Below are 115,343 nucleotides of genomic sequence, written 5' to 3' on the forward strand. Positions count from 1 at the left end.
GTAGGAGGGGAATCAAACAGTTGGGTCAAGAGATCCTTTGACCCATCTAACTCGGCGAATGCCGAGAGACTATTATAATAGAAGGAGGAATGTATATTTTAGGAGTGGGTTTATGCTGAAGGGAACGAGTGTACTAAGAGAACAAAATAAAAGAAAAATACTAGCGTTAGTACGTAGATATCAACAAACAACAAGAAAAGATTTATTAAATGAAATGGATGTGAGCAAAAACACCATTTCACTCGCTGTAGATGAATTAATTCAAGATGGCGTCCTAGAGGAAATAGGCATCAAAGACCCTAGCACTAAAGGGCGCCCTAAAATATTATTGCAAATTAAAGCAAATAGCTATAAAGCAATCGGAATCACAATTAGCAAACGAATCATTGCATACTCGATTATTAATTTCGATGGAACCTTAATTGATCGAGGTGAATTTGAAAATGATGGAACAAATGCGGAGACAACTCTTCAATTTACCGTCCAACTAATAGATCGACTACTGGAAAAATATGATCAAATCATTGGGATAGGCATTGGCATACCAGGGATTATCAATGAATTAGAACAAAAAGTTTCTATTTCCGTTCATTTAAATTGGAAAGATGTGACATTAGATCATTTCTCCCGTATCGATATCCCTATTTTCATCCAAAATAGTGTAAATATGGGAGCACACACTGCTATTGAAGATGAAAATCTATATGACCATCAAAGCCTCTTTTATGTAAGAATCAGTGAAGGTATCGGTGGTGCCTTTATACTAGATGACGTTCTCATCCCCGGACATGCAGGGACGGCTGGCGAAATCGGTCATATTTCAGTCGATGCAGAAGCTCCCAAATGCCGTTGTGGTCAACATGGCTGCCTTGAGTCACTTATAAATATTGAACAATTTAAACAAGAAATGGAAAGACTTGATATAAAGTGGAAAGAAAGAAACGGATTTTTTCAAGGTATAGAGAACGATGAGACTTTAGGCAATAACCTTGCCAAATACGGCTACTACCTAGGTAAATCACTCGTCGTCGTCATCCACCTGTTGAACCCAACCGTTATTGTGATCGACACACCTTATAACCATGTTGACTCATTTCAAAATGAATGCCTACACTACTTGGACACCCATAGCCTTCCAAGAGTGTACAAAGACACAGCTATCATCTTTAGCACAAAACGCTATGACATTAGCCGTGGCGCTGCATTATCTGCAATTATTAATTATGAGAAGTTTATGTATTAATCGTAATGCATTCCAAAAAGTAAGCGTCAAAGGATCGCGACCAATTTAGTGGATTAATTGACGCTTATGTTTTGTTTGTTTTCGTTAAACGTTCAAAAAGTTTAATGGCAGTTAGCAACAATCTCTGTACCAGAGTCTGTTTTTTAATACACTTTTCAGGATGATGGGTCAAAAGGGCCCGCTTCCTTCCGAAACGGGCTCTTTTTTCCTGCATGCTCTTTATACCCCCTGTATCTTCCGCGCTTGTGCACACGAGTTTCGTTCTGTAAGAACAGGCTTGAGCGGTCCGTCTTGTTCGGGTTTATACTGGCCGTGGATGCAGTCAATCAATGTGTGAACGAGTCTGTCCGCAATGGACTGTACCGGAACCCCGACGCTTGTCAATGGGACTTCGAGGTTGGCCATTTGAGGGATGTTGTCGTAGCCGATGACGGATATGTCCTTTGGAATGGTGAAATCGGCTTCTCGGAGGGCGCGCACGATACCTGAGCTGATGTCGTAGCTTGCGCCTATAATCGCCGTTGGCACAGGTGCGGCTGACTGCAGCATCCGGTTGACGGCACTGTATCCGTCGAGCCACTCGAGACCCGCTGTGTTGATTAAATGGTTTCTCGTGACAGGCAAGCCCAGTTCTTCCATTGCCTTCAAGAATCCTTTGTATTTTTCGAACTGGCGGTTGTCGATGGGGGAAAAATCCCCGACGAAGGCGATGTGCTTATGCCCGAGTTGGTGCAGGTAGTTGACCGCGGTTTTCATGGCCCCTTGGTAATTGACATCGATGATCGGATATTCATCTTCGTCTTGTCCCACTCCGTAGGAAACGACGGGCAGTCCCTTCGCCAATGCGGCAATGGGTTCGTCCTCTTGCTCGTCGAATACGATGACCCCGTCGACTTGGAATTTTTTAAACGTCTCCAGAGAGTTTTTGATTGTATCAATGGACAAAAGCATTTGGTAGTTGTTTTTCTTTACAATTTCATTTATTTTCGTTACAAGTGAGGAAGGCGCCATTCTTTCGACAGTCGGCCAGATAACGCCGATTGTCTTGGAATGTTTGGAGACGAGCCTTTGGGCGGCAAAGTTCGGCTCGTACCCCAGTTCTTCCGCAATCTTGATAATTTTTTCTTTCGTTTCGGATTTCACAAGCGGACTGTTGTTCAGTGCCTTTGAAACCGTGGAATAGCTCACACCCGCAAGGGTGGCAATGTCTTTAATTGTAATGGACATATATTTTTCCCCTTTTAGCATACCATTGATCGTTATACAGCATTATAACAGCGTTGTTAAAAAAAGTAACGCCACTTTGGGGAATAGAGCAACTTTACATATGATATTAAATAAGAGTGCTAGCTTTCGCTCGAAAGAAAAACTTGTAGGTATGCTGGAATACATGAAATTTTACAACAAGTATCTTGCCAACCGTTAAACGCAGGGCGCCCGCTGTAAATGTATGTGTTATTATCGATCCTTATCACCGTGTTACCGAAAGAGAATCCTGCTGGAAAAGAAAATAGGGCGAGCATTCGTCTCCCTATATAAATTTGGTCCGCACACGCTTTCGATATTCGGATGGGGTCACTCCTGTTTTTCGCTTAAATAAATTACTAAAATACGTAATATCCGAATATCCCAGCCTGTCGGCTATTTCATTGATTCTTAAGGATGTCGTCTCGAGCAGTTTCTTCGCTTCATCCATACGGATTTCAATAACGTAGTCTACAAAGTTTTGATTTGTCTTGTCTTTAAAAAGTTTGCTAAGATAACTTGGATTTAAATGTACATAGTTTGCAGTTTCTGCTAAAGTGACTTCTCCTGGCATTTTGCTTTTGACATACCGCATCACTTTTTCAACGGTGGATAACTCAGACGGATCTGGTTCTTTCACGAAAGTATTTTCTGGATGATTATTTTTTAGACGCAGCTTTTCCCACTTTTCCAGGCATTTCTTCATATCTTCCAGTTCTACCGGCTTTAGCAGGTAATCAATAACACCCGAACGCAAGGCATGCTGTACATAGTGAAATTCATCATAGCCGCTGATCATGACGCAGTCTGTTTGGCGGTTTTCATTTACCAATGATGTCACGAAGGCAAGTCCATCCATCACGGCCATTCTAACATCAGTCATGACAAGATCAACAGAATGTTCCTTTAAAAAATCCAAGGCCTCCAATCCATTGGTGCATTCTCCAACAACTTCAAAGGGCAATCCCGTTCTGGCTATCGTATGTTTAAGCGCCGTTCGAACCCACTTCTCATCATCGACCAGAAGGATTGTGTACATGCGATCACTTCCTGTATAAAGAAAAAATGATTATTAAAATTACACAGTTTCCATGCCTGTAAATCTGCTAATCAATATACCTGTTCAACGGCAGGCGAATACAAATGACTGCTCCGCATCCTTCACAGCTTGTAATACTGATTCCATACTCTTCTCCAAAAAGGTGAACAATTCTTCTGTGTACATTTACCATGCCAATTCCTTGTCCGCCTTCCATTACATCCTTTTGTTTTAGATTTCTGCGGATTTCTTCCAGCTTCTCCGGATTAATTCCCATTCCATTGTCCTGAATTTGGATGACATACGCATCCTCCGATTCCTGTAAAGCCGTTATGCTGATTTTTGAAATTCCTCCTGAAGGTTCAATTCCATGCTTAAATGAGTTTTCAACAATCGGTTGAATCGAGAATTTGGCAATATTTTGGCTTTTCGCCCAATCCGGGATCTTGAATTCGTACTCTAGCTTTTCACCAAAACGGTGTTTCTGAATTTGAAGGTAAACTTTTGTGTGTAGAATTTCTTCCGCCAACGCTACTGTTTGTGAATGATTATTTAAATTATAGCGCAATAATTTAGCCAACGCGGCAGAAATATCTGCTATATCATCCATACCATATTCTAAAGCCATTCCACGAATGGTCTCGAGTGAATTAAATAAGAAATGTGGATTGATTTGCGCCTGAAGCGCATTTAGTTCTATTACTTTTTGGCGGAACAACATTTCGGTTTCCCGAATTTTGGAAAGGTAAACTTCATTTACAAGTTCATTTAGACGGATTAACATTTTATTGAATCCATTTGTCAGATCACCAATTTCATCTTTTGATAAAACTTCGACCTGTCCGCTGAAGTCTCCTTTTTCCACACGCTTCATCGTTTTTTGCAGCTTTCTTATTGGCTTAATGATACTGCTCGCCAAGCCTGCTCCGAGAATAGCGGCAACGAGTAAGATGAAGAAAGTCGTAATAAAAATGGTGTTTCTGATAAAAACAGAACTTTTAATCAGTTCTTTATAGGGAATAGATGTAATGACGGTCCAATCCAAAAATCCAGAATGGCTATATGTCAGTAATTTTTTCTCATCTCCGTTTGTGACAAATGATCCGCTTTTCCCGCGAAGAATTTCATTTATATGTTGAAGAGAAGCTTTTTTCCCAAGTTCAGAGAAGTTTGGATGATAGACGTAATTGCCCTGTGAATCAACGATATACATAACCCCCGAATGCCTGATATTGACTTGGCTGGCAATTTCCTCAAATCGCTTAAAGTTCACATCCATCACAATAAAACCGATTGGTTTTAAGGTCTTCGGGCTAAACAGCCTTCTTGCAATGGAAATAACATACTCCTCGTTATCGTCATCCGAAAGTGTTCGTGGGACAATAACAGTTTCACCGGTGTCCGGAAGAATTTTTTGAAAGAGCTCCATATGAAAAGGCTCAATTGGATGATAAAGAGTAAAGCGGGCATCCAGTGCATCAACCGTTGCAACATGATTCAATGAAATGGTAATATTGGTTATATCTGATCTTGAGTAGGCCGCATTTTGCAACACTTGTTTGACATTGCTTTCCATTCCGCTTGACTCAAATTCCTCTTGGGTATCCATATGGAGAAAACGTTTAACCGTCTGGTTGTTCAATATTTTTAATACCTCAATCTCAAAATCTCCTACATAATATTCAATATGAGTATTTACCTGATTTATAATTTGCCAGCTATATGAACGTGCTTCATTCTCAAGGACTACGACTGATTTCTCATAGGTAAAAAAACCAATAAAACCAATCGGGACAACAACAAGCAGTGCAGAAAAAAGAAACAGCTTGCAAACCAATGACCGATCTTTCATAAGCAGCATATGTGCCAGCCGCTTAAATGCATTTCTACTATTATCTCGCATACACACACCTTGTTTCCCTGTGAGATGGAAAAAGAAAAACTATGCTTTAATAGTAGCATAGTTTTTCTATATCCAAGTTCAAGAAAAGAAAATGTTATTTTCTTGCCTTATCGATTGCATCGAGAACATCGGCATAATCTGAATAATACTTATCGATTACAGATTTAACTTTATCCTGCCAAGGTGTGAGATCATCCACTTCAACTATGTTAACCCCGGCCTCTTTTATTTTTGCTTCAGAATCTTTCTCCATTTTAGCCCATTCCTCACGTTGATAGGCTACAGATTCTTCAGCTGCTTCCTGGATAATCTTTTTATCAGCATCACTTAATTTATCCCATATGGCCTTGCTCACAACAACTACTTCAGGTAAACGCTGGTGGCCGTCAAGGATTATATTTTTCGCTACTTGGTAGTGGTTGGCAGAAACGTAACTTGGCAAATTGTTTTCCGCACCATCGATAACACCTGTCTGCAGAGAACTAAATACTTCTCCATAAGGCATGGGAGTGGCATTGCCGCCAAGTGCAGCAATCAGGTCCATATTAATCTGGCTTTGTTGCACCCGAATTTTATGGCCTTTCAGGTCTTCAACATTTTTGACAGGCTTAGTAGTATAGAAGTGGCGGGCACCCGAATCATAATAAGCCAGTCCTAACATTTTGGCCCCTTCCAGGCTTTTTAACAATTCCTTCCCTTTATCGCTGTTTAAGAAATTCCATTCGTGTTCGGAGCTGTCAAAGATATATGGAAGACTAAAAACGCCCAGCGGCTTACTGAACTCAGCCAATGGCCCTGTACTTACCCGTGCGAATTCAACCGCTCCTAATTGAACTTGTTCAATGATCGATTTCTCATCTCCAAGCTGACCATTGGGGAAAACGTTAATTTTAATGCGGCCATTCGATTTTTGTTCAACAAGCTCGGCGAATTTTTTATCTCCCAATACAGTTGGGTAATTATCCGGATGGTTATCAGCTAAACGGAAAGACCACGCTTTTTCGTCAGAATCTGATTTTGTTCCATCGGAAGTTTTTTCTTTATCCCCCGCTCCTCCACAAGCAGATAGAACGAGACTTGCCCCAAGGATTGCAGTTAGCATAAAGGATAAACGTTTTGGTGACTTCTTCATGATAATCCCCTTTCCAAATGATAAAAATGAGTTGTTATATAAATTTTAATAACTCCCTATTAATGGCCTAACACACGCGGCAGCCATAACGAGATGGCTGGTACATAAGTTAAAACCATCAAAATGGCAACGAGTACCAACCCAAACGGCGCCATTGCCCTGGCCGTTCTCATGATCGGGAGGCCGCCGATTGCCGAAGCAATGAATAAAACTGTGCCAACCGGAGGTGTCAAAAGTCCAATCCCCAAGTTCAACATCAGGATGATGCCAAAATGCACCGGATCCATTCCCATTGCGGTAACAACAGGAAGCAGGATGGGTGTCATAATCAGGATAAGCGGTGCCATATCCATTCCGCATCCAAGAATAAGGAGCAAAATGTTGATGATCAGCAGGACGATAATCGGATTATCAGAGATATTTAATAAACCATGTGTAACCATCGAAGGTATTTGCAGGTACGCAATTACATACCCTAAAGCATTTGAAGCAGCAATCAAAAATAATACCATTGAAACCGTCCGGAACGTCCGGATCATGATGACCCCCATCCGGCTGAACGGAATTTCCTTAAAGACAAAGAAAGTAACAATGACGGCATACAAAACTGCAATAGCGCCCGATTCAGAAGCAGTAAACCAGCCTGAGAAAATTCCGCCAAGGATGATAACAATCGGCATGACCGAAATAATTCCGTCTTTAATTACCTTTGGAACATCTTTTTTGTCAATGACTTGTGTTTGTGTGAAGCCTTGGCGAATCGCCAACATGCGGCTTACAATCATTAGAGTTAAACAAAGCAAGATTCCCGGTACGACACCGGCCATAAACAAGGTTGCAATCGATACGCCTCCTGAAGCCAAAGAGTACAAAATTAAGTTATGGCTTGGGGGAACGACAACCCCCTGAATGGCAGCGGCCGAAGTTAAACCAGTTGCAAATTCCTTGCTATATCCCTTTTTTTTCATCATTGGAATCATAACTGATCCGATTGACGATACATCCGCAGCAGCTGATCCCGAGATATTCCCGAACAATAGACAGGCAAGGGTGTTTACCATCGCCAAACCGCCGCGAACCCGGCCGACCACCAGCATGGCGAGGTTGATTAAACGGACAGCCAAGCCCCCTTCATTCATTAGCTGGCCTGCCAGAATGAAGAATGGGATTGTTAACAATGCGTAAGAATTAACCCCCTGAATCATCCGTTGCCCAATAACCTCTAGCGGGATATTTAAATATATCATCGTGATAATGGTGGAGCCAGCTAAAGTAAGGGCTACCGGAAAACGCATTAGGAGCATAAGAACAAAGCTGCCAAGGAGTATGATTATAGCAATTGTTGTCGGTTCCATTGTCAGTCGCTGCCACCTTCCAAATGATGTCTCCTCGTGTCAATGCCAATCAATTGCAAGAAAGCATAAATGATCATCATAAAACCGGTAATTGGCATGATTGCGTACTCCCATGCGTTGGATAATTTCGTTGCTGGAAGGGTTGAATCACTCATTAATACAGTAAAATCCCAGCCGTATTTGATTAAATACACCGCAAAAGCCATCGTGCCAAGCGCAACCACTTTATCTAGGACATTAATTGCCGCCGGAGGCAAATTTGCGGTAAAAGATTCAATGGCTAAATGCAATTTTTCGCGAACACCTATGGCAATTCCCATAAACGAAAACCAGCATAACAATAAAAGAGTAACTTCCTCTGACCAAAACAATACAAAATGAAACAACTTCCGGGTAAAAACTTGAAGCGTTACAATTATAATCATGGCAATAAGCGAGCCCAACGCCACTTTTTCAAAAAGACTGTCGATAAACAGGCATGCCTGTTTAAGCCCCTTCACAAATAGCTCCCCCTTTTTTATTCTTTGGATAAGTACCTTTTCAACAATGAAAGGCTTTCTTAATTAATTGTAAATGCTTTCATTACTCTCGGAAACCGTATTAAATTTAGATTTTTTTATACTTTTTTTAGGTATTGTCAAATTTGTTTAAGAATCTGTAATTATTAGAGAGGAAATTGCAGGTCCCGCATGTCCAAGCTTTTTTCTCTATTTTGCAGTCATTCCAATATATCAATTGTCACAGAATGATTATAGGCTGAAAGTTGGATTTGAAAAACAACACTTATTTGCTAGAATCTTTAAATAACAACGTTGTTATTTTATTTTGGAATAAAATGGAAGGGTTTACATTTTTTCTAGTGGCAGTTTTGCTTACTGTCACAACAATTAAAAAATTATTATGGGAGGCTTTTAGATGAAGAAGTATCTTGCTGCGATCATTTTTTCACTGGCGCTTATTTTTCAGTATGCTGCAGCGCCAATCACTTCGAATGCCCAGGAAGTTTCAGTGTGGGACAGCGAACTGCCCAAAATTCTGGAGAACATTAAAAAGCCGGTTTTTCCTGACAGGGATTTTTATATTGACGATTTTGGGGCCGTCAATGATGGATTAACGAAGTCGACTGAAGCGATTAATCAGGCAATCTCTAAAGCTCATGAGGCAGGGGGAGGGAGAGTTGTTGTTCCAAAAGGCACCTACCTGACAGGGGCTATTTACTTAAAAAGCAATGTGAACCTTTACCTGGAGGAAGGCGCGGTCTTAAAGTTCAGCCAAGATCCGAAAGATTATTTACCGCTAGTAAAAACAAGATGGGAAGGAGTCGAACTGTATAATTATTCTCCGCTGATTTATTCGTTCGGTGAAGAAAACATTGCGATATCCGGAAAAGGTACACTTGATGGACAGGCTGATAATGAACACTGGTGGCCTTGGAAAGGAAAGACGGAATATGGCTGGAAAAAGGGAGAGCCGCACCAGGCAGAAGCAAGAGACCAATTATTTCAAATGGCTGAAGACGGAGTCCCGGTAGAAGACAGAAAGTTTGGTGAAGGGTCTTACTTAAGGCCAAGCTTTATACAGCCCTATGAAAGCAAAAATATTTTGATCGAAGGCGTCACGCTGATTGATTCGCCAATGTGGTTTATTAACCCTGTACTTTCTGAAAACGTTACAATTGAAGATGTTACTGTCATTGGACACGGTCCCAACAATGATGGGGCCGATCCGGAGTCGAGCAAAAATGTGCTTATTAAAAATTCTCACTTTGATACAGGTGACGACTGTATTGCTATTAAATCCGGAAGAAACGCAGATGGGAGACGAATTAATGTTCCTTCCGAAAATATTGTGATACAAGGGAATGAAATGAGAGACGGACATGGCGGTGTAGTTATAGGGAGTGAGATGACCGGAGGCGTCAGGAACGTCTTTGCGGAAGATAATTCAATGGACAGCCCAAATTTGGATCGTGTTTTACGCATTAAAACAAACTCCGTAAGAGGCGGTTTCGCAGAAAATATTTATTTAAGAAATAATACGGTTAATGAAGTGGGGGGTGAAGTCATCCGGATAGATATGCTTTATGAAGAAGGAGATGCAGGGAACTATACTCCAACTGTGCGTAATATTGAAGTTGACAACCTTCACAGCCACGGCGGCAACTACGGCATTTTCATAAGAGCATATGACAGGGCGCCCGTCCAAAATCTTAAAATTACAAATTCAAGTTTTAACAATGTAAAAACACCTACACTCATCAATCATGTAGAAAACATGGTTTTATCCAATTTTACAATTAACGGCAAAAGCTATGATAATATGCCCCCAAAAACGACTGCAGAAATCAACGGCGAAAGACTTTCGGATGGCACATATTTAAACAAGGCTGAAGTGGAGCTTGCTGCTGAAGATGAAAACGGGATTGCAAAAATAGAGTACCGATTGGCAGATGGACCGTGGATTGAATACTCCGATCCCTTTATCATCAAACAAGCTGGCGAAACAAAGATTGAATATCGCGCCATAGATCAGACAGGCAACAGAGAGCCGGTGAAAACACTTACAATAAACATCATCAACACGGACATAAAGGGATTAAAAAAATATGTGGAAGGTTCTGATATTCAGCCATCCGGTATTAAAAATGCAATAGAAAAGAAAATTGAAAATGCAGCACGCGATTTTGAAAAAGGAAATATCGAACAAGGGAATAATAAGTTAAACAATCTGCTCCATTTTATCAGCAATCAGAATGAAGAACACATTTCTGAAGCGATAAAGAACGACTTGGTGAAGATGATTCAATCCGTGATGAAGTAGCTGTGGCAGCAGCAAAAAAATATCGCTGTTGTTTTGTAAGCGGTTATATTATATAATCAATTCAAAAATAACAACGTTGTTATTTCTTGTTTTTTGTAAAATTGAAAAGGGAGATTGTGCTGCTGTGGCAACAAGTATCTGCTTGGACCCCGTTCATTTCGGCGTCCTGTTGTTGATTTTGAACCTCCTTTTTGCCTAGTGTTCTCATGAAAATAATATTCTATGAAAAAGCAGGTGTCATGATGAAAAAGTTTATGGACGATTCTTTTCTCTTGTCGACAAAAACGGCCGAAGTGCTGTACAACGAATATGCGAAAGACATGCCAATCATCGATTACCACTGTCATTTAAGCCCGCAGGAAATCTATGAAAATAAAACATTTAAAAATATTACGGAGGCATGGCTGTACGGCGATCATTACAAATGGAGGGTCATGCGCGCCAACGGTATCGACGAGAAATATATTACCGGCGATGCGGACGATTATGAAAAATTTTTGTCCTGGGCAAAAACTGTTCCTTTGACGATCGGAAATCCGCTCTATAATTGGACGCACCTGGAGCTACAGCGGTTTTTCGGAATCCGCGATATTTTGAATGAAAAAAGCGCTCCCGAAATTTGGGAAAAGGTGAATGCCCAATTGGCCGGCGCAGGCTTCGGCGCAAGGGACATCATTCAAAAGTTCAATGTGGAAGTCATTTGCACGACGGATGATCCGGTCGATTCGCTGGAGTATCACCAAAAAATCAAAGCGGATGAAACGTTTGATGTGCAAGTTCTGCCAAGCTTCCGTCCGGATAAAGGGCTGAACATCAGAAATGAAGGCTTCCGTGAGTGGGTCGAAAAACTGGCATCCGTTTCGAAAATGGCTATCGCTGACTTTGACGGCTTTTTGCAGGCGATGGAATCCCGTATTGACTATTTTCATGAAAATGGTTGCCGCGTTTCGGACCATGCCCTGGATGAAGTCGTCTTCGAACAAACGACAAAGGAAGAGGCCGGACGGATTTTTACAAAAGCATTGGCTGGAGAGGCTTTGTCTGTTGAAGAAGAGAAACAATATAAATCTTTTGTTCTTGTATTCTTGGGAGAGGAATATGCAAAACGCGGCTGGGCGATGCAATACCATATGAAGGCGCTCAGAAATACAAATAAAAGAATGTTCGATAAGCTCGGCCCCGATACAGGGTTTGACAGCATCAACGACGGGCGGATTGCGGTTCCGTTATCGCAGCTTCTGAATGCCCTTGCTGAAAAAGACAGCCTGCCGAAAACGATTCTTTATTCCTTAAATCCGACTGATAATTATGTGATTGCGGCCATGGCAGGCAACTTCCAGGGCGGTATACCGGGAAAAATCCAGTTTGGGACTGCCTGGTGGTTTAACGATCAAAAAGACGGCATGCTTGACCAGATGAAGGCCTTGGCAAACCTTGGACTCTTCGGACGGTTTATCGGGATGTTGACGGATTCCAGAAGCTTCCTTTCCTATACAAGGCATGAATATTTCAGAAGGCTCATGTGCGACCTAATAGGAAGCTGGGTTGAAAACGGAGAAGTGCCGGATGATATGGACATGCTTGGTGAAATTGTTCAGGGAATCTGCTATTACAATGCGAAAAACTATTTTCAATTTGACAAATAAGCTGTTGCGAGGAGCCGATGTGTTTGCAAACGTTAAATAAACAGATGTGGAAAGGTTATCAAGAATATCCCGAAAAGGTGCTCCAGTTTGGCACGGGAAATTTCTTGCGTGCGTTTACGGATTGGATGGTTCATGAAATGAACCAAAAGACGGGCTTCAACGGGAGTGTCGTTGCGATTCAATCGACGAACAGTGGAACTGCGGACAAAATCAACAGCCAGGACGGGCTGTACACCCTGTATTTGCAGGGGATCGTTGATGGGGTTCCCCGGAGAAACCATGAAGTCATCCATTCCATCAGCCGTGCCTTGAACGTGAATCGGGATTATGACGAATATATGAAACTTGCTGAAAGCCCGGATATGAGATTTGTCGTATCCAATACGACAGAAGCCGGAATTGTCTTTGCTGAAAAAGATCGGTTGGGCGACCGGCCGCCGCAAAGTTTTCCTGCCAAGCTGGCAGCCTTTTTGCATCACCGGTTCCAATTTTTTCAAGGGGACCGGGAAAAAGGCCTGTATATCATACCCTGTGAACTGATTGACAGAAATGGGGAGCGGCTGAAAGAGATTATTTTGCAATATGCCAGGACGTGGGACTTGGGCGCGGATTTTTCGAACTGGATCGAAGAGGCCAATTATTTTTGCAACAGTCTTGTGGACCGCATCGTTCCGGGGTTTCCGAAAGATGAAATGAACAACATCCGCCGGGAGCTCGGATATAAGGACAGTCTGATAGTTGTTGGAGAACAGTACCATTTGTGGGCAATTGAAGGGCCGGAGTCGTTAAAAGAGGAATTCCCGGCGGAAGCTGCAGGATTAAATGTAAAAGTCGTCAAAGATCTTGCCCCGTTCCGCGAAAGCAAAGTGTATATTTTAAACGGCGCCCATACAGGAATGACACCCGTTGCGTATCTGTACGGGATTGATACGGTAGGGGAAGCAATGGAAAACATAGTGGTGAGACGCTTTATTGAAGGGCTCATTTTCGAAGAAGTCATCCCTGCGCTTGATTTGCCTGAAGCGGAGACAAAGACTTTTGCGGAAGATGTACTGGCGAGGTTTTCCAATCCCTATGTACAGCACTATTTAAAAAGCATCGCCTTGAATGCGATGTCCAAGTTTCGCACCCGGAACTTGCCGATGCTGCTTGCTTATGCCGAAAAGTACAGCCGTGTTCCAAAGCGAATTTCCTTTTCGCTTGCTGCATGGATATCTTTTTACAAAGGGAAAAGGGGAACGGAAGACATTCCGCTTGCGGATGATGCCGATATTTTACAATGGTTTGAAGCGTTATGGAAAGAATGTGACCGCACAGACGCCGGATTGGAAAAAGTGGTTCAACGCGTGCTCGGCAATGAACGTTTGTGGGGAAGGAATTTGAACGAAGTGCCGGGTCTTTTGGAAACAACAGCTAGCTTTCTCATTTCAATTGAAAAAGACGGAATGGGAAGCGCGCTGGAAAGGAGCGGCTTTGAATGAAAGAAGCCATTAAGATTCATCATCAGGATAATGTGATTGTTGCTTTAAGAGATTTTTCAAAAGGCGAAAAAATTGCGGAAGACGGCGGGAGCGTCGAGCTGAAAGAGGATGTCAGGCGCGGCCATAAGATCGCGGTCAAGGATATTGCCGAAGGGGAAGACGTCATGAAATACGGCAGCCCGATTGGCCATGCAACGGCCTTTATCCCGAAGGGGTCGCATGTTCACACGCACAATACGAAGACGAATCTGGACGATTTGCAGGAGTACCGGTTTGAACAGAAGCTGGCGGAACTGCCCCATGAAAACCGGAATCTGACTTTCAGGGGATACCGCCGGAAAAATGGGGAAGTCGGAATCCGCAACGAACTGTGGATCGTCCCGACAGTGGGATGCGTCAACGGCATCGCGGAAATCATCATCCGGCAGTTCAAGGCGGAGGTAGGCGATATTTCCCCGTTTGAACATATCCATGTGTTAAAACATCAATATGGCTGTTCCCAGCTCGGCGACGACCATGAGAACACCAAGACCATTTTGCAAAATGTCATTAGGCATCCAAACGCCGGAGGGGTGCTGGTTTTGGGACTTGGCTGTGAAAACAACGAGTTGCCGGCATTGCGCGCATCTCTTGGCGAGTATGACGAAAATCGTGTGAAGTTTTTGGTCAGCCAGGAAGTGGCCGATGAAATGGAAGCGGGTGTCCAGGCGCTGCTGGAAATTTTTGAGGCGGCTAAGGATGACAAAAGGGAAGAGGTTCCACTGTCTGCACTAAAAGTGGGCTTGAAGTGCGGAGGCTCGGACGGCCTATCGGGCATAACGGCCAATCCGCTGCTTGGCAGATTTTCGGACTTTCTCATTGCGCAGGGAGGCACGACCGTATTGACGGAGGTGCCTGAAATGTTCGGGGCCGAGACCATGCTGATGGAACGGGCGGATAATGAAGAAGTTTTTCAAAAAATCGTCCATTTGATTAACGATTTTAAACAGTATTTTATTGACCATAACCAGCCTGTGTATGAAAATCCTTCCCCGGGCAATAAGGAAGGCGGGATTACCACCCTAGAGGACAAGTCTCTCGGCTGTACGCAAAAGGCGGGCCAGGCAACGATTGTGGACGTTTTGCCATATGGGGGTATATTGAAGAAAAAAGGGCTCAATCTGTTAAGTGCGCCGGGCAATGACCTCGTAGCTTCTTCGGCTTTGGCTGCTGCAGGCTGCCAGCTCGTATTGTTTACGACCGGAAGGGGGACCCCGTTTGGCACGTTTGTTCCAACGATGAAGATTTCGACGAATACGCCTTTATATGAAAAGAAGCGCCACTGGATTGACTTTAACGCAGGCTCTCTGATTGAAGATGTTCCGGCTGAAGAAGTGCTGGAAAACTTTATTCAATATATTATTTCCGTTGCGAGCGGAGAGCCTGTAAAAAACGAAGTGAATGACTTCAGGGAACTGGCCATTTTTAAAACGGGCGTGACGTTGTAGTTTGTTTTAACAACGTTGTTATTTTTGGAAGGAGTGCTTTGCATGGAAATGAATTTTCGCTGGTACGGTGCCGATGACCCGGTCACGCTGGATAATATCCGGCAAATACCCGGGATGATTGGCATCGTGTCGGCCATTTATGATGTCCCGGCCGGAGAAGTCTGGCCGTACGAAAGAATCATGGAATTGAAAAAAGAGGTGGAAAGCAAAGGCTTGCGGCTGGATGTCATTGAAAGTGTACCTGTACATGAGGAAATCAAAATGGGGCTGCCCGGACGCGATAAGTGGATTGCCAATTATAAAGAAACGTTAAGAAACTTGGGCAAAGCCGGTGTGAAAGTAGTGTGCTACAACTTTATGCCGGTTTTTGACTGGACGCGCTCCGAGCTCAATGCTCCGCTGCCCGACGGCTCTAATTCCCTGCTATACGACCATGAAAAAGTGAAAAACATCGATCCGCTGAGCGGGGATTTGGTGTTGCCCGGCTGGGATCTGTCATATGAGAAAGAACGGCTTGCGATCATTATGGATTACTATAGGAAGCTTTCGGAAGAGCAGCTGATGGAAAATCTGATTTATTTCCTGAAAGAAGTCATTCCCGTTGCAGAAGAAGCAGGCATTCTTATGGCCATTCATCCGGATGATCCACCGTGGCCGATATTCGGCCTTCCGCGGGTGGTGACGAATAATGAAAACGTCCGCTATATCCTTGAAACGGTGAACAGCCGCCATAATGGCATTACGTTTTGTACAGGTTCTTACGGAGCGGACCCTGCCAATGATTTATTTGAGATTATCGATACGGCGAAGGGGCGCATTCACTTTGTCCATGCACGAAACATCAAGTGGATTGGCGAAAAATCATTCCAGGAGACATCCCACTTGGCCCGTGACGGTTCACTTGATATGCCGGGCATTTTAAAAAAGCTGAAGAATGCGGGTTTTGACGGGCCGGTCCGTCCGGATCATGGCAGGATGATTTGGGGAGAAGAAGGGCGTCCTGGTTACGGGCTGTTTGACCGCGCACTCGGTGCTGCTTACATTCATGGAATACTTGATGCTTTTAATAGACAGGAGTCAGGGAAATGAAATTGCCTTTTAACATAGATTTGCAGGACAAGGTGGCCGTTGTCACCGGAGGAAGCGGCGTTTTGGGCTCGGTCATGTCAAAAGCGCTGGCCGCAGCAGGAGCGAAAGTTGTTGTACTGGCAAGAAACAAAGAGAAGATCGAACAGCTTCTCAACGAGATTAGGAAAGACGGAGGAACAGCGTACGGATACAGCGTTGACGTCCTGAATAAAGAAGCGCTTGAAGAGCTGCATGAAAAAGTTGTTCAGGAAATAGGACCTTGTTCCATTTTAATCAACGGGGCCGGCGGAAATCACCCTAAGGCCACGACTACACACGAATATTTGGAACAGGAGCATTTAGCGGAAAAAACAGAGCAATCGTTCTTTGACCTCAATCCAGGAGCGGTCGAGGACCTCTTTCACCTCAATTTCCTCGGGACGCTGCTCCCCACCCAGGTTTTTGCCAGGGATATGGTCGGCCGGGAAGAATGTACGATTATTAATATTTCCTCGATGAATGCGTACAGGCCACTGACGAAAATCCCGGCCTACAGCGGGGCGAAAGCGGCGATCAGTAATTTTACGCAGTGGCTCGCCGTTTATTTTTCAAAAATGGGCATCCGCGTGAATGCTATTGCACCAGGGTTCTTTTTAACAGAACAAAACCGGGGGCTGTTAATAGAAGCAGACGGGAACTTGAGTGATCGGGCGAATAAAATTTTGTCCCAGACGCCAATGGGGCGCTTCGGGCAGCCGGAAGAGCTGGTGGGGACGCTTCTATGGCTTGCTGACCACCGGGCTTCAGGGTTTGTCAATGGCATTGTCGTACCGGTGGATGGCGGTTTTTCGGCCTATTCAGGCGTGTAGAAAGGGAGGGGAAAACGATGCAGGCGTACAACATTTTAAAAGAAATGATTTCTCATAAATTAGCAGTCGTCATTCGAGGTGAGAATCATTCCATGGCCTATGAAACAGCGCAGGCTTGTATAAAAGGCGGTCTTAAGTTGCTTGAGGTGACATTTACCGTACCTGGAGCGGAACGCTTAATCAGAACGTTGTCTGCTGAAGGCGGAGACGTCCTGGTCGGATCCGGAACGGTTCTTGACAGTGAAACGGCGAGGATTGCCATTTTGGCGGGGGCGAAGTTTATCGTCAGTCCGGGATTTGATGCCAATACAGCGAAGCTGTGCAACAGATACGGTATTCCGTATCTTCCCGGGTGCATGACTGTCAATGAAATGCTGCAGGCAGCCGAATACGGTGTATCGGTGATTAAATTGTTTCCGGGCGATGCCTTTCAACCATCCTTTATTCAAAATATTCACGGTCCGCTTCCTCACATCGAGATCATGCCGACAGGCGGAATAACTCTTGACAATGTGGGCGGCTGGCTGAAAGCGGGCGCGGCAATGGTTGGTGTAGGCGGCGAAATTACAAAGCCTGCCAAAACCGGAGATTATGAAAAGGTCGAAGCGCTGGCCCGGTCTTTTCGACAATCCGTAAGAATGGTTGGTGATTAACATGGCGAACGTGTTGACAATCGGGGAAATGCTGATGCGCTTTACCCCGGTTAATAAAAAAAGGCTGAAGCAAGCAGATCAGTTGAATGTGTATTTTGGAGGGGCTGAAGCAAATGTTGCCGTGTCTCTCAGTCAATTTGGCCATGCTGTTTCTTACCTGACGGCCATCCCGCCGAACGATATCGGAGAGGCAGCCGTCTCTCATCTTAAAATGGCGGGAATTGACACAAGATGGGTGTACCGAATGGGGGACAGGCTCGGAAGCTATTTTTTGGAAGAAGGTTTTTCATTAAAACCGGCAAAAGTGATTTATGACCGTAAATATTCTGCAGTCAATGAACTGCCGATGTTGGAGCTGGATTGGGATGCTGTATACCAAGAAATAGATGTAATGCATATTACCGGCATAACGCCTGCTCTAAGCAGCCAAATGAAGGAATTTACGATAAAAGCTGTTTGTGAAGCGAAAAAGCGCAATGTTCGGGTCAGCTTTGATTTTAATTACCGAAGCAAACTGTGGGGTCTTCCCGAGGCAAAAGAAACGTTCCAGGAAATGTTGCCGTATGTGGATATTTGTTTTATGGGGTATAAGGACTTCACACTTTTATGGGGGCTTGACGGGCCGAACCATTTTGATGAAGAACGCTTGGCAGCATTTTATGGGGAATTTGCCGGGCGCTTCGGGATTCAAGTGTTTGCCAGTACAAAGCGGACCGTTTATTCGGCAGGCCGAAACGATTTGACAGGATTTTTATACAAGAATGGCTCCTTATTCAAAAGCACAACACATAAGTTTGATATAATAGACCGTATTGGAGGAGGAGACGCTTTTGCAGCCGGAGTCCTCCATGGCATTTTGCAAAATGATGAACCAACACAAATTATTCAGTTTGGGACGGCAGCCAGTGTATTAAAGCATGCCGTGCCTGGCGATTACAACCGGTTTACACCAGAAGAGGTCAACGAATTTTTGAATCAGCAGGGCGGGGATGTAAGCAGGTAACCGGGGTAAAGGAGTAACTGATGCAGCGATTAGCCATTTTTCGTTATCTATACGTATTATACAGTTTGGTATTTTTACTTCATATATGGAATGTTGTTTTTGCTGACAATAAGTTCGATTATATCGTTGGCGTGTTAGCAATCTTGCTGTTGCTTATTTCTTTTTCAGGTGCCGCGAGATTATTTAAAGTGTTGGGCGGAGCTTTTGTTGTGATTGGCCTGTTTGCCTTTATCACTTCGGGAAATGATTTGATGCAAATCCCTTTATGGATGGTGTCCAATTTGTCTGTTTTGGCCCTCCTTTGCATGCTCCCATGGATGAACAGTGTCGTAAGAGTGGGTGGTTTTGACAAGACGCTCATATCGCTTTTGGAAACAAATGTATCTGATTTGGGGAAGTTATATCCGCGCAGCTCGATTACGACACTCGTTCTGGCTGCTTTTTTAAATTTGTCAGCCGCCTCCATTTCCCAGGACGTTTTAAAGGAAAATTTATCATCGTTCCCTAAAAAGATACGGGATTCATTTATATCGGCGGCAACCTTGAGAGGATTTACTTTGGCTCTTTTATGGAGCCCGTTGGAACTGCTGCTGGTCGTCAGTATTTTTACGACGGGGGTCGAATACCTTTCTTTGTTGCCGTGGCTCCTTTTAACGGCCGGAATCACGTTTTTCCTTGATGCGATCTGGGGAAGGCTTTTTTATCGGAAACATCCATATTCAGCCCAAAATAAAGTCTTGTTTGACGCCAAAACAATGGCAGTCAATCTGTTTCATTTGCTGGCGGCTTTGGTGCTGTTTCTCGTTTTCGTAATTGTGTCGGGCAATATATTTGATTTGGAATTTCTGTTAACGGTAACCATTCTGATTTTCCCTTTCGCATTCGCTTGGTCTTTGTTGATGAAAAAAGGGCGGCCGTTTCTGGCGGACGGCTGGGAAAATTGGAAAGAGAAAACAAACGGAATGCAGAATTTTGTTGTATTATTTATTTCGTTATCTTTGTTCGGAAACAGTTTAAATGAATCTTCCTTTATGGAAGTGATGGAAAAGCCTATTTTGGCTCTTTCGGAATACCCGCTCCTTATTTTTATCTTCATCCAGGTCTTTTTTATTTTTATGAGCATGTTTGGCGTTCATCCGGTTGCGACCATTGGAATACTTGGCGGGGTCATATCCATTTTGCTGGAGATCATGAATCCGGTCAGCGTTGCGATCGTCCTTGTCACAGGTGCTGTTGCCACACTGACGGTGGGAACGTACGGGCTTGTCGTCACGTTGACGTCCATGAACACAGAACAGAGCCCGTATCACATTACGTTAAGGAATATGCCGTTTGCCCTCTTGTTCGGAACGATCGGTACGATGATCGCTTATTTTTTACTGTAAAAGGGAACATTTCCATTTATAAAAAGACAATCCATTCGAGGTTTGTCTTTTTTCTTTTGACCCTGCAAGGTGGTTATGGCAAACTGAACAAAAGTTGAGATCATTTTGTGTAATGTTTCATCGGTTTAATCGTCAAATAAGAAAGGGGGAAATATCGATGGCGATAAAAAAATTCTTCTCATTGCTGCTTTGTATAATAACCGCCTTTGCCTTGGCGGCCTGCAGTTCGGATGACTCGCCGGACAGCAGCGGGGAAATGGCCAAATCAAGTGATTCATCCGCTTCCAATGAAATAGCGATGAGGAATGAGACGGAAAATTCCACGGTTGATGAACCAAAAGAAGCAGAAAAAGAGGCAATCATTGACACAGACGACAGAATGATTATTCACAGGGCTGATTTGGAAGTGAAAGTGAAAAGTTTAGAGAAAGCCCGGCAAGACATCGAGAAAAAGGTGAAGGAATACGGGGGATACATCGTAGAATCGAATATTTACAGAGAAGAAAATGAACTTATGAGCGGGCATTTAACAATCCGCATTCCCGAAAAACACTTTCAGCAGTTTCTGAACGATGCAGAGGAAGCGGCTGCCGAAATAATGGGAAGAACTGTCACGGGTCAGGACGTGACAGAGGAGTATGTCGATTTGGAATCCCGCTTAAAATCAAAGCGGGCGGTAGAGAGGCGGCTGCTTGATTTCATGAAAGATGCGCAAAAGACCGAAGATTTATTGAAAATATCACGTGATTTGGCGAAAGTCCAGGAGGACATTGAAGTTATCGTCGGCAAAATGAAATACCTGGAAAACCAAACCGCCTACTCCACAGTGGACATTTCCATGCAGGAAAATAGGGTTGTTGTCCCCGGGGTAGATGGAGATCAGTTGAATACGTGGGAAAAAACGAAAAAGCAGCTTGCTGTCAGCGTGAACTTTTTGCTTGCGGCGGCTTCAAGTCTTGTCGTATTTTTTGTCGGGAACCTGCCGGTTATTATTCTGGTGGCAGTGATTGGTTTAGGGGTTTATTATTTTGTGAAAAGAAGGAAGAGAAAAAAAGAATGATTATTATAGAGGAAAACCCAAAAGGAGAAACTTACGAAAAGCTTATCGATCTGGCTTTTGAACTATGCGACGAATTCCATCTGGTTGTCAGAAGAGATTTGGGTTCAACGAGGCAGCTGGAACCGATTTTAAAGGAGCTGGAAAGTTCTTTAAAAGAAATGGTTGTAACAAATGAATGGACGGGGACCTTATTGGGCGGAGGACAAAAGGCAAGGGTGTATTATTACAGCGCGGATGAACATGCCAGAAAAATAGTAAAAGAGAGGGCCGATTCCCTTTACGAGTGGATGCAGCCGAATTTGCCGGAAGACCTGTCCTTTCTAAAGAAAGGGAAACCGTGGCTGGTGAATATTGCCCATGAAGAAGAGAGTTATATCATGTCCGAAAGTGAATATTGGATCAAGCGGATACGTGATATCGAAGGGCTGAAAATCGCGTTTGAGGAAGATGAAATCTAAAGGGGCTTTTTGAACAGCCCCTTGACCATAAATTCAATAAACTTCTTAGTTGGCAAAGTGATTAGCGACACCAAGCAGCAAGGTCCCTTGTACTTCACCATTCCAACTCTGAATATGCTCAATGAGTTTCTCGCGTTCAATTAATAGTTTTTTAGAACTTTCTACAAGAAATTCTCCCTGCGAAGTGAATTGGACTCCTTTATTTCCCCTGATAAAAATGGCTATATCGTTTTCTTTTTCCAATTGCTGAATGCGGTAAGTAATGGCAAAATCTAATATGATGATAGAATAAGGAATTTATCAAAAGGCATACTGGAATGATTCATAGTGTGAGAGTGGAAAAGCATGCTGCTTTCAGAAGCATGGAAAGAGGGTTGCCATACGACAATGGAAAACTTGAATAAAATCTAGGAAATCCTTATTATATATGCATTTTGGGGGAAATAAGAGCAATTCGTTAATTCAAAGAAGTTGATATTAAACAAACCAATACATGAATGAAAATGCCCATCTGATTAAAATATATTGCTAATAAAAACTCTAAATCGCATGTGATCTATATGATAAAAGTAGATAACGTTCTATAAACTCAGCTAATCCATCATTTTCATGATGTCCTGTAACAAAGTCAGCTGCTGCTTTCACCTTTTCGCTCGCGTTCCCCATTGCCACACCAATGCCGGCATGAAGAAGCATTTCTATATCATTGGGTCCGTCGCCAATGGCCGCGACTTCATTTGGGCTAATGCGAAGTTCGGTAAGCAAGTTTTTTATAGCTGACCATTTGGAAATGTTAGGAGCAACCAGTTCAAACCCGTCGTTCCAATCGATGACTGCTGCTTCCTTTTTAAACAAAGCAGATAATTCAGGAGTTGGTGCACCTGTTCGAACACTATATTTAAGAACATCTTGATAATTTACCTGTCTTAAGTCCCCAATATAGCGTGGCGGAATTTGCCCAACATTTGTCCAATAATCAATTTCTTCATTTGTTTCCTTACAATAAAGCCCATTTGCCGTGTGGATAACAACATTATATGGACTTTCAGCGGTCAAATGGTGAAAGCGTTCTTCGTTCAATCGAACGGTTTTCATTTCCATAATCCTCCCTGTCTCTGCATCGTGAATAGCGGCACCATTCAAACAGATCATCGGGGTTTGTAATCCAATTTCTTTATGGTAGGGAGCGGTTACTTCATAGTGTCGGCCAGTGGCTAGAAAAACCTTTACTCCCTGATTCATGAGTCTATAAATGGCTTCCATATTTCGATGGGAAATATAATTTGAGGCCTTTAGTAGCGTCCCATCCATATCAATAAATACTGCGCGTACATTCATTTATACTCCCTCCTCATTCGTTGATAAAGCAATGATATCATCTGAATATGAAAGCCTGGTAAACTCAGTTTATAGATTAAGTAAAGTTTGTCGGGAAGCAGGAGACGTGTTTCTGGAAGGTAAAAATTTGCCGGAAGACCTGTCCTTCCTAAAGAAAGGGAAACCGTGGCTGGTAAATATTGCCCATGAAGAAGAAAGTGATATCATGTCCGAAAAAAGTGAGTATTGGATCAAACGGATAGGTGATATCAAAGGGTTGAAAATCGTGTTTGAGAAAGATGACATCTAAAAGAGTGGACCTGCCACTCTTTTTTTAAAGGTCACGTAATACAGAAACAAAGACATGCCACTTATCTGGATCCGAATTAACTGAGTATACCCTTTCTTTGGAGAAAACAAAAGACCATGGGTATGCGCAATCAGTATATATGTGGATGTTTGGTGAAAAGATCCCTTCCGCAATGACCGTGTTTCCCTCCAAGATTTTCACCTTTATGTTCTCAATGTGCAAGTCATGGGACAGCCCGGTTCTTAATAGAACAGTGGCAACGAGTCCTCCATTTTTCTTATATTTTCCCCTGAATAGAGCAGCGCTGCATTCGGCTGATGATGGCGGGAGATTTTGAACTGCCTGGAAAAATGCTTCTTTTTGTTTTTCGGTTAATGTACTCCCCCAAACTGGATGAAACTGTAAAAGAGCCACTGGGTACCATCCTTCCTTTCATTAACAATCCGTTTCTTTTCCATATGTTAAACGAATGGGCCGGCTATGTCACTTGCGCTGTCATATTTCCCGAGAAATAATCTTTATACTTGTTTTTTTGACATTGGATGACCATGAAATAAGTTTCTCTAAATGTTGATACATCAAATATGAAAAAATATAATGGTTAGGTGTTTTAATGATTAAAGTATTTGGTGATTAAAATATTTATTCGTTAAAAGAGGTGCGGCAGATGGCAAACAGCCAGGAATTTACCAGATTTGAGGAACTGTACTGGAGCATATCCAGGAGCATGAACTACATATGGAAAAGTATATTTGACCATCATTTTCCAGGGTCGCAGGCATATATTCTTTTTGTGCTTGAAAAAAAGGAAAGGCAAAAAATGACGGAACTGGCTGATGCTTTGAAGCTTACGCCCGGCGCTGTTACGAGTTCATCCAACAAGCTGATTGCCGATGAGTTTATCCGCCGTGTCCGGGATGAAGAAGATCGTAGGGTTGTTTATCTTGAAATAACCGGAAAAGGAAAAAAAGCGTTAAACGGTCTTCGGCAGGAAGGAAGAAAAGCCATTAAAGCGATCTTCAGTGGATTGGACGAATCTGACATAAAGACGCTTGTCCGTATTTTTGAACATGCTGAGGAAAATATGAACAACTTGAGGGAGGAATTGGCCGAATGGAACATTTGTCAAAAAAACGAAAAATAACCGTTATGATCGCGATTATGGTGGCCATGTTTTTTGCGGCCATCAATCAGACGATTATTGGGGTGGCGATGCCGAGAATCATTGCACACCTTGGCGGCATGGACTATTATACTTGGGCGATTACCATTTATTTGTTGACATCGACGGTTGCGACCATTCTTGTGGGAAAGCTGTCCGATATATACGGCCGTAAACCGTTTATATTGACGGGGATTGGCTTTTTCATGCTCGGTGCGTTTTTGTCGGGCCTAGCCAATGACATTTTGCAGTTGATTGTTTACAGGGCCATACAAGGCCTTGGAGCTGGGATTATCATGTCCACGGCCTTTACGGCCATCGGGGACTTGTATGCACCAAGGGAAAGGGCGCGTTGGACGGGGCTTATGAGCGGGATTTTCGGTTTATCGAGCGTGTTTGGGCCTGCACTTGGAGGATATGTAGTTGATCACCTTGATTGGCAATGGGTTTTTTGGATTTTCCTGCCGCTCGGGGTTGTTGCCTTTGGAATGATATGGGTGTTGTTTCCAAAAGTGGAACGCCGGCCAGGGGAGTCCATTGATTATCTCGGTTCATTATTTTTAACGCTTACGATTGTTCCGTTATTGCTTGCTTTCAGTTGGGCCGGTGAAGGAGCAGGGAAATATGCTTGGGATTCCTGGCAAATCCTTGGACTATTCGGCTGTGCAGCCGTATCGCTAATGATCTTTGTACTGGTCGAATCCAAGGTGACAAGTCCCGTTCTGCCGCTTTCGCTTTTTAAAAACAGCATTGTAACGGTTTCAAATTTGGTCGGATTTATTTTGGGGGCGGGCATGATGGGAGCGATGATTTACGTTCCGTTCTTCGTTCAGGGCGTTAAAGGAATTTCCCCTACATTTGCCGGCTATGTCATGATGCCGATTTCGCTTGTCATGGTCTTTTTTACGGCGATTGCAGGCCAATTGATTTCAAGAACCGGAAAGTATAAAAAGATGGCAATAATCGGGTTGACGATTACGACATTTGGAATGGCGCTATTACATTTCATGCATGTGGATACGCCTGTGTATTTGGTTATGATTTATATGGCCATCGTTGGTGTTGGGCTTGGCATGAGTATGCCGGTATTCTCCTTGACAGTACAAAATGCTGTTGAACCCAAACAATTGGGAGTCGTCACCGCATCATCCCAGTTGTTTCGCTCCCTCGGGAGTACAATCGGTATTGCCGTAATGGGTACGGTCATGAATTCACATATGGCAGGCAAGATGAAAGAAACGTTTGCCGGCGGCGCGGTCCCGGCGGATCAAATGGATCCTGCCCAAGCTGTGGAACTGCAAAAGCTGATGAATCCCGAACTGCTGCTTGACCAGCCAAAATTGGCGCAAATACAAAGCCAGTTGCCGCCGGATCTTCAAGCAATGGCCGCCCATATGCTGGATAATGTACGTGAAGTGTTCAGCTATGCCCTTACGAGCACCTTTATGGCAGGTGCCATTGTCATGGCTGTTTCAGTCTTCTTGACATTCTTCCTGAAGGAAATTCCGCTCCGTTCGGAAAAGGACACGAACACAAACAGGCGTAACAATGTAATGCTTGCTTCGGAGAAATCATAGGAAACTCCTTTTTGCGATTAAAATCTGATGTATACATAGAATGAAAATATCACGTTAATCACGCCATTGTTTCATATGAAGCCCCGGCGGGAGCAGCAAATAATCGTCAGAAATCCGTGATGCCAATTCACTGCTGCTTTCCCGCTGTTTTTTGATTTGATTCACTTTCTTGTGAATAGCTTCCATTTTCTCATCAAGCCGGCAGGCAGAAAGAGCCGCATCCGTTAATTCATCTTTCATTCTTTCGGAATGTATCCATCATATTTATAGTAAATCTTATGTTCAAGACTTGCCCAAACATCCATGGCGATTGTTCGAATCTGGATTTCAACAAACACACGATCTTCTCTGTGTGACATCAAAACGGGAACCTGAATGATTAAGTGGAGACTGCGATAGCCGTTTGGCTTTGGTGATTGAATATAGTCCTTGCAATCAACAACTGTCATGTCTTTTTGTTTCTGCAGCATCTCGCTGATCAGATATATATCTGACATAAAGGAACATGTAATACGGACGCCCGCAATATCCCGAATGTTTTCTTTGATTGAAATCAATGAAAGATCATATCCTTTTTTATCAGCTTTTCTTAAAATGCTGTTCGGGGATTTGAGCCTTGATTTTACATGTTCAAGCGGGTTGTAGTCATTCACATATTGCAACTCCTGTTTTAAACTATCAATTTTTGTATTGACCTCATCCAATGCAAGCTTGTACGGCATCATAAACCGGTCAAGCTCTTCCTTGGCATATTTGATGGCATTAAAATCGATTGCTGCTTTTGCCTTCATCTGATAAATAGACTCCTTTTGATTAATCATAAACTTTGTAATGTCATTTGTGAAAGATGAATGGTTAACGATTAGAAACAGGAAAAAAGAGAGCCCCCGACGCACTGTTGACTCTCTGGTGCTATGACGATCAATGGGCATGGATAGAAGGAACGTTCAATTTTTTTTCCCCAGTTGGACAAGGATTGTGAATGATGACGGCAACGTGATCTCCTGGTTCAAAACGAATCTCATTTCCGCTGTGAATGTTGATGTGGGAACCGTCCCTGATTTCTACCGAGTAATGAATTTCTTTTCCCTGGAACATCACATTTTTTACCTTCCCGGCGATTCCGTCCCCCGGCTTTTTTAATTGAAATTGTTCCGGCCGTACCGGAAAAAATCCTTGTTCTTTAATCTCAGGGGAGACCCAATTCCCCTCCCAAATAACGGATGGATCGGCATGGGGGCTAAAATGATCGCCAAACCACGTACCTCTCATTAAATTGGCTTTTCCAACAAAGGTTGCTGTAAACAGAGTTTTTGGATTCATGTAAATCTCTTCCGGTGTTCCGATCTGCTCGATTTTGCCATCTTTCATGACGACAATTTGATCTGCCATCGCCAGTGCCTCTCCCTGGTCGTGGGTCACATAGACAACAGAGGTATTCATCTTTCGGTGGATCGTTTGAATTTCCTTTCTCAGATCCATTCGCAATTCCGCATCCAAACTGCTTAATGGTTCATCCATCAGCAACAGGGCTGGCTGCGGAGCCAATGCGCGGGCAATGGCAACGCGTTGTTTTTGCCCGCCGGACAATTCATTGGGCATTCTGTTTCCAAATTTATCCAATCCAGTCATCTTCAGCATTTTCAGTACCCGTTCTTTTTCCTTCTTCTTTATCTCCATGGGGGTGAATGGGTGATGCTTCAGCGGAAACCGGATTTGTTCTTTTACTTTTAAATGCGGCCAGAGAGCGAAAGATTGAAAAACCATCCCGATATTACGTTTTTCAGGGGGAATGGCCTTCTTTTGGCTTGCAACCGTCTGTCCATTCATTGTAATCGCCCCCGTTGATGGTTTTTCAAACCCTGCCAACAGTCGGAGAAGAGTCGTTTTTCCGCACCCTGAAGGCCCCAAAATGGCTGTGAAGCTTCCAGTGTCAATGGCCAGGTCAATATTGGAAAGTGCTGTTGTTTGACCGAAATGTTTGGAAACACCTGTAATGATTGTACTCATTTTTGTCCTGCCTTTCGTTCGTAAATCTTTTGAAATCCCAGAAAAATAACGGCTAAAATCAACATGGTCATGATGATGATTCCCGAAAAGGCTGTGGAGTAGGTCGTATAACCGGCCTGCTCAAAGTTAAAAATCGTCAGCCCTATCGTTTCCGATCCGCTTGACCAGAGAAGCGCAGACACAGTAAGTTCGGTTAGCGTTGTCAGCACGACCAACAAGGCGCCGCTCAATAAACCCGGCAGCAGTAGAGGCAGCATGATCTTTCGCCATTTTACAATTGTTCCGGCTCCGGAACTATGAGCCGCTTCCTCCATGGACGGGGCGATTTGGGACATGGCCGTCATGCTTCCACGGACTTGTAAAATCAAAAACCTTGTCACATATGCCATAAATAGGATCCAAATGCTTCCATATATGCCGGGATTCCAGCCGGGAACGGGCTCCATCCACGTTAAAATCATCGCCAGCGCCAATACCATTCCCGGCAATGCGTACGGCAACCCTACAGCCAACTCCATAAATCTACCCGCCGCCGTATTTTTCCGAACCCGATAATAAGCAATGGCGGTACCTGCCACTAAACAGATCATCCCTGTTCCAATCGCCAGCTTTAAACTGTTAAAAATGGCTCCCTGTACTTTTTCATCTTCAAGCAGTACAAAGCGGTAGTGATCCCATGTCAGATTTTCCAGGGAAAATGGGAGGCCGTACGCGCGAATCAAGGAAGAAGCAAGCATCGAGATGATCGGAACAACGCCGATGAAAAACAGAAAACCCCAAAGTACGGCCTCAACCGCTGTACGATAACGTCCCAGCGAAAAACGGGGTTTCACATCTATGTCGCTGTTTTCATTTTCTTTGGATCTTTTGAGCAAAAACCACTGCAATAACGTTCCCATTAAGGCAACGGCTCCCAATAAGACCGAAAATGTGGCTGCTCTGGCAAAGGCGGTTGGCCCGTATCCGGCAATTTCCTGATAAATGGCGGTACTTAATACGGTAATATTGGCAGGAATGCCCAAAAATGCGGGGATCCCAAAATTATCGAGATTGGCCAGAAAGGCAAGCAGCCCTCCTCCGGCAATTCCCGGAAGCGCAAGCGGCAAAGTAACTTTTTGAAATGCAGTCCAGCGGCTCCCGCCGGATGAACGGACGGCCCATTCGAGTTCCCGGGGAATTCTCCTTAATATGCTTGTCGTCAACAAAAAAACAAGCGGATAATGAGACAGTCCCAAAATGAGGATGATCCCCGTGTGGCTATATAGATTGAGCGGTTCCAAATTTCCGGGAAGAAAGTCGAGCAAATGTGCAGCCATCCCGTTTTTGCTGAAAAACCGGGTCCAGGACAGGGTGACGATATAGGATGGAACGATAAAAGGCAACATAATCATGACATGCAGCCATTTTTTTGCCCGGACATCACTGTATGCGATCAGCCAGGCGAAGGATACGCCCAGCCATAAGGCAATGATGGTCGATCCTAGTACGATCATGGCAGTGTTCGTTAAGATTTTCCAAGTTTTTGGCTCCTGCAAAACAGCGGCATAGTTGGAAAGCGCGTAGCCGCCGTCAGTGGAAAAGCTCAAAGCAATCAGGCGAATGACAGGCCATAGGAAAAGGAAAAAAATCAGGATAAGGCCAATCGCCAACCATGTACGTTTCATGATTTGTTTCGATACAAAGGAGAAGGAAGATTTCTCTGTGGAGAACCTTCCTTTCAAGAGTTGTTCAGCCAATTTTTCAGCCTCCTACTCTCCCAAAATCTCGCTGAAAGTTTGTTTGTCTTCTTCGCGGGTTTTTAAGAGCTCTTTTACATCATGAGAGATCACCTTCAAGTCCGAAATGGACTTTAATCCTTCGGGCGCTTTGACACCTTCGCGAATGGGGGCATATCCCAGCTCCGCGGAGAGCGCTTGGCCTTTCTCCGACAAAACAAAGTCCACAAAAGCCTTTGCCGCATCTGGATTGTCCGTATTTTTCATAATGCCGATCGGTTCGGTAATAACCGGGACCCCTTCTTCGGGGTAAACAATGTCAACAGGGGAGCCTTCTTGTTTCGCGCGGGCGACAAGGTAGTCGACAACCATTCCATACGCTTTTTCTCCGCCGGCAACGGCTTGCAATACAGCACCATTTCCCTGCACAATCGTCATGTCATTATCATGCAGTTTTTCAAAGAATTTCCAGCCAAAATGCTCCTGGCGGGAAAAAACGCCTGTGTTATAAGCAGCGGCCCCGGAATAAAGCGGGCTGGGCATCAGCGCTTTTCCTTTTGCATCTTTTTCCGTTAACACGTTCCATGAAGCCGGCATCTGGTCCACTTCATTCGTATTGACCGCCAGCACGGTTGCCATCACTTTTGTGCCTGTATACATGTGGTCTTGATCAACAAATTCTTTTGGGATGTTGTTGCTTTCATGTGACTCGTATGAAAGCAAAAGGCCGTCTTCCTTTAACGTTTCGAATGTAACGGCATCCGCTGCCAATAAAACATCTGCCTGAATGTCTCCGGCTTTATGCTCTGCGGCAATTTTGCTCATGACCTCTTCCGTTCCCGAACGGAAAACATCTACTTCCACATCGGGATATACCTTGTTGAATTCCTTCACAAGCTCCGCCGCGTCACTGTCCGGCTGGGAGGTGTAAAATTGAATTTTTCCCGAAACCTCACTTTCCATTGCATCTGCACTGTTTGACGGGCTTTTGGAAGAGTGGTCCTGGGTCGTTGCGGATGATCCGCCTCCGCCGCAAGCGGCTAATGAAAGCACGGATGAAGCCAGAACAGCATAAACAAATCGGTTCATGAGTAGAATTCCTCCTGTTGAATTTTGCTCTTCGATTGTTTGAACCATTTTTCAAACTTTCGAATGTGTTTCATATGACAAGCTTTTCCTTCAAGGGGTGTAACAGTGATATAGCCTTCTTTTAACGCTGCAAAGTCCCCTTCTTTCGCAAAATCAGCCAGATGAAAAAGATTGTCTTTTAACCAGTAATAAACATGGCCGTACGGATCATTCAGGCCCACATAGCTATACCGATTTACAGACAGATCAAGCGGAACAACGCGGACTCCTCTGCACGCTTCCTTTCCGATATAAGGCACGTTGATATTGACAAATACGCCTTTTGGGATTTGGTTGGCCAATAATGTTTCCAATACTTCGTACAATAGCCTTTTCGGATATTGAAAGTTTATGTTTTGGCTGCTTAAGCGATCCAATGATACGGCAATGGATGGAATGCCGTACAACGCAGCTTCTGATGCAGCGGCCATCGTTCCTGAATAGTACACATCCCTCCCCAGATTCGGTCCGGGGTTGATTCCGGATACGACAAAATCGGGCGGCTCCTTGATTAAAATGTCTAAACCGAGTTTGACACAGTCGGCCGGCGTTCCATTGACGGCCCATGCAGGGACATTTGGTCCAAACAGCGACATTTTGGCCGCCTTTATCGGCTGCCTTAAAGTAATGGCATGGCTGACGGCACTGTTTTCTTGATCCGGGCAGATGACATGAACTTCCCCAAAGTGCAGAAGAACTTCAACGAGAGCCTCCAGGCCAGGCGCAAAGATGCCGTCATCATTCGTTACTAAAAACTTCAAACCTTCATCTCCTTCATTGTTTCGTAGCATGTCTCTAAATAAGAAAGGTGCTTCCGAAGCATCGAAACATTTTCACTCGTGTCATATCCCTCCAAAACCGTTATGAAATCTTTTTTCATGATTTGTTCCAGGAATCGTTTCAGTTTTATTTCCCCTTCCCCGAGTGGAACATGATATTGTGTTGCTGTTGAGTCACTCAAATGAATTTTATTTACACGGTGCAGCGTGGCGAAAACCTGAATGACATCTTTGTCAAGTGAAATATGGGCCGCATCAAACGTGGTTTGAATGGCCTCGGACCGGTGATCGACTAACCGGTTTAACGCATCGGCTGTCGTGATAAATTCTTTGTTGATTTCTTCCATTAATTCAATGGATAAAGTGATTCCATAGTCGTTGGCCACTTCCTCCAATTGATCAAGGCTCTGATTCAGCACTTCCTCATGCCACGGGGTCCATTCATTGGACAATGTTCTTCGCCCGGGATGGATCGTTACGTCTGTTGCTTGAATGGCAGCTGCAAAGTCTATGGAGCGATAAATTTCTTCAAGGGATTTCCTTCGGGTCCTTTCATTTAGTGAACATATGTTTAAATCCCAGCTTGCTGCATGGACCGTTACGCCCAACCCGTAATGTCTGGACACTTGGACAATCTCCCGCGTACTCATATGGCAAAACCAAGCCTGCTCTGCCCATAATTCGATGCCGTCCAGTTTGAATTTATTGGCCAGTTGTCCTATTTCTCGGATTCCCTTTCCCCACATTAATGTGGATGAGGCATATAACTTCAATGCACTCCCTCCTTGCTGCAAAGTTCTTTCAGCCAGCCCAGCACTTCTTTCCGGTTACAATGAACGGAGCCAATCGGGTACGGACTTCTCGATCCTGGGCCATGGAAGTCGCTTCCGACACTTTTTAACAGCTTGTATTTGTCGGCCATATGACTCCAATACAATGTAGTCATTTGTTTATGTCTCGAATAGTAAACTTCGATTCCATCCAGCCCTCCATCCACTAATGTTTTCAAGGACCACTCCCACGTATATTCTCCCGGGTGCGCTAAAAAAGCCTTTCCGCCGGCATGGTGAATAAGATCAATTGCTTCCGTTGCCGAAAGTCCTTCCCGTTCAACAAAGGCCGGCGCCTCTTTTTTAAGCAGAGCTTGAAAAGCGTGCTCTTGATCAACGAAGTAGCCCTGGGCCACAAGTTCATCTGCAATATGTGTCCGGACAATGACTTTTTCTCCTGCGCGTCTCCAACATGCTTCCCAGTCAACCATAAACCCGAGCTCCTGCAGCTTGGCCACGATTTTCTTGCTCCAAATAATCCTTTCCTGCTGCCGCCAATGAATATACTCTTTCAAACTCTTATTTTCATAATCGAACCCATAGCCTAATAGATGCAGCTCTCCTTGATTGCCGTCTGTATTTAACTCGATTCCCGGGATAACAGTCACTCCCTTGTCCGCGGCGGTTTCCCGGATTTCCTTTGAACCTGCAATTTCATCATGATCCGTAATCGCCATGACGGATACATCGCGGAAGCCGGCTTCTTTTACCAATGTTAGAGGCGTCCACTCACCATCCGAATGTGTACTGTGCATATGCAAATCGATTTTCATGATTCTCCCTCCGTTTCTTGAAATATTTTCATCTATAACAATAGCGGAGCAACATCAATCCCGTATGAGCATTCATTAAGTGAATGGTAAAGTTATTGTAAATGCGGACGTCGCTTTCATTTGCGCTTTTGTTTTGAAAAATAGGGGAAAAGCCCAGGCAGCCCAGGGAAATTTCAGGAGATCCTACATAGGGAGATATGAATCATTTGTAAATTTTTAACACGCAGTTTACATTTTGAAAGGAACAGGTTTTTACAAACCATTTTTTCATCAAGAGTCCCGCAAAAGAAATATAAAATGTTTCTTGGTAAAATGAGATGGGGAATTCATATACGGTCATTTTGATGGGAACGGTGAACCTGGCTAGGTCCGGCTGAAAAATATCAAAGGAAAGGAATGGGTGACATGAGTATACATAGAGCATTATCCATTGCAGGTTCAGCAGCAAGAGGAGGGGCGGGGATTCAAGCGGATTTAAAAACATTCCAGGAGCTTGATGTGTTCGGAATGAGCGCCATTACGGCCATTGTGGCCAATCATCCAAGGACGGATCAGGGGATTTTTCCTTTGCCGCTCGATGCAATAGAAGCCCAGATATATACAGCCCTTAGGGATATTGGGGCTGATGCGATCAAAGTGGGCATGCTGTTTACGAAAGAAAATATTGAAAAGGTGTCACAATGGATAAAGGAGTCCGGTGTGTCCAATATTGTGGTTGATCCAGTCATGATTGGGAAAATGGGTTCCCCTTTATTAAAAGACGAAGCGATCATGGCGCTGAAAGAGAAGCTCATCCCACTGGCTGCGATTATTACGCCCAATATGCCGGAAGCTGCCAGACTGCTCGAAAGGGACGAACTGAAAACAGTCGAGGATTTAAAAACATCAGCGAAATCCCTGGCTGAGCTGGGTCCGAAATACGTGCTTGTCAAGGGAGGGCGCTTGGAAGGTCCCGCCATCGATGTGTTATTTGACGGGGAAAAATATTATGTACTGGAGGCTCCGCGAATTGACACGATCCATACGAATGGTGCGGGCTGCAGTTATTCCGCGGCGATTGCAGCCGAACTGGCAAAAGGCAAAAAGGTTCCCGAAGCGGTAGAGGAAGCAAAAAAATTTATTACCGCCGCCATCCGCCATTCAATCAAATTCAAGCGGGGCGTTGGTCCAACGTATCACGCCGCCTATCATAAATACGGGGAAAAAGGGGTAAAAGTAACGGTGGAATAAATTTCACTCAAAGTATAGGTAAGTCAGGAGCACAAGCATCACGATGTCCAGCCTTGCGTTAAAAGCAAACTGTATAAAACCATCATCCAAGGCAGGCAGTTTTGTTAAAATAATCGCGCCGATCATAATGCCGATTAACGGAAATGCCGCTTTTTGGACCCATTTTTTCAGGATGATCAATAAGCCGCAAGTGATTTCAATAACGGCAACCGCGGTCATGAATTGCAGCGGAAAAGGCAGATTCAGGCCACTAAATGTTTCAGCCAATTCAGGATTGATGAATTTCATGATTCCGGAAGTGATAAACACATAACCGACTAAATATCGAACGATCGTCAAAGCCTATCCCCCCCAAAAAGAGCTCGTCTGTTTATATACATATGGAAATTTTGACTGCAAATGAGCATTTTTTTAAAAAACCATTTTTTTTTGCTTGCGGCCAGGATGTCTCATTGTTACCCTTGTCAGCGCATCTGCATAAACTAATACAATACAGCAGCGTCAAGGGGGTGGAAAAGTGGCTATATACTATAACGATGAGGAATATCCCTATATTTTTAAAAATAAAGAGGAGATTGACGAGCCGAACCAATCTATTGCCAAATACGATTATTGGTCCGATCTTGTTGAAGAACAAAAGCGGGTGCACTCCGAAATCAATGAATCACTACATGGGCTGCATGATAAGGTACATCGGCAAGAACATGACCAACAACAACGTTGGAAAAAGATTTATTATAGATTAAATGAACAGCGGAAATATAACGATAAGCAGAATGAATTCGAGAATTATGCAAAAAGCAGGCTGGAGAACATTGAAAGCAAAAACGAGCGTCTTCAGGCAATGCTGAATGAGGAAAGCCAATTTAAGCAGGTAATGATGGAAAAATTGCACAGCCTTCAAAAAACTCATCAAGAAATTGAAAACCGCTTGGAAAAGCAGGAAGCAATAAACGAACATTTTTTATCCAGTTTGCACGAACAGCATGAGCTCCAGAAGGAAATGGCGGACCAGATTTCCAAGCTGGAAGCAAATCATCAAGAGGTCATTGAAAGGCTCGACAGCCAAGAAGCATTAACGGAAAAAGTGTTGAGACAAGTGACAAATCTTCGATCGATCTTATTTGAAAGGGCCGGCCACTTGGCAGATAAAATCGAAAACAGCTATAAGCTGACCTCTTCATATATATATAAATTGATGACTGGCCAAGTTTTCTTGGTCGAGCAAAAAGAGAAGCAAAAAAAGGATACAGACTAGGCAATTCCCGAATGCAAGCCAAAATGGCTGGTGTTCGGGAATTTTTTTGCAGTTGTTCTGTTGAAAACCGGAAATGTGATCCGGAACCGTCGGGAATACGATCCAGGACTGTCAAAAAAGCTCATGATCCGCGAACAATGGGGCATGCTAAAGGAAGATTATTTTACCAATAGGGAGGAATTTTTCATGAAAAGGCTGTACGCGGCAGCAATGTTAATGTTTTCTTTAGTGTTGGGCTTTGTGGGAACAGCGATGGCGGTCCATGGAAAGGAATCTGGAAATCGTTCCTTTTCGGCGGAACATGTACATAAAAATACTCCGGAATTAACGAAAAAATACGCCGAGATGATGGGAATCGACACGGAAGGAAAAGATACCGAGACCCTGCATAAGGAAATAAAAGAGAAGTATCTCAAAAAGCAGGCAGAGGAATTCGGGATCAATACCGAGGGAAAAACGACCGAGCAGCTGGAAAAAGAAATACAAATGGTTTGGATGAAGAATATTGCGAAGCAATACGGTATTCAAACAGAAGGCAAAGATCTTAAAACGTTAAAAAAAGAGGTGAAAAGGGCCAGGGTCACCGAACAGGCAAAAGAACTCGGCATTTCCACGGAAGGAAAATCGTTGAAGATGCTCAAGCGTGAAGTTTGGGAAGCGCAAATCCTAAAGCATGCAAAAGAGCTGGGCATTTCCACAGAAGGAAAGGATCTTCGCGAACTGGCCAAAGAGGTGCGCCATACGATGATTTACCGGGCCGCTGAAAAGCTTGGGGTTGAAACAGACGGAAAGTCGGACGAAGAAATCTTCCATGAGATTATGATTAATCACGGTGAAAGAGCGAGGGAAATGAAGCTGTTTCCTTTCAGGGAAGAGAAAATACTTTTCATGGAAGATCATCCGGGGATGTAAAAGAAAGGCCGCCAATCCAAGTTGGAAGGGCGGTTTTTTACATGCAGGAAGTACATTTATTCTAGCGCTGCTGTCATTTAACAAAAAAAGTAATCCACCCTTGAGTTCGGATCTGGTGGATTACTTTCCTCTGGTGCCAGTCCCCCTTGAAGGGAACCGAGCTATTTATAGGCCAAGGTATGTCCCTCCGGCAATCTTGTATGTTTGATTTTCGACACCTGCTTTGGTCATGTGTGATCCCGGCGTTAATGGAATAAAGAAAAAAAGCACAAGAAAGCAAACGGTTTTTATCATCAATAAAAAAGAATGCTTGTCCAACATTTGCCACCTCTGCTTTTCATAAGAAAGAGCGCATATCCGCATGAATTTTCGTACAATCCATGTTCCCTGTTCACCATAAATGTTCAACCCGTCATTAAGCTTCTCTTCTGTATGAAGATCCATCATATTTAAATTGAAAACATGCCAACTTCCGTGGAAATCAGACGGCTCCGTCTGATTTATTTTAGTGGCTTTTTGGACATCCCCGAATGTCTGGTTTTCTCTACTTATAAAGCCCTCCAGTATACAATTTTACGAGATTTTCCGCCACTTTTTCAATATCCCCGCTTACTTCCCCCAAGACGAGATCCCACATGAGCTGCTCGTTCATGTAAAACCAGCCCTTGGCGATCAGGCGTGCATCCAGGTCCGGGCGCGCAAGTCCTGCGTTTTGAACGAAGCTGATATCTGCTTTGATGCCGTTTACAAAGCGTGTCCGGATTTTATTCCATTTTTCACTAACGATTTCTGAAGTCCCGATCGCTTCTTTCACAACTTGCATGATCGCTTTTTCTTCGAGTGCGGCTTTTAAAAAAAGCTCTGTTTGTTTTTGAATTTGGGAAAAGGCTTCTTCCTTCGTTTTAGGCTGGAAGGGGAGATCTGCCACTTCATACATTTTTTGCATGATTGTTTCCATTAACTCTGCAAACAGTTCGTCTTTGTTTCGGAAATACACATACGCGGTGCCGTAGCCTGTATGGGCCATTTTATTAATTTGTGTCATCGTGGCTTTTTGGAATCCATTTTCCAGAAAAACGGCGCGGCCTGCTTTGAGCAGGTTTTCCCTTGTTTGAAGTGCTTTCAATTGTCGTTTCGTTAATTGGTCTGTTCCGTTCATTTGGTTCGTCCTTTCAGGATGAAAAATGTTTATGTATATATTAGCCTGTATGCATTGTACTGGCAAACATTTCAATGACATTTAGTCAATGACACAATATCATTGACTAACTGTCATTGAATCGGTTATAGTATGCGTATAGCAATCATTTGGGTGTGAAGGAGTAATTAAAATGGATGAAAACGCTTTTTTGACAAAAGAATATGCACGCCGGCTTGATGAGCGCGATGAGCTGAAACAATATCGGGAAGAATTTTATATTCAACCCGGAATGATTTATATGGATGGAAATTCGCTCGGCCTGTTGTCAAAACGGGCAGAAGATTCTCTTTTGCGGCTGCTTGATTCCTGGAAGACATTTGGAATTGACGGATGGACGCAGGGAGAGCATCCGTGGTTTTATTTTTCCGAAAAATTGGGCGAGATGACCGCTCCGCTCATCGGCGCCGAGCCGGAGGAAGTCATTGTCACCGGTTCGACGACGGTGAACTTGCATCAAATCGTTTCGACTTTTTACAAGCCGGAAGGAAAAAGGACAAAGATTCTCGCCGATGAATTAAACTTTCCGACGGACATTTACGCGCTGAAGAGCCAATTGGGTGTTCATGGCCTTGATCCGGAGGAACATTTGCTTCAAGTAAAAAGCGCAGATGGCCAGACGCTTTGCGAAGAAGATATTATCGAAGCAATGACGGACGAGGTGGCGTTGATTGTACTTGCCGGTGTCCTTTATCGCAGCGGGCAAATATTGGACATGGAGCGCCTGACGAAAGAAGCCCATAAACGGGGGATTTTGATTGCGTTTGATTTGTGCCATTCCATCGGCTCCATTCCACACCAATTAAGTGAATGGGGAGTCGATTTTGCGTTTTGGTGCTCATATAAGCACTTGAATGGCGGGCCCGGCGCCACTGCTGGCATGTATGTCAATAAAAAACACTTCGGGACAGCTCCGGGGCTGGCAGGCTGGTTCGGATCGAAAAAAGAAAAGCAGTTTGACATGGAGCATACGTTAACGCCGGCGCCTGATGCAGGAGCCTTTCAAATGGGCACACCGCACCTCCTTAGTGCGGCGCCGCTATACGGTTCTTTGATGATGTTCAACGAAGTGGGCATAGACAAAGTTCGTAAAAAGTCATTGGAAATGACGGAATATATGATGAAATTGATTGACGCGGAATTAAAGGATTTTGGGTTTGTCATGGCCAATCCGCGTGAAGAGGACAAAAGAGGCGGTCATATTTACCTTGAACATGAAGAGGCTGCCAGAATTTGCAAGGCATTAAAAGAAAATGGCGTTATTCCCGATTTCCGGGCGCCAAAAGGAATCCGCCTGGCACCGGTTGCCCTCTACAATACGTTTGAAGAAGTGTGGAAAACGGTTCAAGTTTTGAAAAAAATAATGGTGGAAGAACAGTACAAGAAATTTGAAAATAAGCGGGACGTGGTTGCGTAGTGCCGTTTTGCCGGCAGCGGCCGTTCAATCCACAGGAGACGGTTTCACATTTTTGTGAATTTTAAGGGGGAGAAAACATGTCAAAATCCATTTCGGAACTTCATCAAAAACTGGAAGGTGAAAAAGGCATTCACACCGATTTTAAAAATGATATGACCTACGGGGAATATTTGGGGCTGGACCAAATTTTATCGAGCCAAAAAAGGCTGTCCGATCATCATGATGAAATGCTGTTCATCATTATTCATCAGGTGAGCGAGCTGTGGATGAAGCTGATTTTGCATGAAATGACAGCAGCCATCCAGGCAATTGATAAAGAGGAATTGCATGCCGCTTTTAAAATGCTGTCACGAGTAACCAAAACACAAACGCAAATTATCCAGGCTTGGGATGTTTTATCGACGCTTACACCTGCAGAATATCTGGAATTTCGCGATTACCTGGGGCGGGCTTCCGGTTTCCAATCGTACCAATACAGATTGATTGAGTTTGCCCTTGGCTATAAATCAACCCATATTTTAAAAATATACGAAAAAGATCCTAAAATACATGAAATGCTCAAGCTGGCCCATCAGGCTCCAAGCATTTATGACGTATCCATTAAGGCATTGGCCCGCGCCGGCTTTCCGATTAACCCGGATTTATTGAACCGCGATTTTTCCGAAACATACGGAGGAGATCCGACGGTTGCCGCCGCCTGGAAGGAAGTTTACCGCAATGTGGAACAATATTGGGATTTGTATGAGCTGGCGGAAAAGCTTGTTGATATTGAAGATTGGCTTCAGCAATGGCGATTCCGCCATATGAAAACAGTTGAGCGTATTATCGGCTTTAAAACGGGTACAGGCGGTTCTTCTGGCGTCAATTATTTGAAGCAAGTATTGGATCACCGCTTCTTCCCGGAATTGTGGGATTTAAGAACCGAGCTTTAAGGGCAGTTTTACACACCCCACCCCGACTTCTATGCCGGGGGCGGCGTTTTATACAAATTTTAAGATAATTGAGAATCACAGGGGGAAAAGGATATGGAAGAAAGAAAGGATCAATGGTCATCCAAGCTTGGCTTCATTTTGGCTTCGGCAGGGGCGGCAATTGGCCTCGGAGCCATTTGGAAGTTCCCGTACGTAACGGGGATGAGCGGAGGGGGCGCGTTTTTTCTTATTTTTGTCGTATTTACGTTATTAATCGGAATGCCGATGCTTATTTCGGAATTTATTATCGGGAGAGGGTCTGGCATGGAAGCGATCAGCGCCTACAAAAAGCTGGCTCCGGATAGTCTCTGGGTGTGGGTCGGAAGATTGGGCGTGCTTGGCTGCTTTCTGCTGCTTTCCTTTTATAGTGTAGTCGGCGGCTGGGTCCTTGTATACACCGGTTTGTCTATTCCTGGTAAAATTATTGGCGATGGGACCAATTATCCGGACCTGTTCGGCTCTGTTATCGGTTCTCCGTGGGTCACACTGCTTGGCCTGCTTTTGTTTACGCTTGCAAATGTCGCTGTAATCGCTGCCGGTGTTCAAAATGGCATTGAAAAAGCAAATAAATATATGATGCCGCTTTTATTTATCTTTTTTATCATTCTTGTGATTCGTTCGTTGACACTTGATGGCGCGATGGAAGGTGTGAAATTTTTCCTTGCACCGGATTTTTCGAATATTACAGGTGAATCTTTGTTGTACGCATTGGGCCAATCATTCTTTTCGCTTGCCGTCGGTTTTTCTTGCATGGTTACGTACAGTTCATATTTGAAGAAAGATGTCAGCCTGACTTCTTCTGCCGGATCGGTTGTGGGAATGAATATTTTCGTTTCGTTATTGGCGGGATTGGCGATTTTTCCTGTTGTATTCGCTTTCGGGTATGAGCCTGCGGAAGGACCGGGGCTATTGTTTATCGTGTTGCCGTCCGTTTTTTCCCAACTGCTATTTGGCGAAGTGTTTTTAAGCATGTTTTTGATCCTGTTTTTATTTGCCACATTAACGTCATCATTCAGTTTATACGAAATTATTGTTGCAGCTTTTACGGCAAATGGAAAGCGTTCGAGGAAAAAAGTGACTTGGCTTGCGGGAATCATCATTTTTCTCGCAGCGATTCCGGCGGCGCTGTCTTCCAGCAGCCTTGCGGATTTTACGATTTTTGGCAAAAGCGTCTTTGATGCGACTGATTATTTGGTGAGCAACCTCATGCTTCCTTTTGGCAGTTTGCTGATTGCGCTGTTCATTATTCATAAAATGGATAAGCTGCTTGTTAAGGAAGAGTTTTTGATGAGCAGTACCGTGTCGCCGGGCTTGTATTCCACATGGCGCCTGCTGATGACCTGGGTTGTCCCGGTTACGATTGTGGTGGTATTCTTAAATACGCTAGGATTCATTTAATTGGAGTGGTATGAATGGAGAAAAAGAAATGGATTGATATTTCGCAGCCGCTTACAAACAACATGGCTGTTTGGCCGGGGGATACGCCGTTTTCTTTCCAGCTCAGTTTTACAAAAGAGCAAACCGGTTCAGTCAATATTGGCCAAATAACGACAAGCGTTCATTCCGGAACGCATATTGACGCGCCTTTTCATTTTGACAATGAGGGAAAAAAAGTGCATGAGTTGGATATTGATATGTACATCGGCCCGGCATGTGTCATTGATGTTTCAAACTGTGAAAGCATCGGGCGTGCAGAACTTGAGGGATTTGAGCTTGAAGGTGTGTCCCGACTGCTTTTGCGGACCATGACGGGCAGGGATCCGGCGGTTTTTCCGGAAAAATATACGGTTTTGCGTGAAGATGCTGGACCTTTTTTAAAGGAAAAAGGGGTTCGGTTGCTTGGAATCGACACGCCGTCCGTTGATCCCGTTGACAGCAAAAAAATGCTGGCGCATCACTCTCTCTATGAAAACGGCGTATTTATTTTAGAAAATATTGTACTGGATAAGGTGGAACAAGGGAATTATGAATTGATCGCCCTCCCGCTCGCCATCGAAGGGGCGGACGGAAGCCCGGTTCGTGCAGTAATTCGTCCCATTTAGTAAAATGGACTCCGGAGAGGAGTCCATTTTTTTGATAATAGGCGTATGATTCAGAAAAGCTTTAGCAGGTGGTCGTTTAAGTTTTTTAGCTGTATCTTCAAGTGAATGCCTGATCTCGTAACTATCAATGGTGAAATCGGAAAAATTTGGCTCAATGACTATACCATTTATCCCAAGGTACGGCATTTAAGACGACGAGAGCAAACAAGGCTGAATGAAACCAATGAAAGCAAGAACGATCAAGATTGGGGCAACGACAAGGAAACCAATGCGAAATCTTCCAAAAACTCCGGATAGGTCTTGTAAATAGAAGGACATTCAGCTGACAGCTGGGTCACAAGAGACTATCTCCTGCGGGATGGCTTTTGGAGGACCAGGAAAACCTTATTTTCATAGGGTTTAATATGGTACTATATAAATGAATCATTCAACACTTTTGCCGATCGGAGTGGAAACAATGACCCTTGAAAATGCTGAAAAATTGATAGTAGATTTTCTCATTGAGCGTATAGCTCCATCCGTCATTTATTTATTTGGTTCCCAAGCAGTTGGTCGTGTCCATCGTAATAGTGACTATGATATTGCTTATTTGAGTGACAAGAATCTCAGCCATTATGAACGGTTTATGCTGGCACAGGAGCTGGCAGCCATCTTAAACCGGGATGTGGACCTGATCGATTTAAAACAAGCCTCAACGGTCTTTCAGTCACAGATCGTAGAAAAAGGAAAGGCCTTGTATGGCAACAACTCAACTGATAAGGCGCTCTTTGAGATGCGGACTTTAAAGAATTATGCCATTTTGAATGAAGAAAGGCGTGTCATTTTAGAAAATATTTCAGAAAGAGGCCAAATCCATGAAGAATGATATTATCTTGAATAAAATCAGTACCATTGAACGCTGCTTAAAGAGAATTGATGAAGAATACGATCATAATGCCGATAACCTTCAAAACTACACGAAGCAAGATTCCATTATTCTGAATATTCAACGTGCCTGTGAGGCCAGCATTGACATTGCCATGCATGTGGTGGCTGAGAAAAAACTGGGCATCCCGCAGACAAGCCGTGTGATGCCTTTGGTTTGTTGGCTCAAAATAAAGTGATTACAGAAGACATCTCATTTAAAATGCAAGCAATGGTCGGTTTTCGCAATATTGCCGTCCATGATTACCAAGACATTCATCTGGAGATTGTAAAAGCCATTATTGAAAAACACTTAAAGGATTTTAAAGATTTCACTAAACAAGTTCTTGATTTTAAAAATTAACACATATTATCTTATGCCCCTTTCATTTTTTTCTTGCCAAATACAGCCCTTTGCTATTATTCCTTTCGGTTTTCCCGCAAACTTATGATAAAATAACTTCACTGTGAAAATGACAAAAAACGAGTGATGAACAATGAACGAAGAAGATATTCTTGAAATGGAGATAAAAGCCATATTGGACGCCTCGTATGACAATATTGTCATTACGGATGGAGAGGGAAGAGTACTGAGGGCCAGTCCAAACTGTTTATCCATTTACGGTAAAGAAGCGGAAGAGCTTATTGGACAAACAGTAGATGTGCTGGAGCGGAAAGGAATTTTTTCTCCATCCGTGACGAAAAAAGTACTCGCAGAGAAAAAAGAAGTTCAGGTCATGCAGCACACGTTAACAGGACGATCCGTCATGGCAACGGCGCTCCCGGTGTTTGATCATGAAGGCAACATGATCCGGGTCATCAGTTTTTCACATGATTTAACGGAATTGCGGCAGCTCAAGGAAGATTATGAAGAGCTTCGTGCGAAAATGGAATATTATGAGAGCGAAATTCAGGAATTGCGGGATAAAGAACAGGTTCTGGAAGGGATTACGTTTAAGAGTAAGGAAATGAACAACATTTGGCAGCTCGTTCAGCGTGTCGCCATGTCGGATGCGACCGTTGTGTTTCTGGGAGAGTCCGGCGTCGGCAAAAATGTGTTTGCCAAAGCCATCCATGAAAAAAGTGAACGGAGAAAAGAAGCATTTATTGAGGTGAACTGCGGTGCCATTCCCGAAACATTGTTTGAATCCGAAATGTTTGGCTACGAACGGGGTGCTTTTACAGGGGCGAGCAGGGAAGGCAAGCCTGGATTGATCGAACTGGCCAATCACGGAACGCTTTTTCTGGATGAGGTGGGGGAACTGCCGCCAGGACTTCAGGCAAAATTGCTGAAGGTGATTCAGGAAAAGAAAGTTACACGAATTGGCGGGACAAAGCCGAAAAATATTGATTTCCGGATCATTGTCTCGACAAACAGGGATTTATGGGAAATGGTCCAAAAAGGACAATTCCGCGAAGACCTCTATTATCGCTTGAACGTGGTGCCGATTACGATTCCGCCGCTTAGGGAGCGCAAGGATGATTTATTGCAGTTATGTAATTTTTACCTGGAAAAATGTAATGAAAAATATAAAACGGATAAAATCTTTCATCAGGGGACGATCCACGCAATGCTCGATTATCGCTGGCCGGGAAATGTAAGGGAGCTGGAAAATCTGATCGAGCGGCTTGTTATTACGACAGAAGGCAAGGTGATCTACCCAAATGCTTTGCCGTTTCATACGAATGCTGACGCACCTTTATCCGAAATGGAACCGGAAAGATGGGAAGAAGAAGGCGGAAGTTTGCAGCAGGCGTTGGAACAGGTGGAAATCCGCTGGCTGAAACGGGCTTCCAGACAATACAAAACAACCTACGAAATGGCCGAATATTTGGGGATCAGCCAGTCCAGCGTGGTTCGGAAGCTGAAAAAATACAATATTAATTCGTAAATGACTCATAATCCGCCAATGCATCAAAAGAAGCTCTTTTGATGCATTGGCGGATTATTTTATTTGCTCGATCCGACATTCCTAACTTAAAAAAGTTGGCACGAATTTTGCAATTACATGATTTGAGACGACAAAACCTGACAGGAGGTAATTTTATGTATAAACCGAAAGATTCTTCCCAGTCTCCGCGCTTTGTTGGAACGAGGACTTTCATGAGATTGGAGCAAATACGGACAACAGAAGGAATTGATTTTGCCGTTCTGGGCGTCCCGTTTGATACAGCCGCTTCAAATCGGACCGGCCAGCGATTCGGGCCGCAGCATATCCGTAATTTTTCTGTGCTGCTTCGTCCTTATAATCCCGATATGGATATTGACATTTTTGAATATTGTTCCGGGGTGGATTACGGAGATATTAACGTCATTCCGGGAAATGCCCTTCGTACTTATGACAACATGGTAGAAGAGTTGATGCCGCTTTTGGACAAAAACGTTATACCGATTATCATGGGCGGCGATCATTCCATTTCTTTGGGAAACCTGAGAGCTTTCCATAAAAAATACGGTAAAATGGCTTTGGTTCATTTTGATTCCCATGGCGATACGTGGGAACATTATTATGGAGAAAAATATATGCACGGAACGCCGTTCCGCCGTGCCGTGGAAGAAGGGCTTCTGGATGTCGAACACTCCATTCAAGTTGGAATGAGAGGGCCGCTTTACAGCCCGGATGATATCGAGGATGCGCGTCAGCTCGGCTTTGAAGTCATCCCAATGAAAGAAGTCCGGGAAATCGGTTTTGAGCAAGTAATGAAAAGAATCCATGACCGTGTCAAAGACCGTCCGGTTTTTGTCACGTATGATATCGATTTTGTAGATCCGGCTTATGCTCCCGGTACAGGAACGCCGGAAGTCGGAGGGCCCACAAGCTACGAAGCGCTTGAATATGTACGCGGTCTTGACGGTTTGGATGTTGTCGGCTTTGACTTGGTGGAGGTATTGCCAAGCTATGATGCCAACGAAATCACGGCTGTGCTCGCTTCATCCGTCATTTACGAAATGATTACGTTAACGGCCTTGAAAAAGAGACGCCGGCTGAAACAAGATTTTAAGGAAACAACCAGTTAAAGGGGGGCGCGGCATGAACTTGAATACATTAGACGTTATGATTATAATTGCTTATTTGCTGCTCTTGGTCATTGTGGGCATCATTGGCTCCCGGCGGGCAAAAACGTCCGAGGATTATGTATTGGCCGGAAGAAACCTGGGATTTTTTATGTATTTCGGCTGTCTCGGAGCTGTTATTTTAGGTGGGGCGTCGACGATTGGCTCCACCCAACTCGGTTATGAATTCGGGATATCCGGCATGTGGCTTGTTGTCATGCTCGGTTTGGGGATCATGCTGCTGGGCATTTTTCTCGCCAAAAAAATCTCCAATCTTTCCGTCATGACAGTGAGTGAATATTTGAGCAAGCGTTTTGGGGTGGAATCAGGTCTTGTCAGTGCCGTCATCGCCGCAACATACGCCATGATGGTATCCGTTACCCAAGTTATCGGAATAGGTACCATTTTAAACGTTTTGCTTGGCTGGAACTTAACTGTTTCCATGCTTGCAGGCGGAGGAGTTGTTTTATTTTATACGATCCTTGGCGGCATGTGGTCCGTGACGATGACGGATATTGTACAGTTCGTCATCATGACGGTCGGGATTTTTTTCATCATGCTTCCGCTCGGCCTTTCCAAAGCAGGAGGCTGGTCCAATCTTGAACAGCAATTGCCTGACACATATTTTACGTTTGCAGGGATCGGCGGCCACCAAATTTTCCAGTATTTCTTGCTGTTTGCACTTGGAATGGTCGTGGCCCAGGACATTTGGCAACGAATTTTGACAGCGAAAACAATTAAAATTGCGCGAGCCGGTACTGTTGCAGCCGGTGTTTACAGCGTGTTATACGGAATTGCGGTTGCGATTATCGGCATGTGTGCATTCGTCATTTTGCCCAACCTGGAAGATACTCAAAATACGTTTGCCAGCATGGCAGTGGCGATTTTGCCCTCCGGGGTGTTGGGACTGGTCATTGCGGCTGTTGCCTCTGCATTGATGTCCACTGCTTCAGGAACTTTGCTTGCGTCTTCGACATTGGTTGCAAACGATATTATTAAGCGATTTTTCTATAAAGACATTACGGATAACCAATACTTGAAGCTTTCCCGTATTGTCACAACGATTATCGGTTTATTGACGATCGTCTGTGCTTTATGGATTCAGGATGTCCTTGTTGCGCTTGATGTGGCGTATGCAGTATTATCCGGCGGTATTTTCGCCCCTGTTGTTCTTGGGCTTTTTTGGAAAAAGGCGACGGCAAGAGCCGCTTTTTATGCCATTATCACAAGTACCGTTGTCATATTGGCAGGGTTGGCCATTGAAGGCCTAACCTCTACAACACCGATCGTATACGGCATTGCCGTCAGCTTTGTTGTGATGATCGCTGTTTCTATTTGGGCTCCGAATAAAGGCGAAAAGTTGGAAGTTCACATAAAGGAAATGTAAGCGTAAACGAGGGAAGGCAGATGTTTCTGCCTTCCTTTTTTTAAAGTAAAGTATAACTTGCTAAGAAAATTTTTCTTCAAATGAAGTAAAATGGTTAGTCTTTTTTTGCAAGTAAGCGGCGAATTCTCTGTCGTTTTTTACGGTTCCTTGTTACCGTGAATATTGTTACAATTTTAAGTAAATTGACTAAAAAGGTGGAGAGAGATTAAATGGATACAAGAGAATTTCGCAATTGTGTGGGACATTTTGCTACTGGTGTAACAGTCATTACGAGTGAGACGGAAACAGGCACTCATGGGTTTACTGCAAACTCCTTTACATCTGTTTCACTGGACCCAATGTTAATTTTAGTTTCTGTTGATCGAAACACAAAAGCTTTAAGCGTCCTAGAAAACAATCGGTTTATTGTCAATATTTTAAAAGAGAATCAGCAGGATACCGCCATGCACTTCGCCGGAAGGCCTCAAGATAATCCGCCGTTTGAGTGGGAGAATGGCGTGCTGGGAAAAAGAATTAAACATGCCCTGGCTTATATAGAGTGTAAACCGTGGAAAGCATATGATGGCGGTGATCATGTTCTTTTTCTTGGTGAAGTAAAAAACGTTGAATACAATCCCGGACAGCCGCTCCTCTTTTATCGTGGACAATTTTCCAAAATGAATCCGGCTTTTATTCTCTCTTAAAATAAAGGGGGCAGTAATGAGTGAAGGCGAGCCAATTATTGTTTGACAATCTGATCGAAACGGATCCACGAACGGGGATTATTACTTTCAATCAAAAGAGAAGCGTATTGGTTTCCGTTGAAGCCCTTGGTCTTTTGCGCCGTGATTTAATCAATACACTCGGAATGGACAGAGCAAAAGGTTTTTTAATGAGATACGGATGGGAATGGGGAAAAAAGGACGGAGAAACGGTTGCTTCCATGTATAATTGGAAAAATCCCAAGGAACTGATGTTGGCAGGGCCTGTACTCCACACCTTGGAAGGAGTCGTTACCGTCGAACCTGATACACTTGAAATAACCGAAAGTTCGATTCACTTTACCGGATTTTGGAGAAATTCCTTTGAGGCTGAAGAACATATTGAATATTATGGGGTAAACAATGATCACATTTGCTGGATCCTCGTCGGCTATGCAAGCGGTTATTTAACCAGCACCTTCGGAAAAGATGTCATCGCCTACGAAGAATGTTGTGTCGGAAAAGGGGACGCCCATTGCCGTTTTGCTGCGAAAACAGTTGAACAGCTTGAAGAAAAGCACAAGGCCTATTTGAATTATTACAAAGCGGAATCTTTGGTTTCCGAACTGGACCGTGCCTATCAAGAGCTGAACAACATCAATCAAACGATCATTGAATCTGACAAAATTCACGAGGAATTAACGAATTATCTTCTTGAAGATAGGGGGCTGGCCGAAACCGTTCAATATGTTGCCCAAGTTTTAAATAGAAGCCTGGTAATTGATTACTATAACAAAAAAATTGAAAGCGCTTTTTTGAATGAGCGGGATGAGGCGATTTATAATAATTGGGCTGATCGGTTTATTTATACAGAGGAACGGCATCATGACATTGCAACATTCCCCGTCAGGGCAAACAATGTCAATCTTGGCCGTCTCGTGGTCATAGGGCATGAAAAGATGACTCAAAAAGATCAGCTTGTCATAAACCGGGCACGCAGTATCTTTACAGTCCAAATGTATCATGATTGGAAAATCACCCGTTCATTATGGAAAAAGAAGGAAAATTTCTTTGAAGAAATACTTCATCATTCAAATGCAGGTTATGAGAAATTTTCCCATCTGTTTCACTTTCTTCCAAATAATCCGAACCGCATTATTTCAATAAAGGTGGAGCCTGCCGAAAAACGCCAGGATATCATGCAATTTTTAAAACTGCATCCAGTTTATTCAAAGAATGATTTTTTTTCAAATGATGAATTCATTATCATGATTTTGACTAATGAGGATATTCATAAAATCCTTGATATCTCATCAAACCTTCTTGGGTGCCTAAGAAGTCAGTTTGCAAATGTCAGATTTTATATTGGTGTTGGAAGAGAATCGAAGAATCTTGCTTCTTTGAGAAAGAGCTATGAGGATGCCCGCTCAATCAGCAATTTTATCCATCTTACGAGTCCGTCCGACAGTTTAATTTCACTTTATGAAGACTTGGAATCCATCATGATGTTTTTAAAGGGAACGAACCAAATCGAGCTAATAGAATTTTATAGGAAGACGATAGGCGAATTGGTAGAGTATGACAAGGCCAACGAGTCCAATTTTTTAATAACCCTTAAAACCTACCTTGATCATAATGGAAACCTTCAACAAACCGCTGATAAGCTGCATCTTTCAATAGCAGGGTTGCGATATCGCCTGGATCGGATTACAGCGTTGTGCGACGTGGACCTTAAGACGGGAGAAGGTCGTTTTAATTGTCAATTGGCTCTCCAAATATACTATGCCATGATGATTAATGGCAAGAAACCCCCAATCATATAATAAAGAAATCCTGCTGCTGAAAGCAGGTTTTTTTTGGAGGCAAATCGAACGCGGTGAACAGCTTTTCCGCGATACACCAAAATCGGTTCTTCTTGGCGGGAGTGTTTGTACTTTTCTTCAATACCACAAAAAACAATGGAAATAGGTGAAAGATTCATATTCTTTTGCACTTAAAATTGTCCCGAACGAGATTCATAATGAAGTTACCGGTTGAAAGCGCTTTAAACCAAACGCTTGTTAAGGAGGGCTCAAATGGTAACGCAAAAACAAAAAGTAAAACTGCCGCTGACTGGCAAAGAGTATTTGGAAAGTTTAAAGGACAACAGGGAAGTCTGGATCAACGGTGAAAGAGTAAAAGATGTCACCACTCATCCCGCCTTCAGAAATGCAGCAAGATCCATTGCACGGCAATATGATGCTTTGCATGATGAAAAAACAAAAGCTATTTTAACAACTGAAACAGATACGGGAAACAAAGGTTTTACGCAAAAGTTTTTCCAATATGACAGAACCGTGGACGATCTCATTGGTTCAAGAGATGCAATTGCAGAATGGGCTAAAATCACTTATGGGCAAATGGGAAGGTCCCCTGATTATAAAGCATCCTTTTTGGCAACATTGGGCGCGGATCCCGATTATTATGCCCCGTATGAAGAGAATGCGAGATATTGGTATAAAGAGGCCCAGGAAAGAAACTGGTTTTTTAACCACGCGATTATCAATCCTCCGGTTGACAGAAATAAACCGATGGAGGCTGTTAAGGATGTATTCGTCAAGGTTGAGAAGGAAACAGATAAGGGAATCATTGTAAGCGGTGCAAAAATGGTCGCTACTGGATCCGCCCTAACCAACTACAACTTTGTCGCCCACTATGGTGCTGTTCCTGTTGGATCAGAGGATATGGCCCTTGTGTTTATCGCACCAATGGATACGCCGGGGGTGAAATTAATATGCCGCCAGTCATATGAAATGCAGGCGGCCGTGATGGGCAGTCCTTTTGATTACCCGCTGAGCAGCCGCTTTGATGAAAATGATGCTGTACTGATTTTTGACCGGGTGCTGATACCGTGGGAAAATGTGCTCATTTATCGGGACGTCGAAAAGGCCAACAGCTTTTTCCCCGAGAGCGGTTTTCTTCATCGCTTTACGTTTCACGGAGTAACACGACTGGCGGTAAAACTCGATTTTATTGCCGGATTGCTTTTAAAAGCCGTCAAGACAAATGGAACGGATCAATTTCGCGGTGTTCAGGCAAATGTAGGCGAAGTGTTGGCTTGGAAAAATATGTTTTGGTCACTAAGCGATGCCATGGCGATGAATCCTGATCAAGGGCGTAATGGAACGGTATTGCCAAACTTAAAATACGGGCTTTCCTATCGTGTGTTTATGTCAGAAGGTTGGCCAAAAATCAAGGGGATCATTGAAAACGTAGTTGCCGGCAATCTGATCGTCCAGCCTTCCAGTGCAGCGGATTTTAAAAATCCGGAATTAAGGCCTTTGATAGATCGGCTCTACCGCGGATCCAATGGCATCACTTCCCTGGAAAAAATCAAGTTGATTAAGATGCTGTGGGAAGTTGTCGGAACGGAATACGGAGGACGCCATGAGCTGTACGAACGAAACTACTCCGGAAACCATGAAAATATCCGGTTGGAGAACTTGACGGTTGCCAACCAATCGGGCGAAGCGGATCGGTACATTGCATTTGCCGAACAATGTATGGCTGACTATGACCTTGACGGCTGGGTGAACGACACCTGGGTCAATCCGGATGATGTCAATTACTTTAAAAACTGATATTTTTCATAATGGCATGGGGAGGAAACAGCATGAAAGTTTTTCGTGAAAATGAGCTGATGTTAACATCCTCCGTGGTTTCCATCGGGGCTTTTGACGGCCTGCACCGCGGGCATCAAACCTTGATCAAACAGGCGGTGAAAAGGGCTTGCGAATTAGATGTGCCGTCAGTCGTTTACACCTTTGATCCTCCTCCTCGGGTTTATTTTCAAAACGAGCGGATGCTGACTAGCATAGAAGAAAAAATGGCTCTTATTAAGGAGCTGAATGTTGATTATACAGTAGTGGCTCATTTCAACAGCCATTATGCTTCCCGAAAGCCAATTGAATTTATAGAAGAACTATGTTTATTGGGAACCCGGGAAATATGGGTAGGGCCGGATTTTCGGTTTGGAAAGGCCAAAGAAGGCAGTGTGCAGCTTCTTTCCGAATTTTTTAAAGTGAATATTCACCCTGTAGTCACTTGTGATCAAGGAAAAAGAATATCATCGACCAGAATTAGAGAGCTTCTTAACAAAAGCGACTGGATCAAAGTGCAGGATTTGCTCGGAAGGCAAAGTCTGAAGACATTAAATAATATCTAGGGAGGAATTATCCATGCAAAAACAAGCGATCCAAAAAAATGAACGTGTCGAGGAAGTCTTTCATTTATTTATCAAGCATGTGCAAAATTTTTTAAAAGAAGCGAAGTTAAACCATGAAGAGTACACGAACTTTGTCAACTGGGCAGACCGCCTCGGGCGAGCCGGCGAGCTTCCCCTGTATGCCGATGTGTTCCTTGAATCCCATGTGCTCAGAGCCATGTATACAGATAAACCGGGAACCCAGCCGTCACTTTTGGGACCGTACTTTATTGAAGGGTCCCCCTTGGTCAAGAAAGAACCCGGAAAACCTTTCGTCTTGACGCAGCGGCCTGATGAAGCGGGTGAGGTGTTCCTATTTAAAGGCAATGTGAGCAGTACGGATGGCATGCCGCTCCCCAACACGCGCGTGGAAATGTGGCAAAATGACCATTCCGGAAAATATTCCGCTTTTGATTCGGATGCACCAAGATACAATCTGAGAGGGCATTTTTATACGGATGAGAATGGGGATTTTGAAGTAAAAACAATCGTTCCTGTTCCTTATTCGATACCGGCAGACGGCCCGACAGGGGAGTTCCTGAAATATATGGATCAGCATCCGATGCGCCCGGCCCATCTGCACCTGATGTTTGAAGCCGAGGGACATGAAACGCTGATTACCCAGGTGTTTTTTGAAGGAGACAAGTGGCTGGAAACAGACGTTGCTGACGGGGTGAGAACAGATCTTGTTACAAGGCTGGAAGATCATGGTGACCATAAAGAGGCTTCTTTGAATTTCGTCATGCGCCGGAATGAATAGCGGACATCAGGGGCAATGTACACATGCCCCTTTTTCCCGCTTTAACATAAGGGAGGAACTCGTCTTGTCCACTTTAAAAATCAAACGCATTACGACAGAACTATTGGACGTACCCATTAAACGCCCACATCAATTTTCAACCGTAAAAGTATCCGACAAAAGCTTTGTACTGGTGAAGATTGAATTAAGCAACGGGGTAACAGGTATCGGAGAAGGAACGACACCGGGGATTTGGTGGAATGGTGAAAGTGTAGAAACGATGAAGCTCGTGATCGACCGGTATGCTGCTCCCCTATTAGTAGAGGAAAAAGCTGCGTATGTGGAAAAGTTGCTGCAAAAATTGAACCGCCATATCCGGGGCAATGCCTTTGCCAAAGCTGCCGTGGAAATGGCCCTTTTCGATGCTCTTGGCAAAACATATCACGTACCGGTTCACCAATTGCTTGGCGGCCATCATCAGGACAAAATTCCGGTCAGATGGGCCCTTGCCTCCGGCACGCCTGAAGGAGACATCGATGAAGCCAAGCGCCATGCGGCTGCGGGTAACTATGCCAACTTTAAAACGAAATCCGGACATGATGCTCCAGAAAATGATGCCAGGCGCAACATCCGCATTGCCGCTGGACTTCGCGGCCACTCTTCGATTGGCATTGATCCAAACGGTTCCTGGGACCGGATGACCGTCATGAAATGGATGGATGCCTTTTTTGAGGCCGGGATCGACTTTCTGGAACAGCCGCTTCCCCCGCAGGATTTTGAAGGGCTGGCACGTCTGTCTTCCATGAAAAAAGTCCCCATTATGGCTGATGAAAGCCTGGCTTCCGTTCAAGATGCCCTTCGCCTCGTGCAGGAAAAAGCAGCGGATATCTTTTCGTTAAAAATACATAAATCCGGCGGGATGAAAAATACAGTTAAAATAGCAGGGATTGCGGAGGCGGCCGGAATTTCCTGTTTCGGGGGAACCTCTCTGGAAAGCTCGATCGGTACCGCAGCATGCGTACATGCCTATGCCTCCATCCCGAATTTGGATTATGGGAGCGAGTTATTTGGCCCGGCCTGGCTGGCTGATGATTTGGTAAAAAATCCGCTTGTCATAAAAGAAGGGTATATACATGTACCGCATCATCCGGGTCTCGGGGTGGAGCTGGACGAAGCAAAAGTGGAAAAATACAAAAGAAAAGAAGAGAAAGGAGCATTGGCAAAGTGAGACATTTACCACCCCCCTCCCTCTCTTTTTTATGTGATATGGCGTTAACGGTTGAAGGAGCGCACTTCCCGGGAAAAACCCCTGTCGGCAACCGGCGGATCATCCGTGTAACCGGAGGTTCCCTCCGTGGAGACAAACTGGCTGCAGAGGTAATTCCAGGAGGGGATGATTGGATTACCGTACGGGATGACGGCACGATTATCCAAGACGTACGGATCCTGCTCAGAACAGATGACGGAGAGCTGATTCTGATGACTTACAGAGGCATTCGCACCGGGGAGCCCGGAGTGCTTCAGCGCCTGGACAACAATGAAGAAGTTGACCCCGACGAGTACTACTTCCGCACCGCTCCCATTTTTGAAACGGCCTCTTCCAAATACGACTGGCTGAACCGGCGCCTGTTTGTGTCAAGAGGCATCAGGCTGCCTGGAAAAGTCAATTATTCCATCTATATGGTCGACTAAAGTGGAAAGCGGGGAGATAAAATGGGCACGTATATCACGACGAAAAAAGGACGGATTTTTTATATTCATGATACCCCCGGAAATAAAGGAACGATTATTGGGGTTCACGGGCTCACCGGCAATCATAAACAGCTCCATTATGTTCAGGAAGCCCTTTCCGGAGCATACCGGTTTATCAGTTATGACATAAGAGGCCGCGGAAACAGCGGACCGGCGAATACCAACAGTTCCATTGCGGCCCATGCCGAAGATCTGCTGGATCTGATAGATACCCTTCGGGTCGAACGTCCCATTCTGCTGGGCTATTCCATGGGGGGCTACATTTCTGCGCTCGTTGCCAGCAGGCTGCCCGGTGTGGAAGCCCTTGTTCTGCTTGACGGGGCCGGCTTGGCGGATCATGGCACAAGGGAACTGGTCCTTCCATCCTTGGAACGGTTGGAAAAAGCCTATTCTACGCCGGAGCAATATGTGGAAGAGGCAAGAAACTTGTATTCCAATCTTCAAATTGATTGGAACGAACATTTGGAGGAGATTGCAAGGTATGAAATCAAGGTAGAAGAGGGGATATGGAGGCATAAATCGGATCGGGCCTGTATCGAGCAAGATTTTGAAAGTTTTTATGATTTCCAGCCTGATCAAATATTTCCGCTGATTTCCTGCCCGGTTTTCCTTTTGATCGCAACAGGAAAGATAGGGGGAAAATGCCCGTTGTTTAAAGAAGAGGCGTATCACAAAGCAAAAGAGTTGATGAAAAACATACAAACAGAATACGCCCCGGTTAACCATTATGAACTTGTTTTTAATCAGCAACCGGAGGTTTTTGAACGGATTCAGCGATTTTTATCTTCCAAGGAGGTAACATCATGAGTGCCTCAAAATTAATAGATGCAAAGGAAGCCATACAAAAGGCCGTACAATCGGGTGATGTCATCATGGTTGGCGGGTTCGGACTGATCGGAAGCCCGTTGACATTGATTGACGAACTGACACGCCATGATGTCAAAGACCTGACCATCATCAGCAACAATGTGGGGGAAGCCGGAAAAGGCTTGGGTCTTTTGCTGCGCCAGGGAAAAATCAAAAAGGCGGTCGGTTCCTATTTTACAAGCAACCGTGAAGTGGCCAAGTGGTATAACGAAGGAAAACTGGGGATTGAACTGCTCCCGCAAGGGACTTTTTCCGAAGCGATCCGGGCCGGCGGTGCGGGGATCGGAGGATTTTACACAAAAACGGCTGTCGGAACGGAGTTGGCCAAAGAAAAAGAGACAAAAGTGATTGACGGAGAGACGTATCTTTTTGAAAAGGCATTGAAAGCCGATGTGGCCCTCATCCGTGCCAAAAAAGCAGACACAAAAGGCAATCTCGTCTATTATAAAACGGCCAGGAATTTCAATCCGATCATGGCTACAGCCGCGGACTATGTGATTGCTGAAGTGGATGAAATTGTGGAAGACGGAGAACTGTCGCCGGAAGAAATCGTTACTCCCCATCTGTATGTAGATGCAATGGTCATGAGCCGTCTTGTTTTAACGAAAAAAGGGGTGGTCGAAGCATGAACGTGAAAGAAAGGATTGCCAAGCGCGCAGCCAAAGAACTCACTCCCTATTCGATCATCAATCTCGGGATTGGCATCCCGACCCTCGTTCCGGATTATTTGGATGAAAGCAAATATTATTTACACATAGAAAACGGTCTTCTGGGGGTTACTTCCGTAGAAGAAGACGAGATTGATCCGCTGCTTGTGAATGCGGGCAAGCTGCCGGTTGGCGAAGCGGCGGGAGCTTCCTATTTTCATAGTGCCGATTCTTTTGCCATGATCAGAGGCGGCCATGTGGATGTCGCCATTCTTGGTGCACTGCAGGTCGATGAACGGGGCCTTGTGGCGAACTGGGCCATTCCCGGCAAAGACATTATCGGTGTAGGAGGGGCGATGGACCTTTTGTCCGGAGCTAAAAAAATCATCATTACGATGAGCCATGTCTCAAAAGACGGTTCGCCGAAGTTTGTGGAACGCTGCACCTATCCCATTACGGCAACGAGGGTTGCAGATGTCATTATTACCGATCTGGCGGTCTTTCAATGGAAGCATGACGGCTATGAATGTATTGAACTGATGGGTAACGCCACATTGAATGAAGTGAAAGAAAAAACAACGGCTTCTTTCCGTGTTAGTGAAGAGCTTTTGCAGATGGAGGGAAGCTGATGAACGAAGTGGTGATTGTAGATGCGGTGCGGACGCCGATCGGGAGATACAAAGGAGCTTTAAAAGATGTCCGTCCGGATGATCTGGGTGCCATCGTCATTCAAGCATTGGTGGAGAGAAACCCAAATTTGCCGCAGGAGGAGATTGATGATGTCATTTTTGGAAATGCCAACGGCGCCGGGGAGGACAACCGCAATGTAGCCCGGATGTCTCTGCTGCTGGCCGGATTGCCTGAAACGGTGCCTGGAACAACCATCAACCGGCTCTGCGGTTCGGGACTGGATGCCGTTAGCATGGCTGCTCGATCCATCCTGTCCGGAGAAGAAGAAATCATGATTGCCGGCGGAACGGAAAGCATGACAAGGGCGCCATTTGTCATGAAAAAGCCTGAACGGGAGTTTCCAAGGGGAAACATGGAATTATTTGATACGACAATCGGATGGCGGTTTATCAACCCGAAAATACACGAGATGTACGGAACAGATTCCATGCCCCAAACAGCCGAAAATGTAGCAAAAAGATATGGAATCTCGCGGGAAGAGCAAGATGAATTTGCTTATGCAAGCCAGCAACGGGCGAAAGCCGCTATGGAGAATGGGCTATTTCGCGAGGAAATCGTCCCTGTTGAAGTGAAAGATAAAAAGGGGCGGAACATTACCGTGGATACAGACGAACACCCTCGACCAAACACAACGCTGGAGAAATTAAGCAGCCTGCCTCCTTTGTTTCCCGGCGGCACCGTTACGGCAGGCAATGCTTCCGGCGTGAATGACGGGGCGTCGGCGCTGCTCCTCATGAGCGCCAGGCGGGCAGAGGAGCTGGGGATGAAGCCGCTTGTCAAATTTACAGCGTGCGCAACAGCAGGAGTAGAGCCTGCCGTTATGGGTCTTGGTCCGATCTATTCCACTAGAAAGCTAATGGAGAGAACCGGATTAACCCCGCAGGATTTTGATCTCGTTGAGTTAAATGAGGCTTTTGCGTCGCAATCGCTGGAATGTATCAAACAGCTCGGTCTTGATATTGATAAAGTCAATGTAAATGGCGGCGCGATTGCACTGGGGCACCCCCTCGGTGCAAGCGGCGCCAGAATATTGACGACGTTAATATATGAAATGAAAAGACGAGAGGAAAAAAGAGGACTGGCCACAATGTGCATAGGAGTTGGCCAGGGGATTTCAGTGGCTATAGAGAATACCGGATCTTCTTAAGCTTCCTTCCGATTTTTATCAACAAACAAAAATGTGCCAGCCCGTATAAAAACTGCCGTGGTGATCACCATTCATGATCATTGCGGCAGTTTCCCTTTTTGGACATTGCGTTCATCCCAAATCACGAAAGTTCCTTTTCAAAACATCATTTGCCAAATGTATATTCCCCAAAACCTCAAATAATAGTATAATAGTCCTGGACGCAACTTGAATTTAAAGGAGTGCAGGTTTATTTGAATAAAAATTTCAGACTGCATCTTACCTTCATTATGATTATATTTTCTGTTTTTATATCTTTTGTCGTTGCGTTCATCAATCAAAATAACCTTAAAAATACACTGTTTGAAGCTCATAAATTGAAACTGGAGATGGTGGAAGAGAATATATTAAGCTCGCTGAATACGATTGACAAAGCGTACATGCTGTTTGATAAAAACATTGCCAGGGATATGGAATCTAAGTCTAAAGACCTATTGAAGCTGTATAAACAAAATCCTGACTTCAGTACTTGGGATTTTACATCCTTAAAAAAACACATCGGCATGGATATTTACATCATAAACAATCGCAATGTCATTACTCACAGCAGTTACGAGCCGGATATCGGCCTTGATTTTCGCAAATGCTGCGCGGAGTTTGCCAATTTGCTGAATATCAGGAGGAATGAAGGAAAGTTTGTGGATGACGGAATGGATATCCAACAAAGCAACGGAGAAATCAAAAAATTCAGCTATATTCCCACTCCTGACCGTAAATACATATTGCAACTTGGTGTTTCCCTGGAAGACGAAGAGATTTTTAGGCAATTCAATTATTTTAAGGCAGAAGCGGAGCTTGAAAGAAAGTTCTCCATCATTGACTCCATTCGCATTTATAATAATGACGGTTATCTGATCGGAAGGAACACGATGGCAAGTGAAGATGTGAAATCTTCAACCCGCAAATGGGAAACATTTAAATCCGCGGCAAAAACACGAACACCACAAGAGATGAAAGGCCGGTATAACGGAAAAGACGTAACGTATCGGTATGTTCCTTATGAGGCGGAAACGGCACGAGGGTATTCTACCAGCAGGGTTGTAGAAATTATTTATAACGAAGCTGATTTGCAGGAAGCATTGCATAAAAGCCGTAGCAAGTTTTTTTCTCGGCTGCTCATTATTTTTGCCGGAGCCATCATGATCTCCATGATCATTGCACGCTGGGTGGCGCGGCCGATGTATCTGGCCTTTCATGACAGCTTAACCGGGCTTAAAAATCGGGCGGCTTTTGAGGAGATCGTCAAACAAAAATTAAGCAATAAGAAACAAAGTTTGGCTTTAATGATGATCGATCTTGATAACTTTAAGCTTGTCAACGACCGCCTGGGCCATGTGGAGGGGGACCAAATTTTAAAAATGGCCGCTTATCGCATTCAAAGATGTGCCGGCAAAGGGCATGAGTCCACAAGGCTTGGCGGTGATGAGTTTGCCGTCATTATCTCCGGCTTGGATGAAAACGGGATCCGATTCGTCGCTTCCTCTCTCATTAAGGACATTGACGAGCAATTTCGCGAATTGCGCCTCCGGTATCAGTTAAATATTTCTGTCAGCATCGGCATTGCTTTTGCGGAAGAGGAGGATGATTTGGAAAGCTTGTATGAAAATGCCGACCGTGCTTTATATGAATCCAAGAAAAATGGGAAAAACCAGTTTCAAATTTTCAAAAAAACGAGTTAGGAGGGCATCCAATAAGTCGATCTTTCGGCTATTGAGGGTCCTTTTTGAATGTGCTTCGGTTTTGGCGCATGATTCTCTTGCGGCATTGAACATCGGGTAAAATAATCGTGAAAAGAACTGGTACCATGGAAGGGAGCCATCCAGGCTTGAGACGTCAACGGAAAACCTAAAGGATTCCAAATTTTTCTAGCTTGTAAAATGAAAATGAATTAGTAGTAGAATGTTAGTATGCTTGTTGGGGAGGATGAAGAGAATGTGGAATGAGTTCAAGAAATTTGCCATTCAGGGGAATGTCCTGGATTTGGCGGTGGCGGTCGTAATCGGGGCAGCTTTTGGAAAAATCGTTTCATCGCTGGTGGATCATATTATTATGCCGATTGCCGGCATTCTGCTGGGTGGCTACAGTTTTGAAAAATTGGCGTTCCGAATGGGCGATGCTGTGATTCAATATGGCATGTTTATCCAAAGTGTTGTCGATTTCTTTATTATAGCGGCAGCCATTTTTGTCTTTATCAAGTTGTTCAGCAAGATGAAATTTGAGAAAAAGGAAGAAGAAGACGAAGAGGCCGATGTTCCTTCTGAAGTGGAATTGCTGTCGGAAATCCGTGATTTATTAAAAGCGGAAAAAAGAGAAGTGCAAGATTAAGTAAAAAGCAGCCGTGCACGGCTGCTCTTTTTTGATCACATCTTATTCATTTTTGCTGGCCTGGATTTCCAAAGCAATTTTCACTTCGTCGCTCACTACAACGCCGCCTGTTTCCAGCGGGGCGTTCCAGGTCAAACCGTAATCGCTCCGTTTGATCGTTCCTTTTACGCTGAAGCCGGCTTTTTCGGCTCCGCTCATCGGGTCTTTCACTACACCGCCTGGTGTAACAGAAAATGTTTCCGTTTTGGTCACGCCGTGCATGGAAACGTCGCCTGTTACCGCGTAGTGGCCGCTTTGCTTTTCGATATTGGTTGATTTGAATGTTAATGTCGGGTATTTTTCAACATCGAAAAAATCGGCAGAGCGCAGGTGGTTATCGCGGTCTTCGTTGCCTGTATCAATGCTTGCCACGTCGATTGAAAAAGAAATGTCGGCTGTTGTCAAATCTTCCGGGTCAGCTTTAATATCAGCAGAAAATTCATTGAAAGTTCCTTTCACCCTGGAAATCATCATATGCCGAATGGAAAATTCAACCTCACTGTGCGCTTTATCAAGTGTCCATGTGGAAATTGTCACTACTATTCCTCCTTATTGGTTACAAAAAGTAAGTTTATGATGTAATTATAGTTAATAATCTTTTATTTGTAAAGAAAATGTTTTTTATTTTGACAAGCGTGGAGGAACGATGAATAATCAAATTATGGAAACAGGGAAAGGAATGGTTGCCGTGCGTATGGTAGATATGATTGCCAAAAAACGTGATGGGCATGAATTGACGTCCGATGAAATCCGGTTTGTGATGGACGGTTATGTGAAGAACGAAATTCCAGATTATCAAATGTCCGCTTTTCTCATGGCGATTTATTTTCAGGGGATGTCCAATAAAGAGACAGCGGAATTGACGATGGCCATGGCTGATTCGGGAGAAAAAATTGATTTATCGAAGATTGATGGAATCAAAGTTGACAAGCACTCTACTGGAGGAGTGGGAGATACGACCACATCAAAGAACATAAAAGTAGACCTGCCTAATTTTCCCAGTATTACAACAAACCTCAAAGAATTTATCCTTATAATTTTTTATAAAGCGAAGAAAAATTTTAGAAGTTGGTTTAAGAAAATAATAGGTGATAGGTCATTACGCAAGGTGTCAAAAATTACGGGAATCGACTATACTACCATTAGGAGCTATGCAGGAAATCAAAGCACACTGCCTACTAGAAAAAACTTTGAAACGATATGTAAAGCTTTTAATGTAACTGTTGAAGACTTTTTAAGGTTTGCTGAATTGAATATTGATCAAGAATCTTTTTTTGAGATCCTAGCTTCCGGTTTTAGAATTAGAGACAGAGACTTACGAAATAAGGTGAAGGGAGAATATTTAGCATGAACCCTACCAAGATAATTCAAAAGAAAAAATACGGTATTGAGTTAACAACTAAGGAAATTGAATACATGGTTAAAGGATACACAGATAATACAATCCCAGACTATCAAATGGCTGCATTTTTAATGTCCATCTGGTTTAGGGGGCTTGTTCCAAACGAGTCGGTTGCATTAACCAATTCAATGGTAAGATCAGGAGAAACCTTAAATCTGTCATTAAGCAAACCAATAATTGACAAACATTCTACGGGAGGAGTTGGAGATAAAGTTAGTTTAATCGTTGCTCCAATTGTTGCCTCTTTAGGAATTCCATGTCTGAAGCTTAGTGGAAGAGGATTAGGACATACTGGTGGAACAATAGATAAACTTGAATCTATAAGAGGATTTAAAACAAATCTATCCAAAGAAGAGATAGTAAATAATATTCAAAACCATGATATTGTAATAGCTGGTCAAACAGAAAACATAGTTCCGGCAGATAAGAAAATTTATGCTTTAAGGGATGTAACTTCAACTGTTGATTCTATACCTCTAATTGCAAGTTCGATTATGAGTAAAAAAATAGCTCTTGGTGCAAATAAAATTGTCTTAGACATAAAAGTAGGAAATGGCTCATTCATGAAGACAATTGAGGATGCAACGGTGTTAGGAAAAACAATGGTTGAAATGGGTAAGAACATGGGAAGAGAAACAGTTGCAGTCCTAACAGGTATGAATCAACCACTAGGCTATGAGATTGGGAACTTAAACGAAGTGATTGAAGCAGTGGATTTATTAAAGAATAAAAAATTTAGCAAAGACCTTTGGGAAGTAGTAATTGAAATATCTGGACAAATGATTTATCTATCAGAGAAAAGCGATAATATTGAAGACGCAAAGAAAATGGCGCAGGAAACTATTGACAATAGAAGCGCATATTTAAAATTTATTGATTTTGTACAAGCTCAAGGTGGAGACATTGAGAGTATTCATAGTCCAAACACCAAAGAAACAATTGAAATAAAAAGTGAATCAGATGGCTATATTTCACACATAGAAACACAATATGTTGGTGAATCTGCAATGCTGCTTGGAGCTGGAAGAAAGGGAAAAGATGATAAGATAGATCATAGTGTGGGAATAACAATTAGGAAGAAACTAGGAGCGAAAGTGAAAAAGGGTGATACTTTATTTATAGTAAAATCAAACCAACACAACAACGAAGATGTTATAAATAAATTGAAAAACTCAGTTACTATTTCTAAAGACAAAATTGAAACTCCAAAAACAATTATTAAAGTGATTCACTAAGACTAAGGTGATAAATATTGAATAAACCAGTGTTTAGTAAATTGATTACATGTAAGCATTGCGGACGCAAATTTAAAGCTAAAATTGAAAATAAGAAAAGGATTTATGTTTGCTCCTCATATGACAATTACGGTAAAAATTCTTGTGAAAGAAATGCAATAGAAGAGAATTTTTTAAAGGGTCTAGTTCAGAGGAGATTTCAACGTGAAATGACTGATGAGGAAATAAGAGATGTAATTGAATATATAGAAGTAGAAAATTCCTTACTGCTTGAAATTCACTTAAAAGACCAGGAATCAATTATGCTTGGTCGTCAAACAATCAGATTCTAATTTAGGGTGAATAATTTTTTAAATGAACGCAAGTGGGGAGGAGGCTCAAGTAGCATTCTTACTGAATTTCACAGAAAGTGCTAGGGTGTAGAAAAAATGAGGCTTTCAATAAAACTTTGTGAAAAATAACATGCTTAAAACCCTTATAAATAAGGCTTTTATTTTTAATTTCACAATCTAATTCGCGATAAAATTCATGTTTTATTGTGAAATTGAGTAATAAACAAAAAAGAAGGGAGACAAATAAATGTCTCCCTATATTTATTCTTTGTCTCCTTCGTGTGTCCAGTGATTTAATTTATATGAGGAAGCTCTAATTGGATCATAATTAACTCCACCGACACTTAATATCTTCAATGACTTGCTCTGCGACTCTTCTCTCATCTAACTCTTTTTTAAATGAACGATTCATTTCAGCTACCATTGCTTCAATTAGACCTTCAAGCTCATCTTCAGACATTTTAATGTTGTTATTATTTAGCATTAATAAAAGGTGCTTCTTAGCAGTGTCAAATTTCTCCTCAGCTTTAAAATCTATGCCTACTTGTTCTGCAAAATCAACGGCTATCTTAGCATATGCTTTACTTCGCTCAAGTTTTTCTAATCCAAATTTTTCTTTTAGAAACTTAGCTGTGTATCCTGAAACAATTCCGATGCATGTTACAATAATTCCAATTGCTGCACTAATTAATTCTGCTTGAATAGCTTCCATACATATCACTCCTATATAAAGTTATATTATTAAGTTATTATTGTACGTCCGATTTTTTGACCCACGAGTATATCTCTTTGAGTAAAACACGATCAGATTTAACTTGCTGAATTGTATAAGTCTTACCTTTGATACTAGACGGTATGTTTTCTCCGGTAGCATACTTCTTAGCACTAGATTTAATCTTTACTTTACTCCCCACTTTAAAATTAGGTGTAACTGGCTTTGCAGATGCTTTAGGAGCACTTCCGCCTCTCATCTTAGCAAGGAGATTAATGTTTTGTTGTGCAGTTCCCGTATATTTATCTTTAAAACCATATTGATTATAAAGTTTTTGACGATTGGCAAATGAAGAATTAACTTTAATACTATTCAAGTACTCCACAATACTATTTGTCTTCATGTCGCCTTTATTCTGAGGTTTGGGTTGAGAAACTTGTGGCTTGGCCCCACTTTTTAATTTATTTAGTAATTGAATATTTTGATCAGCACTACCGTTATAACCTTTTATCCCATACTGAGCGGCTAATTTTGCTCTATTTGCAAAAGACGAATCCATCCCATTAGCATTCATCCAGTCAACTACACTGCCACCTGTAGCAGATTTTGGAGTGGAAGGCTTAGATGGCGTTGGTTTGGATGGTTTTGGAGAAGAGACACTTGGAGATTTTCCATCTAACATTGCCTTAAAGTCATTCCAGGTTATTCCTTTAGCTCCACTTCTTAGATTGTGAGGACAATCCTTCCAGCCACTAGTTTCTTTATGTGTAATAACATTAGATTTTGAAATATTATGTTTTTTCATAAGATACTTAGTTAACTCAGCAGCATTTTTTACAGCCTTTTTAAAATCACCGTCACTGTTCACACATATCTCAATTGCTATACTTTGCATATTTCCTTTGCCATTTCCATCTCCTCCATGCCAACAACGTACATTATCGGGAAATGACTGCCATATTTCTTTATCGTCAACCTGATAATGCCACGAAGCACTCCGTGAATTTCCGTTATACTGTAACTTAGCGTGCATATGTGCATTCGCACCTCTGCTAGTATTAGCTGTCTCATGAATTACGATGTAGTTACAAGGATTTCCATAGCCAGATGTCACTTTACTAATCACACTACTTGACACCAACATTTGATTAATTTTCATCATATTCACTCCTATATTTTGTTATTTAAGTCCCAGCTTAATCAGTAGCCATGCACTGATAATAGTTGGAACTATCATCACAATCCCGATCAAAACTTTTGCCATTAAACTTGGAACGCTTATCTTACTTTCATCTTGAGATTTTTCAATATGTGTAACTCTTTCGCCAATTTTGCTCATGTCGTTTTGTAGTTGCTCTTGTGAGCTATTAAGCTTCGATAAGTTGTCATTGACCTTAATCAAGGTTCCACTGAACTCTCTCATCTGCTCATTTTGCTCTCTATTTATCTCTATTTGGTTCTTAAGAATAGCTTTCATTTCGATCAACACTTCATTGTTTGACTCTTGTCTTTGAAGACGTTGCTCATGATTTTTTAATGTATTTTCAACTACTCCGACTCTTTCATTTAAATCAGTACTCACAATGCCCTCACTCCCTGATGTCGAATAAAATAAAAAAGAGAAAAAATAAAAGCCCTATAAATAAGGCTTTCAATGCTCTCCTTGCACATAAAAAATTAAATTGTATTAAGTTGTTTATGTAGCGTTTATTTAATGTTTATGCACCCTCTTCAACACCATCCATTAGCCTTGCAGAAACATTCTGACGTACCAACTTTTCCAAACTAGGAATAGACTCATTCCCCTGATACTCTTCAGCAGTAAGTGGAATATAACCATTTAAGTTAATAGTCCTTTCTTCGTCATGTCCTGTAAAGTGAACCTGCACACTTTCTACTAGTCCATTTTTATATCTCATGTTAACTGATGTAATTTGCACTTCAAAATCATACATTAATAATTCCTCCTTAATATTTTTAAATAAAAAAGAGCACCTGCTTAGGCGCTCTTAAGTGTTAATTTTATTTAGCAGACTTTAATGACTCTAATTCAGACTTTACTTTTTCGAGATTAGAAGACAGTTCCTGAATTGCCTTAATCATTGGAGCAATTAATTCCTCATACCCAATTGTGTATAAATCTTCCCCGCCATTAACTTGGTGGTCTTGAAATCCACCGAAGTCAATTCCTAAAGAGTCTATGTATTGTTTAACTTCTTGAGCAATAAGTCCGTGGTGGAATCTTTTACCTTTCTTACTTCCGTCTTTCGGCAACTTTGTAACGTTGCCTGTTGTCTCGTCAATTTCAATGTAGTCATCCCTGTAATCCCACTTAAAGTCTACAGGTCTAAGCCCCTTAATAAAGTCCAACCCTAAAATAGTATCTCTAACATCTGCTTTATCGCGCATGTCCGACCTGTTTTGGATTGCTCCATAAGCATATACAGTTACAGCACTATTACCGAGTTGACACTGATAGCTTCCACTAATTCTTGAGTTTGCACCAATACCGATACTACCCGAAAAATTTATTGCGGGGTTTCCCGCAATTGTGGTTGCTAAAGCTCTCCTTCCAATAGCTGTGTTACTGTGTCCTTTTTTTATATTAACGAGTGCTTGAGTTCCAACAGCAGTATTATCATGTCCATTAACGTCAGTATGATTTCTCATGGAATCTACCCCAATAGTAACGTTGTTACTAGCACCTTTATTTGTAGGATTAGATTGATAGCCTATCGCTATGTTCGCTTTACCAGTCTCATTAGCGTAAAGAGAGAATGAGCCTAAAGCAGTATTCATGTCTGCATTTGTCTTAAATCCAGCGTTATAACCAACCATTGTGTTATGTCCTGCTGTTTTTATGTCTTCAGGAAGACCTGCTGTTCTTTGGCCACTATATGCGTTATATCCAACAGCAGTATTCCAACTACCGGTTGTGCTTGCGTGTCCTGCATTTCTTCCTACATATACATTCTTGTGTCCAGTTGTATTATACCTCCCCGCATTACTTCCAATGGCTGTATTTCTACTTCCTACGTCACTGTCTGTATTTGTGTGGACTCCAATGTTATCAGCAAGAGCATAATCGCCGATTGCAACATTATAATATCCTTCAACATTGTCTTCCATTGCTCTATATCCAACAGCGATATTTCTGTACCCTTTAACGTTGTTTAATAGTGCTTCAAAACCAATTCCTACGTTGTTATACGATCCTACGGTAGCACTTTCGTAACTATGTAATAAAGACTTTTTCCCTGCGTCTTTCCCCATGTAAATGCTGGAACTATTTCCTGTACGATCAATTGTAGAATAGTCAGCGCCTATTAGCCTACCATCTGATAGTCTCTTAAATGTTCCGTTTGCATATCTATTATTTGCAGGCAATTTAGACACAACATAAGTTTTTCCTTTTAAATCTACAATTTTATCTTTAAAACTATTCTCTATTAAAGTAAATATGCTAGTATCGTCAGTTTCTCCATCTCCCTTGGCTCCAAACTGAAATGGTGTTATTTCATCTGTATAGATGAGTTTTGCTTTTAGACCATTTGCTAAAACAATGTCGGCGCTACCAGCAGTTTGATTATGAATGATATATTCTGCCCCGCCACCATCACCAGAAGATTTATAACCGAGAGTTTTTACAAATTCTCCAACCTTAAACTTGGTGTTTTTAAGTTCTTCTACAGTATTAACAATTCTTCTTTTAAGGGATGCTGTTTTTTCATCAGTGCTATCATGACGATCTTTTAATGATGCATATCTTTGTCCATCTGCACCAACATAAGCTTCCTCAATTTTACCCTGTTCAGCATCAATTCTCTTTTTTAAATTATTAAAATTTCTTCCATTTTTATCTACGTATGATTCTTCAATTTTATTCTGTTCAGCGTTTATTCTTTCATTCAAGGACGAGTAAACCTTCCCATTTACGTCACGATAAGCGTCCTCAATCTTCTTTTGTTCAGCGTCTACTCTTGCTTTGGCGGTAGCATAAGTTTCCCCATTTCTTCCTACACGAATCTCAACAATTTCACTGGGTTGAGGAGTGGATCTAATTAATTGATCAACTCTGTTTTTCTGAGAAAGGATATCTAAATCTACACGCTCGATCTTTTCTTTGACAGAATAAACATCTCTATCACTCAAGCTTTCGTAATAAACACGCTGTGAAGGGAAAAAATGAACTCCTGTACCCGAATATTTAAACGTCAACTTTTTGGAATTATGCTTGGGATCAAAAAAGACTACACCCTCAGTGTAGTCCACTCTGTACAAGTTATCCTTTAGTTCTCCATCTACAATTTCATACCAAGCTGTATTGTTAGAATCAGATACCTGCACTTTATTTAATCTGCTTGGAACTTCGGTTAAATTAGCTTTCCCATTAATTATCTGTAAAGATTCGGTGTAATTTAGAAGAGGGTCGTTAACGTCTCCCTTTCTACGTTTCCCGATTATTGGGTCATTGTATATCTCCCTATCCACTTTATCACTCCTTATTAATTTATTTATTTTCTAATTGCTGTATCTTCTGTTTTAAATACTGATTTTCAAGTTTAAGCCAGTTTATTTCATCTTCAATCTTATACACTTTTGTGTCCAACTCCTGTATGGCTTTAGTATTTAAACTATTATGTGAATAAGAGCTTATCCCTTCACCTCTGATAATTTCTTTTGGGGTTTCTCTTTCCGTGATAAAACCATACTCATATTCGGTACTACCATGTTTCAGGTAGCGATAAATGGTTGACTGTCTAAACAAATTTAAGGCACTACCTTCATACTTCTCAATATCCGTTTTCCACTTTTCAGATGACGAAGGAATAAAATCTGCGGCTTGAATATTTATGTAAGAGCCAGTTTGTCCTAATTTAGTAGCTCTAACATGCTGATTAGATTGTAGATAAGTGATACCATTTGTGCCACCTGCTCGCAATACAACGTACCCTGATGCGGATTCAAAAACCCCGTTATTTGGCGCAGTGAATTTTCCTTGGGCATATATATTCTGTGCTCGTAGATCTCGATAAATTCCACTAAGTCCTTTGTTTACTACTCTTAGTTCTTCGTCTGCCCCTATATAGGCATTCGTTGTAGAAGTAATAAAAGCTGTGCCAAAGATGTTACCTGCACGTAACGGACGATAAACAGGATTCGAGCTGCCTTCAACCGTCCCCTTTGCAACAACATGTAAATAGTTATCTGTTCCTATCCATGCACTTTGGGTAGTTGTAACAAAAGCAGACCCGTAAATTACTCCTGCACGTAATGGGTAATATACATCTGTGGTATTAGCGCCAGTTATTCGAAATTCTCCGCCATTTCTTGGTCGAGCATATAAGTTAACTCCAGCCGTCCCGCCATTTGTTTCAATAAAATTCCCATAAAAACCAGCTGCCCTCATATTTAAGTATGAGTAGCTACCAACCTCACCATCACTTGGTACGTCTTTCATATCTACCACACGAGCCTCTTTGCCTGTCTGTGCTGCTAAATAGACATTCGCTGTAGTAGTACCTAAAGCGCGGCTTGTCACCAGCAAACTGTCAGCTTGGAATCTTGTAGTTCCGTTGGCATTATACCCAAAAAGTCCATCTGGTCTTATATTTATATAGTTATTATTACTTTGAGTTAATTTAATATTTCCTCCAACAATTTCCAGGTTCGTTAATTTATCACTAGAAGCAAACTTACTTCCATAAATATTCACACCACTTATATCAATCGCCGTCAAAGTACCACTTTTAATATTACTTGCATTTAGGTTAGCAACATTAACTTTATTTGCATCTAAAGTTCCACTTAATATACTACTTGCACTTAAATTTTTAACAGAGACTTTTAAAGCATCTAATGTACCAGTAGTTATATATGTTGCATTTAAGTTACGTACATTTACTTTACTTGCATCTAACGTCCCGCCAGTGATATTGGTCGCGCTTATATTTACAACTGACACTTGTGCTGCGTTAAGAGTTCCAGTAGTAATTTTAGTAGCATCTAAAGTTGCAGTCTTAACGCTGTCTGATTGAATCTTAGCGATAACGGCTGAATTGCCAAAAATTTCAGTTATATTTAACTTTGCTGCTGTAATAGATTGGGCGCCAATCCGACCTGCATTAAGAGTTCCAGTTGCAATGTTTGATGCATTTAAATTAGTTACATTAACTTTACCTGCATCTAAAGTTCCACTTAATATACTACTTGCACTTAAATTAACAATAGATACATTAGCAGCATTTAATGTTCCTGTAGTGATCTTTGTTGCATCAAGATTAGTTGTTAAAACTGTATCGGAACGAATTTTTGCAATGACTGCTGAATTCCCGAATATTTCGTTAATATTTAATTTATTTGCAGTAATAGAACTTGTATAAATTTCTCCGCCATTTATAAGAGTTGTATTTCCATATTTCCACTTATCAACCGTTCCTTGAGTTACAGATTCTTCATTAAGATCTCTTTCAAACGATTTATATCCAGACGGTACGCTGGCAACCGTCCAGTTTACCCCTACCCAACCTGAATCTTGAATATTATCTGTTATCCAATATTCTAATTTTTGATCTCTGGCATTATTTAGGACGTATATATCTAAGTACACAGTATCGTAAGTCGTGTTATATAGAATTCTTGCTTTTGTGAAGCTTCTTGCACCATATAATCCGAATGATGTTAAGTTAATATAAGGATTTCTATTGAAGTTAATTCCTGCCTCAAATACTGCCGTATTGTGTTGGCCAGAAGTCGTATCTTTTAACATAAACTTTCCATGTGCTCTGTCTCCTGCATTGGAGGCTATTCGATACCATTTTCCAGCAGTACCATTAGCTATTGTAGTAGCTTTATGGAAGTTCTTGCTAAATGGCAAGAATTCTGCTACTCCACCAAAATTGATTTTAGTAGCATTAATACCTACTGTTGTTGCAGTTTGATTAATAAGAGATGATATCGTATTTCCGTTATAATCAGTTGTTTTAACACGTTGATTGATTTCACCAGTATGTGCATTAATGTTTTGTTCGGCAGTGGTGATACGTGTACCAAGTGCATTGACAGTTGAAACTTCTGCTTTGCTGGATATTTGACCAGCAAGTGTTGATATAGAAGTTTCTGCTGATGTTATACGAGCGTCGGCGTCTTCAGGGGCTGGGGTCCAATCGGTGGCGCGGTTGCCTTTTTCAACTTGCGCTCGCCAAACTGTGCAATCAAGGTAGTAACCATTTGCATTTGCTCTAAACTGTAGTTGCAATTCTAAAGATGTACGCTTACCAGTAGCAGTTACTCTTTTTGCTTCATTTGGTTTTATTGTTTCAATTGGAGTTCCTTCTATTCCGTTTATGCGAACGGACATACTTACATCTCTATTATTTTTAACGTAAATAGATACAGTGTATAATTCCCCTTCAACTGTTGAAGTTGTATTGGTTATTGTCTTATAAGCCTTTAATAAAGATGTTTGGCTTCCCGAAGTGGCATAAATCTTTGTTGCATCAGTTGCTCCCCATTCTGAAACTGATACATTTTCAGTAACTGTTAAAGTTGAACCATCGTAGGCGGCTAAAACACTCCTGCTAAAATTATTACTATCTCTATTTAAATTCCTTCCACCAATCTCCAAATTATCAAATTCAGCCCTGACCTCAGACACCCTTAAATCAATTTGATTAGCTTTTATATCGAGATTAGCAATCTGATTCAAAGCACTTGTCATGTTTCCGGTCAGCGCATCAATATTTGTTTCTGTGTTAGAAACTCTTGCAGTTATATTATTGATGGATGTAGTCAACTCTCCGACCTTATTGTTATAAACAGTGGTATCAACTTTCTTACCTAAAGCTGTATTTACCTCTGTTTTAGTGTAAACTTCACTCTTTTCAGCCTTTGCTTCAATTAATCCTGCATGAGCAGTGAGAGTTGTTTCTGTTGTTGAGACACGATCACGTACGGCGGTTATTTCATAATCAATATCCTCGGGGGCTTCCTGCCAGTTACTAACCTTAGTACCCTGCTCGATTTGCATTCTCCATGCTATAAAATCAAGGTTGTCATTAATATTCTTAGCGTTAAAATTAAATTGTTCATTCTGCCCTTCTTTTCCAACTCCGAAAATAATTACTCGCTTACTCTCGTTGGGTAAAACTTCTTCAGTCATACCTAAGTTGTTGGATATTCTAACGACTGTCGTCCCAATGTTTTTTATCCATACACTATGGACATAGTTAGAACCTATGATAGTTCGGTTTCCTGTTTGTTTTGTTAATTTTACAGCACTCGTACCACCTGTTACATGAATTTCTGTAGCGTCAGTGGCATTCCATTCTGGAACACTTATCCCTGTTTTATAGGTATATTGCGCTCCTTGATACTTTCCAAGAGTAGTAAAATTGTTACTGTCTTTTAAAAGGTTTCGCCCGCCAATCTCCAGCGCATTAAACTCATCCTTCGTAACCCTTAACTCTAATCCCTCTGCAACCAATCTTAAGTCAGTTTCATTTGATTCGACTCTATTCAAGACACCTTCCATATCTCTTTCATATTTAAGAGAATCGAGTTTTGCATTGAGTTCTTTAGCATGTGCAGTTAATGTCGCTGTGTGACCCTGAACAGTATTATCAATTTTTTGTATGTCTGTTAATGTTGCTGAAAATCTACCTTCTAATTCATTAAAGTTGGTTTCAATTGTGTTAATTTTTCCATTATGCCGCGACAATAATTCATCAGTGGAATCGGCACGATCTCTAAGGTTATTTGCAATTGAGTTTAAATTATCAATTTTAGCATTTACGTTACCTATACGACTATTTAAATCGTCAATGATAGCTTGTCGAATAGCTTCTATTTCTTCTTGTGTGTATTCTTGATAACCTTCTGTGATACTATTACGTATATCATCCATTAATTGATTGATTTCATCTTCTGTTGGTGCAACAGGAACCCATTCTTTTTTATTTTCGTCATATTGCATAAACCTTGGTGGCTCTTTTGAAGTATCCCACCATAGCTTATATTCTTCTGGATCAGGCGGAGTTTCTTGTTTAGGGATATAAGTTTCTTTAATGGCTCGTTCAACTTCAGGTATTACCTCGTTTTCGATACGATCCATTTCTGAGTTGACTCGTTCCTTTGCTTCATCAACTTCTTTTAAAGCATCTTCAACTTCTTTAACTATCTCATCTAATTCTTCTTGCGTTGGGCCTACTGGAACCCATTTACCTGTTAAGCTGTCATACTTCATTAATCTCTCTGGTTCTACTGATGTATCCCACCATAAACCTGATCCAATTTCTTCAGGTGGCGTATCTTGTCTTGGAATGTAAGTTTCACGTATGGCTCTTTCAACATTTGGAACAACTTCGTTTTCAATACGCTCCATCTCAGAATCGACAAATTCCATTCGATTGTCAATGTCTTTGAGCGTTTCGTTGATTCTAGGGACAACTTCATTCTCGATGCGGTCAACCTCCGAGTTAACACGCTCCATTGCTTCATCGACTTCTTTTAAAGCATCTTCAACTTCTCTTCTTATCTCCTCTTCAGTTATCCCAATAATTTTGTCTGTGTAGTCTTTTGAGTCTTTTAAAGAATTGTCAACCTTCCAATTGTCTCCGTCTCGAACATATACTTTTGCATCTTGAGTGTTTACCCAGATATCGCCATTTTCAGGCTTTTTAGGTGCTTCAGAAGCAACTGTATAACTTGATCCATTTACTTTTCCCTTGAAGTTTATCTTTGTTGTAGGGAGATAAGGTTTATCAAGTGAAACAATATCAGAAAATATAATTTGGTCTGAATTAATGTCTGGGTCAACTCTTCTATAAGCTCTGACACCTAATGTGTAATATCTATTTCCTGGAACACTAGGGAATGTATAGGATCTTGTGCTATAATGCAATTCAGGAATCATAGTTTCATTTGCCATTCTTGAACCAAAGATGTAAGGAGTGTCATCTACATCTGAATAAAGGTAAACAATAAATCCATCAATATTATGTACGTTTTTCTCTGTTTCAACATAATTTGGATAACTCCAATTCATAATAAGACTCGCTGAACCGTCATCATTTTCTTCATGTGATACTGTTAGACCAGAAGGATTGACAGGAGTTTCTTTAATCCTGTCGTTTCTTAAATTGTAATTTTGAGTCACTTTAATCCAATCAGTTTTTCTGGAATTGTAATCTGTGTTAACTTGGTCAATTGTATAAAATGCACGTTTTATCTTATTTTTTGTAGTCTCTAATTCCTTGATGTTAGAAATAGACAGGTCAATCGTTGCATTTTCAAAATCAAATTCAATCTCAATAATCTTAGCCGTTACCCAGATATTCAATTTTTTATGTTTTATTTTTACAATATCCCCAACGTTCAATCTATCCCAGTTATGGCTTTCAGTTACCATTTCAAGGAAATTTACAATTCCAACTTTCATATTTACAGGCGGTGAGTTAACGGTTTTAAGATGCTTCATTCCTTCTTCATATAGATCGTTAGGGTCTATTTGATTATCATCCGTCCATTCGAACACTTGAATAAAATTCGTTAATTCATTCATAAGTTTGTCGCTCAAATGAGTTTCAATGTTCAATTGATGTTTTAGTGCTTCTATTTTCTTATCAATATTTTCTAATTCTTTTTTTATTGATTCAATCACTTGTTTTTGATTTTTAATTTCATTCTGTTTACTATTGCGTTCAGAAATAATTTGAGAAGTATCATTTCCTAGTTTTTTAGCAATATCCAATCTATCTAGAATAATGGTTAGTTCATGGTTTAATTCGTTTAATTTGTTTTCTTCTTTAGTTTTCTTTTGTTGAATTTCTTTCTTTTCATTTAAGAGGTTTGCAAATTCGCCTTTTAAAGAAGAGGCCATTTTGTTATATTTAATTAAAGCAATACACAAATCATCGCTCATAAAATCACTATGAGAAACTACATTACCATTTTCGTCCATTTCAAAAGGGCTTAAAAAATAAGAAAAATCATCGACGTATGCCTGACCAGTTGGATTAACACTATTGATTGTTAATCCTTCGCTGCCTTTGACAAATAGCCTTGTTACAATTTCATCCGCATCAATAGAACTCTCAATGTTTTCTAAGTATCTCCCTTCTGAGATCCAGAAGCCTTTATGTTGTGATATTTCTTCTTCTTTATAGATATTTATTTTGTTACTAATGGTGTCAAATCTGACTACTCCCTCAAAGGTTTCAGCAATTTCATAAAGGAATTCTAACTTAGACTTACTGGAAACATCGAATTGACGATGCTTTAAATTGAATTCTGGATTTATATAACCAATTTTCCATGTAGTACCCTTGAGACAATCCGTGAGCACCTGTAAGCAATTAAGCGATTTCCCAACATAGTCAATCATTCTTTGATAAGATAACTGATATCCCAAAGAAAAACACTGAATGTCCATGTCATCAGTGTTATCAGCTTTCTTACTTAATTTAGTAATAATAAACCACTCTTCATTAGAACCTAGCTTCATCTTTATGAAGAATTTTTCCTTGATTTTATCTATATGGGGATTCCTTACCAGTTTACTTCTCATTACTACTTCGTAAGGAAGAGTGAAGGAAAGCTCATTAACTTCGCCATGTTTAAATTTCAGTCTTTCATTTTTAATATGAAGCAATTTACCAATAACTGTTCTATCGGGTTTAGCTAGTGATAATTCTAGTTTTTGTGGTTTTAAATTTTGCCTAATAAAACTCAATTAATTTCACTCCTCCTCTACGAAAATATGTATCTATATTTAAATTTAATTTTTGCTTCTCCATCTATTTTTAAGAGATTTTTACCATAAACAATCTCTAAATACTCATCATTAAAATCGTCATATCTCCAAATGTTAGGGAGACTAGATTCTATAATTTGCTCTTCACAATCCACATAAACTTCTTCATTGTCTTTTAAGTTATTAATTTTAAATATTCTTGAACCATTTGATAAGTTGTGAATGGTGATGTTTCCATTACCTACTTTTTTTATCCACATTTCAGGTTTAAAAGGGTGATGCCCTTTATTTTCAAGAAGCATTGTATCTTTATATGTCGGTTTACTCTTAATAAATTCATGCCAAGGTGTAGTAATCTCATGACTATACCCAAATGGAGAATCACATCTCATGGTAAGCGTTAAGTAACCTTGCCTTAATCCATTGTGTATGTAATTAATTCCTTCTACTGGCATGGCATAAAAGACACGATCAATATTTTCACTAAAAAACAATGGTTGATAGAAGTCTACGTCCAGCCACCCGAGAACTTCATTCTCCATTTCATCAGTCATTTTTGTTTCTAAAAAAGAAAAACTCAGAGAGAATTTTTTTGGTTCTTTTACAGTGTCAATAAAGTATGGTTTTGGATTATCTCTAACTGAAACTTCGTTTATTGTTCTTGATGAGACAACTTGTTCCTCCATGAGTCCACCACTAACATTTATGTTGTAAATTCCAAATTCGGTTGATCTTCTACCTGCGAAAGAAAAATATAGACTTTCTCTTATCACCGCCAATCACTCCTTCAAACAAAAAGAGCCAATCGGTATATGATTGACTCTTCACTATATTTTTCCGCCTTTTGCTTTGATTCCTTTTACCATTTCTTCTAGAAGAAAATTTGCGTCCTCTTTTTCCCCATTTAGATTATCAACCCTAAGGCTTATATCATAATTAATAGTTGTTCCTCTAACATCCCTTAATTGAGGCAGTTTAATTTGTGGAAGTTTAGGTAATTTGCTGTCTATCATATCCCTGGTAATTTTTAATGCCTCTAAGAAATTAGAAGTATCTTTTTTATTTAAAATAAGTTCTTTTTCATGGACTTCTAAAAATTTACCTCCTGAAAAATTACCTGTATATCCACCTTCAGAAGCAGAAGCAACTTTCACAGGTTTAAACTTTTTATTTCCTAGATAAGCATTAGCTTGATTTATTAAGTCAATTAAGTTATTTGAGACTGATTTTCCCAATATTTTAGTATTGGTCTTAATGTTTGCATAAAATTTATCCAAATCCTTTTGAATTGACTTTGCATTTGCATTTATAATATCAGAACGCATCTTTGCAAATTTTCGTTCATCGTTTAATAAATCATCAAATTTATTTTCGATTTTCTCCTTCTCTTCATTCAAATTAGCAATGCGCTCTTCTCTTGCTCTATCCTCTTGCATGTCAAGTATGGCACTGTCTTCTTCCTGCAATTGCTTTTGTAACTCAGATATTCTTTTCTTTGCTGAGTCAGAGTCATCGAGTGATAGACTCGCTATCTCATCCAATAACTCCTGCCTTTTCTTCTGAGCATCTTCCAATTTTTTCTTATATGCCTCATCATCAGCGGCTTTATTGATTCCATTAATAATTTCATCAATTGCATCTAAGGCTGCTGTTTTTTGGGCTTCTAAACCTTTTTTGTACGTATCTATAATTGACTCTGCCATTGAAATGCGTTCATCGAGAAGGTTTCTCTCTAAGGAGAGAAGTGTTTTATAGCGATCTTCCAATTTATCTTCTAATAAAGCCTTTTGTGCTGCATTTAAGTTTTTATTTGTTTTTATTTGTTGTTCAATGTATTTAATTGCTTTTTTATCTATTTCAACTTGTTTATTTAATATCTCTTCTTTTTTGGCTTGTTGATTTATCCATTCTTTCGAAGCTGTGTTCTCACGTCTTTGAATAACTTCAATTTTCGTTAAATCTCTCTCAAATTTATTTTTTTGTCTATCATATTCAGCCAATTGGCTCTCAATTATATCCATGTACAGTTGCTGAATTTGCTTTTGTATAGCTATTGAATCTTGTTGTAATTGAAGAACAGTTGATCTTGCCTCATCAATGCTTTGAGCCTGTTGTGCAATTTCTTTAGATGCGTTTGAAGAAAGCTCCCTCATGTATGGTAGAGGGTCAATGGCTTTACCATTTTGTTCAATTTGGATATGTACATGCGCACCATTAGATTGTCCTGTATTTCCAACTCTACCTAGTTGCTGTCCAGCTTTAATTGTTTGTCCTGCTTTTACATTAAGCCCTTTTTGCATGTGCATGTATTTTGCAACAGTACCATCGTCTTGTTGTACTACAACCCAATAACCTGCTGATTTACTGTACGTAGCCGTAAGGACTTTACCACCACGTAAAGCTTTAACAGGGTCTCCCTGTCTACCATTAGCAAAATCTAAGCCCTTGTGTGGGACTGATCGTCCTCTTGTGTCTCCGAAATGAGATGTTTGTCTAAAATTATTTAAGTAGTAGTCAGCAGCAGATTTAGAAGCTGATGATATAGACTTGTTAAGCTGGTTATAAAATTGTGTTACCTTTTTAACATAATTTTGAGTTTCTTTAAATGGGGGTATCCCGCCATATTTACGAACATTGCCAGGGCCTGCATTATACGCTGCTAATGCTTTTTCTAAATTCCCACCAAACGCTTTTAATTGGTCAGCAATATATTTAGTTCCACCCATAATGTTTTGGAGTGGATCATAAGCGTTCTTAACACCGAGACTACGTGCTGTGCCAGGCATTAGTTGCATTAACCCCATTGCTCCGGCATGTGATCTGGCACGAGGATTAAAATTAGACTCTTGTTTTATAATGGCGGCAATTAAATTAGGGTCTACTCCATATTTATTAGCAGCTTTATTTATTTCACTAGCATATTTACCTGTATATCCAGTTGAATATCCACTCGCTGTTGATGAGCTAGTTGTGACTACACCTGTTTGCTGAATTTTTCCTTCTTTGATCTGCTTTTGAAGAGATTTTGTTTGATCAATAATCAGTTGATTTTTTTGTTTTAATAACTTAATTTCTTTCTGTAATGCATCACGATACTTCTTTGAATGATCAGGCAGCGATTCCTGTATTGCTTTTTGTTTTTCGAGTTGCAGGTTTATTTCTTCTAGTGCTTTTTTAAATTTATCGGATACATATGTAGCGTATTCGTATTCTTTGCTTAGACTTTTTGTGGAATCCTTGGCTTTCGACCCGGCTTTTTCGAAATCACTCCCGGCGCTTGAAATAGAATTAAAAGAGTCACCCAAACCGATAAAGTCAAAAGTTAGATTATCAAAGGCGCTTGAGATCTTACCTGCTTCGTATTTAGCTTTTTGCACTTGTTGCAGAAGTACTAAACCCATTTCTCCGCCTTGTTTTAATAATTCTTCCCCTTGTCTAGTAAAAGTTTGAGATTGTGCATTATAGTACTTACTCCAACCTGATGCTAACTGATCTAATAATGCTTTTTCAATTTGAGCTTTAGCTTGAGCCAAAGTTTTAGCATTTTTTAAATCAACTTTATAGTTTTCAGATAAACCATCAAAATACTTTTTGTTTGCATTGTAAAGTGAGGTGTACAAATATTGACTGTCTTTTATTTTTTCTATGACAGATTTTTTAGCCAGATTGGTCTCTTTCTCTATTTCTTTTTCAACCATCTGTCTGAGCATTGTTTCGTCGTTAATATATGTAAGCAAATGAGGATATTTTTGCAATAAAAAACCAATTTTATCAGCAGATACACTATGGCCGTCATTTAACTCGTTGAGGACTTCATTAAGAGACTTTATGTTGGATACAGCATCATTATAGCTCTTTTTAAGTTTTTCATTTTCTTCCATTTGTGCTTCGGCATTTTCTATACCTTCTTCGTCAATTTTGTTAGCTTCTTCTTTAGCCACTTTGTAATTTTCAACTGCTGTCTCTAATTCTCCATAGGACAAATTTAAGCCTTTTAACGCAGAATCTGTAACACCTTGAGTACTTAAAAATTTTTTTAGGTCTTCAGCAATTTGATCAAACTTTGTACTATCTCCGGCTTTAAACGCATCATTTAATTCTTTTGCAAATGATGCAATCTGTTTTTCAACATTACTTATTTTCTCGGCAGATTTTTGGCTAGAAAAATCAATTGATGAAAAAATTGAGCTAATTGCACTTTCTATTTCAGGAGTAAAATCAGTCATTGAATTTACAGTGGCACTAAATACATTTTCAACCTCTGAAGAAATTCCTTTAACAGCATTTGAATATAATGTTTGATAATATAATAATTCACTTTCTAATTCATTTCTTCTTCTTTCATGGTTTTTTGTAATTTGATCATCTTGCCAAAGCGTTTTATTTCTCTTCTCAGATTCTGAAAGAGACTCCAGCTTTTTTTCTATATCTTCTATTTCTTTTTTATAATCCTCTAGAGAATCCATTCTCTCTTTATATTTATCTTCTGCATCGAGAATTGTCTTTTCACGTTCTAATGTTAATAAACGCTCCGTTGCTTCAATTTCTTCGTTTATACCGTCAACCGACTTTAAATGCGCTTGACCTTTGCTGTCAATCTCTTTAACCAGCCCAGGGAACAATTCTGCTAATTCTTGTTGAACAGATAGATACTCTTGTTCATTTGCTGTATTCCAGTTTCCTTCTTTTTTCTTATTGGAGAGTTCGGTATACGACTTAATTAATTCGTCTACTTGATCTTTATTTTTTGTAATTGCGTCTATGTTCTTTTTATTATTTTCATCAATTGTATCATTAAGTTCTTTTTGTTTTTGTTTGTATTCAGTTAGTCTGTTTACGATATACGATATACCATATCCAACTGCCATAAACGCAGCAGCCGGAAGAAATGTGCTTAGTGCTAGTTTGAGTCCATTCACTGCGGTTGTCGCAGCAGTTGATGATCCTGCCATTGCAGTCATAGAAGCACTTGCACTAGCTAAACTTGCACTGGCTCTACCTGAGACCCCAGGAATTTTATCTATTGCCGCAATGATACCTGAGTTCAATGAAGTAGTGATATTCCTGAAATTATCATTAAGAAGAGTAAAGGCTAAAGTTGAACCTCCAATTACAGTGGGAAATACGCCTATTTTATCAATAACTGCCGTTAATAACTTTAAAACATCAACACCAGCACCTAAAATGTTGGTCGTTGCATCTCCTAAACCTGAATCCTCCATAGCAATAATTGCTTCTGTCCAAGCATTTTTAACCATGTTGATTCTAGCTTCATAGGATTTAAGATATTCAGCGTTCTCACGATAACCTGAACCTGCTGAATGTTCTGCTGTAGCAGTAGCATCTAGGGCTGTTTCGTATTGGTTCATCATAATCAAAAAGCGGCTGAGTTGATACCTTCCAGCTATTTGTAACCCTAGATTCTGTTGCTGTTCAGCAGTTAAACTTGACCATTTTCCACCTAATTCATCAAGAATATCTTCAACATTTCTCATTTCTCCTGATGACTCTTTAACACTAATTCCAATAGCGTCTAATGCATCTATTGCACCATCAATTGAAGTGATACGAGAGTAAATTGACTTCAGTGAGTTCGTTTCTGTTACTTTCATCTTTAAAAAAGACTACTGACCATATTCTTATATGGCGGTGGGCTTTAACCACTCTCTATGTCTCCATAGATGTTCAGTTCACTCTTTGGTTATTGTTAAATTGACAATTTATACATTAGATCTTTATGCATATATGGTTCTATAATATTTTTAAACCGTTCTCTATCAGCCTTTCTAGAAATTCTTATAATTGGATATTTTCTTTTTTCAAGGTAGACAGAATTATGCAAACCAAAGTTTTTCTTTAAGTGTTCAGATAATAAAATGACATCTTCGTAAGTGAAGTTGCCTAGTGATATTTTATATGACTTTAGTTTTTTTACTTGATACTTTTTATCAAAACACGCTTCTTTAGAACCGTCATCCATAAAAAGAGTGGCTAAAGAAACAGTATTAAAATTCTTTAAAACATATTCGCTTATAACTTTTTTATTATCTTTGTAGATAAAGTTGTAATAGTGTGTTATTTTATGATGGGTGTTAGTATGAGCTCTAAAAAATCGTTGTTTATTAATTGAGTTTTGTTTTTTCTCTGTAATAGAATAATGTACTGGAATGAATTCTGAAATTGTTTCCAATTTCCAGAGCATATAGTTGTATTGACTCTCTGCATGCCCAGTAAAAAGATACTTATTTTTTCTTCCACATAAACTAGAGTCTCCTAAAATAGTTCCAATCATAAAACCTTTAAAATCCTTTTTATTGTCAATTTTATATTCGTTCATTGTCTTCACTCCTAATCAGGTTGTTTTTATTGTAACCAAAGAGACTATCGCTTCACCTATATTGTTTTATATTATTAATAAAGGTGTCTTTTCGTTTAGTCGTTCAAGCTGGCATTACCCTTGCTCCTTGTTGTCCTTCTGCTATGCAGTTAGGAGTTCCAAGTCAATTAGAAAAGATTTTACATCGGCAACTCTTTTACCGATAACTGAACCACTTTCTCTCGTAACTTCACCAATTGCGGTTGTGTAGCCAATTGATTTTTCCAGGGATACACCGTATGTGTGGGCAGCTCCAGCCGATCTCATGATAGCTTGTGCAAGCTGTCCCGTGGTTATAGCATAGTTATTGTCAACTTCGTTGAGGGCATCTACAACATGTATCCCTTCCTGAGCTTCCATATTAAAACCTTTTAATGCTGCTGTTAACGTGGAAGCTGCGTCATCAACAGACATATCTGAAATATTACCAAGTAAAGTGGCATATTCAGTCATCATATTTAACTCGTCACCACGAGAACCTTGACGAGCAAATGCAATAAATCCTTCATTAATGTCTTGAATTTGATTTCCTAATTGTTGAGCCAATTTAATAGATTCTTCAAGAACCTCGTTTACTTCAATTCCGTCGCCAGCAACACGCTTCAATACAGTTAACTGTGAATCAATGTCAACTATTTGTTGTACAGCCGAACGAATAGCACGAACAGTACCATAGAAGGCAGTTGATGCAGCCATCCAAATCGGGAAGCGTTCCATTGCGATTTTAAATGCTTCAACAACTCCCATAGAGTTTTTGGTTGCTTCAGTTGCATCAGCATTTAAACCTTGGATCTGCGTTCGAAGCTGTGAGATACGACCTTGAGCTTCCTTGATTTCCCTCATGTTAGAAAACTCAATTGGGATATCCTCAAGACCTTTTCGTACCTCATTACCTCTTTCAGTATTAAAGGTTTTTCTGAATAAATTTTCCGATCTTGTAAGTTGATTTAATGCTTTATCTCTTTGTTTTATAACCTCTGTTGTTGCATCATGAAGCTCTCTTTGTCTTCGTGTTAAATCAAGAGATTCTTGTACTTCTCGGTTATACTTTGCAAGTCCTTCTGAATCCTGAACCTTAGGGAGTGCTTCTCTTAGTCTTCTTAATTGATCTTCAGTGAGCTTTCCCCTATGAGCAATTTCATCCAATTCTCTCTTGGCTCTTTTGAGTCCTTCTTCAAGTTTGTGTGTAGAGGTATTAGATGTCTCAATTTTAGTTGAGGCAACACCTTGACCAAGCTTATTGGTGTCTTTGGCATATATATCAAAAGGTTTATAAGTTACTTTTAAAGCTTCATTGGCTGATTTTTGTAGGGTGGCAATTGCCTTTTCTGCCTTTCCAGTATCAGGATTAATTTCTAATTTAATCTTAAAACCTTTTGCCTGGAGCTTTTTTTCTAATTCGTTAAAGTTGTTAAAGTACTCTCTATTTTGCTCTTCAAGCATCTTTTTAGCCGCTTTACGAGCTTCTTTCATATTTCCTTTGAATGTAAAGGAATCTTGAATTTTTTTACCTGTGTCAACTGCTTGTTTTTGTGTTTCTTTTAGTCCTTCTTGAACAGATTTTAATTCCTGTTTAAGTTGTCCTTTTACATCAAACTCTAAATTTACTTCTTTTAAAGTTTTAGATAATTTCTCGATATAACTGTTAATATTGTCTTTTGAGGGGGCATCGTTAACGCCTAAAGTTACAAGCAATTCTATCGGACTTCCGGTGTTTGCCAATTGTAATCCTCTCCTTTCTGTAGTTTCTCTTAATATGAACATAAATAAAACGACTCAAATTCTGAGTCGTTATAAATTTCACGGTAATGGATTGTTTTACTTTCTTTGTCTAACACAATCCTTTAAGATGGTCAGATGATATGCAGATTCTTTAGATTGTATCCTTTACTATTAGATCGACTCCTAAAAAATCAAGTGGTATTATTAATGTGTCATAGTGATACAGAACCTTTGGTGTCAATAACTGAATTTTTATGTATTTCTAGTTGTGTTCATGGTATCTTTAATGTAAGGTTTCCAAAAGAATTGCATTCCGACTTAAAATAATTGGCTATGACAGATAACAGAAGTCTACAGAACTACATTATAACTGTCTTTAAAAGACATGTAGAAAAAATATGTCTTCTATAGTAATGAAGAGGCAGATTTCATTACTTGACGAATTAGACAAAAAATCCATAATAATAAGAGTCATTAGGTTCTTTGCATATATCCTCGTTCTCCAACATAAGACTCATTGATTCAATTAGTTTTTTCTATATAATAACAATAAACATTAAATACAGGAGAAGTTAATATGAATAACTACATTGATAATGAACCATTCAAAAATTTAAGAATTGTACAGGATTTATTAAAAATTACGGTACAACCATCTTGGGTTCAAATCTTAGAGAATCAAAAGAAAAGACTCGAAGTAAGATCATTTCAAATCAAACCATTTCAAACCTTACAAGAGCAAATCAAACCATTTCAAACCTTACAAGAGCAATTGAAAATTTTAAATAAAAGAAATTCCATGTATCTCAAATCATCTACGCTTACATTACAGGATAGTATACAAAAGAATCTTATATCTTCACTAGATATACAGTTTCAAAAGCTAAATAATCATTCTAAAATAATGAATTGGTATTCTGACAGTTTTTCGAAGGTCATCAAGTCCTCAATTGATATGAACTTATTATTTAAAGATATTACCATTGACAACTTGAGTGTTTTTAATGAAATAGAAATATTTACCGACAAGACAGGTTACTTAATTCATGAGACACAGGAGACCTGTTACAATAAACCCTCCAAACCTAAATATGTCTATGAATTGACTGTAGATGAGTTTCAAGAATTATTGAAAAATGGACAATCCATTGCTGCCAAAGAACATAAACCTGAGAAACGCATAAAAACTTTTATCGCGGAAATAGTTAAAAATTTACTTGTAACTGGAGCCGGGCAACTCATCATTTTTTTCATTGTTTATTTATATTTCCAACTCTCACAAATTGCAATTGGTAATCATGATTTCAAAGTACTGCAAGCTGCAAATATGGTAATCAGTGAAAGTCAAACTGTATCAGCTACAAGAAAAGTTTTTATTAATAACCAAGATCTAGAACGTCCAATGGGACAAATGGGATTTCTACGAGTGTCGAGTGAGCTTAGAGAACGACCGTCAAAAAAATCCCCTCGCGTGATGAAAGAATATATTAGAAAAAACACTGTCGTGATACCCCTAGAAAGAAAGGGGAATTGGATAAAAATTGAAGTCGAAGCAGAGACTGAAATATATGTCGGATGGGTGCAAGAGTCTAAAGTTATTAAGTTTAAGTTAGATTAATATTTTATTAGGTCTAACTGACATACAGTTTTTCTTTCTGCGCCTCATTTTATACAGTCTTCTCCATAACAAAAAACTCCGCAAAATCTGTGGAGTTTTTTGTTTGGATAAAAATAAGAAAAAGAAGTGCTAATAAAAACACTTCTTACTCTAATTTAATTCCATATTCGTCTTTAAATATCTCTAACTCATCTTCAACAGCTTTAGAATCCCTCTCCTTACCGTCTATGCCCTCTTCAACAGATAAGTACAATATTAATAAATGTGCAATAAATTTCCCAGTTTCTTCATCCTCGTGATCAGTATTTTCTTCGATAAAATCAAAAATTTCATTTTCTAAATCCTTAAATCTAGCATCGTCGCCATTATGTGCATCATTCATCACTTGGATATATTCTTCTGCTTTCTTATGCACTTTTTTATCGACACCATTAACATTATTAGAGCAACCAATTAAAAATAAAAAACATATTAAAATACCAAAAAACTTTCTCATACAGATATCACCGTTCATTCCTCTCCAAATAAATAAAGCCCATAATTTAATCTGATGTCGTCATCAGATATGTAACTCTATTCTTCTATACTTTCTTCGTCAATTATTCCAAGAGAGAGACACTGTAATAAATCATTTTCTAATATTTCCATACGCTCTTTACCAATATAACTATACTTTTTCAATAAAAGTGATTTATGTATACCAATTGTTTGGCTTAAATCAATATACCTATCTAAATTACCTTTTGGAAGATAAGTAAATATAGGATTCCTATCTGAAATTAACTGTTTATACCAATCTTTTATTTTTTGATTTGGCTTGATTGTATTTATTGGGGCAACAAGAATATACTCAAAATTTTCATTCTTATTAATTTCATCACTCGACAAAACAACGACTTTTCTTGGTTTTATATTCATAACAATTTGTTGAGTATTTGCTTTAAACGTTTCGCCAACTTTTATAGGTGAAAAATCACCTATTTCTGTAGTAATTGATCCTCTTTTAGCATTACCCTCATCTGGAACAAAAAAAGAGAGTGGTCTTTTGGCATCAGAAGGGAATAACATCGCCGCTTCAAATTCAAAGCCTCTCTCTATTTCCTTCCATCGCTCTTTATTTATAAAGTAAGACAACCGTGACTACCTCCCAAACAAATCCTTATGCGTAATACCAGACATTCCCCTGTTCTTTTTACTTTCTTCATTGGTTTGTTTCCAGACATCGTTTGTCATGTTTTCAAATTTATTATGTTTCACCTTTGGTTTTCTCAAGATTCTTTTTAGAGGAATCTCCTTTTCAGCAATAGCCATTTCCTTCTCCTCCTCATCTTTACACATATACATCACCCCCCTAAGGACATGTATATGTGAAGCATTTCCCTTTGTTGACTCGATTATAACATATTTCAATGGAAGATTTCCCTTGATTTCGGATTATTTCATAAAAGGCCGGAATTTTTCGGATTTATTCTCTTACATTCCCTTAGATTTTCAATACGAAACCAATTTTTCAACTGAGTATCCGATAAACTCAGATACTCAACTCAAAAAGGTTTTATGTATTAATTTATTCCACCATAATAAAAGTGATATTTTATTTTGATTAAATATCACTCAAACCCTTGTTTTCAACTTTTACAATTCCGTCTTCTGTAAAGAATTTCTCAAAATCATCTTCAGCATCATTGTCGTCATATATTTCAATCATATCAATGCTTTCCCAACCAAAAAACTCTTTGATTATTTTATCCGGAATATTATTTGCTCTAAGTTTTGTGGTTAAATAATGCCTCAATGAGTGGAAATAAAAAGGCTCTTCTAATATTTTTGAAAACTGAGTAGCCCAACTTTGCAACGTAGTATCTTGAGCAGGAACCCATTCTCCATTTCTTCTAGTAACAAACAGTTCTTCATTGGTAATTTCAAGTCTTTTTCTTTCTTCTAGCCATAAGTCTAGATATTCTTGAAAGCCTGTTTTTAAAACATATTTATATGCCTCTGATCCCTCGCGACCTCTTCCTTTTATCCTTATTTTTTTTGGAGTTTTATAATAAGCATTAGCAACTAAATTATCATCATCAAAATAACTCACTTTAAATCTAACAAGCTCACTCAGTCTTGCTCCCGAATTAGCAGCTAATGCGAAAGCACAAGCTTTTTGGTATTGCTTGCTATCCACTAGTGTTTTTAGCACCAACTCAACTTGCTCATCAGTTAGTACAGTTTTCTCTCTTACAGGTTTTTGACTTGGAGCTTCAATTTTACCTACGATATTGCGGAATTCAGGATATAAATCATCCATAATATTTTCTATAAAATTGGATAGACTACTTAAACATGCTCTTAATCTTCTTACACGGTTAGAACTATGCCCCCATTGATTTATAGAAAAACCTTGAAATGCAATAATGTCACGTTTAGTTAAATCAACTATAAATTTATTTTGACAATGCTTGAGAAGAAATATAGCCAAAATACGTAAATCATTATAGTATTGATTAATTGTACCTTCTGATTTATTGACACTCATTAAGTACATTTTCCATTCATCAAACAATTGCTTATTCTTGGGATTGACTTCAGCCCAATCTTTTTCATTGAATATTCGATTATAAACTGTCTTTCTTGCCACTCATAACAACTCTCCATTCTATGTAGTCATTAACTGTATTCACCACTTCACCATAAATCCACTTTGTTCAAGAGCATGTTTAATAACGGCTATTAAGGTAGAAGGATCACTTTTTATCTTCTCTTTCATTCCTTGTATAAAAGGTCTTGGCTCTGCCCAAGGCCCAGTAGGATCTTCCCAATACACATTAGAATTGTTTATTGCAGCCCCTTCCTCAATCAAGTCTGCAATATAATTGTCACTAAATGCGTCGTCAGATCCTGTGGTCAAGTTTTCAAATTCAATTTGAATCTGTCCAGAAGAATTAATAAAAGGACTTGCCATGACCATGTTTCTACGGTCTGACAGTCCTCCCTCATCTCTTCTTTGTATGTATATTTCAGGTTCCCATTGTGAATAAACATAATCGTAAATAGCCTGGTACATCTCGTCTTTTAAATAATCTTCTAATGCTAACCCTGAGCTAGACCCTAATGATTGAGGTATTTTTTGCCGTAGATATTTCTCTATTTGATCAAAGCTAGTAAACTTAGGCATAGATGTCACTTCTTCATTTTATTTGTACTTTCAGGTTTTGTTTTAGTTGGGTTTTGTTCTCCAATCATTTTTTGTAGAACTGCTTGTGCCTCAAGTTGTGCGTCAAGTTTTAAGCTTTCTAACCTATCAGCTAACACCAGCAAATTTTCAACTTTGTTAATCACTCGTGCTATCTCATCTTGATTGAAAATTTCCCCAATAATTAACTCAAAGTATCCTAACCGAAATAAAGCATTCATTTGAGCTAATTGTGTTTCTAAGTCATCAGCAATTTCACTTGAAAAATGAGTAAATTTCTTGATCATTAAAAAGCAAACGTATTTATAAAACTCATCATCATCTTTTGGGAAGTTAATGTTATTCTTTTCAATATACTCAATTTTCTCTTGTATTTCTTTAAGTATTTCATTTATTTTAAGCTCATCAAATACTGGATTGTACTTGATTACCTCATTTGTCACACCATTAATAACATATGTTTCAACCCTATCAAGTTCCTTTGCTTCATCAAGTATTTTTGATATCTTAATGGGAACGTAAGAATTTTCTAACTTATCTTTCCGGTCTTCAATATTTTTTACGTCTATATTTGACATCAATTGTCCTCCTCACAGCTCACTCTTTTTCCTTCTGATCTTCAATTGCTTCCACCAGATCACACCAATGGTCGTATTGTAGCGCTTCTTGACCACTAAAGAGTTTGTCACAGTTAAGAACTGATTCTTTCACAGACAAGAGCATATTTTTATTGTCTTCTCCTTCTATGACATGCTCTTCATTCCATAGTTCAAGATAGTCTTTATTAAAGTCCTCTCTATTTTCTTTTTTGACATCCCAAAGTTGCTGACCATTAACTTCTTTTATCTTAGGGTTTCCTTCGCTATCTAGATGACAATGCTCTTTAAGAACATGTTCAGTGTACTCAGACTGAATTTTATTTAGCTTTTCATCTAGTTGTTTTATCATTCTCACTCTCATCCTATTTTGCGTACCTCTTAATTCCAATGACAATAGAAAATCCGAAAATCTTTTAATTTGATCTGCTTTAATTTTAAATTTTAGCACAATAAAACTCTCCTTTTATTCTTGTTTTATATGGATAAGCTCCACTCTCTATGAGATTCATAACCTTATTTTTGAACCTCACACAAAGAGAGAACGTCAAAGCACATCTTGACGCTCTCTTAGAAAACCTTATTATTCTCCTTTTGGCTTCTCAGGTTCTGGCTCAGGTTCTGGCTCAGGTTCGGGTTTTAATGTTTTAACGGTAATTTCGCTAGTAAATGCTGATTCTTTGCCATTTTTACCGATTGCTTTTACTTTATATTTATACGAAGTGTCTCCACTTAAATTCGTATCTTTGTGAGTTGTGTCAGAAGGAGTAGCGATTTGAGTGCCATTCCTATAAACAGAATATTTATCAATTCCTGCAGCATAGGAAACGGCTTCCCAAGTTAAATCAACGGAAGTCTCCGTTATATTTTTCGAAGCAAGATTCTTAGGTGGCTGAGGATTAGGTAAATCTTTTGTTGTAGCCTTAAATTCCTCACTCTTCGGAGAAACTAATCCATTTTTACCCACAGTTATAATTGTATATGTGTAAGTAGTTTTAGGTTTTAGATTAGAATCTGTATACTTTGCCTCAGATGTATTGCCAAGAAAAACATCATCCCTATACACCATATATTCTGATACCCCTCCGTCATAAACCACGGGAGTCCAACTAATTGTTATACTATTTTCAGATGAACTATCTAAAGTTAATCCCGTTGGTGCGGAGGGCGTCTTAGGGAGTAGACTTTCTTGGTACTTCGATAATTCTTCCCATACTCGTTTCGCCTCGGGGCGTTAAAACTTGGAAAGTTAATTCAGGGGCGTATGCTTCCCCATTGGATAGGCTCAATTCAAATGATCCAGATGGAACCACTTCATCAAAGATAAAGTAAATATCAGATTCAACAATTGCGGTCTCAGGATCATATGCAATTGTGCGATATTCAACTTTAAACTTATTAGAAAATTTTTCAGAGTCAATTTCAACTTTCCGACCTGTAACCTCTTCTTGATATGTAACGGTTACTTTATCTCCATCTTTTGCCAAACCTTCTGGGACAGTGATTGAACCGCTAGAAACTGTTGCATCTCCTTGTTCTCCATCAAAAGCGATGATGCGAACTTTTCCTTTTGGAGTTCCATTAATTGTTACTTTACCTTCTGCGATGGTTGCAGTTTCAGTTTTTGTTACAGTTGCTTTTCCTTCTTTGTCAACAGAAACACCTTGTGTCATAGCCAGATACTCTAAATCAAAAAAGGCGGATGAGGTGGTAAGCTCCAATTCTTTCTGAGTTCTGATAACAAATAATTTCTTATTCCCAATACCACCAAAAAGCGGTGTTTCTTCTAAACTTTGTGACATAGATGCCACTTGAGCTTCAGCATTTATCACGACTTGTCCAGTTTCTTTATTCGTGATAATTACTTCAGCCGTATCTTGAATTACGGATTTTCCCATTTACTATTCCTCCTAAAATTAATTAAAAAAGACATGTTATACCATGCCTTTGAATTGTTTGATAAATTTATCTTTATCTATGGTGTCACTTTCTCTTTCAAATAGGTTGATATGTTTATTCCAAGCTTCAATGCTGACTTTTTCTGCTACAGTGGCAAATAGAGATGTAGTATCATATGATTTAAATTGATTTAATCTAAAGTAAGAAGCATAGAATTGTAAAACTGTCATGTTAGATATTTCATCATAATCTTTTCCTGTGGCAATGAATATAGATGAAGCCATATCGGAAATAGATTGCTTAGGTGATTCTTTTTGTTTAACTCTTCTACTTCTCTCAATCGCCTTTTGTATCTCGGGGTTTGGGCTTACCTCTTCTTCAATTGTCATATTCATCTCTAAAACTAGAGATCTCATTGACATGAATAACTCTTCATCCTGAAAGATCTGTTTTAGAATAGAATTTATATCTGTTTTATTTTCGGACAATACTATTTCAAATATTGTGACATATGCTTCAAAGAAATCCTCATTACTTAAAACAAGATTATATAAGCTCTGTTCTTTGACCATTTCAATAGATTCAAGGATTTCTTTGTCTTTTTCTCTTTTGAACTGATTTTTGTACGCATAATAAATGTGTAAAACGTTCATAGACATCAAGCCCATTTTTTCTTGATGATCAATATATTCGTGATACTTTAGAAACCTTACTTTCCCTACTGAGGTATCAACCGGTTTCCCAAATATATAATGTTCCTTATCATTTCTCACGATATCACCTACTTCTTACTATCAGAGTAACGATAAATGTGTTGATATTGTTTATATCCAGCAGGTGCTACCAATGGATTTCCTCCCGCGTATTCCAATTGTCCAAATCCAGATATACGCTTCAGAGTCAATATTTCATTAAGCACATCTGATATCCAAACAGATCTCATATCTTTTTCGAAATATTCGTGTGTAAATACATTGATTATGACTTCTTGTGTTGCAAGCTGATAATTGTTAAATACTGGCCTACGTCTTCCAGCATATACATATAATCTGCATAGTGGTCTATCTTCGAGATCAGAAGTTTTTTCTGCTAACATGATTCTATCGTCTACTAAATTCCAATATTCTTCACTCTCAGGATTTACTAAATTAGAAAGTTGGTCACTCAATGGATCAGGATTTCTCGCTGACATGGGTGGATAGTAGAGTAATCTTAATAGTGTTTCATTCTTGATTAACTTCTGATAGATATTGTTTATGGCCTCTCTCATTGAACCTGGTTTAAGAGCCATTATTACTTCACCACTCTTTGTAGCGTTATTTCAATGTAACCTATTTCATTTAGTACATTTTCATAAGAAACATTCGTCACTTTAAATTTTTGTTCCCTTTTTTCGATTAGATAATTTAAGGAAACCTTACAATTTGGATTGTATGGAATTTTTATGAGCATTGTTCCATCTGGCAATGGGATAGCTGCGTTTTCGGCTGTTGAGTATGCTTTAGTGGTTAACACACAATGAACTAACTTATATTCTTCAATGTATTCATGAATTGGTCTATTAAAATCATCTCTGTCAATCTCAACTTTTTTAGTTCCAGTAACAACCTTGAAAGTATCATTACAAATCTCAGCAAAAGCTTGTGGATATATATCATCAGTTGTACTTTCAGTAATTAAATAAATAAAGTTATCATGTTCTATATACATGCCATTTTTTATTACTGTGTCTGGAAGAAATAAAAACCTTCTTTTCAAAAATCTGTTTTCATCTGAGACTATGCTAGGAGAAAGTGATTCTTCATTATTCAAGCGTACATAGGAGAGTGAAGGGGAACTCATAAAATAATCAGCTTGCTGTATTTTAGTTGAGTTTCTTAAAGATTCTCCTGAAGTTTTCCCAGAAGCTTGAACTCTACTACGATAAGCTTGATATTTACTCACTCATTTCACTCTCCTTTATGTTTTTATTTCCTCAATTTGCTTATCAATTGCGCTAAGCATCCTAAATACTTCTTTTTTAATCTTTTTTTGGTCTTCTGATGTAAAGGAATGCGATTCAATTGCTCTGAGTATCGCTAAAACTTTCACATACCAATGTTCATGAGGAAGATTAGAGATGTCATCTTTTAGCCCCACTATTTCAAAAATTACAGAATCAAGATACTCGTAAATATGAGGATTATCTTCCTCAAACAAAGGAAGAATTTTATAGACCATATCCTTTAAATGGATCAAGTATGTTTTATATGTTTTTTCTGTGATATTACTCATTTTTCCACTTACCTTCTAAATCATGAATGTTATAAGAATATCTGCTCACTAACACAGTTGCGTCATTATTAATTTGCTTTTTCAACTCAATAAGTGCTTTTATTTGACCTGCGGGGCTATAAGCTCTGTAATCTCTAGAATTTAATGTTTGTTTTAAATTTGACTCAGTAATTAAATAAGTATCAACATATACATAAAGCATGTATTTTGCTAAAATTTGTTTCTCAATTTGACTTAAATCAACATTGAATTCAGCCACATCAAGATCATAGTCGGTAATATTCTTTTTACAGTTTGTAAAATAACCAACAGCACTTGTTAACCAACCTTGCATATTTGACTCTAATGCCGCGTCATCCATATTGTTTAAATTGTAATCTGTTAATTGCGAGAGAAAAATTGTGTAAATGTCGCTAAATGGGGTAGTCAACTATTTCACCCCTCTTATTTTTCATCAAAAATCGTTAGATCAATTTTTAACTTATCTTCGATTAACCTAATTTTACTACGACTATCCAAAGTTCCTTCTTTAATTAATTCTCTTGCTTTTGTTGCAACAGACTCTTTTAATCCTTTTGGTAGCTTAGGTAGAATCTCTTCAAGCTCATCATAGTCTCGATCAAAAAAACTGTCTAAATCATCAATATAGAAAAGAGAATTATAAAGCTTAGTCAAGCCTAAATATTCAATAGCATCTTCATCATCAATTACAAAGAGTACTTCATTAATAAAAGCTGGATAAGTTGAATAAAGATTTCTTAATTCACCCATAGTAATATCTTGTACATCCCCAAAGTCATTCCAAAAAATTCTTTCTCCAGTCCGTCTTGAGATATAAATCAAGTTACCATGAGTAGTAGAACGACACGGAATTAGTGCATTCTGATCAATTTCAACTCTTTTTGCTCTAATTGTCGGCTTCTTGTCAACTTCTTTTGCGTCTACCTTTTTTGTTTCTGTTTTACGTTTTACAGTTTTCTTTGTTACTGTAGCTTTTTTTATTTCTTGTTCTTTACTCATATTAATAATCTCCTTTTGCTCAATGTTAGTTGAAAGGAGATACTCAAATGAGTACTCCGATCAACAAGTAATATTTTTCTATGTTTCTTTTATTTCAAGTCATAAACACCAAACAAACCATCAAATACCGTTGCACATCCGAATCGAGTAATGAAAGAATAGTCAAAGGTCATATCTCTATTCTTTGTTTCGTCTGTAGTTTCTTTCATCCAGTCATCGCCTTCGAATACCAGTTTAATTGGACGGCTTCCACCAGCAGGCAGTACAAGTAATTTACTGTCGTCATATGCAAACTCAAAAGTATTTGCTTTATGTACAGAAGGAAGTTGAGCAATTGTCATGCCATTGTAAATACCAACTCGACCTGTTTTATTAAGCTCTTCTTTCATAGAATCAGTAAATAAATTTGTGTTTGCTCCAGCAATGATTTTACCGATTGCTTTACGAGTTCCAACTACAACAGCGCTTCCTGAAGCTGCTTCTACATGAGAGTAGAGTTCTTGTAATTCACCTTCTTCATACACACCAGTTTTCTTGAACTCAGCAGGGAGTTGGACAGAAGTGGAAGCAAAAGATGCAGCTACTTGCTCGTAAATATTGTTTTGTACACCTTGAGCAACTTTTTGGACTAGCTTTCCAAAAGACAAACGACCGGTAACAAACAAAAAGAAGTCGCCATAAACAGCAATAGCGTGAGATTTTACTTTGATTGGAAAAAGCACTCCACCCTCAAGTTTTTGACGCTGAATATTCCAGTGGTTTCCAGAATGCTCAGATACAGTTAGAATAGCGTCATCTTCAATGAAGAATTCGTTTGTGTCACCGAGTTTAAGGTTTTTAATTTCTGCGAATTGCATGAAAAACTCATCTTCATTTACTCCATTTAGATAGGTTTCAGTTAAAACTTGCTCAATAATCTCAAATACTTCTATTTTATGTCTGCGGATGTCTTTCATTGTGGGTTTATCTGTACCCATAATTTCGAAGAACTTTCCTCTAATTACGTCATCAACATTTTTTCCTTTAGAAAAATATTCTACTTGCGCAGGGTTTTTAATGTAGTCTACACAAGCTTTGATTAGTTCTTTATGTTCCATTAATTGTTCCTCCATTTAAAAAATATTTTAAGTTATTTTTGTTTAAGAAATTTAGTTTTGGATTGTATCAATAACTACGTATGTAGTAGGGGATTGCTGAACATTGACGGATAGTGCTCCGCCCACAACATCTTTGCGAATAACTTTACCAACAAAACCTGTTGCGTCTTCAGGAGCAGCGTCAGCGACTACTAGTTTATTTCCTTTACCAGCGACAAGATATTTTCCTTTTTCAGCTTTCCCTTCGATACCTTCTTCGGAAACAGAAAACACGTAAGTTGCATGTGGTTTGTAAGCCCGTACAGCTTCTCCTGCTTCCATGAAATAGTTAGTTTCTTGATCAGAGCCAAGACGAGCATTGTCATAAATAAGAGCAGGGTTTGCAATGATCACTAAAGAATCTCCTGCTTGGGGAGTTTCTAATTTACGAATATCGCGATTATCTTCTTCAATATCCCCTAAAACCCCAACAAATCCATTTTCAAGCTCAACCTCAGCTCTTACAGAATAAACATCTCCACTTGCAAAACGTGGATCATCCAACCTTACTGTCGAACGTTTATTTTTTGCCATTATAAAATTCCTCCTAATATGTTCCTAAATTATTTTTTAGTTAAATAAATCTCCATATGGAGACTCTTCTGTGTCTTCTTCTTTAGAAAATACCAACGCCTTATTAACATCTTCTTTATCTTTTTTAACGGAGAAGTTTTTCTGACCAACCAAGGCAAACAACTTAACCTCAATATCTTCAATTGAAGAATCCTTCATCTCAGAAAATACTTGTGTGAATTCCTCTTCTGAAATTTGTTTGCTAAATTTGTCTTTTAGGTCGTTCTCTTCTCTCATACGCTTGTAAGCTTTTAACGTTTCAACTTCTTCTAGCAAAGCTGAATATTCTTCGGCGAGAAGTTTGTGAGACTCTGCTACTTTATCGAAATCAGATTTCAGAACAGTCTCCTCTTTATCATTTGCTTTTTTATCTTCTTCATTTGATTTAATCTCTTCTTGTGGCTCATCAGAATCCTTTTCTAGAGGTTTTTCTTCTTCTTTAGAACCTTTACTCTCAACATCGACATCTACCTCAGATGAAGTCTCAGGGGCGTCTGTTTGAGTTTTAATTTCCTCTTCTTGTTTTTCTGGTTCTGAATGTCTTGTTTCCACTTCTTCTTGAAGATTCTCTTTTTCTTTGTTCATTTTACTACCTCCTTCTTTCGAGATTAAACTGTAATACTCGTTAAGTTTTTCCTGAATAATCTCTTGTAGGTTTGACTCTTTCGTAAACATGATTTCGGCTGAGGCAGAATCCATTCCTGGCTGATAATCTACACCTAGTAAACAAGCTCCATTAAAACTAAACCTCTCAAAATGGAATACGTTATTTTCATCAAATCTTCCTGAATAATCTTCTGATAATTCCATGCTCTGAGCAACTTTCTTCCTGGACTTCATTATATTGATTGGATCGTCCCATTTTGTCCATAACAGAGCATCTACTACAAGATATTCTTTTTCTTCTCCATGATCAGTTACACGCATTTCCCATCTTGCATTATTATTCTCAGGAATGACGCCAACAGCAGCGCCCAAATATTTGAAGTTAAAATTACCATCAGAATCTTTTTCTAAAGTAATTCTATGATCAGAAAAATCCTCTTCACCTAAACTATTTTCTTCTATATAGGCTAAGACGGGAGTATTAGCTAAGGTATGAGTATATTTATTCACAACTTCTTTAGAAAAATAAGAACCATTGAAGTTTTCACCAGTATGCATTAACCATATTTTAACTTTTAAAAAACGCGAGTCATCATTTCCAAGAGTATCCACTTTTTGGAATATTACAGGGATGCTTGTAATATTTTTCTTATCCGTCAATTTCACACCCCCTTTCAGGTTAGTAAACTTTTTATCCATCAACTTTTCTATTGTCTGCGTCTCTATCTCTTGTAACCTGAGTTGAGTCCGCAACCTCATCATCATCTTTTACAGGTCTCCCTTTATCGACATCACCCTTTGATTGAGTATGTGAAGATGCGAGAGGCTTTAACATATCATGCAATCCAAGCACCTCATTTTCTAATTGAGCCTTGTTATATAAGTCTAATGGACTCATACCTAAACTAGCTCCTAGCTCGTTAATAACTGGCATAGATGCTTGAGCAGCCTTTAGATACAAGTCTGTCATTTCTGTCCTATTAAAAACTGTTTGATCAAGAAATTTAAGTTGAAACTTATATTGGCCAGGCATCTTTTTTAGTCTTCTATTAATCCATCGCTCTACTTGACGTAGGAAGGAGAATGCTATTTGCTCATCTGCAATGATTGACTTAGATAATCCAATAGAAGTATTCTTGTCTGAATTAAATATAAATTGACTTACACCAGCATCGGTATAGACTTCCCTTTGTGCTTGGGCAATTGTGTCTGTATCAGACTTACTTTTCTCCATTCTCGTGGCTGTGATTTCCATAGGAGAAGTTGCAAGCCCCACACCATCCGGTAAACTATCAGAAATCATTCCATGAAACTTCATAGCTAAATCCAAGTCGATTAAAAACTTATTCAAATCAGGATTCTTTTCATCCATCGGGATCTTTTGCGTAAGCAATAAGAAGTTATCTATTTTTGCTTTGGCTTTTTTAATTTTCTTATATTCATCTAAATCAAAAATAGACTCAAACATAGTATTAAAAGGAGGGAGGTCATATTCCAAAATTTCCTCATTCACCTTAAAACATGCCGACTTGTCTGAATCTATTTCAATCCATTTTTCTTTAGTTGATTTATATGTATTATATTTTCTTTTAAATTCATCAGGATATGATTCAAGCTCATTATTACGATCAAAATAAGAGAAATCAAATGCAAAGTTAAATACTCCGTCTTCAATTGAAGAAATCTTACAATAGTCAGGATTTAGTTTATGAAAAAAGAAAGAGTCTTTAGATTCGTAAATATATCCGTAAAATGTATCTTCTTTGTAAGCTATCTTAGATACATTAATTAACTCATGAGATAAATTCATCTTCTCAATTTCTTGTAGATTCTTTAAGTATGCTTTTAGGTACTTTTCTTTGTTTAATTTATTTGGCATTTCCATTGGCTCTAAAACATATGCGTAAGTTGGCAATAAGGCAAGATACCAAATAATTCGTTTATAGTGAGATGAGACATTATAAAAGTAATTTGATAGCTGACGTAGCTGTTTTTCATATCTAGATGGATTCTGAAGCCATGCAGCTACTTGATTAGCATCAAATTTTGAGATAGCTGAGTTTCGTTTTGACTCGGTAGGAGCAACTTCCATACGTTGAATGGCCGCAAAGTTTCTTTGTAGTTGTTCGGTATATTCTTGGATGTATTTGTTTGCCTCCTGTTGAGCTTTGGTTAGATTAGATGTTTTTGTTCCATTGTTCGAATTAGACAGGTGAATCAACTCCTTTCTATGTGTGATTTTTGCTTTTGTTGTTAATGTGTATTGAGTTATGTTATATTATGTTGTGTATGTTAGTATAGTTTTGGCGGTTTGATCATAAGTAACTTGGATGGGTCGAAAGTTTGCTTTCTTCGAGTTTGGTTTCTTTTTTCTTCTAAATGAACATAAAAGAGACCATATTCAAAAGCAGAAAACTTATCCTTTGCAATAGACTTTGAAACTTGTTTGACCTGTGTATCATTACCTGATTGTCTATACTCAAGATTCATAATTTCCTCAACTAATAAGTCAGTCATAGTAAATGGAAGGAGTTCTTCCACCAGCTTTTCTGAGTCCTTAATTTTAATCTGACTTCTAGCCTGTGAATTTGAAACAAGCATCTTAACACCGTTGTTAGAGATTAGGTTTATAAATAAATTATGTATGTCACTTGCCTTAGTATCTTTACTTCCCGAATTTAAAGCAAACACCATTGGGATTGAGTTTGGTGTTTTATATACATCATATCTACTATCATTTACAACCGAGTATGGTGGATTTTCATCTATTTCCAAAACGAGAAAGTCAACAAGTCCTGAACCAAGTCCATTTACGTCTACAACTAAAATAGAGGCTTTAAAATCATTTACTTTCTTCTTCAAGAATTGGGCTTGCTCTTTAAAGTGCGTTCCCTCAAAACTGTAAATGTTAACCAAGTGTTTTGAATATGTTCCGTTTCCACGAGGTATGCATTTAATTACAACTAATGCACTGTTTGCATTTGCCAATCCTTCTGCTCTAGCCACATCATAAGAAAGAATATACATTGCATTTTTGTCCATATTTTTATCTTCTGCCTTATTCAATACCCTACATTCATTGATACTTTCAAAACTAACCAATGATCTATCTGATGAACCTGTCCAATTGCTTTCATACTCACGAGAAAATCCTAATGGGTTGAATGTTTCTGATTCTTTTAGTGAAACTATGTAATCCAAGTCAAGTTGATTGTGCATAACAGGAAGCTCATATCCAGAACCTAATGTAAAAGCACTTTTTCCTTCTAGCATCATTTTTAAAACTTCCATTTGTTTTTCGTATGCAAATGACTGCCTTGTTCCTGCTGTAGTTACATATGCCGTAGATTTATGAATTTCATAGGGGTCACTTCCTCCGCAAGCAGCAATACGGTTATTGGCCATCATCGGGATCACCACTTCATTAAGAACGTCCTTTTTCATTGTTTCATCAACTATTTCCTCTACACTGCCCCCGTGTCGTCTTCCACCCCTGGCAGATTGAGCAACTTGTACAACATCTAGTTTTGATCCATTGTGAAAAATTAACTTGGTTGAATCTTTGTTAAAATAATCATGTTTAACTTCGTTTTTTAATATGGGGAAGAAATCCCATATTCGTTCAATATTCTCTTGGCTTATTTGCGCGGCTTGCATTTTGGTCGGGGCTGCAATAAACAAGTGCACATCTCCATACATAACACATTTTAAATATAATCCTAAAATTTGTGTAAATGACTTTGCCGAACCACGAGTCATTGTGAAGTAAACTTGCTGATACCTAAAGAGAATTCTTAACATCATTCTTTGATAAAAAAACAACTTAACCTTTGAATTTGGAGGACTGATTAAGTCAATAAACAAATCTGGATATTGTCGATAAAACGAACAAAATTTTCTCCAATCTTCTTTCATTGACTCAAACGAGGTTACACTGGTCATTTTCTTAGAAGCATCTCTATCTTCAATATCGTTGGTAGCAGTATATTTCTTATGTTCTTGACGATAATTCCTATAGCTCATGCTTCATCACTACCATCGACTTTTGGTGTGTCTTCAGGTGGCTCACTCATGCTTTGCATATTAACAAGTTTTCTAGTGTAATTCCCCATATACATAATTGTCTTATCAACTATATCTTGTTTTTCTTGGTATGGATAAGGCTCAATAAATCCATCTTTCTCAATTTCTTCCCAAATTTGAGAGAAAGTTCTTATTCCTACTGATTCTCCCCCTGATTTTCTGTCAATAGGCCTAAAGCCTGAGTTTTCTAATACTTTATTATATTGAGTATTTAGGTTCTTAAAATCATTTATTCTGCCCTCGTCTAATGCTTTATTTTGCTCTAAATTAAGTTTACAGAGTAGTTTTAACTGCTCAACGTGTTGTGGGGTGGTAATATCATTGGCTCTGATCATAGACTCATAAAATGACTCTAATTGATATAACTCCTGTTCACTATATCCATTTCCCCAACGTACAACAATATCTGAAGTAACTTTAAAATCTATTAAATCACTTGCATCATATCTTTTATTCACTTCGCTTGATGGTTTAGCAACTTTATCAGAAAAATTTCCATCAAACTCGCTATTTAAGTACGTTTTAGATTTATTTTGGGGCATTCCTATTCTTCTAAAGTACTCTCCAAATGGTTTTTTTGCAGTGAAGGAAGCAGCATACTCGCTTCTAATGAACGGCCTGTCTATCATTCTGCAAACATCAATAAAACGCTCAATGTCGTCAAAATGTGCTACAGACTCCAGGCAAGTTTTACATATTGGTAAGCGACCATCTGCATTGATAATGTTGTTAGCAGATAAATAAAAATCTGTTGCGCTTTTTTCTTTTTCGCATTTTGAACATATTTTTCTATTTTGTTTTTGTTTAGTCACTCATAATGACACTCCCTTCATTCAATATTTCATTAAATTCTCCTTGGCGATATTTTTGCATAAATTCCTCGAATTGCTCAGGTGTATTGCCTCCATATCCATAGAGATCATGATAAAGTTTGTGGACTTCCTTTGTAAGACAGACACCTAAGCCATATTTTTTGTTGTTTTTTATTATTGTTTCTCGCAATACTTCTAGCTCATCTTCTGAACACTCTTCTAATGTTTTTCCATATTGCCAGTCTAATTCATCTAGTGTTTCTTGAACAATCTCTCTGAAACTGTATAAATGATGAATTTCATCAAAGTTTTTTCCTGTTAACACACATGTATAGTTGTGAAATTCCATACTATCTTTTTTCCAATCTTCTAACTGATTCCTAAACCAAAACAACAAGGGGGTTATCCCACCTAGCCATCTTGGATTATCTGACCCCTTTAAAGGGTTTTTATGGCGTGGATTGTTGTTTCCTCTCCAGCGCCCCTCTTGTTTGCGTAATTTTCTCATATAATCCCTTAACTCAGAAGTTCTTTCATATTGTGCGTTTGCAAGCATATTTTCATAGTCATTTTCCCATCTTTTTTTCATTAGTTGGGATAAATAGGCTTTTTCTTCATTTGATTTTGGTTTTCCAATCCAGTGACACTCTTCCTTCATTCTTTCGGAATGAGTCTTATAGATTTTTTCTCTTCCTAGCTCTGATTTTTTGATACCTAATAATCTGGCTCTATCTATAAGTGCTTTTGAAGTCCTATTTGGAAACCTGTCTATAATATCCTCGTTTCGATTGTCTGGGTAAATCTCTATTAAAAGACTATCTTCCTCTTTAGTCCACTCAGGTGTTTTTTCTTTTCTTTTTCCATATCTTGCTGAACCCGTTTTTCCTTTACTACAAACATAGCAAACGTTTCTTAGTCCTGTTTTTGTATTCTTGTCTTTTGGAAAATACTCATCATTATAAGGGAGAATTTTTTCACACCTTTTACAAAACATCTCACCTTCTTTTAACTGGTGATATTTTGTGAATTTCTGTCCATTACACTCTTTGCACTTGGTTGTAAATCCGTCCTTAGAGTCCTTTTTCTTATAAAAGTAATCAGTATTCCTAGGAAACTCACGTAAACATTTTTTACACTCTTTTGTCTCTTCCAATTTTCATCATCCCTTCGTAATTCCATCCCAAATTTAATAAGAGCTGCGAACAAGGTGGGATGGAAAACCTCTCTATTGGGAGATCAGCCCCAATAGTCGCAACTCATAAATATAATTCTAAGTTTCTATTGAAATTTTAAATCTAATAATCTCTTCAGAAGATTCTCCATAGAGAATCCTCAAACAAACTATTAAATTAATACATCATACATTTTATATTTTGTTGCTTCTTCAATATCAATGTACCAATCACTAATCCTATCTTGATGATCATTTAAAATATCCTGAGTTACTGTTGTTTTAGAAATAATGTAATCATCATACATTTTCTGAAGTCTATCATATTCTTTATCTAATCTCTTAACCTCTTGGCGAGTACCTTCAGACCGCCCTCTTAACTCATGATATAGTAGCGTAGCATATTTACCCATGAATCTTTTGTGGCCTGCAAGAAATATTGGAAATGCCATACTCATGGCATAAGATTCACAATATGTATAAATAGGGGTCTTAGAATTTTCAATTGCTGAAACTATACCCCACCCCGAATATGCGTCTCCGCCTGGAGAAGTAACGTACAGGTGTAATGGTTTTTTCTCAGATTCGCTCTTGTTATCATCTTGTTTATTGATCAGGTGAATCAAAGGTACAATAGAATCAATCGTATAATCACTAATACTTTCATTTAGATAAATTATTCTTTCTTTAAACAGCTCTTTTTCAACCTTTTCAAGTAATCCATCTTTGTCTTCTTCTAATAGAAATTCCATACTCTCTTGCCCTCCTAATATTTTTTACTTTTATTTTCATATTAGGAAGCGGATACTTTAGCATCATTCCGTATTATCTTAAATTACTTTTAATATGTTCAATATGATCTTCAATTTTCCAATTTATAATTATATATTTCACGTAAAGGAATAGACATATGTGTTTTAACAGATTAATCATTATTTTTCTCCACCAGGAGTAGAAAGCCCATCAATCATTGTTTTTAACTCAGCGATGGCTGCTTGTACATTTGTTGCAGTTAAACCTTCGACGGTAATAGGAACTTCATTTGCTTTGACACTAGTAATAAATTTTGAGTCATTTTGCAATTGACTTGTTTTTGTTGGAATTGAAGGCTTATTTGTTAAATCGTTGTAACTATGTGTATGACCTTCGTCTGATTTTTTAGCAACTTCTCCAGATAGAGTAGCAACATTTGTCGATAAATTGCTAATGTCAGCTCCATTTTTCTGTACATTGCCTTTTAAACTATCCAATTCACTTTTCTTTGCCAATCCATCCAAATCGCTTTTTTTAGCTAATTCAATATCTGCCATTTATTGCACCACCTTTGCAAATACCTTTCCATCTTCTAGATATATTTTTGCATTTAAATCTCCATCTGAATAATAAACTCTGTCTTGTTCATCAACATACAAATCTAGGGAAGGAGAATACACAATTTGCCCATTTTTTAGTTTGACCCTATTTTCCCCATCTGTTGACGAACTATATCCACCACCAATAAAAAATCCTCTACCTAACATTTAAAACGCTCCTATAAAGTTATACTTGATTCCACCTTCTTTGATCTTGAATGACACAATGGGTTCGTCACCTTTATCAATAGATAATCCTTGGTTTGCTTTTAAGAAAATAGTATATTTATCGTTAATAACTACTGTGCAATCAGATTCATTCATAAAAGAAAACTTGTATAACTTATATCCATGTGTCCAATCATCAGGCTTAGATGGAATAATTTCTTTATTAGCTTCGCTTGTTTGAAGTTCTTGTGAGCCAATATATCCGATTTCAATCACCCCATTTCAGCAATTACTTTAGCCTGATATCATATGTACAAACTTTCCCATAACCCTCTTCAAACACCGTAATCAAACTTCCAGCATTCGCAGTCTTCTTTAGCTTCACACTATACTCGTCAATCCCACATATACTAGGTGACTGAACATATTCAACATTTTGCAATCCGGCCATTCCAATTGTCTTATTGCTATGATGGTGTAAATGACCAGTTTTCAAAATATGTATTTGTTCCTGATAGATCATGCTGTAATCTTTAATGGAATTCTCTAAGTTCTTTTCATCTTGTCCATGTGCTAACAATACATTAGTTCCTAATGCATCAATCAAATGTAAAGGTTTTGCATCATATACAACTACATTTTGATTATGTTTAAGTCTCTCTTTAATAAACCAAGGGATGATAAGCTCCATATTCTCTCTCTTAATTTCCCCGCTCTTAATGCCCCCTACACGAAGTTCACTGTGGTTTCCAGTTACAGAGGAATAATAAACAGTTGCATACCCTGAGAGCTTATTTAGCCAATGAGACATAAACTCAGCAAACCTCATGGTGGACTCTACAACACCTAATTGTAGAAATTGAAGCTGTGTAAGTCTTAAGAGACCATCCAGTGAGTCACCTAAGTTCGCAACATAAATAAAGCTTAATTTTTCTTTTTCGATAATCTCAACCGTTCTCTCTAGCAGCTCCCACATCCTGTGCTCAAATATGTCAGTATTGTATTCTGCTAATACTTCTCCATGTAGACCGTAGATTTTTCCTTCTCTGCCATAGTGAGGATCAGCAATGTCAACGATTGCTGTTTTAAATTTACAATTCAAAGAATGGGATTTACTCATTTCAGGAATTTGGATAGGCTCCATATTTTCCACAGCTAATTGAATCTTTTCCGCAATATTTTCTGCTCTTGCTTGTTCTCTAATCCATTTGTTCAGTTCAAGTTTTTCTGATTGTAACTTATTTCTTTCTTTTTGAAGTTCAAGTTTTTTGATGGTAAATTCATCTAATTTATCTTCTGATGTAGCAATTTTATTTGCTTCATACTCTTGACCTTCGTGGAACGCAGAGAACCATTTTCTATATGTAGATTCTCCAAAACTATCTCCGGTTTCCTGATTGATTAAAGCAGCAACTTCGTCCCAAGTTAGAGAATAGTCTTGCTTATTCTCACAGAGCCTAATTTTATATTCTTTCAGGCTTTCACCTTGCTGTCTCTCTAAACTCATACACTTACTCCTCATCCACAGTAGGAAGCTCTAATTCTTCTGATAGGGAGAACGAAATATGTTTACCATCATAGTCTTTAAGAATCTTAAAAAAGTCATAAACAAATTCTTCATCCTTGGTTACTGTTGTAATTCGTCCATAACCTTCATCAAAATTCAACTCTAAATAGCCTTTTCCACTTGTTTGATTTTTTCGTTTAGCCATATATATCAATCTCCTATTCTCTTAATTTCAACAGTTTTTACAAGGAACTGATAAACCTCATATGTATGGGTCTTACAGGGTATGATCCTGTAACCGTCCTATCATGAGTAGGATGCTCTACCAGTTGAGCTAAAGACCCCAAATGATCAAGTATTGTTAGCTAGTCAGCTAGGAGGCATCTAATAAGGTCAATAAACAACTACCTATGAGCCACTTCCCCTAGATTTTATCGAACTTTATTAGTTGAAATCTGAGTCTTGAGCTTATAAGAGCTTTGAGACTTGAATCTTAAGTTTTGAGGATTGAACTTTGAGCTTTTATCATCTTTGTAATATATTTCTCTCATATGATGAAAGTACGCTCAAAAGTAGTACCTTCACTCTAAAAAGAGTCTGTATTCTTTTATATCCCTATTGGATAAATATGTATTAGTAGAGGGTTTAACCCAACCCTCTAAAGGGTGTTTAGTTCATTAGATTTCGACTAACTAACAATGGTTTTTATTATTCTCTATCACTATTGAGTTAATCGCTTACCTCAATAGTGGTAATTGCATTGCTCGTGGTAAGAGAATGATCAACTTCCATTTCAAAATCTTCAATCTCTTTTGTTAACTGATCAATTTTCTCTTTTAGATTAATTGGATCAATAAGTTTTGCTTCATTGTCCTCTTTAAAAGCTTTAACAATCTCTGCATTCTCTAAAGCTTTATTTTTTCCTTCTTTGCCATACAATGCCTCTAGATGACTGTCAAGTCTTTGTTTTACATCTTCATTGATACGATCAACTTTTGAAGTAAGTGTTGCATATGTATGTTTCAATTTGTTGAGCAATTGTATATCATAATCAATTGAACTCTTACGCTCAATTGCTTCAGCAACCGTATATTCCTTTCCTGCAACTTTAATCTTAGTTACAGCATTAGACTGAACAATAGCAGACTTGATTTCATTTCTCCGTTTGATTAAATCTTTTGCAGATTGCAAATCAGACTTAGCTTGCTTTTCAACTTCCTCAACACTATTAAATCCAGCAGGGAGCTTCTTTCCCTCAGTGTAACTTCCAAATACAGATTCATTAATCGTCCTGTTAATCCTCGCATCCAAAAGTTTTAACTCCGCCAAGCCCCTGCTTACTGTCATTTCTGCCATAGTTTTATCGTCTCCTTTTTCTCATAGCTTTCAAGTAGGCTTTGAGGTGCTACTTACCTTATATATCTGGATGGTAGGGTTTGAACCTACACAATCTCCGCCCCAAACGGAGTGACTAACCAACTTCGCCCACATCCAGGTGTAAGAACCTCTGTGGTGAGTGAGATTGTCTAACAGGTCTGCATGAAGCTAGAAAAGCTGTTAGGTCTCACTCGTATGAAATCCACAGATTAATCAAGTCGGAGCTGAGAGGGGTCTCAATAATATAGCATCCTGTTGAGCTCAGGTATTCTGCACTACATCCACCTCTTCTTGTCCTATGTGTGAAAACTCAAGTGACGCATCATTATATACAAACCACACACTATCTATTAGGTAGCTAGTCTAATAGGTTTAATGAAATGTAATAAAAGTTGTAATCGTACCCTGTCAAAATGGTGACTGGGTGATAAAAGAGATATTTTAATGTTTGCATAATATATTATATGTTTCTAAGTTATTAATGTAAAATTAAAATGAAAAGATTTTACCATTTTAGTGAATCTGCATGTCTTGCTAGATTTCCTCTAAAATTAACTGTTAACTCACAAACCTTCGCATAAGGTTGATCTCTAAAGTGTTCTAAATAGGGAATGAACCCTGACTTTTTAGGATCTTTCAGGTCTATTTGACCATCATGTCCAATCATTACAACTTTTACTTCGTCATGAATTCTTGTTAACACTTTTTTGAGCTCTCCCTTAGTAAAGTTTTGGGTTTCATCAATAACAACCAGTTTTTCACCTTTTATATTTGTCCCTCTAGCAAATGCATGAGACATTGCTTGTACCCAAGCATTGCCATTTTTAATATTTTCAATGTTATCTTCAAAGATAATGGCTTTATTAGGATCTTCATTCATTTCCAGTAAAGCATCCTTTAAGGGAACAATATACTTAGCTTCTTTTTCTTCTACTGTTCCTGGTGTATATCCTAAAGTACGCTCCTCAACAGGCGAGAAGATGTATACTAAATCTCTTTCTAAAAGCCTTGCTGCCATCACTGCCAGTGTTGTTTTTCCTGTACCCGCAGAGGCATTAACAATTGTCATTTGATTATCAATAATTGAATCAACGTACTCTCTCTGCTCTTTTGTTAATTTATTCGCATATCCAAAGAACAAGTTATTTTTCGGTAGTGGCATAGCCTTCCTCCTGCTTAATTGTATTGTTGTATAGGAATAGCAGTCATTTCTATACATTAAAGACTACAGGCGAAAGGAAGAGAAGAAAAGCGCCCATAGTTCGATAATTTGTATTGTTTTTACTCTATTTCATATGATTCTAGTTCACGTTTAATGTTAGCAGAAGGCTTAAATGTTAATGCAAAGTGTGCTGGCTTAACTACTTTCCCCCCGGTTTGAGGATTAATGTGTTCACGCTCTGGACGAACAGGTACTTTAAAAGTTCCAATATCTCCAAGCTTAAATTCTGCTTGCTGTTCTACAATCAGGTCTTCCAATACATTTACAAAAACATCATGAATTCTTGTTGCTTCCGTTTTTTTAACATCTAATTCCTCTGCAAGTAGTGTAATCAATTCTTTTTTATTTACTTTACTCATTCTTAGATCATCCTTTTCTCATTTTATTCTACAGGTTTTGGTGTTCCTGCAACACTATTATGTATTGTTAAATATTATTATAAATCATTATTGTTTAATTAAAATTTGAATCGTCCACGTCCAGTAATCCTAAATTGACAGAGTCTTTCTTGCTTAATTCAGAAAAATTTATATATCTACTATCTACAATCTCTCTTTTTCCTTTTACGGTTTTATGTCTTACACCTTTTGTTATTTCTAATTCATCATTCTTAGAGAGAATTTCTTTATCATGTTTCCCATTTTGGTTTGGCATTTTACTTAGATAGTTTCCAATCTTATCTAAGGCAACAATGGTTGGCTTTTTGTTCCATGTGATGCGAAAGTACTCTTCTACTGTCATTTTTACATCATCAAAAATAATGTTATCCTTTAGCATATTTTTTATTTTTGTATTTCTTTCGGAAGGTTCTATTGCGTCCGAAAAAACATACTCTTTTCCTCTAATCTTAATTATCATAAAATATACCTCTCACTATCTTTCGTGTCCTTGAAAGCTTAAAATCAATATTTTTTGCCCAAAGCTAGTTTCTACAGATCTTGCAAAGAGAATAAAACCCATCTTTTGAGTCATTGTTGGTACTGAAGAACTCAGAAGTAGCAGGCAGTTCCTCTTTACATTTGTTACACTCCTTTGTCTTTAATTCTAAACTTTTTTTGTAAACTGCTTTCCGCCAGTTCCAATCATTCTGCTGTTTAATTCTTCTAAAAATTGTTTTCATTCTTCCTTCGATTGTCTGCTCACGAAGCCCTAATTCCTCTGCTATTTCATTTTGTTCATATCCATGTTCCAGCATCTTAATCATTTTGACTTGCACCTTATCAAATTTACACTCTTTAATTAGCCTATCTAAATCTAAGTAAACTGCAATCATTTCTTCGTTTATGCTAGTTTCTCCATCTACAAATCTACTTCTACCAAAATCTTTTAAATACAAATTTTCGTCATACTTATATCTGTATCTAATTAATAGTTCAATTACATTTACATCTGAAAGCACAAAAGGCATAAACTGTATATCTTTACTACTCAACATTCTCAAGTATCACCCCCTAGTTGATCATCTATAATATATATTATATTAAATTATATTGCTTTTGTTAACTTAAAATGTAATATTCTTACATAAAATTATAACCATAATTTTAAAGTTGTTCATTACAAAAGCATAGTAAAAACATATAATTTATATGTACCATAAAAAGTAACCGAAAAGGAGAGAATGAATTGCAGAACAATACAATTGAACTAAGGATTCAGGTTGTTAGAGAATTGAAGTATGATGAAACGACTTTGTGGGGAATGTTCGGTTGTCTGCCACTTACTAATCAAAAAGAAATCATATTAAATCGTTTTGGTAACTTCACGATTAGAGGAACGTGCAGAAGATTACAAGAAGGAAATGAATATGATGTAATCATCACAGGCCCACACACTAATCCCAACCCTAACTATGATGATTTCTATAATATCATTGAAGTAAAGCCAGATAAGTTAGATACGGTTGAGGCTCAACACAAATTCCTTAGAGCTATGATAACCGAAAATCAAGCAAATGCTCTAATCAATGCATATCCAAACGAACTTATTGTTGATTTAATCATTGAGGGGAAAGTAGACACTAGCAAAACAAAGGGTATTAAAACAAAAACCTTAGAGAAAATCAAAGAAACTTTAATTGAAAACAGGGCAGTAGAAACATTGATTGCTGAATTAGCCGATGCTGATTTAACTTTTAATGCAATCTCGAAAATTGTTCAGCACTATGGATCAGCAGATATTGCATTATTAAAAATTGAGGAGTCAATGTATAATCTATGTGATATCTCAGGATTTGGTTTTACTAAAGTGGATCAATATGCACTCAAAAAAGGAGAAAAGCTAGATAGTGAAAAGAGAATTGGTGCAGCAGTGAGTTATATACTACTACAAGAGTCTCAAGACGGCCATGTTTGGATGGACATTGAAGAATTAATTAAACAGGCTGTGGAACTATTAGAATTAAACAAAAACAATATAGAACAATATCTAAGTAAAGAAATAAAGAATAAAAAGTCAAAGTTTCATTTCACAAAAGATGGTAAGGTGTCACTGTTTAAATTATATCGCGATGAGTTGAACTCATTAATTGACTTAGTAAGATTGAATGAAAACTATAAACCTGAGAATTTAAATGTATTTGAGTATATCGAAGAGCAAGAGGAAAAACAAGGCTTCAAATTCTCTCATGAACAAAAAGATACGATTCTAGAGGCTATGGAGCATGGAGTATTCATCATAAACGGCAAGGGGGGCGTTGGTAAAACCGTCTCGGTATCAGGTATAGCTGCCATTCTTGAGGCTACAGGTAAAACTTACATGTCTGTGGCACTATCGGGTAAGGCTAGTCAGGTCTTATCCCAAAAAGGATTGCATTCAATGACTATCCACAGAGCATTGGGCGCTAAAGGATTTAGTGAATTTACATACAACAGATATAATCCGATGCCTTATGACGCTATTATCTTGGATGAGACATCAATGGTTAATGCAGGATTGTTCAGTAGGCTTGTACAAGCCATTAAAACAGGTGCAAAATTAATTATTGTTGGAGACTCTGGACAGCTATCCGGTATAGGACACGGAGATATACTTAGAGACTTGTTGCATTCAGGATACTTCAAAGGCAGAGAACTTATACAAATACACAGACAAGCAGAAGAAAGTGGAATTATTGAAGTGGCATCAAAAGTGAGAGATGGACAGCAACTGACCAATTACAATACCTCTATAAGAGACACCTATGGAAAGTTACAAGATCAAACAATTATGACATTTCAGGACAGAGAAACCGTTGCAGCAGTATTAAAAAACATTATTGACAACTACAAAGAAAAACTTAAAGTCGCCAATGATTTAATGGATTTTCAGATCTTAGTGGCCAACAGGGATAGAGGAGAATTATCCGTACAATCTATTAATCTCTATGCTCAGTCAGTTTACAATGATCTATCAAAACCATTTGTTAAGCGTGGAGTCTATGAATACAGAGAAGGGGACAAGGTTATCGCAAAGGGAAATTCTTATGAAATACAAATTTATCACAGTGTTGACAGTTACAACAATCCAAAGGAAATTGATTATTTTGAAATGCTGATAGCCGAAGAGGAAGGAGTTAAAATACAAAACCCCAATTATTCAATTGGTGACTTATATAACGGCACAATGGGGATTGTGAAGCAGGTTGACACGAAAGATAAAACGCTACTTATTGAATTTCAAGGTATAAATGGTGTTATTTGTTTAAAGCAAGATGAGTTGGATAATATTCAAATGGCATATGCTATTACAACACATTCGAGCCAAGGGAGCACAATAAAAAACGTAGTGTTTGCAGTTGATTTTGTAGCGTTCAAACTTTTATCCAAACAACTTATTTACACTGGTATCACGAGAGCCAGTGGGAAATGTGTACTTTTGGCAGAAAACAATGCTCTACATAAAGCTATTGCCACAGACTTGAGCGGAAACAGAAGAACTCATATGCAAGATTTAATTGCAGACATTGATAAGATCAAGAAAGACTTCAAGGAGGAAATTTACAATGTCAACTAAAAAATATTGGACAAAAGAAGATGATGCAACACGTAATGTCGCAATGCCAAACGAAATGATTAGTGACTTAAAGAAATGGAGAGAGGAGGGGCTTTTAAAGTCTCCTCTTCACCAGGAATTTGCTTATAGCTATTATTGGCTTGTTGCATATTTGTGGAGATATGCTAAGTATGCGGAATTTGAAGTATCACAAAAGACACTGAAGAAAATGCTTGGGTACTCAGAGAATGAAAAAAGGATAAATTATATCATAAGCAGGAACGGCTTATTAGACAAAATGGGGTACACAGAAAGCGTTAAAGATTTTCCCGTTGGTTGGTCATTTGCTAATGGAAGTAAGTTAGACTTTGAGATGTGGAGTAAACTGGATAAAGAGTTTCAAAAAGACTTGTTTCATTTTAGAACGAATCGCTATCTTGTAAAAAAACCTTTGAAGTCAATGGGCATTAATAACGTAAAAGGGTTGTTTTGGGAACCAGTAAAGGCGCACATGGTAAGTGGAGAAGTATTCAAGAAGTGTATGAATAATAAAAACCTTTCATGCGCTGGATTTTATCTGTATGGTATATTTACATATATGAGCGATGTCAACATAAATTTATTTGATCAAATTGCATTTAGATGCTCAAATAAATCACTCATGGAATTGACAGGTTGGAGCGAAGATCGTTTAATTAGAGTTACCAATGAACTCAGAGACCAGAATGTAATCAAGAAGTGGCAGCCTTACAAGGGAAAAGGGTATGTAAATAACTATGAAATCATTCTTTAAAAAGTTTAAGGGGTCTTTTTTCACAATCTTAAATAATAGATTTATATATAATATATAATATAATTAATAATATAATATTATATAAATGATTATTATATAGTGGGGGAAGCGTAACCTTAAAGAAAGAATGTAGGAAATTTAATACCCGTTAAACCCTTGATACATAAGGCTTTTCAGCACATCAAACTTAAAAAAGAATGTAGGAATTTAAGAGAAATGAGTACAAAAGGATCAAAGCAAAAAGATAATTTTACGGTGGGAAACGGAATCTAGTTTCGCCTTTGGCTCACCTAGATTCCGATTGGCTTTTCCCACACCCTTTCCAAAAAAAATTATTTTCTTTTTACATAAGAAACATAAAATCATATAATAATAAACAGAATAGAATTTTTACGGTAATCTATACCTGAAAGAGGGGAGAAAAATGAATTTAGATATTACTCATGAGATAACTGAGATGATTCATTCAATGGAAGAGGACTTCAACAATAGACTTATTGAAATTGAGAAGAAACTTAAAGACTTAGAAAACAAGCTATTAGAAAATGAAATCGTAGACACATGTAAACATGCAGATAACTATTTTAGAAATATAATTTCTGCTGATGAGCATAAGGAAGAAGAGAATTAAATTGAGTACGATGTGAATTCTGTTAGTAAATAAAAACAACTTTTAATAAAAAAGGTGGAATGAATCGGATGAATCAGGAGAATGCGTTAAGTTTGTTAGAGAAATTTAATCAACTAGGAAATCAGGTAGAGCAAATAGAAAAAGAGAATAGATTACTTAAAACAGAAAATTTATTTGCTGAATTTTATACAGGGGCGCTTAGACAGCAGAATATAGAAAAAGATTTAGAGATTAAAAAATTAAAAGAAGAAAATAAGAGTTTAGTAACAGAGCTAAGAAAACTCAAAGAAGATCAAGGTGAAGAATCTAAATTAAATAATTTTTTTAAGGATGTATCGAACGGGGAATTAAATCATGAATCAATAATAGATGTGATCAATGAGATTTGATAGAAACAAATTGGAAATTGAGAGATTAAGCATAAAAGGAGAGTTAAATTTGTTAAACACTGCAAAAACAAACAAGCTAAAAGAGCATCATAAGAACGGATATTATTTTACAGATATTGAGGGGGGAAAAATATGAGGAAATAAAGCGCAGCATTGAAGTTAATGGAATACGTGATCCTATTAAATGTGACATGAACTATACAGTAATCAGTGGACACCAGAGGCTAAGAATTGCAAGAGACTTGGGAATTGAAGAGGTTCCTGTTCAGATTATTGACGTAGATGAACAAATAGCAGAATATCTTCTGATTGCAGAAAATGTGGAGCGCAGAGGACAGGCTGAAACAGATCCGATTAAGAAGAGTAGAATAGCAAATTTCTTGAAGGAATATTGGGGCGTTCAGCATGGAATGAACCGGCATACGATGAGTGGACAA

General features: G+C 39.5%; 108 protein-coding genes, 2 tRNA genes and 4 pseudogenes (1 of these 114 running past the window's edge). 50 read left to right on the forward strand and 64 right to left on the reverse strand.

Features of this window, described 5'->3' with window-relative positions:
- Positions 1-112 precede the first annotated feature (112 nt).
- Positions 113-1,243 (forward strand): ROK family transcriptional regulator, encoded by a 1,131-nt coding sequence (locus AB1L08_RS01360; protein WP_413062875.1) that lies wholly within the window; start codon positions 113-115, stop codon positions 1,241-1,243.
- A 64-nt stretch (positions 1,244-1,307) separates the two neighbouring features.
- Here AB1L08_RS01360 and AB1L08_RS01365 read toward each other — a convergent pair whose 3' ends face one another.
- The 7 genes from AB1L08_RS01365 to AB1L08_RS01395 form a co-directional block, all read right to left on the reverse strand.
- A complete protein-coding gene (locus AB1L08_RS01365; protein ID WP_413062876.1) occupies positions 1,308-1,457 on the reverse strand; it encodes a hypothetical protein in 150 nt (49 codons plus the stop codon).
- Between the two features lie 5 nt (positions 1,458-1,462).
- Entirely contained in the window at positions 1,463-2,470 is a 1,008-nt protein-coding gene (locus AB1L08_RS01370) for a LacI family DNA-binding transcriptional regulator (RefSeq protein ID WP_413062877.1), read from the reverse strand.
- 304 nt (positions 2,471-2,774) lie between these two features.
- On the reverse strand, positions 2,775-3,527 hold the full coding sequence (locus tag AB1L08_RS01375) for a response regulator transcription factor (RefSeq protein ID WP_413062878.1): 753 nt from the start codon (positions 3,525-3,527) through the stop codon (positions 2,775-2,777).
- 67 nt (positions 3,528-3,594) lie between these two features.
- Positions 3,595-5,430: a sensor histidine kinase gene (locus tag AB1L08_RS01380; protein WP_413062879.1), complete on the reverse strand. Its 1,836-nt coding sequence runs from the start codon at positions 5,428-5,430 to the stop codon at positions 3,595-3,597.
- Positions 5,431-5,524: 94 nt separating this feature from the next.
- Complete coding sequence (locus AB1L08_RS01385; protein WP_413062880.1) at positions 5,525-6,562, reverse strand: TRAP transporter substrate-binding protein; 1,038 nt, start codon at positions 6,560-6,562, stop codon at positions 5,525-5,527.
- A gap of 59 nt (positions 6,563-6,621) precedes the next feature.
- Entirely contained in the window at positions 6,622-7,917 is a 1,296-nt protein-coding gene (locus AB1L08_RS01390; protein WP_413062881.1) for a TRAP transporter large permease, read from the reverse strand.
- A 2-nt stretch (positions 7,918-7,919) separates the two neighbouring features.
- On the reverse strand, positions 7,920-8,417 hold the full coding sequence (locus tag AB1L08_RS01395; RefSeq protein WP_413062882.1) for a TRAP transporter small permease: 498 nt from the start codon (positions 8,415-8,417) through the stop codon (positions 7,920-7,922).
- Positions 8,418-8,832: 415 nt separating this feature from the next.
- Here AB1L08_RS01395 and AB1L08_RS01400 point away from each other — a divergent pair, with 415 nt between their 5' ends.
- From AB1L08_RS01400 to AB1L08_RS01450, 11 genes are all read left to right on the forward strand, one after another.
- Positions 8,833-10,737, forward strand: a complete 1,905-nt coding sequence (locus AB1L08_RS01400) for a glycoside hydrolase family 28 protein (protein ID WP_413062883.1) — start codon at positions 8,833-8,835, stop codon at positions 10,735-10,737.
- 242 nt (positions 10,738-10,979) lie between these two features.
- Positions 10,980-12,383, forward strand: coding sequence for a glucuronate isomerase (gene uxaC / locus AB1L08_RS01405; protein WP_413062884.1), 1,404 nt, complete (start codon positions 10,980-10,982; stop codon positions 12,381-12,383).
- A gap of 23 nt (positions 12,384-12,406) precedes the next feature.
- Entirely contained in the window at positions 12,407-13,864 is a 1,458-nt protein-coding gene (locus AB1L08_RS01410) for a tagaturonate reductase (protein ID WP_413062885.1), read from the forward strand.
- A complete protein-coding gene (locus AB1L08_RS01415; RefSeq protein WP_413062886.1) occupies positions 13,861-15,351 on the forward strand; it encodes a UxaA family hydrolase in 1,491 nt (496 codons plus the stop codon). The genes AB1L08_RS01410 and AB1L08_RS01415 overlap by 4 nt, the downstream gene beginning before the upstream one ends.
- A 42-nt stretch (positions 15,352-15,393) precedes the next feature.
- Positions 15,394-16,440, forward strand: coding sequence for a mannonate dehydratase (uxuA, locus tag AB1L08_RS01420; protein ID WP_413062887.1), 1,047 nt, complete (start codon positions 15,394-15,396; stop codon positions 16,438-16,440).
- The gene (locus AB1L08_RS01425) at positions 16,437-17,288 is read left to right on the forward strand and encodes an SDR family oxidoreductase (RefSeq protein ID WP_413062888.1); all 852 of its coding nucleotides are present in this window, start codon (positions 16,437-16,439) and stop codon (positions 17,286-17,288) included. Before uxuA ends, AB1L08_RS01425 begins: the two co-directional genes overlap by 4 nt.
- A gap of 17 nt (positions 17,289-17,305) precedes the next feature.
- Positions 17,306-17,941 (forward strand): bifunctional 2-keto-4-hydroxyglutarate aldolase/2-keto-3-deoxy-6-phosphogluconate aldolase, encoded by a 636-nt coding sequence (locus AB1L08_RS01430; RefSeq protein WP_413062889.1) that lies wholly within the window; start codon positions 17,306-17,308, stop codon positions 17,939-17,941.
- Between the two features lies 1 nt (position 17,942).
- Positions 17,943-18,944, forward strand: a complete 1,002-nt coding sequence (locus tag AB1L08_RS01435) for a PfkB family carbohydrate kinase (RefSeq protein WP_413062890.1) — start codon at positions 17,943-17,945, stop codon at positions 18,942-18,944.
- A 20-nt stretch (positions 18,945-18,964) separates the two neighbouring features.
- Positions 18,965-20,329 carry a hypothetical protein gene (locus tag AB1L08_RS01440; RefSeq protein WP_413062891.1) on the forward strand — a complete coding sequence of 455 codons (1,365 nt, stop codon included), beginning with the start codon at positions 18,965-18,967 and terminating at the stop codon, positions 20,327-20,329.
- 157 nt (positions 20,330-20,486) lie between these two features.
- Complete coding sequence (locus AB1L08_RS01445; RefSeq protein ID WP_413062892.1) at positions 20,487-21,389, forward strand: DUF4349 domain-containing protein; 903 nt, start codon at positions 20,487-20,489, stop codon at positions 21,387-21,389.
- The gene (locus AB1L08_RS01450) at positions 21,386-21,847 is read left to right on the forward strand and encodes a stage III sporulation protein AH (RefSeq protein ID WP_413062893.1); all 462 of its coding nucleotides are present in this window, start codon (positions 21,386-21,388) and stop codon (positions 21,845-21,847) included. The genes AB1L08_RS01445 and AB1L08_RS01450 overlap by 4 nt, the downstream gene beginning before the upstream one ends.
- Before the next feature lie 540 nt (positions 21,848-22,387).
- Here the strand turns inward: AB1L08_RS01450 and AB1L08_RS01455 are convergent.
- Positions 22,388-23,185: an HAD family hydrolase gene (locus tag AB1L08_RS01455; protein WP_413062894.1), complete on the reverse strand. Its 798-nt coding sequence runs from the start codon at positions 23,183-23,185 to the stop codon at positions 22,388-22,390.
- Between the two features lie 106 nt (positions 23,186-23,291).
- On the opposite strand from AB1L08_RS01455, the gene AB1L08_RS01460 reads away from it, so the two are divergent.
- Positions 23,292-23,474 carry a hypothetical protein gene (locus tag AB1L08_RS01460; RefSeq protein ID WP_413062895.1) on the forward strand — a complete coding sequence of 61 codons (183 nt, stop codon included), beginning with the start codon at positions 23,292-23,294 and terminating at the stop codon, positions 23,472-23,474.
- A gap of 24 nt (positions 23,475-23,498) precedes the next feature.
- Here AB1L08_RS01460 and AB1L08_RS01465 read toward each other — a convergent pair whose 3' ends face one another.
- Positions 23,499-23,888, reverse strand: a complete 390-nt coding sequence (locus tag AB1L08_RS01465; RefSeq protein WP_413062896.1) for an SLAP domain-containing protein — start codon at positions 23,886-23,888, stop codon at positions 23,499-23,501.
- Between the two features lie 253 nt (positions 23,889-24,141).
- Between AB1L08_RS01465 and AB1L08_RS01470 the strand changes: the two genes are divergently transcribed.
- Positions 24,142-24,618, forward strand: coding sequence for a MarR family winged helix-turn-helix transcriptional regulator (locus AB1L08_RS01470; RefSeq protein WP_413062897.1), 477 nt, complete (start codon positions 24,142-24,144; stop codon positions 24,616-24,618).
- Positions 24,588-26,213, forward strand: a complete 1,626-nt coding sequence (locus tag AB1L08_RS01475) for an MDR family MFS transporter (RefSeq protein ID WP_413062898.1) — start codon at positions 24,588-24,590, stop codon at positions 26,211-26,213. The genes AB1L08_RS01470 and AB1L08_RS01475 overlap by 31 nt, the downstream gene beginning before the upstream one ends.
- 54 nt (positions 26,214-26,267) lie before the next feature.
- On the opposite strand, the pseudogene AB1L08_RS01485 reads toward AB1L08_RS01475, so the two are convergent.
- The 7 genes and pseudogenes from AB1L08_RS01485 to AB1L08_RS01515 all read right to left on the reverse strand — a co-directional run bounded on the left by AB1L08_RS01485 (position 26,268) and on the right by AB1L08_RS01515 (position 33,448).
- Positions 26,268-27,004: pseudogene (locus AB1L08_RS01485) on the reverse strand (GTP pyrophosphokinase).
- 130 nt (positions 27,005-27,134) lie between these two features.
- Positions 27,135-28,223 (reverse strand): ABC transporter ATP-binding protein, encoded by a 1,089-nt coding sequence (locus AB1L08_RS01490; protein WP_413062901.1) that lies wholly within the window; start codon positions 28,221-28,223, stop codon positions 27,135-27,137.
- Positions 28,220-29,959, reverse strand: a complete 1,740-nt coding sequence (locus AB1L08_RS01495) for an ABC transporter permease (RefSeq protein WP_413062902.1) — start codon at positions 29,957-29,959, stop codon at positions 28,220-28,222. Before AB1L08_RS01495 ends, AB1L08_RS01490 begins: the two co-directional genes overlap by 4 nt.
- A 12-nt stretch (positions 29,960-29,971) precedes the next feature.
- On the reverse strand, positions 29,972-31,027 hold the full coding sequence (locus tag AB1L08_RS01500) for an ABC transporter substrate-binding protein (protein ID WP_413062903.1): 1,056 nt from the start codon (positions 31,025-31,027) through the stop codon (positions 29,972-29,974).
- Positions 31,024-31,827, reverse strand: coding sequence for a 5'/3'-nucleotidase SurE (gene surE / locus AB1L08_RS01505; protein ID WP_413062904.1), 804 nt, complete (start codon positions 31,825-31,827; stop codon positions 31,024-31,026). Before surE ends, AB1L08_RS01500 begins: the two co-directional genes overlap by 4 nt.
- The gene (locus AB1L08_RS01510) at positions 31,824-32,618 is read right to left on the reverse strand and encodes a sugar phosphate isomerase/epimerase family protein (RefSeq protein ID WP_413062905.1); all 795 of its coding nucleotides are present in this window, start codon (positions 32,616-32,618) and stop codon (positions 31,824-31,826) included. Before AB1L08_RS01510 ends, surE begins: the two co-directional genes overlap by 4 nt.
- A complete protein-coding gene (locus AB1L08_RS01515) occupies positions 32,615-33,448 on the reverse strand; it encodes a PHP domain-containing protein (RefSeq protein ID WP_413062906.1) in 834 nt (277 codons plus the stop codon). Before AB1L08_RS01515 ends, AB1L08_RS01510 begins: the two co-directional genes overlap by 4 nt.
- Before the next feature lie 405 nt (positions 33,449-33,853).
- Here AB1L08_RS01515 and thiD point away from each other — a divergent pair, with 405 nt between their 5' ends.
- Positions 33,854-34,678: a bifunctional hydroxymethylpyrimidine kinase/phosphomethylpyrimidine kinase gene (gene thiD / locus AB1L08_RS01520; protein WP_413062907.1), complete on the forward strand. Its 825-nt coding sequence runs from the start codon at positions 33,854-33,856 to the stop codon at positions 34,676-34,678.
- Positions 34,679-34,681: 3 nt separating this feature from the next.
- Here the strand turns inward: thiD and AB1L08_RS01525 are convergent, their stop codons facing one another.
- The gene (locus AB1L08_RS01525; protein WP_413062908.1) at positions 34,682-35,017 is read right to left on the reverse strand and encodes a DoxX family protein; all 336 of its coding nucleotides are present in this window, start codon (positions 35,015-35,017) and stop codon (positions 34,682-34,684) included.
- Between the two features lie 178 nt (positions 35,018-35,195).
- On the opposite strand from AB1L08_RS01525, the gene AB1L08_RS01530 reads away from it, so the two are divergent.
- Complete coding sequence (locus tag AB1L08_RS01530; RefSeq protein WP_413062909.1) at positions 35,196-35,936, forward strand: coiled-coil domain-containing protein; 741 nt, start codon at positions 35,196-35,198, stop codon at positions 35,934-35,936.
- Between the two features lie 186 nt (positions 35,937-36,122).
- Positions 36,123-36,848: a hypothetical protein gene (locus AB1L08_RS01535; RefSeq protein WP_413062910.1), complete on the forward strand. Its 726-nt coding sequence runs from the start codon at positions 36,123-36,125 to the stop codon at positions 36,846-36,848.
- A gap of 544 nt (positions 36,849-37,392) precedes the next feature.
- Here AB1L08_RS01535 and AB1L08_RS01540 read toward each other — a convergent pair.
- A complete protein-coding gene (locus tag AB1L08_RS01540) occupies positions 37,393-38,007 on the reverse strand; it encodes a TetR/AcrR family transcriptional regulator (RefSeq protein ID WP_413062911.1) in 615 nt (204 codons plus the stop codon).
- Positions 38,008-38,179: 172 nt separating this feature from the next.
- On the opposite strand from AB1L08_RS01540, the gene kynU reads away from it, so the two are divergent.
- The 22 genes and pseudogenes from kynU to mscL all read left to right on the forward strand — a co-directional run bounded on the left by kynU (position 38,180) and on the right by mscL (position 60,950).
- The gene (gene kynU, locus AB1L08_RS01545) at positions 38,180-39,463 is read left to right on the forward strand and encodes a kynureninase (protein WP_413062912.1); all 1,284 of its coding nucleotides are present in this window, start codon (positions 38,180-38,182) and stop codon (positions 39,461-39,463) included.
- 77 nt (positions 39,464-39,540) lie between these two features.
- A complete protein-coding gene (kynA, locus tag AB1L08_RS01550; protein WP_413062913.1) occupies positions 39,541-40,395 on the forward strand; it encodes a tryptophan 2,3-dioxygenase in 855 nt (284 codons plus the stop codon).
- A 93-nt stretch (positions 40,396-40,488) separates the two neighbouring features.
- On the forward strand, positions 40,489-41,832 hold the full coding sequence (locus tag AB1L08_RS01555; protein WP_413062914.1) for a sodium-dependent transporter: 1,344 nt from the start codon (positions 40,489-40,491) through the stop codon (positions 41,830-41,832).
- A gap of 14 nt (positions 41,833-41,846) precedes the next feature.
- Positions 41,847-42,476: an arylformamidase gene (gene kynB, locus AB1L08_RS01560; RefSeq protein WP_413062915.1), complete on the forward strand. Its 630-nt coding sequence runs from the start codon at positions 41,847-41,849 to the stop codon at positions 42,474-42,476.
- Positions 42,477-42,933: 457 nt separating this feature from the next.
- On the forward strand, positions 42,934-43,341 hold the full coding sequence (gene mntA, locus AB1L08_RS01565; protein ID WP_413063145.1) for a type VII toxin-antitoxin system MntA family adenylyltransferase antitoxin: 408 nt from the start codon (positions 42,934-42,936) through the stop codon (positions 43,339-43,341).
- Positions 43,331-43,743: pseudogene (gene hepT / locus AB1L08_RS01570) on the forward strand (type VII toxin-antitoxin system HepT family RNase toxin). Before mntA ends, hepT begins: the two are co-directional and overlap by 11 nt.
- A gap of 133 nt (positions 43,744-43,876) precedes the next feature.
- A complete protein-coding gene (locus AB1L08_RS01575) occupies positions 43,877-45,271 on the forward strand; it encodes a sigma-54 interaction domain-containing protein (protein ID WP_413062916.1) in 1,395 nt (464 codons plus the stop codon).
- Between the two features lie 155 nt (positions 45,272-45,426).
- Positions 45,427-46,398 carry an agmatinase gene (gene speB, locus AB1L08_RS01580; RefSeq protein WP_413062917.1) on the forward strand — a complete coding sequence of 324 codons (972 nt, stop codon included), beginning with the start codon at positions 45,427-45,429 and terminating at the stop codon, positions 46,396-46,398.
- A gap of 19 nt (positions 46,399-46,417) precedes the next feature.
- Complete coding sequence (locus AB1L08_RS01585; RefSeq protein WP_413063146.1) at positions 46,418-47,821, forward strand: sodium:solute symporter family protein; 1,404 nt, start codon at positions 46,418-46,420, stop codon at positions 47,819-47,821.
- 209 nt (positions 47,822-48,030) lie between these two features.
- Positions 48,031-48,504 (forward strand): flavin reductase family protein, encoded by a 474-nt coding sequence (locus AB1L08_RS01590; protein WP_413062918.1) that lies wholly within the window; start codon positions 48,031-48,033, stop codon positions 48,502-48,504.
- A 20-nt stretch (positions 48,505-48,524) separates the two neighbouring features.
- Positions 48,525-50,324, forward strand: coding sequence for a XylR N-terminal domain-containing protein (locus AB1L08_RS01595; protein ID WP_413062919.1), 1,800 nt, complete (start codon positions 48,525-48,527; stop codon positions 50,322-50,324).
- A gap of 252 nt (positions 50,325-50,576) precedes the next feature.
- Complete coding sequence (locus AB1L08_RS01600) at positions 50,577-52,121, forward strand: 4-hydroxyphenylacetate 3-hydroxylase N-terminal domain-containing protein (protein WP_413062920.1); 1,545 nt, start codon at positions 50,577-50,579, stop codon at positions 52,119-52,121.
- Between the two features lie 32 nt (positions 52,122-52,153).
- Positions 52,154-52,705 (forward strand): FAD synthetase, encoded by a 552-nt coding sequence (locus AB1L08_RS01605; RefSeq protein WP_413062921.1) that lies wholly within the window; start codon positions 52,154-52,156, stop codon positions 52,703-52,705.
- 13 nt (positions 52,706-52,718) lie between these two features.
- On the forward strand, positions 52,719-53,504 hold the full coding sequence (locus AB1L08_RS01610) for a dioxygenase family protein (RefSeq protein ID WP_413062922.1): 786 nt from the start codon (positions 52,719-52,721) through the stop codon (positions 53,502-53,504).
- A 64-nt stretch (positions 53,505-53,568) separates the two neighbouring features.
- A complete protein-coding gene (locus tag AB1L08_RS01615) occupies positions 53,569-54,711 on the forward strand; it encodes a muconate/chloromuconate family cycloisomerase (RefSeq protein WP_413062923.1) in 1,143 nt (380 codons plus the stop codon).
- Positions 54,708-55,175, forward strand: a complete 468-nt coding sequence (locus AB1L08_RS01620; protein ID WP_413062924.1) for a DUF3237 domain-containing protein — start codon at positions 54,708-54,710, stop codon at positions 55,173-55,175. Before AB1L08_RS01615 ends, AB1L08_RS01620 begins: the two co-directional genes overlap by 4 nt.
- 21 nt (positions 55,176-55,196) lie before the next feature.
- Positions 55,197-56,042 carry an alpha/beta fold hydrolase gene (locus tag AB1L08_RS01625; RefSeq protein WP_413062925.1) on the forward strand — a complete coding sequence of 282 codons (846 nt, stop codon included), beginning with the start codon at positions 55,197-55,199 and terminating at the stop codon, positions 56,040-56,042.
- Entirely contained in the window at positions 56,039-56,731 is a 693-nt protein-coding gene (locus AB1L08_RS01630; protein WP_413062926.1) for a CoA transferase subunit A, read from the forward strand. Before AB1L08_RS01625 ends, AB1L08_RS01630 begins: the two co-directional genes overlap by 4 nt.
- Positions 56,728-57,378, forward strand: coding sequence for a 3-oxoacid CoA-transferase subunit B (locus AB1L08_RS01635; protein ID WP_413062927.1), 651 nt, complete (start codon positions 56,728-56,730; stop codon positions 57,376-57,378). Before AB1L08_RS01630 ends, AB1L08_RS01635 begins: the two co-directional genes overlap by 4 nt.
- Positions 57,378-58,586, forward strand: coding sequence for a 3-oxoadipyl-CoA thiolase (pcaF, locus tag AB1L08_RS01640; RefSeq protein ID WP_413062928.1), 1,209 nt, complete (start codon positions 57,378-57,380; stop codon positions 58,584-58,586). The genes AB1L08_RS01635 and pcaF overlap by 1 nt, the downstream gene beginning before the upstream one ends.
- Positions 58,587-58,819: 233 nt before the next feature.
- Positions 58,820-60,304 carry a diguanylate cyclase domain-containing protein gene (locus AB1L08_RS01645; RefSeq protein WP_413062929.1) on the forward strand — a complete coding sequence of 495 codons (1,485 nt, stop codon included), beginning with the start codon at positions 58,820-58,822 and terminating at the stop codon, positions 60,302-60,304.
- A gap of 244 nt (positions 60,305-60,548) precedes the next feature.
- Entirely contained in the window at positions 60,549-60,950 is a 402-nt protein-coding gene (gene mscL / locus AB1L08_RS01650; RefSeq protein WP_413062930.1) for a large-conductance mechanosensitive channel protein MscL, read from the forward strand.
- A gap of 42 nt (positions 60,951-60,992) precedes the next feature.
- Here the strand turns inward: mscL and AB1L08_RS01655 are convergent, their stop codons facing one another.
- Entirely contained in the window at positions 60,993-61,526 is a 534-nt protein-coding gene (locus AB1L08_RS01655) for a YceI family protein (protein WP_413062931.1), read from the reverse strand.
- A gap of 151 nt (positions 61,527-61,677) precedes the next feature.
- On the opposite strand from AB1L08_RS01655, the pseudogene deoA reads away from it, so the two are divergent.
- The 4 genes and pseudogenes from deoA to AB1L08_RS01675 form a co-directional block, all read left to right on the forward strand.
- A pseudogene (gene deoA / locus AB1L08_RS01660) lies at positions 61,678-61,953 on the forward strand (pyrimidine-nucleoside phosphorylase); the annotation flags it as partial.
- Positions 61,954-62,097: 144 nt separating this feature from the next.
- Complete coding sequence (locus tag AB1L08_RS01665) at positions 62,098-62,340, forward strand: helix-turn-helix domain-containing protein (protein WP_413063147.1); 243 nt, start codon at positions 62,098-62,100, stop codon at positions 62,338-62,340.
- Complete coding sequence (locus AB1L08_RS01670; protein WP_413062932.1) at positions 62,337-63,626, forward strand: thymidine phosphorylase; 1,290 nt, start codon at positions 62,337-62,339, stop codon at positions 63,624-63,626. The genes AB1L08_RS01665 and AB1L08_RS01670 overlap by 4 nt, the downstream gene beginning before the upstream one ends.
- 17 nt (positions 63,627-63,643) lie before the next feature.
- A complete protein-coding gene (locus AB1L08_RS01675; RefSeq protein WP_413062933.1) occupies positions 63,644-63,958 on the forward strand; it encodes a recombinase zinc ribbon domain-containing protein in 315 nt (104 codons plus the stop codon).
- Between the two features lie 328 nt (positions 63,959-64,286).
- Here AB1L08_RS01675 and AB1L08_RS01680 read toward each other — a convergent pair whose 3' ends face one another.
- The 10 genes from AB1L08_RS01680 to AB1L08_RS01725 all read right to left on the reverse strand — a co-directional run bounded on the left by AB1L08_RS01680 (position 64,287) and on the right by AB1L08_RS01725 (position 84,520).
- Positions 64,287-64,670, reverse strand: a complete 384-nt coding sequence (locus AB1L08_RS01680; protein WP_413062934.1) for a phage holin, LLH family — start codon at positions 64,668-64,670, stop codon at positions 64,287-64,289.
- 37 nt (positions 64,671-64,707) lie between these two features.
- On the reverse strand, positions 64,708-65,829 hold the full coding sequence (locus tag AB1L08_RS01685; protein WP_413062935.1) for an N-acetylmuramoyl-L-alanine amidase: 1,122 nt from the start codon (positions 65,827-65,829) through the stop codon (positions 64,708-64,710).
- A 21-nt stretch (positions 65,830-65,850) separates the two neighbouring features.
- Positions 65,851-66,252, reverse strand: a complete 402-nt coding sequence (locus tag AB1L08_RS01690; RefSeq protein WP_413062936.1) for a hypothetical protein — start codon at positions 66,250-66,252, stop codon at positions 65,851-65,853.
- Between the two features lie 136 nt (positions 66,253-66,388).
- A complete protein-coding gene (locus AB1L08_RS01695) occupies positions 66,389-66,625 on the reverse strand; it encodes a hypothetical protein (protein WP_413062937.1) in 237 nt (78 codons plus the stop codon).
- Positions 66,626-66,692: 67 nt separating this feature from the next.
- Positions 66,693-69,161, reverse strand: coding sequence for a tail fiber domain-containing protein (locus AB1L08_RS01700; protein WP_413062938.1), 2,469 nt, complete (start codon positions 69,159-69,161; stop codon positions 66,693-66,695).
- 19 nt (positions 69,162-69,180) lie between these two features.
- Positions 69,181-76,401, reverse strand: coding sequence for a DUF7359 domain-containing protein (locus tag AB1L08_RS01705; protein WP_413062939.1), 7,221 nt, complete (start codon positions 76,399-76,401; stop codon positions 69,181-69,183).
- A 17-nt stretch (positions 76,402-76,418) separates the two neighbouring features.
- Positions 76,419-77,195, reverse strand: coding sequence for a phage tail domain-containing protein (locus tag AB1L08_RS01710; RefSeq protein ID WP_413062940.1), 777 nt, complete (start codon positions 77,193-77,195; stop codon positions 76,419-76,421).
- A 54-nt stretch (positions 77,196-77,249) separates the two neighbouring features.
- Positions 77,250-82,034 carry a transglycosylase SLT domain-containing protein gene (locus tag AB1L08_RS01715; protein ID WP_413062941.1) on the reverse strand — a complete coding sequence of 1,595 codons (4,785 nt, stop codon included), beginning with the start codon at positions 82,032-82,034 and terminating at the stop codon, positions 77,250-77,252.
- Between the two features lie 95 nt (positions 82,035-82,129).
- A complete protein-coding gene (locus AB1L08_RS01720; RefSeq protein ID WP_413062942.1) occupies positions 82,130-82,759 on the reverse strand; it encodes a hypothetical protein in 630 nt (209 codons plus the stop codon).
- 141 nt (positions 82,760-82,900) lie between these two features.
- Positions 82,901-84,520, reverse strand: coding sequence for a phage tail tape measure protein (locus AB1L08_RS01725; protein ID WP_413062943.1), 1,620 nt, complete (start codon positions 84,518-84,520; stop codon positions 82,901-82,903).
- Between the two features lie 577 nt (positions 84,521-85,097).
- On the opposite strand from AB1L08_RS01725, the gene AB1L08_RS01730 reads away from it, so the two are divergent.
- On the forward strand, positions 85,098-86,138 hold the full coding sequence (locus tag AB1L08_RS01730) for an SH3 domain-containing protein (protein ID WP_413062944.1): 1,041 nt from the start codon (positions 85,098-85,100) through the stop codon (positions 86,136-86,138).
- A 145-nt stretch (positions 86,139-86,283) separates the two neighbouring features.
- Here the strand turns inward: AB1L08_RS01730 and AB1L08_RS01735 are convergent, their stop codons facing one another.
- The 35 genes and pseudogenes from AB1L08_RS01735 to AB1L08_RS01905 all read right to left on the reverse strand — a co-directional run bounded on the left by AB1L08_RS01735 (position 86,284) and on the right by AB1L08_RS01905 (position 110,562).
- On the reverse strand, positions 86,284-86,652 hold the full coding sequence (locus tag AB1L08_RS01735; RefSeq protein WP_413062945.1) for a hypothetical protein: 369 nt from the start codon (positions 86,650-86,652) through the stop codon (positions 86,284-86,286).
- A 59-nt stretch (positions 86,653-86,711) separates the two neighbouring features.
- Complete coding sequence (locus AB1L08_RS01740) at positions 86,712-87,272, reverse strand: type II toxin-antitoxin system PemK/MazF family toxin (protein ID WP_413062946.1); 561 nt, start codon at positions 87,270-87,272, stop codon at positions 86,712-86,714.
- A gap of 6 nt (positions 87,273-87,278) precedes the next feature.
- Entirely contained in the window at positions 87,279-87,476 is a 198-nt protein-coding gene (locus tag AB1L08_RS01745) for a hypothetical protein (RefSeq protein ID WP_413062947.1), read from the reverse strand.
- 265 nt (positions 87,477-87,741) lie between these two features.
- On the reverse strand, positions 87,742-88,770 hold the full coding sequence (locus AB1L08_RS01750; RefSeq protein ID WP_413062948.1) for a tyrosine-type recombinase/integrase: 1,029 nt from the start codon (positions 88,768-88,770) through the stop codon (positions 87,742-87,744).
- Positions 88,771-88,809: 39 nt separating this feature from the next.
- The gene (locus AB1L08_RS01755) at positions 88,810-89,307 is read right to left on the reverse strand and encodes a hypothetical protein (protein ID WP_413062949.1); all 498 of its coding nucleotides are present in this window, start codon (positions 89,305-89,307) and stop codon (positions 88,810-88,812) included.
- A 5-nt stretch (positions 89,308-89,312) separates the two neighbouring features.
- Entirely contained in the window at positions 89,313-89,903 is a 591-nt protein-coding gene (locus AB1L08_RS01760; RefSeq protein WP_413062950.1) for a hypothetical protein, read from the reverse strand.
- A gap of 19 nt (positions 89,904-89,922) precedes the next feature.
- Positions 89,923-90,372 carry a hypothetical protein gene (locus AB1L08_RS01765; RefSeq protein WP_413062951.1) on the reverse strand — a complete coding sequence of 150 codons (450 nt, stop codon included), beginning with the start codon at positions 90,370-90,372 and terminating at the stop codon, positions 89,923-89,925.
- Positions 90,373-90,504: 132 nt separating this feature from the next.
- Positions 90,505-91,074, reverse strand: a pseudogene (locus tag AB1L08_RS01770) (fibronectin type III domain-containing protein); the annotation flags it as partial.
- A gap of 19 nt (positions 91,075-91,093) precedes the next feature.
- The gene (locus tag AB1L08_RS01775; RefSeq protein WP_413062952.1) at positions 91,094-91,819 is read right to left on the reverse strand and encodes a hypothetical protein; all 726 of its coding nucleotides are present in this window, start codon (positions 91,817-91,819) and stop codon (positions 91,094-91,096) included.
- 36 nt (positions 91,820-91,855) lie between these two features.
- On the reverse strand, positions 91,856-92,593 hold the full coding sequence (locus AB1L08_RS01780; RefSeq protein ID WP_413062953.1) for a hypothetical protein: 738 nt from the start codon (positions 92,591-92,593) through the stop codon (positions 91,856-91,858).
- An 8-nt stretch (positions 92,594-92,601) separates the two neighbouring features.
- A complete protein-coding gene (locus tag AB1L08_RS01785) occupies positions 92,602-93,111 on the reverse strand; it encodes a hypothetical protein (RefSeq protein ID WP_413062954.1) in 510 nt (169 codons plus the stop codon).
- Between the two features lie 2 nt (positions 93,112-93,113).
- The gene (locus AB1L08_RS01790; protein ID WP_413062955.1) at positions 93,114-93,764 is read right to left on the reverse strand and encodes a hypothetical protein; all 651 of its coding nucleotides are present in this window, start codon (positions 93,762-93,764) and stop codon (positions 93,114-93,116) included.
- A 15-nt stretch (positions 93,765-93,779) separates the two neighbouring features.
- Positions 93,780-94,094, reverse strand: a complete 315-nt coding sequence (locus tag AB1L08_RS01795; RefSeq protein ID WP_413062956.1) for a hypothetical protein — start codon at positions 94,092-94,094, stop codon at positions 93,780-93,782.
- Positions 94,087-94,524, reverse strand: coding sequence for a hypothetical protein (locus AB1L08_RS01800; RefSeq protein WP_413062957.1), 438 nt, complete (start codon positions 94,522-94,524; stop codon positions 94,087-94,089). The genes AB1L08_RS01795 and AB1L08_RS01800 overlap by 8 nt, the downstream gene beginning before the upstream one ends.
- Before the next feature lie 14 nt (positions 94,525-94,538).
- Positions 94,539-95,114 carry a hypothetical protein gene (locus AB1L08_RS01805; protein WP_413062958.1) on the reverse strand — a complete coding sequence of 192 codons (576 nt, stop codon included), beginning with the start codon at positions 95,112-95,114 and terminating at the stop codon, positions 94,539-94,541.
- A gap of 89 nt (positions 95,115-95,203) precedes the next feature.
- A complete protein-coding gene (locus AB1L08_RS01810) occupies positions 95,204-96,211 on the reverse strand; it encodes a hypothetical protein (RefSeq protein ID WP_413062959.1) in 1,008 nt (335 codons plus the stop codon).
- A 51-nt stretch (positions 96,212-96,262) separates the two neighbouring features.
- A complete protein-coding gene (locus AB1L08_RS01815) occupies positions 96,263-96,784 on the reverse strand; it encodes a hypothetical protein (protein ID WP_413062960.1) in 522 nt (173 codons plus the stop codon).
- A 36-nt stretch (positions 96,785-96,820) separates the two neighbouring features.
- Positions 96,821-98,089 carry a V-type ATP synthase subunit I domain-containing protein gene (locus tag AB1L08_RS01820; RefSeq protein ID WP_413062961.1) on the reverse strand — a complete coding sequence of 423 codons (1,269 nt, stop codon included), beginning with the start codon at positions 98,087-98,089 and terminating at the stop codon, positions 96,821-96,823.
- 31 nt (positions 98,090-98,120) lie between these two features.
- Positions 98,121-99,650, reverse strand: coding sequence for a hypothetical protein (locus AB1L08_RS01825; RefSeq protein ID WP_413062962.1), 1,530 nt, complete (start codon positions 99,648-99,650; stop codon positions 98,121-98,123).
- 71 nt (positions 99,651-99,721) lie between these two features.
- Positions 99,722-101,452 carry a DNA-packaging protein gene (locus AB1L08_RS01830; RefSeq protein ID WP_413062963.1) on the reverse strand — a complete coding sequence of 577 codons (1,731 nt, stop codon included), beginning with the start codon at positions 101,450-101,452 and terminating at the stop codon, positions 99,722-99,724.
- Positions 101,449-102,324, reverse strand: a complete 876-nt coding sequence (locus AB1L08_RS01835) for a hypothetical protein (protein ID WP_413062964.1) — start codon at positions 102,322-102,324, stop codon at positions 101,449-101,451. The genes AB1L08_RS01830 and AB1L08_RS01835 overlap by 4 nt, the downstream gene beginning before the upstream one ends.
- Positions 102,317-103,477, reverse strand: a complete 1,161-nt coding sequence (locus AB1L08_RS01840) for an SANT/Myb-like DNA-binding domain-containing protein (RefSeq protein ID WP_413062965.1) — start codon at positions 103,475-103,477, stop codon at positions 102,317-102,319. The genes AB1L08_RS01835 and AB1L08_RS01840 overlap by 8 nt, the downstream gene beginning before the upstream one ends.
- A gap of 191 nt (positions 103,478-103,668) precedes the next feature.
- The gene (locus AB1L08_RS01845; RefSeq protein WP_413062966.1) at positions 103,669-104,247 is read right to left on the reverse strand and encodes a ClpP family protease; all 579 of its coding nucleotides are present in this window, start codon (positions 104,245-104,247) and stop codon (positions 103,669-103,671) included.
- A 180-nt stretch (positions 104,248-104,427) separates the two neighbouring features.
- Complete coding sequence (locus AB1L08_RS01850) at positions 104,428-104,805, reverse strand: hypothetical protein (RefSeq protein ID WP_413062967.1); 378 nt, start codon at positions 104,803-104,805, stop codon at positions 104,428-104,430.
- On the reverse strand, positions 104,806-105,015 hold the full coding sequence (locus AB1L08_RS01855) for a hypothetical protein (protein WP_413062968.1): 210 nt from the start codon (positions 105,013-105,015) through the stop codon (positions 104,806-104,808).
- Positions 105,016-105,291: a hypothetical protein gene (locus AB1L08_RS01860; RefSeq protein WP_413062969.1), complete on the reverse strand. Its 276-nt coding sequence runs from the start codon at positions 105,289-105,291 to the stop codon at positions 105,016-105,018. It abuts the gene before it with no gap.
- Positions 105,292-105,304: 13 nt separating this feature from the next.
- Positions 105,305-106,522 (reverse strand): hypothetical protein, encoded by a 1,218-nt coding sequence (locus AB1L08_RS01865; protein ID WP_413062970.1) that lies wholly within the window; start codon positions 106,520-106,522, stop codon positions 105,305-105,307.
- Between the two features lie 4 nt (positions 106,523-106,526).
- Positions 106,527-106,727: a YonK family protein gene (locus AB1L08_RS01870; protein ID WP_413062971.1), complete on the reverse strand. Its 201-nt coding sequence runs from the start codon at positions 106,725-106,727 to the stop codon at positions 106,527-106,529.
- Positions 106,728-106,793: 66 nt separating this feature from the next.
- A tRNA-Ile gene (locus AB1L08_RS01875) sits at positions 106,794-106,866 on the reverse strand.
- A gap of 385 nt (positions 106,867-107,251) precedes the next feature.
- The gene (locus AB1L08_RS01880) at positions 107,252-107,878 is read right to left on the reverse strand and encodes a hypothetical protein (RefSeq protein ID WP_413062972.1); all 627 of its coding nucleotides are present in this window, start codon (positions 107,876-107,878) and stop codon (positions 107,252-107,254) included.
- Between the two features lie 65 nt (positions 107,879-107,943).
- A tRNA-Pro gene (locus AB1L08_RS01885) sits at positions 107,944-108,017 on the reverse strand.
- Between the two features lie 387 nt (positions 108,018-108,404).
- The gene (locus AB1L08_RS01890) at positions 108,405-109,061 is read right to left on the reverse strand and encodes a PhoH family protein (RefSeq protein ID WP_413062973.1); all 657 of its coding nucleotides are present in this window, start codon (positions 109,059-109,061) and stop codon (positions 108,405-108,407) included.
- Positions 109,062-109,180: 119 nt separating this feature from the next.
- Positions 109,181-109,480 carry an HU family DNA-binding protein gene (locus tag AB1L08_RS01895; protein ID WP_413062974.1) on the reverse strand — a complete coding sequence of 100 codons (300 nt, stop codon included), beginning with the start codon at positions 109,478-109,480 and terminating at the stop codon, positions 109,181-109,183.
- A 94-nt stretch (positions 109,481-109,574) separates the two neighbouring features.
- On the reverse strand, positions 109,575-109,979 hold the full coding sequence (locus tag AB1L08_RS01900; RefSeq protein ID WP_413062975.1) for a hypothetical protein: 405 nt from the start codon (positions 109,977-109,979) through the stop codon (positions 109,575-109,577).
- Positions 109,980-110,043: 64 nt separating this feature from the next.
- Positions 110,044-110,562, reverse strand: coding sequence for a helix-turn-helix transcriptional regulator (locus tag AB1L08_RS01905; RefSeq protein WP_413062976.1), 519 nt, complete (start codon positions 110,560-110,562; stop codon positions 110,044-110,046).
- A gap of 185 nt (positions 110,563-110,747) precedes the next feature.
- On the opposite strand from AB1L08_RS01905, the gene AB1L08_RS01910 reads away from it, so the two are divergent.
- From AB1L08_RS01910 to AB1L08_RS01930, 5 genes are all read left to right on the forward strand, one after another.
- A complete protein-coding gene (locus tag AB1L08_RS01910) occupies positions 110,748-113,114 on the forward strand; it encodes an AAA family ATPase (RefSeq protein WP_413062977.1) in 2,367 nt (788 codons plus the stop codon).
- Positions 113,104-113,886, forward strand: a complete 783-nt coding sequence (locus tag AB1L08_RS01915; protein WP_413062978.1) for a hypothetical protein — start codon at positions 113,104-113,106, stop codon at positions 113,884-113,886. The genes AB1L08_RS01910 and AB1L08_RS01915 overlap by 11 nt, the downstream gene beginning before the upstream one ends.
- Positions 113,887-114,310: 424 nt before the next feature.
- Positions 114,311-114,517 carry a hypothetical protein gene (locus tag AB1L08_RS01920; RefSeq protein WP_413062979.1) on the forward strand — a complete coding sequence of 69 codons (207 nt, stop codon included), beginning with the start codon at positions 114,311-114,313 and terminating at the stop codon, positions 114,515-114,517.
- Between the two features lie 68 nt (positions 114,518-114,585).
- A complete protein-coding gene (locus tag AB1L08_RS01925) occupies positions 114,586-114,906 on the forward strand; it encodes a hypothetical protein (protein ID WP_413062980.1) in 321 nt (106 codons plus the stop codon).
- Positions 114,907-115,022: 116 nt separating this feature from the next.
- On the forward strand, positions 115,023-115,343 hold the beginning of the coding sequence (locus AB1L08_RS01930; RefSeq protein ID WP_413062981.1) for a ParB N-terminal domain-containing protein. The gene runs 729 nt beyond the window's last position; only the first 321 of its 1,050 coding nucleotides appear in the window; its start codon is at positions 115,023-115,025; the stop codon falls past the right edge of the window.

Origin of the sequence: Siminovitchia jepli (assembly GCF_047228825.1) — a bacterium.
Classification (GTDB): domain Bacteria; phylum Bacillota; class Bacilli; order Bacillales; family Bacillaceae_C; genus Siminovitchia.

Coding starts and splice junctions, on each gene's coding strand:
- AB1L08_RS01360 (WP_413062875.1), top strand. CDS start 113: ATGCTGAAGGGAACGAGTGTACTAAGAGAACAAAATAAAAGAAAAATA.
- AB1L08_RS01365 (WP_413062876.1), bottom strand. CDS start 1,457: ATGCAGGAAAAAAGAGCCCGTTTCGGAAGGAAGCGGGCCCTTTTGACC.
- AB1L08_RS01370 (WP_413062877.1), bottom strand. CDS start 2,470: ATGTCCATTACAATTAAAGACATTGCCACCCTTGCGGGTGTGAGCTAT.
- AB1L08_RS01375 (WP_413062878.1), bottom strand. CDS start 3,527: ATGTACACAATCCTTCTGGTCGATGATGAGAAGTGGGTTCGAACGGCG.
- AB1L08_RS01380 (WP_413062879.1), bottom strand. CDS start 5,430: ATGCGAGATAATAGTAGAAATGCATTTAAGCGGCTGGCACATATGCTG.
- AB1L08_RS01385 (WP_413062880.1), bottom strand. CDS start 6,562: ATGAAGAAGTCACCAAAACGTTTATCCTTTATGCTAACTGCAATCCTT.
- AB1L08_RS01390 (WP_413062881.1), bottom strand. CDS start 7,917: ATGGAACCGACAACAATTGCTATAATCATACTCCTTGGCAGCTTTGTT.
- AB1L08_RS01400 (WP_413062883.1), top strand. CDS start 8,833: ATGAAGAAGTATCTTGCTGCGATCATTTTTTCACTGGCGCTTATTTTT.
- uxaC (WP_413062884.1), top strand. CDS start 10,980: ATGAAAAAGTTTATGGACGATTCTTTTCTCTTGTCGACAAAAACGGCC.
- AB1L08_RS01415 (WP_413062886.1), top strand. CDS start 13,861: ATGAAAGAAGCCATTAAGATTCATCATCAGGATAATGTGATTGTTGCT.
- uxuA (WP_413062887.1), top strand. CDS start 15,394: ATGGAAATGAATTTTCGCTGGTACGGTGCCGATGACCCGGTCACGCTG.
- AB1L08_RS01425 (WP_413062888.1), top strand. CDS start 16,437: ATGAAATTGCCTTTTAACATAGATTTGCAGGACAAGGTGGCCGTTGTC.
- AB1L08_RS01430 (WP_413062889.1), top strand. CDS start 17,306: ATGCAGGCGTACAACATTTTAAAAGAAATGATTTCTCATAAATTAGCA.
- AB1L08_RS01435 (WP_413062890.1), top strand. CDS start 17,943: ATGGCGAACGTGTTGACAATCGGGGAAATGCTGATGCGCTTTACCCCG.
- AB1L08_RS01440 (WP_413062891.1), top strand. CDS start 18,965: ATGCAGCGATTAGCCATTTTTCGTTATCTATACGTATTATACAGTTTG.
- AB1L08_RS01445 (WP_413062892.1), top strand. CDS start 20,487: ATGGCGATAAAAAAATTCTTCTCATTGCTGCTTTGTATAATAACCGCC.
- AB1L08_RS01450 (WP_413062893.1), top strand. CDS start 21,386: ATGATTATTATAGAGGAAAACCCAAAAGGAGAAACTTACGAAAAGCTT.
- AB1L08_RS01455 (WP_413062894.1), bottom strand. CDS start 23,185: ATGAATGTACGCGCAGTATTTATTGATATGGATGGGACGCTACTAAAG.
- AB1L08_RS01470 (WP_413062897.1), top strand. CDS start 24,142: ATGGCAAACAGCCAGGAATTTACCAGATTTGAGGAACTGTACTGGAGC.
- AB1L08_RS01475 (WP_413062898.1), top strand. CDS start 24,588: ATGGAACATTTGTCAAAAAAACGAAAAATAACCGTTATGATCGCGATT.
- AB1L08_RS01490 (WP_413062901.1), bottom strand. CDS start 28,223: ATGAGTACAATCATTACAGGTGTTTCCAAACATTTCGGTCAAACAACA.
- AB1L08_RS01500 (WP_413062903.1), bottom strand. CDS start 31,027: ATGAACCGATTTGTTTATGCTGTTCTGGCTTCATCCGTGCTTTCATTA.
- AB1L08_RS01515 (WP_413062906.1), bottom strand. CDS start 33,448: ATGAAAATCGATTTGCATATGCACAGTACACATTCGGATGGTGAGTGG.
- thiD (WP_413062907.1), top strand. CDS start 33,854: ATGAGTATACATAGAGCATTATCCATTGCAGGTTCAGCAGCAAGAGGA.
- AB1L08_RS01535 (WP_413062910.1), top strand. CDS start 36,123: ATGAAAAGGCTGTACGCGGCAGCAATGTTAATGTTTTCTTTAGTGTTG.
- AB1L08_RS01540 (WP_413062911.1), bottom strand. CDS start 38,007: ATGAACGGAACAGACCAATTAACGAAACGACAATTGAAAGCACTTCAA.
- kynU (WP_413062912.1), top strand. CDS start 38,180: ATGGATGAAAACGCTTTTTTGACAAAAGAATATGCACGCCGGCTTGAT.
- kynA (WP_413062913.1), top strand. CDS start 39,541: ATGTCAAAATCCATTTCGGAACTTCATCAAAAACTGGAAGGTGAAAAA.
- AB1L08_RS01555 (WP_413062914.1), top strand. CDS start 40,489: ATGGAAGAAAGAAAGGATCAATGGTCATCCAAGCTTGGCTTCATTTTG.
- kynB (WP_413062915.1), top strand. CDS start 41,847: ATGGAGAAAAAGAAATGGATTGATATTTCGCAGCCGCTTACAAACAAC.
- mntA (WP_413063145.1), top strand. CDS start 42,934: ATGACCCTTGAAAATGCTGAAAAATTGATAGTAGATTTTCTCATTGAG.
- AB1L08_RS01575 (WP_413062916.1), top strand. CDS start 43,877: ATGAACGAAGAAGATATTCTTGAAATGGAGATAAAAGCCATATTGGAC.
- speB (WP_413062917.1), top strand. CDS start 45,427: ATGTATAAACCGAAAGATTCTTCCCAGTCTCCGCGCTTTGTTGGAACG.
- AB1L08_RS01590 (WP_413062918.1), top strand. CDS start 48,031: ATGGATACAAGAGAATTTCGCAATTGTGTGGGACATTTTGCTACTGGT.
- AB1L08_RS01600 (WP_413062920.1), top strand. CDS start 50,577: ATGGTAACGCAAAAACAAAAAGTAAAACTGCCGCTGACTGGCAAAGAG.
- AB1L08_RS01605 (WP_413062921.1), top strand. CDS start 52,154: ATGAAAGTTTTTCGTGAAAATGAGCTGATGTTAACATCCTCCGTGGTT.
- AB1L08_RS01610 (WP_413062922.1), top strand. CDS start 52,719: ATGCAAAAACAAGCGATCCAAAAAAATGAACGTGTCGAGGAAGTCTTT.
- AB1L08_RS01625 (WP_413062925.1), top strand. CDS start 55,197: ATGGGCACGTATATCACGACGAAAAAAGGACGGATTTTTTATATTCAT.
- AB1L08_RS01630 (WP_413062926.1), top strand. CDS start 56,039: ATGAGTGCCTCAAAATTAATAGATGCAAAGGAAGCCATACAAAAGGCC.
- AB1L08_RS01635 (WP_413062927.1), top strand. CDS start 56,728: ATGAACGTGAAAGAAAGGATTGCCAAGCGCGCAGCCAAAGAACTCACT.
- pcaF (WP_413062928.1), top strand. CDS start 57,378: ATGAACGAAGTGGTGATTGTAGATGCGGTGCGGACGCCGATCGGGAGA.
- mscL (WP_413062930.1), top strand. CDS start 60,549: ATGAAGAGAATGTGGAATGAGTTCAAGAAATTTGCCATTCAGGGGAAT.
- AB1L08_RS01670 (WP_413062932.1), top strand. CDS start 62,337: ATGAACCCTACCAAGATAATTCAAAAGAAAAAATACGGTATTGAGTTA.
- AB1L08_RS01680 (WP_413062934.1), bottom strand. CDS start 64,670: ATGGAAGCTATTCAAGCAGAATTAATTAGTGCAGCAATTGGAATTATT.
- AB1L08_RS01685 (WP_413062935.1), bottom strand. CDS start 65,829: ATGAAAATTAATCAAATGTTGGTGTCAAGTAGTGTGATTAGTAAAGTG.
- AB1L08_RS01695 (WP_413062937.1), bottom strand. CDS start 66,625: ATGTATGATTTTGAAGTGCAAATTACATCAGTTAACATGAGATATAAA.
- AB1L08_RS01715 (WP_413062941.1), bottom strand. CDS start 82,034: ATGAAAGTAACAGAAACGAACTCACTGAAGTCAATTTACTCTCGTATC.
- AB1L08_RS01720 (WP_413062942.1), bottom strand. CDS start 82,759: ATGAACGAATATAAAATTGACAATAAAAAGGATTTTAAAGGTTTTATG.
- AB1L08_RS01730 (WP_413062944.1), top strand. CDS start 85,098: ATGAATAACTACATTGATAATGAACCATTCAAAAATTTAAGAATTGTA.
- AB1L08_RS01735 (WP_413062945.1), bottom strand. CDS start 86,652: ATGAACGGTGATATCTGTATGAGAAAGTTTTTTGGTATTTTAATATGT.
- AB1L08_RS01745 (WP_413062947.1), bottom strand. CDS start 87,476: ATGTGTAAAGATGAGGAGGAGAAGGAAATGGCTATTGCTGAAAAGGAG.
- AB1L08_RS01755 (WP_413062949.1), bottom strand. CDS start 89,307: ATGCCTAAGTTTACTAGCTTTGATCAAATAGAGAAATATCTACGGCAA.
- AB1L08_RS01760 (WP_413062950.1), bottom strand. CDS start 89,903: ATGTCAAATATAGACGTAAAAAATATTGAAGACCGGAAAGATAAGTTA.
- AB1L08_RS01775 (WP_413062952.1), bottom strand. CDS start 91,819: ATGGGAAAATCCGTAATTCAAGATACGGCTGAAGTAATTATCACGAAT.
- AB1L08_RS01785 (WP_413062954.1), bottom strand. CDS start 93,111: ATGGCTCTTAAACCAGGTTCAATGAGAGAGGCCATAAACAATATCTAT.
- AB1L08_RS01795 (WP_413062956.1), bottom strand. CDS start 94,094: ATGAGTAATATCACAGAAAAAACATATAAAACATACTTGATCCATTTA.
- AB1L08_RS01805 (WP_413062958.1), bottom strand. CDS start 95,114: ATGAGTAAAGAACAAGAAATAAAAAAAGCTACAGTAACAAAGAAAACT.
- AB1L08_RS01810 (WP_413062959.1), bottom strand. CDS start 96,211: ATGGAACATAAAGAACTAATCAAAGCTTGTGTAGACTACATTAAAAAC.
- AB1L08_RS01815 (WP_413062960.1), bottom strand. CDS start 96,784: ATGGCAAAAAATAAACGTTCGACAGTAAGGTTGGATGATCCACGTTTT.
- AB1L08_RS01830 (WP_413062963.1), bottom strand. CDS start 101,452: ATGAGCTATAGGAATTATCGTCAAGAACATAAGAAATATACTGCTACC.
- AB1L08_RS01845 (WP_413062966.1), bottom strand. CDS start 104,247: ATGGAATTTCTATTAGAAGAAGACAAAGATGGATTACTTGAAAAGGTT.
- AB1L08_RS01850 (WP_413062967.1), bottom strand. CDS start 104,805: ATGGCAGATATTGAATTAGCTAAAAAAAGCGATTTGGATGGATTGGCA.
- AB1L08_RS01855 (WP_413062968.1), bottom strand. CDS start 105,015: ATGTTAGGTAGAGGATTTTTTATTGGTGGTGGATATAGTTCGTCAACA.
- AB1L08_RS01865 (WP_413062970.1), bottom strand. CDS start 106,522: ATGAGTTTAGAGAGACAGCAAGGTGAAAGCCTGAAAGAATATAAAATT.
- AB1L08_RS01870 (WP_413062971.1), bottom strand. CDS start 106,727: ATGGCTAAACGAAAAAATCAAACAAGTGGAAAAGGCTATTTAGAGTTG.
- AB1L08_RS01880 (WP_413062972.1), bottom strand. CDS start 107,878: ATGGCAGAAATGACAGTAAGCAGGGGCTTGGCGGAGTTAAAACTTTTG.
- AB1L08_RS01890 (WP_413062973.1), bottom strand. CDS start 109,061: ATGCCACTACCGAAAAATAACTTGTTCTTTGGATATGCGAATAAATTA.
- AB1L08_RS01895 (WP_413062974.1), bottom strand. CDS start 109,480: ATGAGTAAAGTAAATAAAAAAGAATTGATTACACTACTTGCAGAGGAA.
- AB1L08_RS01900 (WP_413062975.1), bottom strand. CDS start 109,979: ATGATAATTAAGATTAGAGGAAAAGAGTATGTTTTTTCGGACGCAATA.
- AB1L08_RS01915 (WP_413062978.1), top strand. CDS start 113,104: ATGTCAACTAAAAAATATTGGACAAAAGAAGATGATGCAACACGTAAT.
- AB1L08_RS01920 (WP_413062979.1), top strand. CDS start 114,311: ATGAATTTAGATATTACTCATGAGATAACTGAGATGATTCATTCAATG.
- AB1L08_RS01925 (WP_413062980.1), top strand. CDS start 114,586: ATGAATCAGGAGAATGCGTTAAGTTTGTTAGAGAAATTTAATCAACTA.